Raw genomic sequence first — 96,198 nt, forward strand, 5'->3', positions numbered from 1 at the left:
AAAGTGGACGACTTTTACGCCGCCCGCAGCCGGACAATCCCGCCGCTACCGTGGTCTAGTTTTCCACCGCCGTTCTCACCCTATGGTATCCGTTTCTTAGACCGGTGACGTCGACGTCTTTCGTCGCGGGAAATTACGCAGCATGTATATCCCAGCGGATGCGTGAGGCACCGGGAATCACGAATGAATCAGGTCGCGCCTCGTTTGAGCATCGCAATGATCAACATGACGACGCCGCGGTAGTCGTGCTGCGGAAGGAGGCCCGCATGACAGATAGCAAATTCCTCACACCCGACGAGGTAGCTGAACGCTATCGCGGTGGTGTTTCAGTTGGGACGCTTCGAAACTGGCGCGCGATGCGACTCGGCCCATCCTTCGTCAAAATCGGAAAGGCTGTCCTCTACCCGCTCGATGAGCTTGATGCATGGGATGAACGGAATAAAGTGAAGTGCCGTGCTTCCAAGGGACCTAGCAATTATGGGAGTAATCGGGCGTGAGCGTCACGCATGAACATGATCAGCCGACCCCAGTTCACGGCACCTGCGAGCAAGCGTGTCAGAAATATTCTTTTGAATACAGAATTTTAGATATAAAGCACGTATGGTGCACAACCATCCTTCCGGCGATCCGACGCCAAGCCGGCAGGACATCGCGCTGACCCGCGATCTCGCCACCGCGGCCAAGCCGCTGGGCATCGCCATCCACGATCATGTGATCATCGCCGGCGAAGGCCATGCCAGCCTGCGGGCGATGGGGCTGATCTAGCCCCCCTCGCCCGCCCGGCCCGCTTGCATGCCCGTTACAGCACGAACTTGCTGAGATCGGTGTTGCGCGCGATCGCGGCGAGCTGCTTTTCCACATAAGCGGCGTCGACGACGATGGTGGTGCCCTTGCGGTCCTCCGCGTCGAAGCTCACTTCCTCCAGCAGCTTTTCCATGACGGTGGAAAGCCGCCGCGCGCCGATATTCTCGACCTCGGCATTCACCTCGGCGGCGATGCGGGCGATGGCGGCGATGCCATCGTCGGTGAACTGCACCTCCACGCCCTCGGTGCCGATCAGCGCGCGATACTGCTCCGTCAGGCTCGCCTGGGTGGCGGAAAGGATGCGGACGAAATCGGCCTCCGTCAGCGCCTTCAGCTCCACCCGGATCGGCAGGCGGCCCTGCAGCTCCGGCAGCAGATCGCTGGGCTTGGCGACATGGAAGGCGCCCGAGGCGATGAACAGGATGTGATCCGTCTTCATCGGCCCATATTTGGTGGCGACGGTGGTGCCTTCGATCAGCGGCAGCAGATCGCGCTGCACGCCTTCGCGGCTCACCGATCCGCCGCGCACGTCGCTGACCGCGATCTTGTCGATCTCATCCAGGAAGACGATGCCGTTCGCCTCGGCATCGGCGAGCGCGATGCGACTCACCTCATCCTGATCGAGCCGCTTGTCGGCTTCCTCCTCGACCAGCTTGGCCCAGGCGGCGCGAACGGGGAGCTTGCGGCGCCGGGTGCGGCCGCCGCCGAGCTTGCCCATCATCTCGGTCAGGTTGATCATGCCGACCTGGCCGCCCATGCCGGGAATCTCGAAGGAGGGCGAACCCGAATCCTCGAGATCGATCTCGATCTCCTTGTCGTCGAGATGGCCGTCCTCGAACCGCTGGCGGAAGGCCGTGCGGGTCGCCTCGCTGGCATCCTTGCCGACCAGCGCGTCGAGCAGGCGGGCGAGCGCCGCTTCCTCGGCCTTGTCCTTCACGGCGTTGCGGCGGCGCTCCTTCTCCAGCCGCACCGCTTCCTCGACGAGATCGCGGGCGATCTGCTCGACATCGCGGCCGACATAGCCGACCTCGGTGAACTTGGTGGCCTCCACCTTGACGAAGGGCGCATCGGCCAGCCGAGCGAGGCGGCGGCTGATCTCCGTCTTGCCGCAGCCCGTCGGCCCGATCATCAGGATGTTCTTGGGCGTCACCTCCTCGCGCAGGCCCTCCGGCAGGCGCTGGCGGCGCCAGCGGTTGCGCAACGCCACCGCGACAGCGCGCTTGGCGTCCTGCTGGCCGACGATGTGCGCATCCAGCGCGGATACGATGGCCTTGGGGGTGAGGGCGTCGTTCATCTAATTCTCTGCCTGGTATTGGAAACTTGGGGGGACTGGCGGGCGATATCGGTGCGGTGTCGTCCCGGATCAACCGCAGCGGAAGCCGGCGAAGAGCTTGCGGTGCCCCTCGACGATACGGGCGATCGTTTCGGGTTCCGGCTCGGCAAGCTCCACGCCATGTTCGTGCGTGCCGCCGAGGATCACGCCGTCGGCGCGGGAAAACATGTAGAGGCCGCCCGGCGCGGACAGGGCATAATCCACCTCCGGCTGCGGCAGCAGGACGGCGAGCTGCCCGCGCACCGGCTCCAGCTCCGCATCGCCGAACAGCGCGCGGCTGCCGAGGCCGGTGCAGTTGATGACGGTGGCCTCGGGCAGCGCCGCGATATCGTCGACGCTGTGGAAGGGCCGGATGACGATGCGGCCGCCGGCGATGCGGATATCCCGTTCCAGCGCGCGCAGGAAGCGGCCGGGATCGACGATCATGCCGTCGAACTGGCGGACATTGGGATAGGGGAAGGGATGATCGCCGGCCGCGACCTCCTTCGCCTCCGGGAACAGGTCCATCAGCAGCGTATCGATCGGACCGGGCGTAAGCAGCCGGTTCGACATCGAATAGTTGCGCATCCAGCGGACGCCATATTCCTCGCCGGCCAATATCTGATAGCGCCGGTAGGCGTAGCGCGCGGCCGCGACGAGCTGGGCGGAGAAGGCTGGCGTCAGCCGGTCCCCGTCCACGACGGAGGAGGGAAACCACTGGCCGCCGGCAATGTTCGAGGTCGTCTCCGGCGGCAGCTTGGCGGTGTAGATGGTGACGGGAAAACCCGCTTCCTGCACCAGCCGGGCGGTGGTGAGGCCCATCACGCCCGCGCCGATCACCGCCACCCCGCCCTGCTGGCCCGGCAGGGCCAGATCGACGGCGAGGCGGGAGCTCCCCCAGCTGAGCGTGATGCCGCCGCCGCCATGGCCGTAATTATGGACGAGCCGCTTGGCGCCCAGCGCCTCCGCCCGGACCACGAAGCCCGATGGCCTATAGGGCCGCAGCCCGGCCACGGTGCGGATCACCCGATCGGGGGCGACATTCACCCTGGGCAAACAGCCGCGCTGCGCCGCCCCATGGGGGCGGGCCGCCGGCAGGGTGGCGCATCCCGGCAGCGCCAGCGCGGCAAGGCCGGCGGTTCCAGCCGCCAGCACCTGCCGCCGCGCCGGAGCGATCCGGCTATCAGCTTGCGCTATCAAGCGTTTCAACCGTGAGCTGATCGTTGGTGAAGACGCACACCTCCGCCGCGATGCCCATCGCCTTGCGGCAGATCGCCTCGGCATCGGGTTCATAATCCACCAGCGCGCGGGCGGCGGCGAGCGCGAAATTGCCGCCCGATCCGATCGCGGCGACGCCGCCCACCGGCTCCAGCACGTCGCCATTGCCGGTGAGGATCAGCGTCACATCCTTGTCCGCGACGATCATCATCGCTTCGAGGTTGCGGAGATATTTGTCCGTCCGCCAATCCTTGGCCAGCTCCACCGCGGCGCGCATCAGCTGGCCGTGATGCTGCTCCAGCTTGCGTTCCAGCCGTTCGAACAGGGTGAAGGCATCGGCGGTGGCGCCGGCGAAGCCGCCGATCACCGAACCGTCGTACAGCCGCCGCACCTTGCGGGCGTTGGGCTTCATCACCGTATTGCCCATGGAGACCTGGCCGTCGCCGGCCACCACCACCTTGCCGCCGCGCCGCACCGAAAGGATCGTCGTGCCGTGCCAGCCAATCTTGTCTTCGCTCATGCCAATCCCATGATCTTGGTCGCCGCCGATATGGGCGCGGGGCCGGCGGATGGCAACGCATCGTCCCGCGCGAACCCGACGAAGTCCCGCGCGAACCCGACGAAGTTGAGGAAGTTGAGGATTGCCATCACGCCCTTTCAGCTCCGCCCGACGAACATGAAGGCGGCCGCCCCGGCGACGCAGGCGCCCGCGCCGAGATAGCGCCAGCTCAGCGGCTCCTTGAGCACGAAGATGGCGAACAAGGCGAAGATGGTGAGGGTGACGCATTCCTGCATGATCTTGAGCTGGCCGCCGCTGAGGCCGCTCGCATAACCTATCCGGTTCGCCGGCACCGCCAGGCAATATTCGATCAGCGCGATGCCCCACGAGGCGAGGATCACCACCCACAGCCGGGCATCAGGGAATTTCAGATGCCCGTACCAGGCGATCGTCATGAACAGGTTGGAGAGGATGAGAAGGCCGAGGGTCGTCATGCGGGGGCAGGCTCCGGTCGCCCCGCCGCCGATGGGGCGGATCGGGAACCCGACGCGATAGGATCGAATCGCATCGGGCTCCAGATTTTCCTGCCGGCCTCGGGACGGGACTCAGGCCTTCTTGGCCTTGCCCCATTCGCGGGCGACCGTGTAGCCGAGATAGCCGGTGCCGAAGAGCGCGTAGAGCGGTTCCGGCAGGCCGGCCAGATAGGCGTTCATCGCCTTGGCGATCGCGGAGCCGAGCGCCGGCTGCGCCGCCGAGATGATGCCCATCGGGATCGACCATAACAGCAGCGCATACATCACGTAGAGGAAGCTGGGCCGCGCCCGGCTGGTCCATGGATCGGCGGACTGCGCCTCGGCCACGATCGCCGAAAGCTGGGCCTTCACCGCTTCCAGTTCCTGGCCGCCTTCCAGCTTGATGAGTTCCAGCTTGGCCCGATCCCGCGCCTCGGGATCGGGAATGATCTTGTCGATCAGCTTGGCCACGGGGCCGAATATGCCTTCGATAAGGGACATGGGACACCTCCTTCAGGGAGGCGAATGATAACCTATATGGTTATCTGTAGGACAGCGTCAGCGCACCGCGCCCTTGCGCATCAGCCGGGGCAGCAGCACCATCGCCCCCAATATCGGGAAACGGCGCTGCCAGGGCTTGATGGTGATGGCGGTGCCGGCGTGGCGATTGATCTTCCAGGCGAGATAATCGATGCCGCCCGCGAAGGTGAGGCTGGCCTTGGCGAGGCGGATGAGGGTGAGACGCTTGCCCCGCCGCTGGAGCTTGCGCCAGCGGGAGAGCGCCATGGCGCGGATCTGGGGCGATGTGCCCGCGCCGGCATTCACCCCGGCCTCGGCGAGCGCCGGCCCGAGGAAGCGGCGGTAGCGATCGGGATCGGCATCGACGATCGAGCCGGGGCGGCTGCCGCGTTCGGCGCGAAGCTCCGCGCCATAGGTAAGGGTGAAGCCCTGCCGCCAGAGATCGAGCGGGTCGGCGGGCGCCCGGTCCAGCGTGGGCGCGGCCAGCGCCAGCAGCGTCGGCGCGGCCTGCGCCACCGCGGCGACGGCGCGGGCGCGGGCGGCATCGTCCGCCGCCCAGACGAGCCGCGCCGGCTGGGCGAAGCGCGCCCAGACCGAGACGTTATCCGCATGGACCGAGCAGAGCCGGGCGAAATCCGCCTCGTCCAGCACCGCATATTTGGCGGCCAGGCCATCCGCCTCGAACGGGAAGACGTTGGGCGGCACCAGCCGGTTGGCCGTCGCCAGCCACCGCCTGCCATAGGCCGCGCGATAATCGGAGACGATCAGGTAGAAATCGAGCATCAGCCCGTCGAGCCGGGTCTCGCGCAGGCAGGAACCGTAGAAGAGCACGGCGCGCGCGGCATCGCCATGGCGCGCGGCGATGGCCGCCGCCAGCGCCGCCGCGCGCGGATCGACCGGCTGGCCAAGCTCGGCCGCCACCAGCGTTTCCAGTGATTCCACCGTCTTTCGCCCGACGATGCCCGTCAGGCCGCGAGGCGCAGGAAGGGCATGGGCGGGGTGGGCGTCAGCACGATCGGCCGGCCCTTCTCCGCCTGGAACAGCTCGCCGTCCAGAATCACGCTGGAACGTTCGCCCTCGATGCGGATCTCATCCCCGCGCTGCAGGTGAACGCCGGCCAGCCGATCCTTGCCGAGCCGGCCGAAGGCGGCCGCGACCATCGCCCGCAGCAGCGAGAGCGGGCGCTGTTCCACCATCATCAGCTGCAGGCCGGACGTGCCGAGGCCGCCCGTCTTGCTGCCGAGCAGCAGCTTGTGCAGCGTGGTGACGATCAGCAGCGCGAAGCGGCCGTGGATTTCCCCCTGCCGGATCAGCGAGACGCTGACCTCCGCCGGGCGCGGCGGCAGGAAGGCGGCACGGATGCCGAAGATCAGCGACAGGAACACGGCCAGGGCCGTCAGCACATGGCTGAAGCCGTTGGGCAGGCCGAGCGGATAGATCTTGTTGCGGCAGAACAGGATCGAATCGGCAAGCCCCGCGCCGCCCAGGAACATGCCCAGCACCGGGCGGACGCCGCCGTCGGAAAGCGCGATCAGCTCGCGCGGGACGATATGATCGGAAAGATCGCCGCCGCGCACGATATCCAGCACCCGTTCCAGCGCCACGATCGGATCGCCGCTGGCGCCCAGATCGAGCGCGATCAGGTTGGTCTTGCCGTTGGGCAGCACCGCCACCGGCGGCGGCGAGGCGCCGAAATGGCCGCCAAGATGCAGCTCGGTCAGCGCCGCCTGGACGGTGCCGTCGCCGCCGTTGATCACCAGCACCTGCGGCTTCACCCGCGCGATGGTGCGCAGCGCCGCCCCGATCTGATCGATCGATTCGACCTCGTAATGGAAAATCTCGCTATGCTGCGCGCAGAAGCTGCGGATGCGCGGCAGGATCGCCCGGTTGCCCGTGGAACGCGGATTGGAGAGCAGAGCGACAACGGCCATTCTTACCTCGCGGCCGACTTGATCGGCTTGATCGACAACCCCTGGAAATAATTGAGCACGACCGGCACCGGCTGCGGCCGGGCGCCCACGCTGATCACCACATCCTCATATTTCGGCTTGAGCGAGACGATCGACAGGCCGGGATTGCGGGAAAAGCCGCCGCCGTCGTTCCGGCTCGACTTGCCGTTGCCGTCGACATCGTGGCGCACCGCGACCGCATAATTGCCCGGCTGCGGCAGCGCGACGCAGACCTCCATCGGCCCGGACGCGGAAACCGGCAGGTCGACGCGCTTCAGCTTCTTGCCCTTGGCGAGGAATTCCGCCTCATTGCCGCCATAAACCTGAACGCGAAGATTGCCCGTGCGCGACTTGAACCCATCGACCTTGACGAGGACGGCCGCCCCCGTGGCGCCCGCCGCGCAGGCCGCCGCATCGGGGCCGAGCGCCGCCGCCCGTGCCGCGCCCGCGCCCATTGTCGCCGAGACGACAAGCGCCAGCGCCGGAATGGTTGCGAAGCTCGACAGTTTCAGCATGACCTCTCTTCTCCCGGAAGCTATAGCCGGGCTGCAACGCGCCCGGCGGGATACGCATGCCCCCGACGCTTTTCACAATCGGCTGCGATTGCGGCCAGAACATGGTGACGAGGCGACCATATTTTGAGAATTGCGAGCCTCATCGACCGTTATCTGGCCCGCCTGATCGCCGTGCCCCTGCTGGGCACGCTGGTGGTGGCGGCCATGCTGCTCGTCCTCGACAAGATGCTGCGATTGTTCGACTTCGTGGCAAGCGAGGGCGGGCCGGTGAGCGTCGTGTGGAAGATGCTCGCCAACATGCTGCCCGAATATCTCTCGCTCGGCATTCCGATCGGGCTGATGCTGGGCATCCTGATGGCCTTCCGCAGGCTGGCGCTTTCCTCCGAGCTGGACGTGCTGCGCGCGCTCGGCATCGGCTATGGCCGGCTGCTGCGCGTGCCCTACATGTTCGCGATCGCGCTGGCCGCGCTCAACCTGTTCATCGTCGGCTTCGTCCAGCCTTATTCGCGCTATGCCTATGAAGGACTGCGGTTCGAGCTGCGATCGGGTGCGCTGGGCGCATCGATCAAGGTGGGCGAATTCACCCGGCTCGGCAGCCGGATGACCCTGCGCGTGGAGGAAAGCCGCGAGGGCGGGCGCGACCTTTCCGGCATCTTCGTGATGACCGAGGCGCGGGACGGCAAGTCCGTCGCCGTCACGGCGGAGCGCGGCACCTTCATGGCCACCGACGATCCCGACGTGATCATCCTGCGGCTGGCCAACGGCACCCTCGTCCACGACGCGCCCAATTTCCGCACCCCGCGCGTGCTGAGCTTCGTGAGCCACGACCTGCCGATCGACCTGCCCAAGATGGAGGCGTTCCGCCAGCGCGGCGGCCGCGACCTCGAAATGACGATCCCGGAACTGGTGAAGATCGCCCGCAATCCCAAGACGCCCGCGCAGATCCGCAACGAGCTGCGCGCCAATTTCCATTTCCGCCTGGTCGAGGTGGCGACGATGTTCCTGCTGCCGCTGCTGGCGGTCGCGCTGGCGGTGCCGCCCAAGCGGTCCAGTTCCTCGCTGGGCGTGTTCCTTTCGATCGTGATGCTGGTGACGCAGCACAAGATCAACGAATATGGCGAGGCGCTGGGCGCGCTGGGCCGGGTGGACCCGCTGATATCGCTGTGGGTGCCCTTCGTCCTCTTCGCGGCGCTGACCTTCTGGATGTATCACACCATCGCCAACGTGCCCGGCGGGCAGCCGATCGGCGCGCTCGAACGCTGGGCGGCGAAGGCCGGCAAGGCGCTCAGGCGCTGGCTGCCCTTCGGCCGGCGGATGGGAGCCCCGGCATGAAGGCGCTGCTCGGCCGTTTCTTCGCCTCGCCCACGCTGACCTGGTATATGGGCAAGAAGTTCGTGCTGACGAGCTTCGGCGTGCTGGCGGCGCTGGTGCTGATCCTCCAGACGCTCGACCTGCTGGGCGAATCGGGCAACATCCTCGCTTATCCGGGGAACGGCCAGGCGGAGCTGTGGCAATATGTGTCGCTGCGCATGCCGCAGCTCATCGCCCGCTTCCTCCCCTTCGCGGTGCTGCTGGGCGCGCTGATCACCTTCGTGACGCTGAACCAGAACAGCGAGATCATCGCGATGAAATCGGCGGGCGTTTCCGCCCACCAGATCCTGACGCCGCTGATCGTGGCGAGCATCGGCATCGCCGCCCTCTCCTTCGCCTTCAACGAGCGTATCGTCGCGCGGGCCACCGGCACGCTGAACGCCTGGGAGGCCGCCGAATATGGCCCCATCCCGAAGGACCGGGGCATCGTCAGCAACGTATGGGTGCGGGCCGGGGACGACCTGATCCACGCCGACCAGGCGAGCGGCCGGGGCGCGGGCGTGAAGCTGGCCAACGTGACCGTCTATGACCGGATCGGCGGCACGCTGGAAACGATCATCAGCGCGGAAAGCGGCCGCTACGATCGCGGCGGCTGGCTGCTGGAGAAGGTTCGCCGGTTCGACGTGACGCGCGGCGTCGCATCGGACCTGCCCTCCCTCACCGTGGCGCGCGGCGTGGCGCCCGATCGCTTCACCCTGTCCAACGTCAATGCCGACGAGCGCAATTTCCTGGACCTGCGCACCGCCATCGCCGACCTGCAGGCCGCCGGGCGGCCGACCGAGGCGCTGGAAGCCGGGCTGTGGCACAAGATATCCGGGCCGATATCATCGGTATTGATGCCGCTGCTGGCGGGCGTCGCAGCCTTCGGCCTCGCGCGATCGGGCCGGCTGTTCATCCGCGCCGTGATCGGCATGGCGCTGGGCTTCACCTATTTCGTCGCCGACAATTTCGGCCTCGCCATGGGCAATATCGGCGCCTACCCCCCGCTGCTCGCCGCCTGGGGGCCGCCGATCCTGTTCCTGCTGATCGGCGAGACCGTGCTGATCCGCACCGAGGAATAAGGCCGGGAGACAGGAGCCGGGGAGCAAGGCGCCGGGCTTCAGCCCGGCACCGATCGGCGGCGGGACAGCCGCACCCAGGCGGAGCTGCGGGTCAACAGCAGCATCAGCGCCAGGGCGGCCCAGCGAACGGGCTTGCCCCGGCGCAGATAGTGGCGGGCGACGCCGTCGAAGCCGATCGGCGAATCCGCCTCGGCCAGCCGGCGGTAGCGCCGCAGCTCACCGCGCAGATATCCCCAGCCGGATCGCCAGCGGGCACCCAGCAGGCGCTTGCCGATCTTCACATATTCGCGCGCGCAGAAGCGGGATACGGCAAGGCGGGTTTCCACGCCGGCATGCGGCAGCGCCGCCTCCAGCGCTTCCCCGAAGCCGCGCAGGGCGAGCGCGAGATCGTCGTGCCGGCGGGTATCGAAGGCGCCGCGCGTGCGGGCGATGCGCGCCATGATGCTGCCCGGCCGGCGGCGATAGAAGACCCACGGCTCGGCGGCATAATAATGGCTGCGCGTGCGCAGCACGACCCATGGGACCGTGGCGACATCCTCGAAGCAGGCACCGACCGGGAAGCGGATTCCGTCCCACAGCTCGCGCCGGCAGATCTTGGACCAGAGATGCAGGCGCCGCGCGCTGAATATGCCCTGGACCAGCGCCTCGCAGTCCGTTTCCAGGCGGCCGGCGACGCCGTCGAAGCTCGCCATTGCCGCGCCGTCCTCCACGCCGCCGCTGCCGGCCCGATAATCGCACAGCACCATATCCGGCCGGTGCGCCGCGACGATCGCCTCGAGGCCCGCGATCGCGCCGGGAAGCAATATGTCGTCCGAATCGAGGAACCAGACATAATCGCCCCGCGCTTCGTCCAGGAGCTGGTTGCGGGCCGCGCTCACCCCCCGGTTGAGCGGGTGGGCCAGCAGCCGGACGATATCGGGGCGAATCGCGCGAAGCTGCTCGCACCGCATCGGGGAGCCATCGGTCGAGGCATCGTCCAGCAGGACGACCTCCACGCCGCCATCCCCGATCTGGTCCAGCACGGAGCCAATGCATTCAAGCAGATACGGCTCGACATTATAGACAGGCACCAGCAGGCTGAGCCAGATCGAGGCCGATTCCGCGACGACAGGCACAGCCATCGTGCCGCCGTCAGCCGGCCGCACGTCGACATCATCTTGCATTCCCACCCCCAAGGCGCCGCACACGCCCTATCCGTCCCCCAGGGGCCGAGCGGCGCCGGCGGGCGATCTAGATCGCAATCTTCCGATTGTCGCCCTGAAAGTGCCGCATTGCGATTTCATGGAAAAAACCTATCCGGGTTTACATTACCCGCTCATGACAGGTTGATTAAGGACAAGGTCGCGGTGAAGAGCACGGAATCGATCCAGGGCGGTTTCTGGAACCGTTCGCACCATCTGGACAGGATGACGCTGCGCGAGCTTGTCGTCGCCTATTTCCAATATCCGGCGATCATCGCCTATCTCGGCCTCGCCGTCGCGGCGATCGGCGCCTGGTTCTGGCGGCCGGCCGGGCTGGCGCAGACGCTGGCGGCGATCGTGATCGCCACGCTGGTCTATCCCTTCGTCTGGTATTGCCTGCACCGCTGGGTGCTGCACAGCAAGTGGATGTGGAAATCCAGGTTGCTGGCGCCGACCTGGAAGCGCATCCATTATGATCATCATCAGGACCCGAACCATCTGGAGGTGCTGTTCGGCGGCCTCCACACCACCCTGCCGACGATCGCCGTGGCGACCGTGCCGATCGGCTATGCCATCGGCGGCTTCGGCGGCGGCGCAGCGGCGCTCGCCACCGGCCTGATCACCACCTGCGTGTATGAATTCTTCCACTGCATCCAGCACCTTGCCTACAAGCCGCGCAACAAGTGGGTGGCCGCGATCAAGCAACGGCACATGCAGCACCATTTCCACAACGAAAACGGCAATTACGGCATCACCAACTATTTCTGGGATCGCCTGTTCGGCACCTTCTACGAGAAGGCCGGCGAGCGGAAGAAGAGCCCGACCGTGTTCAACCTGGGCTACACCACCGAGGTGGCCGAGGAATATCCGCACGTCGCCCGGCTTTCGGGCGGGGTCGCGACCGGCCATCCCCGCAAGCGCCAGCGCGATTGATCCCGGTGCCAGGCATAGTCATCAGCCCGGTGGCCGGCGCCGCCGACCGCCGGGCGTTCGTCGATCTTCCGTGGAAGCTTTATGCGACCGATCCGCATTGGGTGCCGCCACTGAAGGATGAGGTGCACGGCCTCATCAATCCGAAGAAGAACCCCTGGTTCGGCCATGCCGAGGCCGCCTTCCTGCTCGCGCGCCGCAACGGCCGGGTGGTCGGCCGGATTTCGGCGCAGATCGACCGGCTGGTGCTGGAGATGCCCGCCATCCAGGGCGGCGGCCCCGGCGTGGGCCATTGGGGCATGTTCGAGGCGGAGGATGCCGAGGCGGCAGCGGCGCTGATCGCGGCGGCCGAGGATTGGCTGCGCGCCAAGGGCATGACCCGCGCGATGGGGCCGTTCAGCCTTTCGATCTGGGACGAACCGGGCCTGCTGGTCGAGGGCCACGACCATAGCCCGACGGTGATGATGGGCCACCATCTGCCGGCCTATCAGGCGTGGATCGAGGCGGCGGGCTATGCCGGCGCGCGCGATCTTGCCACCTATGAGCTGGACATTTCCCGCGAGTTTCCGCCGCTGGTGCAGCGCATCGTCGCATCCGGCGAGCGCAACGCCCGGATCAACATCCGCAAGGTGGACAAATCCCGCTTCGACGAGGAAGCCGCGCTGCTGCTGGGCATCCTGAACGATGCGTGGTCGGACAATTGGGGCTTCGTGCCGCTGACCGACGCCGAGATCGCTTATGCGGGCAAGAAGCTGAAGCCGATCGTGTTCGAGGACCTGATCCGCGTGGCCGAGGTGGAGGGCGAACCCGTCGCCTTCATGATGACGCTGCCCGATCTCAACGAGCTGACCCGCGACCTCGACGGCCGGCTGCTCCCCTTCGGCTGGGCGAAGCTGCTCTGGCGGCTGCGGCGCCCGCAGGTGCGCACCATGCGCGTGCCGCTGATGGGCGTGGTGAAGCGGCTGCAGGCGACGCGGCTGGCGAGCCAGCTCGCCTTCATGATGATCGAATATATCCGCCGCGATGCCGTGGCCCATTATGGCGCGACGCGCGGCGAGATCGGCTGGATCCTCGAGGACAATCAGGGGATGAAATCGATCGCCGAGACGATCGAGAGCCGGGTGAACAAGATCTACCGCATCTACGAGAAGGCGCTGTAGCGAACCGAACAATGCCCTTCCGGTTCGCACGCCGCCTCGCCTGCCTGTTCTCGCTCGCCGTCGCCGCAACCAGCCCGGCGGCGGCCCCGGCGCCCGGCCAGGTGCTGGTGCGGCTGGAGACGAGCGAGGGGCCGATCACGGTGGCGGTGGAGACGAAGAAGGCGCCGATCACCGCCGCCAACTTCCTCCGCTATGTCGATTCGAAGCGGTTCGACGACACCAGCTTCTACCGCGCGGCGCGGGCGAAGAACGGATCGGGCAACGGCCTGATCCAGGGAGGCATCAACCGGCGGATAACCCGCGCCTTCATCCCCATCGCGCACGAGCCGACATCCCAGACCGGGCTCCGCCATGTCGATGGCACGCTTTCGATGGCGCGCAACGCGCCGGGCACCGCCATGGGCGAATTCTTCATCACCATCGGCCCCGCGCCCACGCTGGACGCCAAGCCCGGCTATGTCGGCTATGCCGCCTTCGGCCATGTGGTGAGCGGGATGAACGTGGTCCGCAAGATATTGGCCAAGCCGACCTATCCGGGCGGCTATACCGAAACCACCAAGGGCCAGTCGATCATCGATCCGCCCAGGATCATCACCGCCCGCCGGGTGCGATAAGCCGCCGCCTCAACGCAGCACCACCCAGGTGGGCGCGTGATCGCTGGCTTTCTCCCGCCCGCGATATTCCTTGTCCACGCCGGCATCGGCCAGCCGATCGGCGGCGACCGGGCTGAGCAGGAGGTGATCGATGCGGAAGCCAGCGTCACGCGGCCAGGCGCCGGCCTGATAATCCCAGAAGGTATAGACCTGGCCGGTGGGCTGGATGGCACGGATCGCATCCGTCCAGCCCTGCGCCAGGATCGCGCGCAACGCCGACCGGCTTTCCGGCTGGGCGAGCGCGTCGCTCGCCATCGCCGTCGCCGAGAAGACGTCGTCCTTCAGGTCGGTCGGGATGACATTATAGTCGCCGGCCAGCACCACCGGGCGCTCGCTGGCGAACAGCCCGGCCGCGTGGCGGCGAAGCTGCTCCATCCAGGCCAGCTTGTAATCGAACTTCGGGCCGGGAACGGGATTGCCGTTGGGCAGGTAGATGGAGGCGACGACGACGCCGTCCACCTCCGCCTCCAGATAGCGGCTGTGCGAGGGATCGGGATCGTCGGGCAGGCCGCGCTGGCGCTCGACCGGATCGGCGCCGCGCGCGAGGATGGCGACGCCGTTGAACCCCTTCTGCCCGTGCCAGATCGCGCCATAGCCGGCGGCGCGGATATCCGCCTCGGGAAAGGTCTCGTCCGACGTCTTGAGTTCCTGCAGGCAGGCGATATCGGGCCGGGTTTCCTCCAGCCATTCGAGGAGGCGCGGCAGACGCGCCTTGATGCCGTTGATGTTGAACGTCGCGATCTTCATGCGCGCGACCTTAGAGGAGCCGGCCGCCGCTGGAAACGGATCAGATCGAAAAGCTGGTGCCGCAGCCGCAGCCCGAGGCCGCGTTGGGATTGGTGACCTGGAAAGCCGCGCCGCCCAGCGATTCGACATAATCGACCGCGCTGCCGGCCAGCAGATCGAGGCTGATCGGATCGACCACCAGGGTGGCGCCGTCGCGTTCCGCCACCATGTCGTCCTCCGCAACCGTATCGGCGAGGCCGAAGCGATATTGGAAGCCGGCGCAGCCGCCGCCGTCCACGGCCAGGCGGAGGATGGCGGGCTTGCCCTGACGCGCGGCGATCGCGGCAACGCGGGCGGCGGCGGCGGGCGTCATGTCAACGGCGGGATTCTCGCTCATGGGAAGCAGATAGGAACGAAAAGGACCGCCGGCAACTCCTGCCGACGGCCCTCCTCCTCTCCCATTTTCGGGATCTCAGCTTTCCGGGCCACCCAGCGCGACCTGCTTGTTCGCGCGCGTCTGCACGGCGAGCAGATAATCGGTGGACTGGAGGAAGGGGATCGGGTTCACGGCGCGGCCGTCGAGCCGCACCTCATAATGCAGGTGACTGCCGGTGGAACGGCCGGTGGAGCCCATCTTGGCGATCAGATCGCCGCGCTTCACCGCCTGGCCCGGCTGCACGAGGATCTTCGAAAGGTGGCCATAGCGGGTCTGGATACCCTTGCCATGGTTCAGCTCGACCAGATTGCCGTAGCCGCTGGCCCATTGGGCGCGGCTCACCATGCCATCGGCGGTGGCGTAGACCGGCGTGCCGATCGGGCCGGCGAGGTCGATACCGGCGTGCATCGCGGCGCTGCCGCGGAAGGGATCGGAGCGGACGCCGAAGCCGCTGGTGAAGGAGATATTCTTGTCCGCGAGCGGACGGGCGGACGGGACCGAGATCACCTCCCGCTCCAGCTGGTCCATCTTCTTCCACGAAAGGAAGAGCTGGCGGAACTGGGGATCGGCGCTTTCGGCGACGCTCGCCTTGGTCACCGGTTCATAGGGGCCGCCCATGCCGAGCTGGGCATTGCGCTGGAAGCGGCGGGCATCGACGCCGAGCTTGCGGAGCGCCGCCGTGGCGTTGCGATAGCGGCCCTCGGCGAGCGCCTGGGCCTTATCGGCCAGCGTTTCCTGCTGCATCGCGACCTTGGCATAAGGCGCGGTCAGCGGGCTGAGCGGCGCATCGGGGAGATCGCCGGGCACCATCGACGCCAGCGTCTTCGCATCGGCCGTGCCCTCGACGAGCGCCGACAGGAAGGCCTGGCGCTGTTCGATGCGGGCGGCCTGCGCCATCGCATCGCGCTTCATCGCGGCATATTCGGCCTGCATCCGCGCGACCTTGCGCTCCATCGCCGCGACCTGGACGGCGGGCGTGGCGGTGAAGGCGTGGATGGTGGCGACGGCGGCCCAGCCGACGAGCGCCACGGCCGCGGCAAGGATCGCAAGCTGGCGACGGGTGCAGAGCCGGATGCGCCGGAGGTTCGATCCGTCGTGAAGGAAGAGATCGCGCGGGCGCAGCGCCCCCCGGAACCTTCCTATCAGACCCGCGTTCAGCGGATGCACGGCAAACGACATTCAAATCCCCCGGTGTGGGTTTGAACTCTCCGGAGGTACGACCCGAGGAGCTGGTTACTGAGAGAGCAAAGTTACTGGTGCTCCAACGCCGGGCGCTCATCCCGCGATGGTGATGGCGCTTTGTGGAAAACCGAATCCCGTTCGGCAAGGGCGGCGTAGAAATCCCGGGTTAAGCCGGCTGACTCACGCGCCGAGTCGTTGAACGGAGGTTTCAACGCGCCGCGAAAATATGTGTCGACCAGCTTCCGCCATTGCGCGGGAGGGTCGAATCGTTGCGCCCGGCAGCAGGATTCGAACCAGCGCACGCCCGTGGCCACATGGCCGATCTCGTCATCGAAAATGCGGCGGAGGACGCGGGCGGAGGCGGCGTCGCCAGAGGCAGCGAAGCGATCGATCATCGCCGGCGTGACATCGAGCCCGCGCGCTTCCAGCACCATCGGCACCACCGCGAGCCGGGCCAGCGGATCGCCCGCCGTCGCCTCCGCCGCTTCCCAAAGGCCGTCATGGGCGGGCAGATCGCCATAGGCCGCGCCGAGCGCATGGAGACGCCGGGCGACGATGGCGAAGTGCATCGCCTCCTCCGCCAGAACCCGCATCCAATCATCCACGAAAGCGCGGGGGAAAGCCGCGCCGAAGCGGCCGATTATGTCGGCGGCGAGATCGATCGCGCCATGTTCGATATGGGCGAGCGCGTGCAGCATGGCGATGCGGGCGCGCAGGCTGCCCGCACGGCCGCGCTTGGGCATGCGCGAAGGCGGCAGCAGTTCCGGCCGGTCGCCCCGCGCCGGACGATCGGGCATGGCGACCGGGAAGGCGTGAGCGAGCCGGCCCAGCCGCCAGTCGCGCGCGGCGGCGCGGGCCGCCTTCACCTTGGCGCGCGGATCGGCCGTCAACAGGACCAGCCGGACGGCTTCGGCGACCGTCGCGGTCATGCCGGCGCCTGAACCGCCTTCAGCACCTCCGCCGCATGCCCCGGCACCTTCACCTTGCGCCAGACGCGGACGATCCGGCCGTCGGCGCCGATCAGGAAGGTCGCGCGCTCGATCCCCATATATTTGCGGCCATACATGGATTTTTCCACCCAGGTGCCGAACGCCGCGCAGACGCTGTCGTCCGCGTCGGTCGCCAGATCGACCTTGAGATCATATTTGGCGATGAACTTCTGGTGCCTGGCGGCCGAATCCTTGGAAACGCCGACCACGGCCGCGCCGGCCGCGGCGAATTCCGCCGCCAGATCGGTGAAGGACTGGGCCTCCGCGGTGCAGCCGCTGGTATCATCCTTGGGGTAGAAATAGAGCACCAGCGGCCGCCCCTGGAAATCGGCGAGCGTGCGGGTGCTGCCATCCGCCATCTGCAAGGTCACGTCCGGCGCCTTGTCGCCCTGATCCAGCATAATCCCGTTCCTTTCGATTGAACGCCGCGCGCGTCACGCGCCGGCCGAAACCCTGGCCCATTCGTCCCGCACGACCGCGCGCGCGGCATCATAGGCGATCACGAGCGCATCCCAATTGGGCTGGCCGCAGGCTTCCGCCACCAGCGGGCGGGACACCGGCAAGGGCTCCCCCCCGCGCGGCGAAACCAGCCTGAAGGTGACGAGCATGCGGGCCAGCAGGGCATGGGCGACGGCCAGATCGGGCGAGAGGAGCCCATCGTCCACCAGCATGCGGATCGCCTCACCCAGGCGCGGGTCGAAGCCGGTGCGGTGGCGGAGCTGCTGGACATGGACGGCGAATTCGCAATCGACCAGCCCGCCTTCGATGAGCTTCACGTCGAAAGGCCCCGATGGCGGCTTGTGACGCGCCATTTCGCCCCGCATCTTGACCGCGTCGGCGATAAGCTGGCCCGCGTCGCGCGGCACGCCCAGCGTATCGGCGATGATCCCGGCAATGGCGGCGCGCACGTCGGGCCGGCCATAGACGGGGCGGGCGCGGGTGAGCGCCATATGCTCCCACGTCCAGGCGCTGTCGCGCTGATATTGGGCGAAGCTATCGACCGAGACCGCCAGCAGCCCCTGCGCGCCGGACGGCCGCAGCCGGGTATCCACCTCGTAAAGCGGGCCGGATGCGGTGGGCACGCTGAGCGCCGCCGTCACCCGCTGGGCCAGCCGGTTATAATATTGGGTGGCGCCGAGCGGCTTTGCGCCGTCGGATTCGGCGATGTGATCGCCATCGAAAAGATAGATCAGATCGAGATCGGACGCATGGGTGAGCGCCGCCCCGCCCAGCCGGCCAAGGGCAAGGATGGCAAGGCCGCCACCGGGCACGCAGCCGTGCGCGGCCTCGAACTCCGCCACCGTCGCATCGACCAGCGCGACCAGCGCGGCTTCCGCGACCCGCGCATAGCCGTGGCTGACATCCAGCGGGTCGCTGGCCCGTTCGATCAGCTGCACGCCGAGCGCGAACCGCTTTTCGCCGACGCGCTGGCGCGCGCGATCGAGCAGCATCTGATAATCGTCGCCGGGCTCCGCCTGCCCGATTTCGCGGACGAGATCGGCAACCGATGCCGGCGGATCGAAGGCGCTGGCATCGATCAGGCCATCCAGCAATGTCGGCCGCCGGCCGAGCGCCTCGGCCAGGGTGGGCGCGTGGACCAGCACGTCGGCCACCATCTTCGCCAGCGCCGGGCGCGCTTCCAGCAGGCGGAAGAGGTTGATCGCGCTGGGCAGGCGGGAAACGATATCGTCGAAGCGGTTGAGCGCGACATTGGGATCGGGCGCCTGGCCTAACGCCCGGACCAGCCCCGGCAGCACCGCTTCCAGCGCCTCGCGCGCGGCGGGCGAACGCAGCGGACGCGGCCCGCCCGATCGCCAGGATTCGATGCGCGCGCGGGCGGCGGGTGCATCGGGGAAGCCGGCGGCGGAAAGCGCCGCCTCGATCAGATCGGCATCGTGCGACAGCCCCTCCGGGCGACCTTCGTCCAGCGAATCATAGATGCGGCCCACCGCCTCGACATGCGGGCGGAGCAGTGCGAGCAGCGCGCCACCATCCTCCACGCCGTGGAGGCGCGCCACATTGTCCAGCGCCTCGGGCTGGCGCGGCAGGCTGTGGGTCTGCTGGTCCTCCACCATCTGCAGGCGATGCTCGATCGTGCGTTCCAGCCGATAGGCATCGGCCAGCACCGCCGCCTCGCCCCCGTCGATCCGGCCGGCCGCCGCCAGCGCCGCCAGCGCATCGAGCGTGGCCGGCGCGCGCAGCGCCGGTTCCCGCCCGCCATGGATGAGCTGGTGGATCTGCGCGAAGAATTCGATCTCGCGGATGCCGCCGCGCCCGCGCTTCAGATCGAAGCCGGGGCCGAAGCTCTGCCCCTGCGAATGATGATCGCGAATGCGGCGGGAAAGCGCGCGAATCTCCCGAAGCGCGCCATAATCGAGCGCGCGACGCCACACGAACGGGCGGATGGCCGCGAGAAATTCCTCGCCCAGCGCCTTATCCCCGGCGGCGGCGCGGGCGCGGATGAAGGCGGCGCGTTCCCAGGGCAGCGCGCTCGATTCATAATAGGATATCGCCGCCTCCACCGGCAGCACGATCGGCGTGGCTTCGGGCGACGGGCGCAGCCGCAGATCGACGCGGAAGACGTAGCCGGCATCATCGCGCGCCTGGAGCAGCTCGACCACGCGCTTGCCGATCCGCACGGCCGCCTCGATCGGCTCGTCCCGTTCCCGCCGGGGCAGGGTTTGCGGGTCGAAGATCAGGATCGGATCGATGTCGGAGGAATAATTGAGTTCCCGGCTGCCATGCTTGCCCAGCCCCAGCACGGCGAAGCCCCGGGGCTCCTCGCCGGGCGTGCGCTCGGCGATCGCCGCCGCGATCGCGCGGTCGAGCGCATGGTCCGCGAAATCGGAAAGCGTGCCGACGACCTCCTCGAACGGCATCAGCCCCGCGAGATCGGCAAGCCCCACCGCCAGCGCCAGCGCCTGCCGCTGGCGCCGGAGCGCGCGGCCGACATCCTCCTCCCCTTCCCCCGCCTGCCGGGCGGCGGCGAGCGCGCCTGCCACGTCGCCGGCGGCGATCAGGACGGCGATGCCGGGCCATCGTTCGGCCGCGCGGCGCAGGAAGGGCGCATGGGCGAAGGCGCGATCGATCGCCACGGACGGAGCGGACATCATGCCAGCCTGCATAAGCCGCGCGGCCGAACGATCAAGTTTTGAGAGACAGCGGCAAACGAGCCGCAACCGAGGGCCGCACGATGCGTTCTATCGTCATGGATCTTTCACGCGACACAAAGGATGGAACGGGACCAATGCATCAGGCCGTGGTGGAATTGACTGCGCCGCCACGGGCCGGCCAAGGGGTAGGCGACGCGCTGCGCCAGGCCTATCGCCCTGAAATGGCGGAGATTCCCGCCGAGTGGCGGCAGCTTATCCGGCAATTGGATTGAGGAGGCGGATGGCGCGGCCTGGCCGGGCGGCGCCTGCGGGCGGGCTCAGCGCCCGCGACTGAGATCGTCGACCTCGTCCATGATCGACTGCAGCGCGGTCTGGTTGGGATGGCCTTCATAACTGCGCCGCGACGGAAGCTTCCCCTCGTTCAGCAGATGTTCGAGCGCGACGCGCCCGCGCGCCACCCGGCTCTTGATGGTGCCGACCGCGCATCCGCAGATTTCCGCCGCTTCCTCATAAGCGAAGCCGCCGGCGCCGACGAGGATCAGCGCCTCGCGCTGCGGCTGCGGCAGGTGGAGCAGCGCACGCTGCATGTCGCCCAGCTCGACATGGCGATCCTGGCTGGCGGGCGCGGCCAGCACGCGGGCGGCCGTCAACTCGTCCCACTCGCCCTTGAAGCGCGCGCGCCGCATCTGGGAGAGGAAGAGGTTGCGCAGGATGATGAAGGTCCAAGCGCGCATGTTGGTGCCGGCCTGGAAGCGCTGGCGCGCCGCCCAAGCCTTCATCAGCGTTTCCTGGACGAGATCGTCCGCCAGATCGCGATTGCCCGAAAGCGAACGGCCGAAGGCGCGCAGATGGGGGATGACGCTGGCGAGCTCGGTCTTGAACGCCTCGTCCGAAAGCGGCGCCGGCGGGGGAGCCCCGTCCTCGCCCGTCGGGCGGTCTTCATCTGTCATTCGGGATTCCCGTTGAAATAGGGGCGCGGCACGGCGGCGCGCGAAAAGGGGCGCTCAGCCGAAGATGCCGAGGGTGAAGGCAAAGGCGATGACGACCAGAAGCAGCGAAATGGCCAGCACATAACGCACCACGTGCGGCGTGACGCCGGCCCGCGCCTCGGTTTTCGAAAGATGGACCCGATCCTCTGCCATTTTCTTCTCTCACAGGCTGTTGTCCGTTGGATTCCAACGCGGGGCCTGTGGGCGGGTTCCATTCGGTTCGGAAAGACAACGGTTCGCGACCGCGCTCGTCTCAGGCCGGCACCGTGCTTTCGTCGAAGAACAGGGCCTGCGCGATCGCCGCCTTCACGGTGGATCGCTGGAAGGGCTTGGTGATGAGGAAGGTGGGTTCCGGGCGCTCGCCGGTGAGCAGCCGTTCGGGGAAGGCGGTGATGAAGATCACCGGCACGGAGAAGCGCGCCAGGATATCCTTGACCGCGTCGATGCCGGAGCTGTCGTCGGCGAGCTGGATGTCCGCCAGCACCAGGCCGGGGCGGTGCGCCAGCGCCTGGGCGACGGCCTCGTCCCGCGTCACCGCCACGCCCGTCACGTCATGGCCGAGATCGCGGACGATGGTTTCCAGATCCATGGCGATGATCGGTTCGTCCTCGATGATCAGCACCTCGGCCTGGGTCTGGCGCTCGATCTCCTCCAGCGCCTCCGAAACGAGCCGGTTCACGTCCTCCGGCGTGACGCCGATCAGATAGGCGACATCCTCGCTGGTGAAGCCTTCCATCGCCGTCAGCAGCAGCGCCTGCCGCGACAGCGGCGTGATCCGCGACAGCCGCGCCCGCGCGATCCCTTCGCGATCGCCCTCGGGCGGGGCGACTTCCGGCTCGTCATTGTCGTTGGTGGAGGACCAGATGCGCTGGAACATGCCGTAAAGCCCCAGCCGCGCATCGACATCGCGCGGGAAATCGCCCGGAGCCGCGACGATGGCCTCGAGGCACGCCCGGACATAGGCATCGCCGTGCTGCTGGCTTCCCGTCAACGCCCGCGCATAGCGGCGAAGGAAAGGAAGATGTGGCGCGAGTTCCTGGCCGAGTGACATGCGTTCCCCTTTGGGTCTATCTGCGCGACGCCGCACTTTCGGCGCCCGTTGTGCGACCGGCCCGCGGAGGATGCAAGCGCGGGCCGCCGCCCTTCCCCTCCGCGATTTTGCCGATCACCATCAACAACCGGAACAATCGGCGGAGTTTTTTGTTTCCATCGCCAAGTCGGCATTTTATTCCGGTCACGCAGAGCGGCCCCATGGGGGATGGCAGCGCGGCCCGGACGCCAATGACGAACGGCCGTCGCGGGCCGCTTGGCGCATTCGGATCGGGGACGAAACAGTTTGGCGGCGAACGGAAAAAAGGAGAGACCGGTCGAATCCGACCAGACAGGTCAGGCACCGGCGAAACCGCGTCGAGGCAATGATTCCCATATAGGCCAGGCTCTCCGGTCGGTATGGGACGAAGCGCTGAGCGAACAGGTGCCGGGCGACATGCTGGATCTGCTGGGCAAGCTCAACTGACTGGACCCCTTCCCGATCGTGCCTAGCCGAACTACCCTTTCCCCTTTCCCTTCACGAGGTTCGACGCCGTGATCGGCAACCGCTTCGCGCGGCTGTCGACGGGTTTCAAGATGCTGCTGATCTTGTCGATGGCCTTGCTGCCGCTCGGCCTGATCGCGCTGCTCGCCTCCCTCGAATCCGCCAACAGCAACCGTTTCGCGCGGGAGGCCGCCATCCGGGTGATGGCCGCCGACAGCACCCGCCGCCTCGATTCCGCGACCGCCGCCATCGCGCGCGACATGTCCGCCATGGCCGTGCAGATCGGCGACGCGGCGCCGCCGCCCGCCGCCTGCCGCCGATCGCTCGACACGCTGGCCGCCAGCCAGCCGGCGGGCGTCCGCTTCGGCCTGTTCGACCTGGCCGGCAGGCGCATCTGCGCGACCACCGGCTTCGCCAGCGCCAGCATCACCCCGCCCGCCCCCGGCATCGGCGCCGAGGCGCTCCTGGCCCAGGGCATAAACGCGATGCGCATCACCATCGCCCAGAATCACTGGCTGATGGCCGCCGAGGTGCCGCGCGAGACGCTGGCCAGGATCGCGGCGCCCGCCGCCAGCGCCAATGCCATCACCCTGCTGCTGTGGCAGGGCGATGCCAGCCTCAACCTCGCCAGCCAGGGCAATCTCGGCGCGCTGGACCAGACGCTGAAGGTCGCCTCCCCCGTGGCGGGCGGGCAGCTTGCCCTCGAACTCCGGGCCAATGTCGCGCCGATGCGGGCCATCGAGCTGCTGATGGTGCTGCTGCCCGTGCTGATGTGGATCGCGGCGGGGCTGATCGGCTGGCTGGTGATGGACCGGCTGGTGCTGCGCCCGCTGGCCCGCCTGCAGCAGGCGGTGAGCAATTATTCGAGCGCGGAAGGCCCGCTGCGCGCGCCCGCCATGACGACGCCCTCGCAGGAGATACGCAGCCTCGCCCAGGCCTTTTCCGATGCCACCGCCCGCCAGTTGCAGCATGAGGCGGATCTGGCGGAGGGTCTGGCGCGCCAGACCCGCCTCACCCGCGAGGTGCACCATCGGGTGAAGAACAACCTCCAGGTCGTCTCCAGCCTCATCAACCTCCACGCGCGCGGCGCGCGCGGCGAGGAAGCGAGCGACGCCTATGCATCGATCCAGCGCCGGGTGGATGCGCTGGCGGTGGTGCATCGCCATCATTATGCGGAGCTGGAGGAAAATCGCGGCGTCGACCTGCGCGCCCTCGTCGGCGAGCTTGCATCGAACCTGCGCGGCACCGCGACGGGCGAGGCGGCAACGATGCCGGTCCGGCTGGAGATCATGCCGGCGGCGGCATCGCAGGACGTGGCCGTGCCGGTATCCTTCCTGATCACCGAGGTGGCCGAAATGGCGATGAGCTGCGATCCGGCGGGCGGCCTCGTCATCCGCCTCGGCCCGACGGATCGGCCCGATCGCGCGCTGGTGGAGCTGATAGCCCCCGGACTTGCCAACGAAAAATGCCGCAAGCATCCGGCGATCAGCCGGTTCGAGCGCGTCACCGAAGGGCTGGCCCGCCAGTTGCGCGCGCCATTGCGGCGCGGAACGGACGGGCGGCTGGCGATCGAAATTCCGATCGTCGCGGATCGCCGCGACTGAACGCAACTTGTCCCGCCCGGCTGCGTTGCGCTGGGACGGGAGAGCCATAACATGAACGACACATCAGGCCCGCGAAGGGCCATGGTGGACAACCAGATCATTGCCAGGGGGATCAGCGATCCGCGTGTAATCGATGCGATGCTGCAGGTGCCGCGCGAACTTTTCGTGCCGGAGGCGGCGCGCGCGCTGGCCTATAGCGATCAGCCGCTGGCGATCGGCGAGGGGCAGACCATCTCCCAGCCCTATATCGTCGCGCTGATGATCGAGGCGGCGGCGATCGGCCCGGAGGACCATGTGCTCGAGATCGGCGCCGGATCGGGCTATGCCGCCGCCGTGATGGGGCGCATCGCCCGCACCGTCCATGCGGTGGAACGGCTTCCCGCTTTGGCCCGGGCGGCGGGCGAACGCATGCGGGCGCTGGGCATCGACAATGTGACGATCATCGCCGCCGACGGCACGCGCGGATGGCGGGCGCACGCGCCCTATGACGCGATTCTGGTGCCGGCCGCCGCCGCCGCCCTGCCCCCCGAGCTGCCGGACCAGCTTGCGCCGCGCGGGCGGCTGGTGCTGCCGCTTGGGCCGGCCAGCCAGCAGCGGCTGATCCGGCTGACGCGCCGGGAGGATGGCGGGCTGGCGGAAGCCGACCTCGGCGACGTGCGGTTCGTGCCGCTGATCGCCGCCGACGGCTGAATCCGCCCGGTCATCGCGGCTTGCCTGCCCGAACGCCGCTTCCTAATCTGGCGCATCACCGGGAGATCATGGATGAAGGCGGCATCGGCGCTCGATTATCGGGCCATCGCCAGGGCGCGGCTGCCGCGCTTCCTGTTCGAATATATCGATGGCGGAAGCTATGCCGAGGTGACGCTGCACCGGAATATCGCCGATCTCGAGGCGATAGCCTTGCGCCAGCGGGTGATGAACGACGTTTCCGGTATCGATCTGCGGACCGAGATGTTCGGCCGGCAGATCGCCATGCCGGTGATGCTGGGGCCGGTGGGGCTTTCCGGCATGTATGCCCGGCGCGGCGAAACCCAGGCCGCGCGCGCGGCGGCGAAGGCCGATATCCCCTTCACCCTTTCCACCGTGTCGGTCTGCTCGATCGGCGAGGTCGCCAGGGCAGCCCCCGCGCCGATCTGGTTCCAGCTCTACATGATCCGCGATCGCGGCTTCATGCGCGATCTCCTGCAGCAGGCGCGCGAGGCGGAATGCCCCGTGCTGGTGTTCACGCTGGACATGCCCGTCGCGGGCACCCGGTATCGCGATTACCGGTCGGGCCTTGCCGGCAATTCCGGCTGGCTGTCGGCGGCGCGCCGTTATGCCCAGGCGGCGATGCGGCCGCGCTGGGCGTGGGACGTCGGGCTGCTGGGCAGGCCGCACCAGCTCGGCAACGTCGCGCCGGTGCTTGGCCGCAAATCGGGGATCGACGATTTCTTCGGCTGGGTCGGCAGCAATTTCGACCCGCGCGTCACCTGGGCGGACCTGGATTTCGTGCGGGAGAATTGGGACGGCCCCCTGGTGCTGAAGGGAATATTGGACCCGGAGGACGCCCGCGCCGCCGCGGCCGCGGGCGCGGACGGCATCGTCGTTTCCAACCATGGCGGGCGCCAGCTCGATGGCGTGCTTTCCACCGCGCGCGCCCTGCCGCCGATCGCCGATGCCGTGGGCGACAGGCTGACCGTGCTGGCCGATGGCGGCGTGCGTTCCGGGCTGGACGTGGTCCGCATGCTGGCCCTGGGGGCCAAGGGCGTGATGCTGGGCCGCGCCTGGGCCTATGCGCTGGGCGGCGGCGGACAGGCCGGCGTCGCCCACATGCTGCAACTGATCGAGGCGGAGATGCGCGTGGCGATGGCGCTGACCGGCGTCACCAGCATCGGCGCGATCGATCGCGGCATTCTGGCCTGAGCCGGCGGCGGCCGGCCGCCGCGCCATCGTTCAGGCCGCGACGGGCTTCCGCTTCACCAGTGCCATGCGCAGGCAGCGGCAGACGACCTCGTCCCGCTGGTTCCACAGCTCGTGGCGGAAGGTGATGATGCCGGCATCGGGGCGGGACCGGGAATCCTTCAGCTCCGCCACCTCGGTTTCGGCGCGCATCGTATCGCCGATGAACACGGGCTTGGGCATGGCGAGCTTGTCGTAGCCGAGATTCGCGATCAGCGTGCCGAGCGTCGTTTCCGCGACCGAAAGCCCCACCATCAGCGCGAAGGTGAAGGTGCCGTTGACGATGATCTGGCCGAACTCGCTGGCCTTGGCCGCTTCCACATCGATGTGCATCGGCTGCGGATTGTGCGTCATGGTGGAGAAAAGGAGATTGTCCGTCTCCGTCACCGTGCGGCGGATATCGTGGACGATACGATCGCCCACCTTCCATTCTTCATACCAACGACCTGCCACAATCATCCCCTATATTGTTCTTGCGCGTCGATTCCGGCCGGATCATGCCGGCAACTTCCGTCAAACAGGTTAAAGCGGGCGGATCATTCCGCCTTCGCATCCTTTTCGACGCGGGCGAGCGTGATGCCTTCGGCCACCTGCGCGCCGGCAACCGCCTTCAGATCGGCGACGATGCCGTCGAACGGGGCGATCAGCGCCTGTTCCATCTTCATCGCTTCCAGCACCAGCAGCTTCTGCCCCTTGGCGACGGCCTGCCCTTCCGCGACGTCGACCGAGACGATCCGGCCCGGCATGGGCGAAAGGATCGCGCCGTCCGATGCCCCGCCGCCGCCCGTGCCATCGAAGCGGGCGAGGCGGAAGCCGTAGGTCTGCCCGCCTTCCACCAGCACCAGATCGTCGCCGACGCGCTGGCTGGCGCCGCCGACCTCGCCCCCCTGCCAGACGTCGATCACCCGGGTCTCGCCGCCGCAGGACAGGGCGATGGCCGAACGGCGCGGCTGGTTGAGCCGGAAGCCCTCGATCGCGGTCCACGGCGCCGTCCCGTCCAGGAGGGCACCGAGCCCGTCCTCATAATCCCCGATCAGGCCGAGCGCCGCCAGCTTCCACCCGCCCGCATCGGGCACCGGGGACGGCAGCAGCGCATCCTGATGATCGGCGATGAAGGCAGTGGTGACATCCCCGACCAGGAAGGCGGGATGGCGCAGCGCCCGGAACAGGAAGCCCGCGTTCGACGCGACGGGCCATAGCCGCGTCCATTCCACGCCATCGGCCAGCCGTCCGATCGCCGCCGTGCGATCGGGCGCGTGGGCTATCAGCTTGGCGATCATCGGATCGTAGAAGGAGGAGATCCCGTCCCCTTCCGCCACGCCCGTTTCGACGCGGATGGGGGCGCCGGGCAGGTCCAGCAGCTCCAGCACGCCCACCGAGGGCAGGAAGCCCCTGATCGGATCTTCGGCATAGAGCCGGACCTCGACCGCATGGCCGTTGATCGCCAGATCCTCCTGCCGCATCGGCAGCGGCTCCCCGGAAGCGACGCGGAGCTGCCATTCGACCAGATCGACGCCGGTAATCTCCTCCGTCACCGGATGTTCGACCTGCAGCCGCGTGTTCATCTCCATGAACCAGATGCGATCGGCGCGCAGGCCCGCCGAGGCATCGGCGATGAACTCGATCGTGCCGGCGCCGACATAATCCACCGCCTTCGCCGCGCGGACGGCGGCGGCGCAGATCGCCTCGCGGGTTTCCGCGTCCATGCCCGGCGCGGGCGCCTCCTCGATCACCTTCTGGTGCCGGCGCTGGAGCGAGCAATCGCGCTCGAACAGGTGGACGACATTGCCCTGGCGATCGCCGAACACCTGCACCTCGATATGGCGGGGCGACAGGATATATTTTTCGATCAGCACGCGATCGTCGCCGAAGGAGGCCGCCGCCTCCCGCCGGCAGGACAGCAGCGCATCGGCGAAATCGGCGGCGGCGTCCACGCGCCGCATGCCCTTGCCGCCGCCGCCGGCCACCGCCTTGATCAGCACCGGATAGCCGATGCCATCCGCTTCCGCCTGGAGGCGCGCGTCGGACTGGTCGTCGCCCAGATAGCCGGGCGTGGTCGGCACGCCGGCATCCTGCATCAGTTTCTTGGCGGCATCCTTCAGCCCCATGGCGGTGATGCTGGCGGGATCGGGGCCGACCCAGATCAGCCCCGCGTCGATCACCGCCTGCGCGAAGCCGGCATTTTCCGAAAGGAAGCCGTAGCCGGGATGGATCGCCTCCGCGCCGCTGGCCCTGGCGGCGGCGATGATGCGATCCCCCACCAGATAGGATTCGCGCGCCGGCGACGGGCCGATATGCACGGCCTCGTCAGCATGGCGGACGTGCAGCGCATCCGCATCGGCATCCGAATAGACGGCGACGGTGCGGATGCCGAGCCGGCGCGCGGTGCGGATGATCCGGCAGGCGATCTCGCCCCGATTGGCGATGAGGAGGGAGGTCAGCACAAACCCACCCCGTCATGCTGAACTTGTTTCAGCATCCATCTCTCCAGTTGTTTCATGCTATCCAGGGCAGAATGAGCCGCCAGCCCTGCGTCTACATCCTTGCCAGCGACCGGTACGGAACACTCTACATCGGCGTGACGTCGAACCTGCCTGTGCGGCTGCATCAGCATCGCACCGGCACGATACCGGGCTTCACCTCTCGCTACGGCGTGCATCGGCTGGTCCGGCTTGAGATGTTCGAGGATATGCAATCCGCCATAGCGCGCGAAAAGCAGCTCAAACGCTGGCATCGCGAATGGAAGATCAACCTGATCGAATCCGATAATCCCAATTGGATCGATCTGGCGATTGGCTTGGGATTTGAACCGGCAGGACGGCATATGCCGCACGATGGACCCTGAAACGAGTTCAGGGTGACGATTCAAGTTTGGCATCGTCCCGGCCATCACATCCGGAACACGCCGAACGCCGGGCGTTCGGGGATCGGGGCGTTGAGGGTGGCGGCGAAGGCGAGGCCCAGCACGTCGCGGGTCTGGGCGGGGTCGATCACGCCGTCGTCCCACAGCCGCGCCGTCGCGTGGTAGGGATTGCCTTCGTCCTCGTAACGCTGGCGGATCGGCGCCTTGAAGGCCTCGGCCTGCTCCGGCGTCCAGCTATCGGCATCGCGGTGGACGGTGGCGAGGACGCTGGCCGCCTGCTCGCCGCCCATCACGCTGATCCGGCTGTTGGGCCAGGTGAACAGGAAGCGCGGGGAATAGGCCCGGCCGCACATGCCGTAATTGCCCGCGCCGAAGCTGCCGCCGATCAGCACGGTGATCTTGGGCACGGTGGCCGTCGCCACCGCCGTCACCAGCTTGGCGCCGTCCTTGGCGATGCCGCCGGCTTCATATTTGCCGCCGACCATGAAGCCCGAGATGTTCTGGAGGAACAGCAGGGGCACGCGGCGCTGGCAGGCAAGCTCGATGAAATGGGCGCCCTTCATCGCGCTTTCCGAGAACAGGACGCCGTTATTGGCGAGGATCGCCACCGGCATGCCCCAGATCCGCGCGAAGCCGCAGACCAGCGTGGTGCCGTAGAGCGCCTTGAATTCGTGGAATTCCGATCCGTCGACGATGCGGGCGATCACCTCGTGCACGTCATAGGGCGCGCGCACGTCCGGCGGGATGATGCCGTAAAGCTCGTCCGCCGCGAACCTGGGCGGACGCGGATCGGCGATGTCCACGTCGATCGCGGGCACGGTGTTGAGCGTCGAGACGATATCGCGGACGATGGTGAGCGCGTGCTCGTCATTCTCGGCGACATGATCGACCACGCCGGATTTGCGGCCATGCGTCTCCGCCCCGCCCAGTTCCTCGGCGGAGATGATCTCCCCGGTGGCGGCCTTCACCAGCGGCGGGCCGGCGAGGAAGATGGTGCCCTGGTTGCGGACGATGATCGTCTCGTCCGACATCGCCGGCACGTAGGCGCCGCCGGCGGTGCAGCTTCCCATCACGCAGGCGATCTGGGGGATGCCCTTGGCGGACATCTGCGCCTGATTGAAGAAGATGCGGCCGAAATGATCGCGATCGGGGAAGACATCCGCCTGGTGCGGCAGGTTGGCGCCGCCCGAATCCACCAGATAGACGCAGGGCAGCCGGTTCTGCTCGGCAATCTCCTGCGCGCGCAGATGCTTCTTCACCGTCATCGGGAAATAGGCGCCGCCCTTCACCGTCGCGTCATTGGCGACGATCATCACCTGCCGGCCGGAAACCCGGCCGATGCCGGCGATCACGCCAGCGCCGGGCGCCTCGCCCTTATACATGTCGCAGGCGGCGAGCTGGCCGATCTCCAGAAAGGGGGAATCGGGATCGAGCAGCCGTTCCACCCGATCGCGCGGCAGCAGCTTGCCCCGCGCCACATGGCGCTGGCGCGAGGCTTCCGGCCCGCCCAGCGCGGCGGCGGCGACGCGCCCTCCCAGTTCCTCCACCAGCGCGCGGTTGTGCGCGGCATTGGCACGGAAGGCTTCGGAAGCCGTATCGACGGCGGAGGTGAGGACGGGCGCGGTCATGCCGCCACCCCGTCATGCTGAACTTGTTTCAGCATCCGTTCGCGCTCCCTTGCCATTGCCGATGTTGCGTCGATGGACCCTGAAACAAGTTCAGGGTGACGGGGGGAATTTGTCAGGCGACAGGGAAGGATCGTCATCCCCCGATCAGCTCCCGGCCGATCAGCATGCGGCGGATCTCGTTGGTGCCGGCACCGATATCGAGCAGCTTGGCGTCGCGCATGAAGCGTTCGACCGGCCAGTCCCTCGTATAGCCGGCGCCGCCCAGCGCCTGCACCGCCTCCAGCGCGACCTTCACCGCATTTTCCGAGGCCAGCAGGATGGCGCCCGCCGCATCGAACCGCGTCGTCTTGCCGGCATCGCAGGCGCGCGCCACGGCATAGACATAGGCGCGGGCCGAATTGAGCGCGACATACATGTCCGCCACCTTGGCCTGCATCAGCTGGAAGGCGCCGATCGGCTGGCCGAACTGGCGGCGGTCGCGCACATAGGGCAGCACCACATCGAGGCAGGCCTGCATGATGCCGAGCTGGATGCCGGCCAGCACGGTGCGTTCGTAATCGAGGCCGGACATCAGCACGCCGACGCCGCCGCCGACCGGCCCCATCACATTTTCCTCCGGCACCTCGCAATCGTCGAACACCAGCTCCGCCGTGGGGCTGCCGCGCATGCCGACCTTGTCGATCTTCTGCCCGATCGAGAAGCCGGGCATGCCCTTTTCGATGAGGAAGGTGGTGATGCCGCGCGATCCCTCGCCCGTCCGGGCATAGACGACGAGCGTGTCGGCATAGGGGGCGTTGGTGATCCAGAACTTCGTGCCGTTCAGCACGTAGCGATCGCCCTTCCTTTCCGCCTTCAGCTTCATCGACACGACATCGGAACCGGCGCCCGCCTCCGACATGGCGAGCGAGCCGACATGTTCGCCGGAGATGAGCTTGGGCAGGAACCGCGCCTTCTGATCGGGCGTCGCCCAGCGGCGGATCTGATTGACGCAGAGGTTGGAGTGCGCGCCGTAGCTGAGGCCGATCGAGGCCGAGGCGCGGGCCACCTCCTCCTGCGCCACGACATGCTCCAGGTAGCCGAGGCCGAGGCCACCGTCGGCTTCCTCCACCGTGATGCCGTGCAGGCCCAGCGCGCCCATTTCGGGCCAGAGATCGCGGGGAAACCAGTCCTCCGCGTCGATCCTCACCGCCAGCGGCGCGATGCGATCGGCGGCGAAACGCGCGGTCGTCTCGCGGATGGCATCGGCCATCTCGCCCAGCGCGAAATCCAGATTCTCGGCCAAGGCCCTCTCCTCCTCGATATCGCCGGTGCATCTACAGGCCATCGAACCTGCGACAAAATTGAAATCGCGCGGGCCATATCATAGACGGTATCTATGATAGACCGATATCTGCTGCGCTATTTCCTCGCCGTGATCGATCATGGCAATTTCAGCCGCGCCGCCGAACAATGCAATGTTTCCCAGCCGACGCTTTCGGTGGGCATCGCCAAGCTGGAACGCATGCTGGGGCGCCCCTTGTTCCACCGCACCAACCGGCGGGTGGAACTGACGCCGGCGGGCGCGCATTTCGCCGTCCATGCCCGGCGGATCGAGGCGGAGTTCAACCTGGCCGAGGCGGCCGTGGCCGGCCAGCGCGGGCGGCGGACGGTGCGGCTCGGTGTGCTGGCGACGATATCGACGGCGCTGGTCGCGCAATTCGCCAGCGTGCCCGGCGATGCCGACGAGCAGGTGGAACTGGTCGAGGGGCGCGAGCGCGATCTGCTCGACAGGCTGGCGCGGGGCCGCATCGACGCGGCGTTGACGATCCTGCGGCCGGACAATGACCGCTATGCCCGCGAGGCGCTGTGGCAGGAAGGCTATGGCCTCGCGCTGCCAGCCTCGCATCGGCTGGCGGGGGAGGAGATGATCGCCGCCGAGGCGCTGGCCGATAACGTCATGATCGTGCGCCGCCATTGCGAAGTGCTGGCCGAGACCAGCCACCATTTCACCACGCGCGGCGTGCGCCCCTTCTTCGCGGCGCGGACCACCAACGACGATCGCGCGCTGGCGCTGGTCGCGGCGGGCATGGGGGTGACGGTGATGCCGGATCGCCATGCCGCGCCCGGCGTGGTGCGCGTGCCGCTGGCGGGGTTCGATCATGTCCGCCGCATCGGCCTGCTGTTCGCCACCCATGCCGATCCGGCCGATCTGGGGCGGACCGTGACGCTGGCCGCGGTGCGGCGCGCGGCGGCGGCGTGATCCCCCGGTCGCCGGGCCCGCCCGCGATCAGCAGCGCCGCGCGCGGCCGGCGCGGCGGCGGCCCAGCATGATCCGGCTGACCAGCCACCCGCCCACCAGCGGCAGGACGATCAGCGCGACGCCCAGGCCTATCAGCATTTCCATGCTGATCAGTCCGAGCGATCCCAGGCTGCCGGCCCAATAGCCGGGCGCCAGCAGCGCCGGCACCCACACGACGGCCGAGGTGATGTTGGCGACCTGGAAGGCGCGGCCGTCCATCTGCATCACGCCCGCCACCAGCGGCACCGTGGCCCGCACCGGCCCGAGGAAACGGCCGAGGAAGACCGAGACGAAGCCGTAGCGGCGGAAGAACAGCCGCGCCCGCGCGACGGCGGTGCGATGGCCCTTCAACGGCCAGCGATGATAGACGCGCGGGCCGATCCGCCGGCCCAGCGCATAGGATATCCAGTCCCCCGCCACCGATCCGAGGATCGCCCAGAACAGCACCGGCGCCGGATCGAGCACGCCGCTGCCGATCAGCCCGCCCACCGCGATCATCAGCGCGATCGCCGGCACGAACATGCCGATCAGCACCAGCGATTCGGCGAAGGCGAACAGGCCGATCACCGGCCCCGCGATCGCCGCATTTTCCGAAATCAGCGCGATCAGGCGGGCAAGGGCTTCATCCATCGGCGGTCGCGACCTCAAGCCTGGCGGAACGGCCGCCGCGCATCATCGCCGCGGCCCTGCCGGCGCCGCGCGGGTGCGGCACGCACTGTTCATACACATGGACGACGGACGAAAGTATGTCATCCCAATGATACCCGTCGGCTGCATTGGCGGCGGCATGGCCCAGCGCCTCGCGCAGCAGCGGACGGCGGACCAGATCGGTCATCGCATCGGCGAAGGCCCCGGCATCCCCCTGGGGCACGAGCAGGCCGGTGCGGCCATGCGCGATCAGGGCGGATGCGCTGGGCACATCGGCCGATATCACCGCGAGGCCGGACGCCATCGCTTCCAGATTGACGTTGCCGAAGGCTTCGGTGACGCTGGGGTTGACGAGGATATCGGCGCTGGCAACCGCCCGGCCCAGCGCCGCCCCTTCGAGATGCCCGAGGAAATTGGCGTTGGGCAGCCTTTCCGCCAGCCAGGCCCGCCCCGGCCCGTTGCCGACGATCATCGGGCGGACGGCGTGGCCCCGCGCCCGGACGGCGGCGATGCTCTCCGCAAAGATATCGAGCCCCTTTTCCCGCACCAGCCGGCCGAAGAAGAGCGGCACGACATCGCCCGCCTCATAGCCGAGGCGGGTGCGGAAGGCTTCGTCGCGCAGGCCGGGATGGAAACGGCCGCGATCGACGCCGCGCCCCCAGATCGCGACCTTTTCGTTCCCGCACACCTCGCGGAGCATGGCGGCGATCGGCTCGGTCGGCGCGAGGACGCGATCGCAATCGCGGTAGAAGCGATCGAGATAGCGTTCCACCGGCCCGCGCAGGAAGCGGAGGCCGTAATAATCGAGATAGGTCTCGAACCGGGTGTGGAGGCTCGCCACCACGGGGATGCCGAGCGCGCGGGCATGCTTCTGCGCCTGGCGGCCCAGCAGGTCGGGCGCGGAAAGATGGACGATATCGGGCGCGAAAGCCGCCAGATCGCGCCGGATGGCGCGCGGCAGGCCGAGCGCGACCCGATATTCCGGCCGCCCCGGAATGCCGATCGACCTGACCGGGACCACCTTCCCCACCGACTTGAAGGCCGGCGTCGGCGCGGTGGGGGAATAGATGCGGACCTCCGCCCCCGCCCGATCGAGCAGAAAGGCGACCAGCCGGTTCAGCGCCTGGTTGGCGCCATCGCGCACGCAATCATAATTGCCCGAAAACAGCGCAACCCGAAGCCGGCGCCGCGAGGGGGCGGCAGGCGCCTCATTGTCCTGGAAGCCGGGGAGGATGGACGTTGCGGGGAGATGACGGGAAGGGGAAAGCGATACCATATCTGGTTTACGGCTTGCCCCGGCGGTTTATTCCATCGGCGATGCGAAAAGAGCCAAACCATCGGAAAGGCATGGCATGACGAGCCCGCGATCCAACCCCGCCACCGTGCTGCGCGGCCCGATGGTCTATCTGGTCGACGATCCGTTCCTGACCGATCCGGCGAGCGCCTTCGTGCACGAGCCCGACGGGGTGGTGATCTGCCGCGACGGCCTGATCGAGGCGGCCGGCCCCTATGACGCGCTGCGGGACGGGATTCCGGCGGATGCGGCGATCCACCATTATCCCGACGGGCTGATCTGCCCCGGCTTCATCGACACCCACGTCCATTATGTGCAGACCGGGATCATCGGCGCCTTCGGCCGGCAGCTGCTGGACTGGCTGAACGAATATACCTTCGTCGCCGAACAGGCCTTCGCCGATCCCGCTTATGCGGCGACGGTGGCCGGTATCTTCTGCGAGGAGCTGCTGCGCAACGGCACCACCAGCGCGCTGGTGTTCGCCGCCGTCTATCCCCAATCGGTCGATGCGCTGTTCGAGGAGGCCGGGCGGCGGAACATGCGGCTGATCGCCGGCAAGGTGATGATGGATCGCAACGCGCCCGCAGCACTGCTCGATACCGCGCAATCGGCCTATGACAATTCGCTGGCCCTGCTGGAGCGCTGGCACGGGCGCGATCGATTGCTCTACGCCATCACCCCGCGCTTCGCGGCGACGAGCACGCCGGCGCAGCTGGAAGCGGCCGGCGCCCTGTGGCGCGCGCATCCCGACGCCTTCGTCCACACCCATATCTCCGAGAATATGGGCGAGATCGATTGGGTGCGGCGGCTTTTCCCCGAACGGGCCGGCTATCTCGACATCTACGACCATTATGGCCTGGTGGGCCGCCGGACGATGCTGGCCCATGGCGTGCACCTGACCGAGGCGGAATTCGGCTGCTGCCACGAACGCGGCGCCGCCATCGCCCATTGCCCGACGTCCAACCTGTTCCTGGGCAGCGGGCTGTTCCGCATCGATGCCGCCAAGGACCCGGCGCGGCCGGTGCATGTCGGCCTGGGGAGCGATATCGGCGCGGGGACCAGCTTCTCCCTGCTGGCGACGGCGGGCGAGGCTTATAAGGTGGCGCAGCTGAACGGCTTCGCGCTCGATGCCGTCCGCGCGCTGTTCCTGGCGACGCTCGGCGGCGCCCGCGCGCTGGGACTGGACGATCGGATCGGGACGATCCGGGCGGGCCATGAGGCCGATCTGGTGGTGCTCGATCCCAGGGCGACGCCGCTGCTCGCCTTCCGCACCGAACGCGCGCGTTCGATCGAGGAGATATTGTTCGTGCTGATGACGCTGGGCGACGACCGGGCGGTGCGGGCGACCTATGTGGCCGGCCGGATCGCCCATGCCCGCGACGGGGCGTGACGATCCGCCTTCAATATTGCTTGGAGTAGCGCACCGTCACCGCCGGCCCGGTGACGCCGCCGGCCTGGCTCAGGATGCTGAGAGCGCGGGTGAGGGCAATGGTGAGCTGGGTCTGGGTGAAGCCCTTCGCGTCGGTCACCACCTCCACATAGATGTTGTTGGAAATATATTTGCCCGCCGCGATCGATGTGCCGCGCCCGGTGCTGTCGTCGGCGCCCAGCAGGCGCAGGCGATCGAGCCCGGTGGCCCCGCGCAGCTTGCCGACGGGGTTGAGGCCGCCCCCGCCGCCACGCAGCGAATTGAGCGCGGCGGCAAGCTGCACGCCCTGGATCGGCGTGAGCGAATCGAGCGAGGTGCCGAACAGCAGCCGCGACAGCACCTCATCCTGCGGCAGCGCGGGGGTGGAGGTGAAGGTGAATTGCGGATGCTGCGCGTTGCCGCCGATCTTGATGATCGCCGCGACGTCGTCGATCGTCGTGCTGGCGGTGATATCCAGATCGGGTTCCAGCAGCGGGCCGTTGAACCGGATCGTGCTGGCATCGTCCAGCTGCAGCTCGCGCCCGGCGAAGCTGTAGGTGCCGCGCACCACCTGCAGCCGGCCGATCACCGAGGGCTGGCCGGTGGTGCCGCCGATCCGCATGCTGGTGCGCCATTCGGATTCCAGCCCCATGCCCGATACGAAAAGCTGGTTGTCGGCCCGCAGGCGGATATCGAGCTTCCAGTTGCTGGGCGCCGGCCCTTCCTGCGCCACCGGCGGCGGGGCGCCCTTGCGGCGGACGCCGGTGAGGTCGGATATCTGGGCGCTGTCGTCCCGCACGATCTGGTAGCGCGCCTCGTGCAGGTTGAGATCGCCCTTGATCAGCCCGCCCGCCGCCTGCGAATTGGTGACGGCCAGCGTGCCCGAGACGCTGGCGCCCAAAGCATCCGACTTGGCGAGCTGGGCATGATCCAGCGTGGCGTTGAGATCGATGGGATAGCCGCCGGCCGCATCGAAGCCGACGAAACCGGAAGCCTTGATCGTCCCGCTGCCCGCCTTGCCGGTGAGGCTGGCGAGCTGGAAGCGGGACTGGTTGAAGCGCCCGTCGATCGCGATGCCGCTGATGGTGGTGCCGAACGCATCATTCTCGTAACGGAGCTGGTTCGCGCGGATCACGCCCGTCAACTGGGGCTGATCGACCCGGCCGGCGAAATCGGCGCCGATCGCGATCGGCCCCGAAAGCGTCTGCCCGCTGATCCCGGTCAAGGTCCACAGCACCTCGGCCGGGCCGTTATAGCGGACCCCGCCGGAAAGCGGCGCCGCCATCAGCCGCGAGGCCCAGTCCGCGCCGGGCGCCACCGGCCCCAGCTTCGCCTGCAGGCGGCCGACGGTGCCGGCCCCCCGCCGGATCAGCGCGCGCACATCGCCGCCGGCATCGCCCAGCGTGCCGAGCATCGCGATATCCACCGGATCGGAAACGACCAGCGCGCCGCTGCGGGTGAAGCCGGCAATGTCGATCCGCGCGCGCGCTTCGGGCAGGGCATCGCCGCGCATCGCCACATCGATGGTGCCGCTGGCCTTGCCGCCGAGGCCGAGCGTGGGCGCGAAAGCCTGCGCGATGGCGAGATCGACGCCATCCAGCACGATATGCCCGCGCGTGCCGGCGCCGTAACGCCCATCCACGCGCACCTGTCCCTGCGGCAGGACGACCGTGGCGGGCTGGAGCACATAATCCGCGCCTTCCTTCGTCACCACGGCGGGGTTCGCCAGCCGGAAGGCGATGCCGTTGGCCGATCCCTTCGCATTGGCGAGGATGCGATCCGGCGTGAAGGCGGCCTGCGCCGCCACGTCGAAAGGCACGCCGCTGGAGCCGGAGGCGGTGAGGCCGAGCTGCCCGCGCCCATCCTGATAATTGATCCGCGCCCGCGCCGAACGGACCAGCAGGCTGCCCTGCCGGACATCGACCAGCGCGGCCGACCCGTTGATCGACGGCCCCTTGGGCAGCATCACCAGCGTGCCCCGGATCAGGCCCGATCCGATGGTGATCGGCGGCGTGCCCGGCAGGCGCGCGCCATTGGCGGTGAGATCGAGATCGGCCTTCTGGTTGGCGCCGGCAGCCGCCAGCACGGCCTGGCCGTTGAGGCCCGAGCCGGCGATCGCGAGCCTGCCGGCGAAGGGACCGGCGGCCGTCTGCGCGATCGCCCCCTGCACGCCGATGCCCGCCACCAGAAGCTGGCGGATATCGATCGCCAGCGGCCCCTGCCCGCTGCGGATCAGGAGATCGGCGGTGAAGGGGCCGTAATCGGAGCCGCCCTTCGCCTTGACGGCATAGCCCGCCGCCGATCCGGTCAGCACCGCTTCCAGATCGGCCAGGCCGATGCCCACGCCCGGCCGGGCCGCGTTCAGCGTCACCACCGGCCGTTCCACCGTGCCCGTCGCGCGGACGCTGGCGGGGCCGTAGCTGCGGGACCAGGCATCGGCGCGGAAGCGGATCGCGCCATTGGCGGGATCATAGCCGCCCTCCCCGCCCAATATGCGGAAATCGGGCGCCGTCATGCGGAGATTGGCGATCGTCGCGCCCAGCTTCGGATCATAGCCGATATCGGCGGTGACCACGGCATTGCCGCCGAGCTGGCCGGCCAGCGCATCATTGGTGATCTTGCGGGTGAGGAGCGTGACATGCCCCTTGATGCCGAAGCCGCCGCCCGGCGCCGTCACCAGCTTGGCATCGGCGGCGAGGTTGATGCGGCCGAGCCCGGTCACGTCATAATCGTTCACCCGGCCCTTGATCGCGCCGGTATAGGTGCCCTTCGCCGGATCGGCGAGGATCAGCGCGGTGGCATCGATGCGATCGGAGCGCAGCCGCAGATTATCCGAAAGCAGCCGGCCTTCGCTGTAGGCGAGATCGCCGTCCAGCCGCAAATTGGTGACGAGCCCGCCCGCCGCCGCGTTGAGGCCGGTGACGCGGCGCGCGGTGGCGTGGACGGGGATGAGGATGCGCCTGGCATCGACCACCGCCTTGCCTTCGGCCACCAGAGCCTCCACCCCCGTGGTGCCGAAGGCGAGCGAGGCGGCCGACAGCCGGTAGGCGATGCCCGGCGTGGCGAACGGCCCGTCGAGCGTGGCGGTGAGCGCGACATCCCGGCCGGCAAGATTTTCCGCGATCGCGCCGGGGCGCAGCAGCTTCGCATCCACGCGGAGATCGCCGAAGCGGTTATTCCCGAGATCGACGCGGCCCTGCGCGCCGGCGGTGAAGGCCGGCGAGGCCAGGCGCGCCCGCAGATCGGCACGGCGCTGATCCAGCGCGGCCGATACATCCACCTGCACCGCCGGCTGCACCAGTTGCGCCATCTGCCCGGAAAGCAGCGGCGCCGGCCGCGCATCGCCGAGCAGGCGGAAGGTGCCGTCGCGCGCGGTGAGCGCGAGATCGGCGAGCGGCTGGCCGGCCAGCATGCCGGTGGCCCGGCCGTCCCACGCCTTCCAGTCGCCCTTGCCGGCCAGCGTGAAGGCCAGCGGCTTGCCGAGGTCGGAGAAGCTGTCCACGAGGCCGCCGGCGGGCGCATCCAGCTTCGCATCGATCTGGAGGCGGTTCGCGTCGGGCACCGCATCCAGGGCGAGGTGCAGCCTGTCCCCCCCGGCGACGCCGGGCGCGGCGACGGCGGCGGCATCGGCGAATATCTGGGCGCGGCGATCGGCGATGGCGGCCCGGCCCGCGATGCGGACGATGTGGCGGCGGCCGGTGACGGGCGGTTCGATGATGAAGCGATCGACCGCCAGCCGGCCCAGCGCCAGATCGATATCGGGAATGATCGGGGCGTTGGGATCGGACGGCACCGGCTTCAGCACCGGCAGCCGGCGGAGCGTGATCTCCTCCGCCGTCACCGACCGGAGATCGATCCGCGAACGGAGATAGGCGAAGGGCCGCCAGTCCACCGCGAGCGCGGGCGCGGAGAGGAAGGTGCCCTGCGTATCGCGCACCTGGAGCCCGCGCAGCACCATGCGGCCGTAGAGCGATCCGTCGATGGACGTCACCCGGACGTTGAGCCCGGATTCGGTGGTGTAGCCGCCGATCCTGTCCGCCAGGAAGCGCCGGCCCGGCCCGGTATCCAGCCCGAGCAGGATGGCGGCGCCGAGCAGCAGCAGCCCGCCGAGGCCGATCGCCGCCCAGCGCGCGATCCGGCGCCAGCGCGGCGGCGTTGCGGGCGCGGGGGCGCGGGCGGGCTGATCGTCCATATCCATCAGAAAGCCTGCCCGATCGAGATATAGAGCGTGAACCGGGACTCACCCGGCCGGCGGTCGATCGGCGTCGCGAGGTCCACGCGCAGCGGCCCGAAATTGGTGTAATAACGGCCGCCTATGCCGGCGCCGTAGCGCATGTGCGACAGGCCGGGCGTGGAATCCTGGCCCAGCCGGCCGGCATCGACGAACGGCACGATGCCGAAATTGCCGAAGCGATAGCGCGCCTCCAGCGCGAATTCGGTGGAGGAGAGGCCGCCGGTCGGATTGTCCTGCGCATCCTTCGGCCCGAGCTGCTGATAGCCGAAGCCGCGCACCGATCCGCCGCCGCCCACATAGATGCGCCGCGACGGCGCGATCCCTTCCAGCGAGGCGCCGACGATCGAGCTCACCATCGCCCGGCCGGCGACGACCAGCGAATCCGTGGCCGGCCAATAGCCGGTCGCCTGCCCGGACAGCCGGGCATAGCCGCGCAGCTTGCCCTGGAGCGAGGATTCGGGGCTGGCGCGGACCAGCAGCCTGTATCCCTTGCTGGGGTTCAGCAGATCATCCGACCGATCATATTGCACCTGCATGGGGAGTGCGCCGATCAGATAGTTGCGGCGCGGACGATCGCCATCGGGGGTGAGCGCGGCCCCCTTTTCGTTGGTGCCGATGATCTCCGCGCCGTAGGACCACGACCAGCGCTTCTGCCAGAGCGGGGTGCTCTGGCGGGACCAGTTGATGCCGACGTTCACGGTGTTGGCGTTGTAGGCATCGAAATCGGACCGGCGGAAACCCCCGGCGATCTGGAAGGTGCGATCGCGCTGGCCGGCATTGGCGCGGCGGAAGGCGACGCTGGCGCCCTGTTCCTGCGTGCCGCCGATCGCGGTGACGGTGAGCGATCCTTCGGGCGGGAAGATGTTGCGGTGGGTCCAGCTCGCCTCCGCCTTGATGCCCTGGCCGGTGCCGTAGCCGGCCGATCCCGCCAGCACCCGCCAAGGCCCCTTGCGCTGGGTGACTTCCAGATCGACGATCTCGCTGCCGTCGGGCGCCTTCTCCCCCGTCGCCACCGGCTGGACCGCGACGGTGGAGAAGATGCTGGTGGCGACGAGCGCCTGGCGCATGTCGTCCGCCAGCCGGGAATCGTAGAGCTGGCCGGGCTTGAAACGCGGGAAGACGGACAGATGCTCGATATCGAAGATATCCTGCCCCTTGGTGCGGAACCCGCCGAACACGGAGCGCGGCCCGGCTTCGAGCGGCAGGGTGTAATCGCCGCTATGGGTGGCATCGTCGAGCAATATGTCCCGCTGGCCCACCTTGGCGAAGGGATAGCCGTGCTGGGGCAGCGCCAGCACCACCTGCGCCTCGCGGCCTTCCACCACGATCGATCGGATCGGATCGCCCGTGCGCAGGCGCAGCGCCTCGCGCGCGATGGCGGTGGGCTCGGCATCCGCGCCGGTGACGGCGATGGCGCCGAAGCTGTAGCGCGGGCCGGGCGTGGCGCTGATCGTCACCAGAAGCTCGCCCGCCTTGTCCGCCGCCGGGACGATCGAGGAGGAAACGACGCCGTCATAATAACCTTCCGAACGCAGCAGCCGCTCGGCAAGCCCGACATCGACATTGGCGCGCGCGGCGACCTGGGCGCTGTTGGCGACATCCTTGCTGTCATTGGCGAGCGCGGAAAGGCTGCGGAAATCATCCTCCAGCCCGATCGGCTTCAGCCCTTCCACCGCGAGGCGGTAACGGATGCGGGGCGCGGCATCGGAAGGGACGCGGGCATTGCCGGCATCGGGGGTGGGATCGAAACCGGACAGCGGCGGCAGCGGGGCGGCGAGATCGGCATCATCGGCGGCGGCGGGCGCGGATGTCGCGGGCGCGGGCGTCGCGGGCGGCGCAGGCGTGGGCGCAGCGGCGGCCGGCGGGGTCCCGGCCGGAATTTCCTCCGCCGGCGGGGCCTGGATGCTGTCGAGCGGGGGCAGCGCCGCTTCGAAATCGGGATCGGCGGCGGGATCGATCGCCTGCGGGGGCGCGGGCGGCGCGGCCCATGCCGGCGCGGACAGGCCTAGAGCGAACAGGCAGGCGGCGACGCTGCCCCGCGCGAGGATGCGCGGCGACGGCGCAGCATGGTTCGACGGCTTGCCTGACTTCCCCCCTGACACGCGGACCCCTTTAGACCTTTTGGTCGAAAACGTCGCCACATAGCAGGAGTTCCCCGCCAACCCAGCCCCCAGCCCGGCCGCCGGGCAGCGCCGGCAAGCCGCCTCAGGGCAGATCCGGCCTCATTCCCCCCGCCATTGCGGCTTGCGCTTTTCGGCGAAGGCGCGCGGCCCTTCCTGTGCATCGGCGCTGCGATAGGCGCGTTCCCAGGCGTGGCGCGCGGCGCGCAGCGCGGCGGTGCGGCCCATCTCGGTGGCGAGGCCCACGGTTTCCTTGCCCGCCAGCACGGACAGGGGGGCGTTCTCGACGATCTCGGCGGCGAGCGCGAGCGCCTCGGCCATCAGATCCTCCGGCTCGGCCAGCTGGTTGACCAGCCCGATCTCATAGGCGCGGGCGGCGGTGATCGGCCTGCCGGTGAGGATGATCTCCATCATGATCCGCTGCGGGATCATGTGGATCAGCGGCGCGGCCCAGGGCGATCCCCGGCCCACCTTCGCCTCGGTGATGGCGAAACGGGCGGCGGTGCTGGCGACGCACAGGTCGCACGCCTGCGCCAGCAGCCAGCCGCCGGCGAAGGCGACGCCGTTCACCGCCGCGATCGTCGGCTTCGTCACCTCGATATTGTCGCCGGGCACGGGGAACATGCCGCGCGGCGGGACGGTGAGCCTGAGGTCGGCCATCTCCTTGAGGTCGCCGCCGGCGCAGAAGGCCTTGTCGCCCGCCGCCGTCAGGATCGCGACGCGCAGCGCCGGATCGCCCTCGAACCGGTCCCAGGCGGCGAACAGCCCTTCGCGCACCTCGCGGCCCAGCGCGTTGCGCGCATCGGGCCGGTTGATGGTGATGACGGCGATGCCATCGTCCCGCGCATCGAACAGCACCGCATCGCCCATCAATATCCCCTTCTCGCTATCTCGAACGCGGCGCGGTCCAGTTCCTCCCGGAAATCGGGGTGCGCGATGGCGACGAGCCGGCGGGCGCGCTCGGCGAGCGTCCTGCCCTTCAATTCGGCCGCGCCATATTCGGTGACGATCACGTCCGCCTCGCTGCGCGCGGTGGTGACGGGGCCGGACAGCGCCGGCACGATCCGGCTCGCCTTGCCGCCCGCCGCCGTGGCCGGCAGCGCGATGATCGATCGGCCGCCCGGCGATCGGGCGCCGGCGCGGACATAATCCACCTGCCCGCCCGTGCCGCCGATATAGGAAGCGCCGGTCTGCTCGGCATTGACCTGGCCGGTCAGGTCCACCTCGACCGCCGAGTTGATCGTGACGAGCCGGGGAATAGCCGTCAGCACCGCATCGGCATGGGTGAGCGCGGAGGAGCGCAGGCCCACCGCCGGATTGCGATCGGCGAAATCGTAGAGGCGCCGCGTGCCGATCAGCGCGCCGGTGACGGATATGCCGGTTTCGAACGGCTTCAGCGCGTTGGTGACGACGCCGGCCTCGACCAGATCGACCAGCCCGTCGCCGATCATGCCGGAATGGACGCCGAGGTCGCGCCGGTCGCCGATCAGGCGGGTGATGGCGTCGGGCACCGCGCCGATGCCGATCTGGATCACCGATCCGTCGCCGATATAGGCGGCGGCATGGGTGGCGATGGCGAGATCCTCCGCGCCGATCGGCGCGGGCTTCACCTCGACCGGCGGGCGCGACACCTCGACCAGATAATCGATCCGGGCGCGCGGCAGCAGCGCATCGCAGGCGGTGAAGGGCACCTGATCGTTGACCTCGGCCACCACCACCCGCGCCCGGGCGACGGCGGCCTGCACATAATCGTTGATGAGGCCGTAGCTGTGATTGCCGTCGGCATCGGCGGGGCTCACCTGCACGAAGGCGACGTCGCAGCCGATGATGCCGCCTTCGATCAGCGCGGCGATCTGGCCGACATGGCAGGGCACGATCCCCAGCGCGCCCGCCCTGGCCAGCGTGCGCAGCGCCCCGATCGCGCCCATGCTGGATATCGCGACATGATCGGCGATGTCGGGCGTCAGCAGGCCGGAAAAGCTGGTGCCCGCGAAAGCAGAAACGCCGCCCAGCCCAGCCCGCTGGGCGATCAGCGCCTCGACCAGCGTGGTGGGCTCGCCGCAGGCCTGCCCCCAGACGATATGATCCCCCGGCCGGAGGATGCGGGCCAGATCCAGGGCATCGGCCCGAAGCGTCTCCGTCATGCCGCCCCGATCCGCGCGAGCACGGCCCTTGCCCGGTTGAGGTGCGGCAGATCGAGCATCTCGCCCTTGTGGCCGATGGTGCCGAGGCCGGGATTGGCGGCGAAGAGATCGACGATCTCGCGCGCGGCCGCCACCTCCGCCTCGCTGGGGGTGAAGGCGCGGTTGATGATGTCCACCTGCGCGGGATGGATCGCCAGCATGCCGCGAAAGCCCGCCCGGCGCACATCGTTGGCCAGCGCCTCCAGCCCGGCCTCGTCGCGGAAATCGCCGTGGATCGTCTCGATCGCGGGCACGCCGGCGGCCGCCGCGCCGACCAGGCAGAGCGTGCGGGCGAGCTGATAGGGGAAGGCATAGCTGCCGTCCGCCTCGCGATTGGCGATCGCGCCGATCGCGGTGGCGATGTCCTCCGCCCCCCAGGTCATCGCCGCCAGCCGGGGCACGCCTTCATAGCTGCCGGTCGCCAGCATGCCCTGCGGCGTTTCGGTGGCGACGATGATGACGGCGGTGCTGCCGGGCGCGGTGCCGGCCGCCACCTCCAGCGCGCTCAGATAATGGTCCAGCGTCTCCACGTCCGCGCGGCCGCGCGGCTTGGGCAGCATCAGCCCGCCCGGCCGCGCGGGCATGATCGCGGCGAGATCGGCCAGCGCATGCGGGGTCTGCAGCGGATTGATCCGCACCCACAGCCGATCGCGCTGGTCCTGATTGGCGCGGAGGAAGGCGGCGACATTTTCCCGCGCGGCGGGCTTCGCCGGCTCGGCCACGGCATCCTCAAGGTCGATCAGCACGATATCGGCCGCGCCGTCGAGGGCCTTGGCCATCTTCCTTTCGCTGTCCCCCGGCGCGAAAAGCCAGGACCGCGCCGCGGCCGCCCGATCAAAAGCCGACATTGTCTCCACCCTTCAAAGCCAGAATCTGCCGTGCTTCATCGGGGGTCGCGATCTCCAGGCCAAGCCCTTCGAGAATTTTTCTGACGGTAAGCACCTGTTCGGCATTGGATTGCGCCAGGCGGCCGGGGCCGCCCCACAGATTATCCTCCAGCCCGACGCGGACATTGCCGCCCATCGCCGCCGCCATCGCCGCGATCGGCATCTGGCTGCGCCCGGCGCCCAGCACCGACCAGCGATAATTGTCGCCGAACAGCCGGTCCGCCGTGCGCTTCATGTGCATCACGTCATCGGGATGCGATCCGATGCCGCCGAGCAGGCCGAAGCAGGTCTGGATGAAGAGCGGCGCCTTAACCAGCCCTTCGGTGAAGAAATAATGGAGGTTGTAGAGGTGGCTGGTGTCGTAACATTCGAATTCGTAGCGCGCGCCCGTCTCGTTCAGGGTGCGCAGCGCATATTCGATATCCTTGAAGGAGTTGCGGAACACCAGATCGCGGCTGTTTTCCAGCATCTGGGGTTCCCAGTCATGCTTGAACTCCTTGTAGCGCCTCAGCATCGGGAACAGGCCGAAGTTCATCGATCCCATGTTGAGCGAGGCGACTTCCGGCCGCCACACCGTGGCCGGGCGGATGCGCTCGTCGATCGGCATGAAGGGCGATCCGCCGGTGGTGAGGTTCACCACCACGTCCGAACGCTGCTTGATGACGCGCAGGAACGGCTCGAACGCCTCCGGGCTCTGGTCGGGCCGGCCATCCTCGGGATTGCGGGCGTGGAGGTGGACGATCGCGGCCCCGGCCTCCGCCGCCGCCAGCGCCGCATCGGCGATCTCGCCGGGCGTCACCGGCAGATGCGGCGACATGGAAGGCGTGTGGATCGATCCCGTGACCGCACAGGTGATGATAATCTTCGCGGCCATCGCATCCTCCAAGCCCGGCCGGGTTGATCCCCGGTTCCGGGCTCGGAAAATGAACGTGATTCATCATGAAGTCCAGCCCTCGCCTGTCCGGGCATCCGGCTTTGCCGGATCATGGCCCCGGACAGGCGCCGAGGGCGCGTTTCCCGACCGGCTCCGCGCGCCGGGCTCAGGCGGCGAGCGGGGTTTCCTCCGGCAGCGGGCAATCGCCCGCCAGCCGATCGAGATCGAGGATCATCACCATCTCGCCCTGGATGGTGACGATTCCCTTCACCAGATCATGATCCCCATCGCGGCCAAGTTCCGGCGGGGCCTGCACGTCGGCGCTGTCGATGGTGGCGATATCGCTGACGGCATCGACGATCAGGCCGTAGGGCCGATCGCCGATCTGCATCACCATCACCACATGGCGCGGCGTGGGATCGCAATCCCCCCAGCCCAGCCGGGCCGAAAGATCGATCACCGGCAGCACGATGCCCCGCAGATCGAGCACGCCGCGCACGAAGCCGGCGGCATGCGGCAGCGGCGTGGTGGGCGACCAGGCACGGATTTCCCGCGTGGCCATGATGTCGACGGCAAGGCTCTGCGCGCCGATGCGGAAGGTGATGAGCTGGCGCATCATATCCTCCTTGCCCGCGCGTCAGAAATCGGACCAGTCGCCCTGCGCCGCCGGATCGGCGGCGACGGCAAGGTTGCCGACGACGCGCCGGCGCGGCCGGGCGCGGGACCCCTGCGCCTCCGTTCCGGCAACGGGCGAAGCCACGGGCCGGGCGGGCTGCCGCTGCCGCTTTTCCTGGCCGAGGCGGAAGCGGTGGACGAGCTTGGTCAGCTCCTCCGCCTCGCTTTCCAGGCTGTGCGCGGCGGCGGTGGTCTGCTCCACCATCGCGGCATTCTGCTGGGTCATCTTGTCCATGTCCGCGACGGCGTTGTTCACCTGCAGCATGTTGGCCGCCTGGGTTTCGGCCGAGGCCGAGATTTCGCTGGCGAGCGCGGCGATCTCCGCCACCTTGGTGACGATCCGTTCCAGCGCCTGGCCGGTCTGGCCGACGAGATGGACCCCGGATTCGACCTGCTTGGAGCTGCTGTCGATCAGGCCCTTGATGTCCTTGGCGGCATCGGCCGACCGCTGGGCGAGCGCGCGGACCTCGTTCGCCACGACGGCGAAGCCCTTGCCGGCATCACCCGCGCGCGCCGCCTCCACGCCCGCATTGAGCGCGAGCAGGTTGGTCTGGAAGGCGATGCCGTCGATCACGCCGATGATCTGGGCGATTTCCTGCGCGGACCGCTCGATCCCGTCCATCGCCTCGATCGCCTCGCGGACGACGCGGCCGCCTTCGGTCGCGTCGGTCTGCGCCTCGCCCACCGACGTATAGACATGGCCGGCGCCCTCGGCGGTTTCGCGCACCGATGCGGTGATCCGGTCCATCGCGGCGGCCGTCTCCTCGAGCGAGGCGGCCTGCTGCTCGGTCCGGCGGGAAAGATCGCTGGCGGCCTGGCTGATTTCGGTGGCGCCGGTGTTGATGCCATCGGCGGTTTCGGAAACCTGGAGCAGCGTGTCGCGCATCCGTTCCCGCATCGAGTTGAAATCCTCCACCAGCTTGGCGAAGCTTTCGGGCAGGCCGGTGAGCTCAACGCTGAAATCGCCCTGCGCCAGCCGGTCCATCGCCTCACCGACCTGGCCGATCACGGCCATCCGATCGGCATCGGCGGCGCGGAAATATGCGGAGAGCGCGATATCCATGTCGATCATCGCGCATTTCACCAGCGTGCCGATCACCCGCGACATCTGCCGCCCGCCGAGCCGGCTGAGCGGCGAGCCGGTGAGCAGGCTGCCGATCATCTGTTCCAGCACCAGCGCATAGCCGCCGATATACCAGGTCGGCTCCAGCCCGATGCGGGCGTGGATGTGGCCGATCTTCTCCGCCTTGGCGAAATAATCCCCATCGAGGCGGCGGGCGAACATGCCGCGCCAGTGATCGAGCTGCTTCGCCTTCGCGTGGTTCATCATCGCCGTCGACGAGAAGAAGGCCGCCGCCTCGGGCGTTTCCTGCACCTTCCTGTAGAAGCGGTCGAGCGCGGCCGGCGCCGCCTTCTCCACGGCGCGGGCGATCGCGGGGAAGGCATCGTAATTGGCCTGATCTAGATCGAAGAAGTTCACGCGACTCTCAATTCCGTGGTTCGTCTGATCCGGCTGCATCGGCTCTCCTCCATCGCGAAACGCACGAAACGCTACACAAGCAAGAAGACACGCAAACCGGTTAACATCGCGCAAGGCGCATGCTTGACTTATAGTACGGAATTTCCGCCAAACCGGCGGCGGCGGCGGAATTTTGCGCCGGTCAGTCCCGGAAGACGACGGTGGTGGCGCCGTTCAGGATCGCCCGCCCCTCGATATGGAAAGCGACCGCGCGGGCGAGCACGCGGCGCTCGATATCGCGGCCCTTGCGGACGAGGTCCTCGGGCATGTCGGCATGGCTCACCCGCTCCACATCCTGCTCGATGATCGGCCCTTCGTCGAGATCGGCGGTGACGTAGTGCGCGGTCGCGCCGATCAGCTTCACGCCGCGGGCATGGGCCTGGTGATAGGGCTTGGCGCCCTTGAAGCCCGGCAGGAAGCTGTGGTGGATGTTGATGCAGCGGCCGGAAAGCCAGGCGGCGAGATCGTCCGACAATATCTGCATGTAGCGCGCCAGCACGACCAGGTCGGCGCGGGTCTCGGTCACGACCGCCTTGATCCGGGCCTCCTGCTCCGCCTTGGTGGCGGCGGTGACGGGCAGATGGTGGAAGGGGATGCCTTCGAGATCGGAGGTGCGGAAGGTTTCGCGCGGATGGTTGGAGACGATGCCGACCACGTCCATCGGCAGCTCGCCGATCCGCCAGCGATAGAGCAGATCGACCAGGCAGTGATCGAATTTGGAGACGAGCAGCAGCACGCGCTGGCGATCGTTGCGGGCGCGCAGCCGCCATTCCATGCCCAGCGCATCGGCGATCACGGCGAAGTCGCGTTCCAGCGCCGCCACGTCGCGGGTGGGCGGCAGGGTGAAGACCACGCGCATGAAGAAGCGGTCGGTGGCGGCGTCGTCGAACTGGTTCGCCTCGCGGATGTCGCCGCCATGGGCGTGGAGCGCGGTGGAGACGCGGGCGACGATGCCGGGCTGGTTGCGGCAGGAAAGGGTGAGCAGGAAGCTGTCCGTCATGGCCGCGCCCTAATGGCAAAGGCGCGGCCGCTTATCCAGCGGATGTTGCGCATCCGGGCGGACCGGCGATCCGGGCGCGATGGCGGCCCCGGCCGATTTATGATTTAGCGACATTCTGACGAATGAAGGACCATGCATGGCAAATGCGGGATCAGCCTCTCGCCTTGGCCGGATGAATTACGATACACGAGGTCCGAAAATAAAAATGACCATCTGCATGGTTCGGGTAGCGAGAGGATTCGCAAAATGAATCGCATTTCCACTTTAGTGGTGCTTTTGCGCATTCGCCGCGAATCCGGCGCCCGTGGTGGAGCGCCTATGCGCTAGGCCGCCCGGCACCCCGCCGGAAACAGACCCAATCGCGAAACAAGAATGCCGGCCCCGACCGGACAACACCGCTTTTCGGGACTTCAGGAGAGGAAGAGAATGAGGATTGCCTATCTGGCCGCCGCATCGGCGCTGGCCATGGCCGCGAACGCGGCTGCCATCATCCCCGCCATGGCGCAGGACGCCGCCGCCGACGGCAGCGGCGGCGGACTCGAAGACATCGTCGTCACCGCGCAGCGCCGCGAGGAAAATCTGCAGAAGGTGCCGGTGGCGGTGACCGCGCTCAGTTCCGAAGCGCTGGACAATGCCCGCGTCGTCAACGTCGCGGCGCTGAGCGGCTATGCCCCCAACCTGCAGGTGACGAGCCAGGGCCAGCAATCCATCCCGCTGTTCCAGATCCGCGGCATCGCATCGGGCGCATCGAACAACGCGGTCGACCCCAAGGTGGGCGTGTATCTGGACGGCGTCTATATCGGCCGTTCGGTGGGCGCGATCTTCGACCTCGCCGATCTGCAGCGCGTGGAAGTGCTGCGCGGCCCGCAGGGCACGCTGTTCGGCCGCAACTCCACCGGCGGCGCGGTGAGCCTGATCAGCGCCAACCCGACCGGCGAGTTCGGCGTGCGCCAGCAGCTTTCCTACGGCAATTACAACGCCATGCGATCGCGCACCGTGGTCGACCTGCCCGCGCTCGGCCCGCTGAGCGTGAAGCTCGCCTACCTGCATGACGAGATGGAGGGCGATACCGACAATCTGATCGCCGGCAAGACGCTGGACTTCAGCCAGATCCGCCCGGATTTCGGCACGCTGAAATATGCCAAGCGGCTGGGCGGCAAGAATGTCGACGCCTTCCAGCTCGCGGCGCGCGTGGACGCTTCGGACGACCTGAAGATCGATTATCATTTCGATTACACCGATTCCCGGACGAGCGGGCGCGCGGTGCAGTATCTCGGCTCGCCGGCCGGCGGCGCGGGCGTGCTGGCCGGCGTGGTGGTGGGCTTCCAACCCCTGACCGGCGGCATCGTCAACGCGGGCAAGAAGCAGCTCGACGCCGTGGCCAACGCCACCAGCAGCGAGCATGTGATCACCCAGGGCCATAACCTGACCGCGACCTGGGACGTGAGCGACGTGCTGACGGTGAAGAGCATCACCGCCTATCGCAAGTTCCACCAGAAGCCGAATACCTACGACCTGTCGTCGAGCGGCGGCCTGCGCTTCAGCGGCGCGCAGCTTGGCGCGCTGCTGCAGAACGATATCCCCGGCATATTCGACGACGCCAACCAGCCCGGCCCGAACGACAGCTTCTTCGCGCTGCTGACCGCGCGCGAGACGAAGCAGAAGCAGTTCACCCAGGAAACCCAGTTCCTGTTCAACTGGGACCGGTTCGACCTGACGTCCGGCCTGTTCTATTTCCACGAAAATTCGCCGTCCACGGACGTGCTGGGCGTGATGCTGCCGGTGGCGAACGGCGTGGTGACGGCGACGCCGTTCGACGCGATCTTCGGCAACGGCGTGACGGAGACCCGCGCGGTCAACGACTCCATGGCCGGCTATGCCCAGCTCACCTGGCACGCCACCGACCAGTTCGACCTCGCCTTCGGCGGCCGCTACACGATCGACGATCGTTCGACCGACCTGATCAGCGTTTCCTCCGCGCAGGGCGGCGGGCTGGCGGCGGGCCAGACCTACAAGACCAGCTACAAGCGGTTCAACTATACCGCGATCGCCACCTATCGGCCGACCGACGACGTCACCACCTATGCCAAGGTCGCGACCGGCTATGTCGCCGGCGGCATCCTGGGCGCCATCCCCTACGACCCGGAAAAGCTGATCAGCTACGAAGCGGGCGTGAAATCGCAGCTGTTCGGCAACCGCCTGCGCGCCAACCTGGCCGCCTTCTATTCCGATTATAAGGACATGCAGGTCCAATCCTTCGAAAATGGCGTGCAGGCGTTCCGCAATGCCGGCAAGGCCCGGATCTGGGGCGTGGAAGGCGAGTTCGAGGCGGTGCCGCTGGACGGCCTGACGCTGAACGCCAATTTCGGCTACACCAATTTCAAATATAAGGAATATATCCAGAACGGCATCGACCGGAGCGACGAGATCCGCCCGACCTACACGCCGAAATGGACCGCGCGGCTGGGCGGCCAATATGACTTCCCGGAAATGGCGAACGGCGGCAATTTCTACGTCGCGCTGGATTCCCGCTATCGTTCGGGCGCGGTGATAACGGAATTCTCGTCCGGCATCCCGGAACTCGACCGGCTTTCCTACGTGAAGAAATATATCCTGGCCGATGCCCGCGCCGGCATCGCCTCGCTGCCGATCAGGGGCACCGAGATCGGCATTTCGGGCTGGGTGAAGAATGTCTTCAACGTCAACCGCGCCCCCTTCGGCCCCGAAGCCATCACCCAGGTGACGATCCCCGATCGCGGCCGCACCTATGGCATCGATCTGTCGCTGAAGTTCTGATCGACGGAACGGCGCCGGGGCATTTTCCGCCCGAGCGGATCATGCCCCGGACGCCCGACCTTCGGAATTTCCCGGCCGGCGGCATCGCCCGGACGGGAAATGCCCGGACCGCGGGACGCGCCTGAAGGGGGAGCGTATTCCGCGGTGCCCGCCTGCCACCCTCCCCCGCCGATCCGGCGGACGCCGGAGGGAGGCAGGCGGGCGCCCCCCGCGCCCGAGGCTTCACTTCACGGTTATCAGGATCACCGAGGAGACCGCCCCGAGCGCGATGATCGCCAGGGTGAGCAGCATCACCGAAACGGCGGGGGGACGAAATTCCTGCGACAGGAGCTGGGCGTGAATCGCGCGATAGCGGAACAGCGACCAGATCAGCAATATGATGCCGACGACGACCATGCCGAGGCCGAACTGCTCGGTGCTCCACATCCGCCGGGTGGCGATGCGATCGTCATAGCCCTTCCCTTCCGCCAGGAACACGGCGAAGCGATTGATGGTGATGCCGAAGCTCATCAGCGAAACGGCGGTGCGCACATAAGAGAGGTGCGTGCGCTCGTTGGAGAGGTGGGAGCGATCATTGGACAATTTGGTGCGATGTTCGGACATCTCCGTCCGCGCGTGGGACAATTCGGTCCGGTAATCGGAAAGGTCGGTCCGATGCTCCGAAAGGTCCGTGCGATGTTCGGACAGGCGGGTGCGGTGTTCCGAAAGGCCGGTGCGGAATTTGGAGAGGAGGGAGGAAACCTCCTCCTCCGACTTGCCGGCCAGCGCGCGGGCAAGCTCCGGCGGGAAATCATAAGGCGGGACGGCGCCGTGGGTCTGATCCAGCGGCTTATCCGCCGGGGGATCGTAGCGCCGCTTTTCGGGGCGGCCGCCGAGCAGTTCGGAAAGGGATATCATCGGCGCCTCCAGCCCGGCGGATCGCCCGGCGATAAGGCACGCAGCGGCGGCGGCCAATCAGGCGCAACCCTGATTTGCCACCGGATTATCCCCGTCGCGGACGGTTCAGCCCGGCCGTTCCACCGCCACCACATCGGGCGTGCGCCAGCCGAGATGCTGGCCGGAATCGACCGCGATCACCTGCCCCGTGACCGAAGCCGCGCCGGCCAGGTAGAGCACGGCATCGGCGATATCGTCCGGCGGGCTGGGCCGTTCGAGCAGGGTGCCCGCCGCCTCGCGCGCGAAGAGATCGGCATCCTGATGGCAGGAAGCGAGCACCGGGCCGGGCGCCACGGCGTTCACCCGGATCGCCGGCGCCAGCGCCTGCGCCATCATCTGCGTCGCCGTCCACAGCGCCGATTTGGTGAGCCCATAGGAAAAGAAGGTCGGATTGGGGCGGAGCACGCGCTGGTCGAGCAGGTTGACGATGGCGGCGCCCCGCACGTCGGCGGCCTTCACCTGCGCGGCAAAGGCCTGCGCCAGCACCACCGGCGCGCGCAGGTTCACCGCGAAATGCGTATCCCACAGGGCCGGATCGAGCGCGCCGAAGCTATCCTGTTCGAAGGTGGAGGCATTGTTGACGAGCAGCGCCAGCGGCCCGAGCGCTTCGACCGACCGATCGACCAGCCCGGAAACGGCGGCCTCGTCCGCCAGCTCGGCCGGCAGCACCGCCGCTCGCGCGCCGCGATCGGCGACCTCGGCGGCGACCGCCTCCGCCTCCTCCACGCCATGACCGCAATGGATCGCGACATCCCAGCCGGCGGCCGCCAGCCTGAGCGCGATCGCCCGGCCGATGCGCCGGCCGGCGCCGGTGACGAGCGCCACGCGGCGCGGGGTGGATCGGGAAAGGGAAGATGAGATGGAAGAAGCGGTTGCCATGACCCGGATTGTTAGGCGAAAGCCACCCTGCCCGGCAATTCATGGCGTGACCAATTAGGATGCAGGATGCATAGATTTATGGCCATGACGCCCAAGGACCATCGATGACCGCATCTCCACCGCCCGCCCCCAGCCGGGGCCGCGGCCGCCCGCGCAAGCCGGAGACCGACGCGACGATCATCGCCGCCGGCCGCCGGCTGCTGCGCGAAGGGGGCATCGACGCGCTGACCTTCGACGCCATCGCCCAGGTCACGGGGGTGACGCGGGCCACCATCTATCGCCGCTGGCCGACCAAGGCGCACCTGCTGAGCAGCATCGCCAACGAGGATGGCGGCGACGAGGTGCATTTCGTGGACGTGACCGAAGAGGAGGGCATGGCCGGCGAGGTGCGCGCGCTGATCGAGCAATCCTATCGCCGATACTGCCTGCCCGATATCAGCGCCGCCAGCCTGGGGCTGTTCGCCGCCATCCAGCGCGACCCGGCGCTGCGCCGCGAGTTGCAGCTTCCGATCGAAACCGCCGCCCGCGCGGACATGCGGCGCATCGTGAACGAGGGCAAGGCAAAGGGCATGGTGCGCGCCGACGTGGACCCGGACGCCTTTTTCGACGTGACGATCGGCGCGGTGCTATCGCGGATGCTGATGTCGTCCGTTGCGGCGGACGAAAATCTGATCGACGACATCACCGGCATCATCCTGAACGGGATCGCGCCGCGCGATTGACCCGGCGGGGCGCGTTCGCGACCGCCGGCCGCGACGACGATCAGCCGGCGACCGCGTCGATCTGGATATGCCGCGCGGCTTCCGCCTCCGCGCGCAAGGCCCGTGCCCTGGCGGCGAATTCCCGGGCGAGCTGGCGGTGCGAGGCTGCGGCTTCGAGGCAGGTGGCCTCTTCCGCCGCGCGCAATTCCTCCAGCGCGCGCCTTTCGCAGAAACTGGCGGTCATTCCGAACATCGAAGGCCTCCTTCGTGGCCCCCTCCCGATACCTCATCCTAGCCATGATCCTCCCGAATGGAAGACGGATGCGCCGAAGTGATGAGGCGTGCGGGAAAAGGCTTATTCCGTAGGCCGTTGTTCGAAACCGGCGGCGGTGGCGGGGGCGGTTTCCGTAACGTCCACCCGATCGACTCGGGCGGCGGGCGGGCCGCCGTGGCAGCGGGCCACGAAATCCGCGACGGCCGCCGCATCGCCCGTCACCACCGCTTCGACGCTGCCGTCGCGGCGGTTGCGCACCCAGCCGGAAAGGCCCAGCGCCCGCGCCGTTTCCACCGCCCAGCCGCGATAGAATACGCCCTGGACCCGGCCGTGGATGGCAAGGTGGCGGCTGACGGCCATCGCCCGGCTCAATCCACCCGGCGCGCAGTGATGATCTTCACCGGGGACGCCAGCATCTGCCCGCGCATCGCGCCTTCGCCCTCGGTGGGCGAAACCGGCGCGTCGAGGATGCGGTGGACGACGTCCATCCCCTGTTCGACACGGCCGAAGGCGGCGAAGCCCAGATTGTCGCCGGGTTGCGACGGGTCCGCATCCATCGTCGGCATCGCGCCGACGGTGATGAAGAAATCGCCGGTCGCGCTGCCCGGCGCGGCGCGCGCCATGGATATCGTGCCGTCCGCGTGGGTGAGGCCGGTCTTGCTCGTCGGCTCATGCGCGATCGGCGGCAGGGCGCGCCTGGGATCGTTGCGCGCGCCGCCCTGGATCAGGCCGAAGCCGGGCGCGACCCTGGTGGCGCGGTAGAAGCTGGTGCCGTCCAGCCTTTTCTGGTCGACATAGCGGAGGAAATTGGCGGCGGTGACGGGCGCGCGATCCTTTTCCAGCGCCAGCAGGATATCCCCCTCGCTGGTCTGCAGGCGGACATGGGCGAGCGCCGGCGCGGGTTCCGGCGGGGCAGCGGCTTCCTGCGCGAGAGCGGGAAAGGCGGCGGCGAGGCCGAGGGCGGCGAGGACGAATCGGCGGTGCATGGCCCGAGCCTAATCGCCCTCGCCTTCCATCAGAAGCTGTACTTGCCGGCGACCTCGATACGATCGAGCTGGCCGGTGGCGCCCGAGACCAGGCGCCGTTCCCCGCGCCGATATTCGACGCCGATGTCGAACTGCTTCACCGGCGAATAAAACAGGTTGGCCGCCGCGCTCCACGCGCTGTCATTGGCGTCGGCAGCGATGGCGAGGTGCGGATAATCCGCCGACTGGAAGCTGCCCGAGACGGTGGAGCGGAGCCGTTCCGTCCAGCCGATGCGCAGCGCCGCGAAACCGGCGGTGACGCCGACAGTGTCGAGCCCCGCCGCCCCCAATATCGCATCGGGCGCGAGGTTGAGGCCGACATAGCGGCCGATGCCCTGCCCGTGGCTGAGCATGAAGCGGATATCGTGGCGGCGGGCGGGGCCGAAGCCGATCTTGCCGGCGGCGGAGACGCCCCACGCGAAGGCATGATCGACGCCGCCCGCGCCATCGGCGGTGAGCTGGCGGGCAAGCCCCGCGAGCGACAGCTCCGCCGGCCCCGCCGCGAGGTTCAGGCGCGCCGTGAGATCGGGCACGCGATCCTGATCATATTCCACCATCGCGGAACTGCCGCCGGCCGCGAGCACGGTGGTGGCGGGATTTTCCGCCGCGATCGCCAGCGTCAGCCCCCTGGCCAGCCGGAAGGCGTAGCGGAACTGGGCCTGCCGGACGAACACGGTGCCTTCGCTGGGGCCGAGGAAATCGGTGGTCTCCGGCAGGGCCGAGACATATTGGAAGTTGCTCCATTCCTGCCCGATCAGCGCATCGTCGAAGGTGAAGAAGGCGCGGCGCAGGCCTGGATTATAGGCGTTGGTGATCCGCTGGTTGCCGGTGCCGGGCGAAACCTGGAAATCGACCTCGACCAGGCCCTTCAGCTCATGATCGCGCAGCGGCGTGGCGGTGCTGATCGCAAGCCTCGTCTGCTTGGCATTCGCTTCGAACGAGCGATCGGCGCGGCCGCCGACCGGCGTGGTGCCGGGCACGTAGAAATCCCGCCCGGTGGAGCCCGCCGGCATCGGCCCGTCATCATAGCGGCTGAAGGCGGCGACCGCCTTCACGAAGCCGCCGATCTTCACGGTGGTGCCGGCGACGCTGAACCCGTCGCGCGGGGCGGCCGGAGCGGGGGCCGGCGGCGCGGCCGGAGGAGCGACCCCGGCGGTGGCGACCGCCACGGGAGCCGCCGCCGCCGCAGAAGCCTGCGGCGCCGCATTGCCGGCCCGCAGCGCGGACAATTGCCCGCGCAGATCGGCCAGCGCGGCCTCCAGCTCGCCCAGCCGGCGTTCCAGCGCCGCTTCGCGATCGGTGGGCTGGGCCATGGCGGGCGCGGAGGCGCAGCCCGCCATGGCGGTTCCGGCGAGCATCGCCCGCCGGAGCCACTTCGTCATCATCAAACCTCTCCCGGAAAAGTCGCGGCGCCCCTGGCGTCGGATCAGAAGCTGGACCAGTCCTGATCGGCGAACACGTCCACGGCGGCCGATCCCTGCGCCATCGGCAGCGGGCGCGGCGCGGGGCGGGGCGGGGCCACCGATGCCGAGGCGGCAAGCCGCGGACGGGCCGCGACCGGCGCGCCCGTGCGGAAGCGCGAGGAGCGTTCGGACAGCGCCTCGACCTCGCCCGCGAGATTGCGCGCGGCGGCCGAGGTCTCCTCCACCATCGCGGCATTCTGCTGGGTGGACTGGTCCATGGCGCCGACGGCCGTGGTGATCTCGCTGATCGTGGCGGACTGGGCCTGGTTGTCCGACGCCATCGTCGCGACCAGCTTGTGCACTTCCTCCACGCTGCCGCTGATATTGGCGAGCGCGCCGTCCACCTTCTGCACGGCATCCACGGCCATGACGATATCGGACTGGGTGGCGGTAAGCTGCTCGCGGGCGCGCTTGGCCTCCTCCTCCGAACGCATGGCGAGCGCGCTGACGAGATCGGCGACGACCGCGAAGCCGCGCCCCGCCTCGCCCGCGCGGCCGGCCTCGACCGCCGCGTTCATGGCGAGAACGCGGGTCTGGAAGGCGATCTTGTCCAGCCCCTCGATCACGCTGTCGATGCCCTGCGCGCTTTCCGACACGCGGCCCATGGCGCCGACGGCCTCGTCCGCCGTCGCGCGGCCGGAGCCGACGATGGCGATCGCCTCGTTCGCCTGGCCCGCGGTGTGGACGGCGGCGGCGGCGGTGGAGCGCAGCCTTTCCTCCATCTGGCTGAGCGCGGCGGAGGTTTCCTCCAGGCTGGCGGCGTTCGCTTCGGTGCGGCGCGCGAGGTCTTCCGAGGCCTGGGCGATCTCGCCCGATCCGGTGCGGATCGCATCGGCCGAGTTGGCCAGCGCCGTCATCATGTCGCGCAGATTGCCGACCGCCGTGTTGTAATTGCCCTTGAGCGCGGCATAGGCCGGCGGGAATTCCTCGCTGATCGCGGCCGTGAGATCGCCGTCGGACAGGCTGGCCAGCCGATCCGAGACGACGGTGACGACGAACTGCTGCTCCGCATCGGCCTGCGCCTTTTCGGCCTCCGCCGCGGCCTTGGCGACGGCGGCGTCGCGGAACACGCCGAGCGCGGCCGCCATCTCGCCCACTTCGTCCCGGCGATCGAGACCGGGAATGGCGGAGCCGGTATCGCCTTCCGCCAGCGTGCGCATCCGCTGGGTGAGCGCGACCACGGGGCGCGAGATCGAACGGCTGAGGAACCAGTTGAGGCTGCCGACCGCGAGGATCACGGCGAGCACGGCGAGGCCCAGCACATAGGCCGCCTTCATCACGGCGGCGCGGATCTCGTCCACATAGACGCCCGATCCGATCATCCAGCCCCAGGGGGCGAACCCCTTCACATAGGATATCTTGGGCTGGGCGCCGTTGGCGCCGGGCTTGTCCCAGCTATAGTTGACGAAACCTTCGCCCCCGGCCTGAACCACCTTCACCATTTCGCGGAACATGTAGATGCCGTCCGCATCGGTGTTGTTGCCGACATCCTTGCCTTCGAGGGCGGGATTCATCGGGTGCATCACCATGCGCGGCTGCATGTCGTTGACCCAGAAATATTCGTCCTTGCCGTAACGCATCGCCCGGATCGCGGCCAGGGCGGCGGCCTGCGCATCGGCGCGCGGCATCGCGCCGGCGCTTTCCAGCTTCTGATAGTGGACGAGCACGCTGTGGGCGGTTTCCACCGTCTTCCGGGTGCGATCCGCGATATCGTCGCGCATCACGGTATCGAGCCGTAACAGGGAGAGCGCCAGAACCACGACCAGGCCGGTCAACGCCGCCAGGCTGACAAGGTTGAGGCGCCCGCCGATCTTCAAGCGGTGCATTGAAACCTCCAAAATTCGCATGGTGCATTATAGGAGGAGGCAAAGGGGGATCGGCGGCGACGCGATCTTCTATACGTATTTGCCGCAGAGGTTGACGCTACGTCACCGTGACTTTGACGGTGAAGTAGAACGTTACAAAACATCAAATAAAAGTCCGATCCGAACCTATATGCAGGCACAAGGGTTACGCCACGGCCCCAAAGCGGCTAACCTTGCCGGCCGCCATCCCCCCACGGGAACCCGAAGCGGCCTTCCCGCGTCCCTGCAGGGTGCCCCGCGTCCGCCGCGTTCCGGCACGCCTGACAAGACAAGAGGTTATCGATGAATCCAGCCGTGGACCGCGGCCCCCTGCCCCAGCCACCGCGCCTGCCCGAGCCGCCCGCCGGCCTGCTGGAGGGCGCCAGCCTGTTCATCGATTTCGACGGCACCCTGGTCGACCTGATCGACCGGCCGGACGAGGTGATCGCCGACGAGCGGCTGCGCGCGCTGCTGATGCGGCTGCACGACCGGCCGGAAGGCGGCATCGCGGTGGTGAGCGGGCGATCGATCGCCCAGCTCGATGCCATGCTGGGGCCGGTGGCGCAGCTGATCGCGCTTTCCGGCAGCCACGGCACCGAGCATCGCTGGAACGGGATCAGCGCCCATCCGGTGCGGCCCGAGACGCTGGACGCGGCCGAGACCGAGCTGCGCGCCTTTGCCGAGGCGCATCCCGGCGTGATGGTGGAAAGCAAGAGCTTCGGCGCGGCGCTGCATTACCGGCTGGCGCCCGCGGCGGAGGTTGCAGCCCGCAGCCTCGCCCGGCGGATCGGCGCCGAGACGGGGCTGGCCGTGCAGCCGGGCCATATGATGATCGAGCTGCGCGTGCCGGGCAGCGACAAGGGCGTGGCCGTGCGCGGGCTGATGGGGCGGCCGCCGATGGCGGGCACGCGGCCCGTGTTCATCGGCGACGACCTGACCGACGAGCCGGGCTTCGTCGCCGCCACCGAGCTTGGCGGCTGCGGCGTGCTGGTGGGCGCGCCCCGCGAGAGCGCCGCCCGCTATGGGCTGGCCGACAGCGCCGCCGTGCGCGCCTGGCTGGCGGGGGAGCACGCATGACCGCGACGCTGGACCTGTGGCCGATCGGCAATTGCCAGGTATCCTCGCTGGTGGACCGGCGCGGCCGTTTCGTCTGGGCGTGCGTGCCGCGCGTGGACGGCGATCCCCTATTCTGTTCGCTGCTGGATGCGAACCCGCCCGCGGCCGAGGGCGCGCGCGGTTTCTGGGAGATCGACCTGGAGGACTGCGCGGAGACGACCCAGCATTATATCCGCAACACGCCCGTGCTGGTGACGCGGCACGATGACGGGCGCGGCAATGTGGTGGAGGTGACGGACTTCTGCCCGCGCTTCACCCGCAACGGCCGCATGTATCGGCCGGTGGCGTTCGTCCGCATCGTCCGACCGATATCGGGCAGCCCGCGCATCCGCGTGCGGCTGCGCCCGGCGCGCGACTGGGGCGCCCATGCGGCGGCGCGCACGCGCGGTTCCAACCATATCCGCTACATCCTGGCGGAAAGCGTGCAGCGGCTGACCACCGACGCGCCGATCGGCTGGATCGAGGATGAGCGGCTGTTCCGCGTCGAACGGCCGCTGCATTTCTTCTTCGGCCCGGACGAAAGCTTTTCGGACGACGTGCGCCACGCCACCGAGCAGATGCTGGACCTGACCATCGCATCCTGGCGGCGCTGGGTGCGCGGGCTGGCGACGCCGGTGGAATGGCAGGAAGCGGTGATCCGCGCGGCGATCGCGCTCAAGCTCTGCCAGCATGAGGAGACCGGCGCGATCGTCGCCGCGCTCACCACCTCCATCCCCGAACATGCCGATTCCGGCCGTAACTGGGACTATCGCTACTGCTGGATACGCGATGCTTATTATACCGTGCAGGCGCTCAACCGGCTGGGCGCGCTCGACGTGCTGGAAGGCTATCTCGAATATCTGCGCAACATCGTCGACAATGCGAGGGGCGGCCATGTCCAGCCGCTCTACGGCGTCGGCGGCGAGGCGCTGCTGCCGGAGCGCGAGGCGCCCGCGCTGGACGGATATCGCGGCATGGGGCCGGTGCGCGTGGGCAACCAGGCCTATGAGCAGATCCAGCACGATGCCTATGGCCAGATCGTGCTTTCCAACGTGCAGGCCTTCTTCGACCAGCGGCTCTACCGCGTGGCGGGGCTGGAGGATTTCACCGCGCTGGAGCCGATCGGCGAGCGGGCCTGGGCGATGCACGACAAGCCCGATGCGGGCCTGTGGGAATTGCGCACGCGCGCGCATGTCCACACCTATTCCGCCGCGATGTGCTGGGCGGCGTGCGACCGGCTGGCCAATGCCGCCGAGGCGCTGGGGCTGGAGGACCGGCGCGCCTTCTGGCAGGCGCGGGCGGATGCGATCCGCGAGAAGATCGAACGATCCGCCTGGCGCGAGGGAACGGGCCGGATATCCGCCACCTTCGACGGCGACGACCTGGACGCCAGCCTGATCCAACTGCTCGACCTGCGATTCCTTCAGCCTGCCGATCCGCGCTTCCACGGCACACTCGTTTCGGTGGAAGAAGGACTGCGGCGTGGCAGCCATATGTTGCGTTATGCCACCGAAGACGATTTCGGCCTGCCCGAAACCGCCTTCAACGTCTGCACATTCTGGCTGATCGAGGCGCTGAACGCCACGGGCCGGATCGCCGATGCCCGTGCGCTGTTCGAGGAAATGCTCGGCCGCCGCACGGGGGCGGGGCTGCTTTCGGAGGATATCGATCCGGTGACGGGCGAACTCTGGGGCAATTACCCGCAGACCTATTCGCTCGTGGGCCTGATCAACTGCGCGGTCCTGCTGAGCAAGCCGTGGAGTTCCGTGCGATGAGCCGCCTGATCGTCATTTCCAACCGGGTGCAGCCGGCCGCCGACGGCGCGGGCAACCAGGGCGGGCTGGCGGTCGCGCTTTCGGCCGCGCTGCGGGAAAGCAACGGCATCTGGTTCGGCTGGTCGGGCGGGGAGACCGATCATTTCACCGGCCATATCAACTTCCAGCGGCACGACGGCGTCGCCACCGCCACCGTCGATCTGGAGCCGCAGGACGTGGAGGAATATTATAACGGCTTCGCCAACCGCACGCTGTGGCCGCTCTTCCATTATCGCATCGACGTGGCGGAGTTCGAGCGCGGCTTTGCCGAGGGCTATGAACGGGTGAATGCGCGCTTCGCCGAGACGGTGCAGCCGCTGATCGAGCCGGACGACATATTGTGGGTGCATGATTACCACCTGATCCCGCTGGGCGCGGAGCTGCGCGCACGCGGCGTGACCAACCGGATCGGCTTCTTCCTCCACATCCCCTGGCCGCCGATGCAGCTCCTGCTGGCGCTTCCCAACCATCGCGAGCTGGTGGAGGCGATGTTCGCCTATGACGTGATCGGATTCCACACGCGCGACTGGCTGGATTCCTTCCTCGATTATGTCAGCGCCGAGCTGCCGGGCGCCGTGATCGGCGCGGACGACATCATCACGCTCAACGGACGCAGCATCCGCGCCGTCGCCTGCCCGATCGGCATCGACACCCAGGCCTTCCGCGACAGCGCCAACCAGCCCAACGCGCTCAACGCCTTCCAGCGGATGCGGATCAGCGCCAACGGGCGGGAGATGATCATCGGCGTCGACCGGCTGGATTATTCCAAGGGGCTGCAGGAACGCTTCCTCGGCTACGAACGCTTCCTGGCATCGCATCCCGAGGCGCTGGGGCGGGTGTTCCTCCTCCAGATCGCCCCGCCCTCGCGCGAGGACGTGCAGAGCTATCGCGAGATACGCGCGGCGCTGGACGGGCTTTCGGGCCGGATCAACGGCGAATATGCCGACGTGGAATGGGTGCCGATCCGCTACGTCAACAAGGGCTATCCCCGCGACGAGCTGGCCGGCATCTATCGCGCCGCCCGCATCGGGCTGGTGACGCCGCTGCGCGACGGGATGAACCTGGTCGCCAAGGAATATGTGGCCGCGCAGGACCCGGAGGACCCCGGCGTGCTGATCCTTTCCCGCTTCGCGGGCGCGGCCGAGCAGATGGGCGAGGCGCTGCTCGTCAACCCGCACAGCGCCGAGGACGTCGCCGACGCCATCGCCCGCGCGCTCGCCATGCCGCGCGCCGAACGCATCCGCCGCTGGCGCGCGCTGATGGACGGCGTGGAGCAGGAGGACGTGCTGTGGTGGCAGCGCCGCTTCACCGCCCTTCTCGCCGCCCCCGACCCCGAGGCCCCGGCCGACCGCGCGGCGGCATGATAGCGGCATAATATCGGGGCGCCGAGATGCCGACGCATCGCGCCTCGGCAAGGATCGAGCGCCGCACGGGCTTAACCCCGGCCGCTGAACCGGCTATCATGCCGGCCGCGCCGAACAGGGAGGATGCGTTGACGGAACGGGATATCGATCGGCTCTATCTGCTGAAATATATCCTGACCTTCCCGCTGGTGCTGGCGACCTGGGCGCTGGGCACGGCGATCGCCGCGATCTTCCTGCGCCGCCGGGAATGGTGAGGGGCCGGCGCCTACCCGACCTGCCGGATTACGGCGCCCCGACCTGATCGCGGCGGAAGCAGGCGGCCGCGTGATCGTTGACGATGCCCACCGCCTGCATCCAGGCATAGACGATGGTGGGGCCGACGAACTTGAAGCCCCGGCGCTTCAGATCCTTCGATATCCGTTCCGATAGCGGGGTAGTGGCGGGAAAGTTCACGCCGTCGCCCATGAGCACGCGGCCTTCGGTGAAGGACCAGCAATAAGCGGCGAAATCCTCGCCCCGATCGGCCATGTCGCAATAGAGGCGGGCGGCGCCGATCGTCGCCTCGATCTTCGCGCGGGAACGGATGATGCCGGGATCGGCCAGCAGGCGCTGGACGTCCGCCTCGCCGAAACGGGCGACCGTGGCGGGATCGAAGCCGGCGAAGGCCCGGCGGAAGGCGTCGCGCTTGCGCAGCACGGTGATCCAGGCGAGGCCGGCCTGGAAGCCGTCCAGCATCAGCTTTTCCCAGAGCGCGCGGCCGTCGCGCTCGGGCACGCCCCATTCGCCGTCATGATAGGCCCGCATCAGCGGATCGCCTTCGGCCCAGCCACAGCGGTGCGGCGGATGCGATGTCATGAGGGGGGCTGCCTTTCCTTCTGCCTGCGCTGGGGAGAATGGCGAAGCGCGCGGCACCCGTCCATCGGCATGATCGGCCATCATGCGTTCATATGCTATGCCTATGCGCATCCCTTCCGGCGCGCGGCGCCGGCGGACCATTGGAGGCGGTTTTGGACGTTCTGCTGGTTGAAGACGATGCCATCCTGGCGAAGGACCTGGCCGCCGAATTGCGGGAATGCGGGCATCAGGCGCAGATCGTGGGCGACGGCCGCCTCGCGCTGCAGGCGCTGGTGGACCGGAAGTTCGACGCCGTCATCCTCGATCGCATGCTGCCCGAGCTGGACGGCCTTTCCGTCCTCAACCGGATGCGGGCCGAGGGCATGACGCTTCCCGTCATCATGCTGACGGCGCTCGGCAAGTCGGCCGACAAGGTCGAGGGGCTGGAACAGGGCGCGGACGATTATGTGGTGAAGCCGGTCGACGCGGCGGAGCTCAACGCCCGGCTGATGGCCGTCAGCCGGGGCCGGCAATGGAACATGCCGGAAAACGACACGATCAGCGCCGGCGACATCACCGTCAGCCCGCTGCGCCACCGGGCCTGGTACAAGGGCGCGCCGGTGGTGCTGCCCAAGGTGGAATTCCAGCTTCTGGCCGAACTGGTGCGCAACGCCGATCGCGTGCTGACCCGGGCGATGCTCTACGAACGGGTATGGGATTATGATTTCGAGCCCAAGTCCAACATCGCCGACATGTATATCCGCCGCCTCCGGCTGAAGCTGATGGAAGCCGGCTGCGACGATCCGATCGTGACCGTGCGGGGCATCGGCTACATGCTACGCGCCTGAGCGCATGCGCCCGCATTCGCTGCGATCCCTGTCGGCGCTGTTCCTGATCGTCTTCCTCGTCGCGACGATCCTGACGGGCGTGGGCACCCTGCTCGTCACCCAGCGGACCATCACCCGGCTGGTGGACCAGCGGATCGCCGGCGAGAATATGGAGGTTTCCGGCAGCGACCATCCGGCCGATCCGGCGCGGGTGCGCGCGCTCATCACGCTCTTTTCCCAGCGCCGGGACAAGGGCGACGTGGGCTTCCTGCTGACCGGCCCCAAGGGCCATTTCATCGCGGGCAACGTCCGGCTCGCCCGCGTGCCGCCGCCCGGCTATTCGACGCTGAGCGCGGCGGATCATATTCCCGGCCTGACCCATGGCCGCGCCTTCACCCGCGACATCGGCAACGGCATGATCCTGACGACGCTGGCCGAGACCGAGCCGATCCAGAACTATAATTCCGCGCGCGTCCGCATCTACGTGCTCGGCTTCGGATCGATCATCCTCATCGTCTTCGGCGGCATCGTGCTTTTCGGGACGCTGATAAGCCGGCGCATCCGCGAGATGCGCCAGACGGTGGATGCGATCATCGACGGCAATATGCGCCAGCGCGTGCCGGTCGATGGATCGCGCAGCGAGTTCGACCAGCAGGCCAGGGCCTTCAACCGGATGCTCGATCGCATCGCCGCCCTGATGGACGGCATCGCCAATGTTTCCAACGATATCGCCCATGATCTCCGAACACCGCTCGGCCGGCTGCGCGGCCAGCTCGCGCGGTTGCGGCGCGAGGCCGATACGCCGGCGATGCGGGAGGGGCTGGACCAGGCGATCGCCCAGAGCGACGCGCTGCTGGAAATGTTCGCCGCCATCCTGCGCATCGCCGAGATCGAGGGCGGCGACCGCCGCGCCGCCTTCGCCGCGCTGGACCTCGGCGCGCTGGCGACGGAGATCGGCGAGATGATGGCGCCGGTGGCCGAAGCCGAGGAGCACCGGCTGGAGATCGGCCCCTGCCCCGCCATCCCCGTCCATGGCGACCGCCGGCTGCTGAGCCAGGCGATCATCAACCTGATCGAGAACGGGGTGCGCCACACGCCTCCCGGATCGACCATCCGCGTCCGCGCCGCGCGATCGGGGGACGAGGCGATGCTGATCGTCGAGGATGACGGACCCGGCATCCCGGCCGAGCGCCGCGCCGATGCGCTGCGCCGCTTCGGCCGGCTGGACAAGGCGCGCAACCGTTCGGGCCACGGCCTGGGCCTGTCGCTGGTGGAGGCGATCGCCCGGCTGCATCGCGGGCGCCTCGCGCTGGAGGATGCCGGCCCCGGCCTGCGGGCGGTGCTGGCCGTCCGGGCGGACTGAGGCAATGGAAAGGAAAAAGGCCCCGCCGTCCCGCGAGGGGGACGGCGGGGCCTGATATCCGGTCAGGCCCGGCTTCGATCAGAAGCGGATGCTGGCCTCCAGCCCGTAGGTGCGCGGCTCGTTATAGTTGGCGTAATCGCCCAGCGTCGCCTGGTTGGAAGGATCGCGGCGATAGATGTGCGCCTCGTTGAACAGGTTGCGCGACCAGACCGAGACGGTGAGCTTGCTGCTGTCGTTGGCGAGGCTGATGTCGGCGAGCGACAGCCGGCCGTTGACGATGAAGGAGGAGTCCGCCTTCATCGCGAACTGATCGAACGTCTGGGTCGCCTGCGCATAATTGGCGTCCAGGTGCAGCCTGGCCGTCACGCCGCCGACCGGCACCGAATAATCCACCGCGCCGCTGGCCGTGTTGCGCGGGGTGAAGACGATGAACACCGGCTGCACCACGCCGCTGAACGGATTCAGCGTCGGCGGGATCTTGGTATAGGTGTAGGCATAGGCCGCGTTCAGCGTCAGCCCCTGCATCGGGCTCAGCGTCGCTTCCGCCTCGACGCCGCGGATCTTGGTGGTGCCCGGCGCATTGATGGTTTCCAGCGTGTTGCGCGTCGATCCGTTGGGCTGCGGCGTCACCAGGCTGAAATCGATCTGGCTGCCGGTGCGATCCATGATGTAGCCGGCAAGGTTCAGGCGCAGCATGTGATCGAACAGCTCGGTCTTGGCGCCGATTTCATAGGACTTCACCTTTTCCGGCCCGAAGGACCGATAGGTGAGCGAGCGCGAGCTGGCGCCGCCGGCGCGATAGCCGGTGGCGAACTTCGCATAGAGGTTGATGTCCTGCGTCGCATCCACCGCCAGCGTCACCATCGGATCGAAGCGGTCGTTCTTCTCCCGGAAGGTGAAGTCGGTGGGCGCGTTGTTCACCGTCGTCAGCTCGCCATGCTTGTTGTCATGGGTGTAGCGGCCGCCGACCGTGAGGTGGGTGATGCCGCCCATCAGGTCCGGCGTGTAGGTGAGCTGGCCGTAGGCGGCATAGCTCTTCGACCAGGCGGTGCTGGCGCGGTCGATCGAGCGATGGCCCCGGATCGTCGGCGTCGGATCGAGGATGGTGTAGCCGGTGCCGTCGGCATTCCACTGGTTGGAGCTGGGCGTCGAGGCGTCGTCGCTCGCCTTCTCGTTGAAATAATAGAGGCCGGCGACATAATCGAGGTTGCCGGTGCTGCCGACCGCCTGGAATTCCTGGCTGAACTGGTGCTGCCAGAGGCCGGCGAGGCTGTAGCGGCTGAAATTGCCGTTGGGCGCGAAAACGGGCACACGATGCGCGCCGCCACTATTGTCCCACTGCTCCACCGAAACTTCGCGGTAGGCGGTGATCGACCGCAGCTCCACCTCGGGCGCGACCTTCCAGCTGAGGTGCAGCGTGTGGCCGAAGGTCTTGTCCACGCTCGGCTGCTGCGGCACGCCGATATCGGCCACGTCCATGCGCTTGTCGCCCACCACCACGATCGGCGGCAGCGGCGCGATCGCCCCGGCCGGCTTGTTCAGCGGGTTGTAGTTGACGAGCTGGCTGTAGAAAGGCGAGTTGGCGTCATAGCCGTTGTCGTAGCTGTAATCGGCGGTGAAATCGGTGGAGGGCTGCCAGCGCAGCGTGGCCTTCACGCCGCGGCGGTCATAATAGTTCCAGCCGGTCTGGCCGGGCAGCGGGTTCTTGACCGTGGGGTCGCGATACTGGACGACGCCGTCCACCTTCAGGCTGAAATTGTGGAATTCCGGCAGGTCGAGATGGGCGTCCGCATTATAGGCGCCGTAATTGCCGATGCCGGCGGTGCCACGGAAACCGAACTCGCCGGACGGCCCCTTGGTGACGATGCTGAGCGCGCCGCCTTCGGTGTTGCGGCCGAACAGCGTGCCCTGCGGCCCCTTCAGCACCTCGATCCGCTCGATATCCATCAGCGCCGCGTTCAGGCCCTGCTGGCGGCCGAGATAGACGCCGTCGATATAGACGCCCACGCCCTGCTCGCGCGCGGGCTGGTTGGCGTCGAGGGGAACGATGCCGCGAATGCCGATGGTGAGCGCGGACTGGCGCGCCTCGAAGGTGGCGACGCGCAGGCCCGGAATGGCGCCGTCACCGAGATCGAGCAGGCTCTGGGCGTGACGCTCGGTCAGCGCCTTGCTGTCCATGACCGAGATGGAGATCGGCGTTTTCTGGAGATTGGTTTCCCGCTTGGTCGCGGTCACGACGATCTCGCTAAGGCCGCCGCTTTCGGGGCTGGCGCTTTCCGGGGCGGCGGCTTCCGCCGGCGCGACTTCCGCAGCGAGAGCGGGCACGGCCAGCGCCATGAAGGCGGTGCCGGCCAGCAGGGCGCGCGCAACCGAGCGCGTCAGACAGATATCATTTTGCATGCTTTCCCCCGAAGAGAATCAAAATCAGGACCGGGGGCGGCAATAGAATATTTATGAAGGCAGTTATGTTACAGGTGCAATAACCTAACTGTAATTATATATACATTTTCGTTACATTTTGGATTTATTCTTAGAACCTATCCGTCATTCCGACCTTATCTCACGTCACATCGGAAAGCTGGAAAGTATATTTCCCGACATATAGAAAAGATAATTTTCCGATCAATTTCGATTCTTCCGATATCGCCTGCCTCTTAACGGAGAAAGAACATGGCAGCGCCGGTCCGCGCCCGCGCGCATTGCCGGCGGTATCCTTCCGTGGGACGCGCCCCGCGACAGAGCCGCCGCCGCCCGCCGGGCGCGGAAATCCGCGCATATTTCACCGCCGACATAAAATGTTCGATCGGCCCGAATAGGGCGGGCGAAACAGATGAAACACGGGATTGTCATGGTCCGCCTGCCGCTTTTGCTTTCCGGTATCGCCCTCCTGCCAGCACTGGCCGCCGCCCAGGAAAGGGCGCCGGCCGAACCGGACAGGCATGGCCCCGCCCCCGATGCCGAGATGGCGGGGGACGAGGATATCGTCGTCACCGGCCAGCGCCCGCCGGGCAGCGTGATCGGCGACATCGCGCCCGAGCTGGTGCTGAGCCCGGCGGACATCCGCACCTATGGCGTAAGCTCGATCACCGACCTCATCGCCGAGCTCGGCCCGCAGACGACGAGCGGCCGGGGCGGCCGGCCGGTGGTGCTGCTGAACGGCAAGCGGATATCGAGCTTCGCCGAGATCCGCGACATTCCGACCGAGGCGATCCTGCGCGCGGAGATATTGCCGGAGGAAGTGGCGCTCAAATATGGCTATCGCGCCGACCAGAAGGTGGTGAACATCGTGCTGCGCCCGCGCTTCCGCACGACCACCGCCGAGCTGACCGGCGCCGCGCCGACCGAAGGCGGGCAGAGCAGCGCCAGCGCCGAGAGCAGCCTGCTCAGGATCAACAAGGAAGGCCGCTTCAACCTCGCGCTCAAATATCAGCGCAGCTCCGCGCTCTACGAGGATGAGCGCGATATCGTCGCCGATATGCCGCGTCGCCCCTATGACGTGACCGGCAACATCACCGCACCCGTCTATGGCGACGAGATCGATCCCGCGCTGAGCGCGCTTGCCGGCCAGCCCGTGACGGCGGCCGGCGTGCCTGCCGCCGCGGCGCAAGGCGCGCAGCCGCTTACCGCCTTCAACCGGCCGGTCAACACGACCGATACGGGGCGCTACCGCACGCTGCTGCCGCAGACCGACAGCGTATCGATGAACGCCGTGCTGAACCGCACCATCTTCGGCGACGTATCGGCGACGGTGAACGGCACCTTATCCTATGACGAGAGCGACAGCGCCCAGGGCCTCGCCACCGCATCGATCCGGCTGCCCGGCGAAAGCCCCTTCTCCCCCTTCGCCGGCGAGACGCGGCTCTACCGCTATCTCGACGAGATCGATCCGCGCACCCAGCAGAGCAAGACGGTGACCGGGCATCTCGGCTTCACGCTGAGCGGCGCGGCCAAGGGCTGGCAATGGAATGCCACTGGCAATTACGACCGCACCGAGATCAGGACGCGCACCCGCAACGGCGTGGACATCACCGATTTCCAGGCTGGGATCGACGCGCTCGATCCCACGCTCAACCCCTTCGCGCCGATCCCCGCGGCCCTGATGGGCGGCCCGCTGATCGACCGCGCGCGTTCGGTGGAGGGCGTGGGCAATATCCAGCTCGTCGCCAACGGCACGCTGGCGCGGCTGCCGGCCGGGCCGGTCTCCGCCACGGTGAAGCTGGGCGGCGAGTTCAACGACCTCGACGCCCATTCCACCCGCGCCGGCATGATGACGGACAGCGATCTTTCGCGCGACATCGCCAGCGGCCAGATCAGCCTGGACCTGCCGCTGGCCAGCCGGAAGCGCGGCTTCATCGGCCCGCTGGGCGAGCTTTCGGCCAATGTGAACCTGGCCTATGACCGTCTTTCCGACTTCGGCGGGCTGACCACGCTGGGCTACGGCCTCAACTGGACGCCGATCCCCGCCATCCGCCTGATCGCATCGGTGACGGAGGACGAGAATGCGCCCACCATGCAGCAGCTCGGCAACCCCACCATCGCGACCAGCGGCGTCCGGATATTCGATTATGTGCGCGGCGAGACGGTGGACGTCACCCGGATCAGCGGCGGCAACCCCACGCTCCAGGCCGACGACCGGCGCGTGTTCAAGCTGGGGGCGACCATCCGCCCCTTTACCGGCAACGACCTGACGCTGAGCGCCGATTATGTGAACAGCCGCGTGCGCGATGCGGTGGCGGCCTTCCCGACGCCCACCGCCGCGATCGAGGCCGCCTTCCCCGATCGCTTCGTGCGCGATGCCAGCGGCCAGCTCGTCAGCGTCGACAGCCGGCCGATCAACTTCACCCGCCAGAACAGCGAGGAGCTGCGCTGGGGGATCAATTTCTCGAAGCAGCTTTCCTCTCCGCCGACGGGCGCCGGCAACCGGCCGATGCTGCGGGAGCTGGCGCGCGATGCGGGTGACGGGCCGCCCGCCGAGCGCCCGGCGGGGAGCGACGCGGATCGGCCGCGCGGTGCCGGCTTCGGACCGGGCGGCGGCGGTTTCGGCCGCGGCCCCGGCGGGCGCGGCACGCGGATGCAGTTCGCCGTCTATCACACCGTCCACCTGCGCGAGGAAATCCTCGTCCGCCCCGACGGGCCGATGCTGGACCTGCTGGACGGCGACGCGATCGGATCGACCGGCGGCCAGCCCAGGCATGAGGTGGAGGCGCAGGCCGGCCTGACCCATAACGGGCTGGGCGCGCGCCTTTCCGCCGCGTGGCGCAGCGGCACGGACGTGAATGGCGGGCCCGACGGATCGGATTCGCTGCACTTTTCCAGCCTGACGACGATCAACCTCCGCTTCTTCGCGGATCTGGGCCAGCAGGCGAAGCTGGTGTCCGCCGTCCCCTTCCTGCGCGGCTCGCGGCTCACCCTTTCGGTGACGAACCTGTTCAACGAACGGATGCGCGTGCGCGACGCGGACGGCATCACGCCGGTCAGCTACCAGCCGGACTATCTCGATCCGCTGGGCCGTTCGATCCGCATCAGCTTCCGCAAGCTGTTCTTCCCGCCCCGGCCGTCCGGGCCGCGCTCCTGACCGCTCGGGCCGCGCGGGCGCCTCAATCAGGCTCGTATAGCTTCAGCTCCACGAGCCTGACGGCCCGGCCCGGCCGCTGGCGCATCAGGAGGCGGACCTTGCTGACGGCGGCGGCGGGCCAGCCGACATGGGTCACGCCGTTGGCGACCGGCCGGCCGGCGGGCGCGGCGAGATCGCGCCAGCCCTGCCCGGTCCAGGCCTGGATGCGATAACGCTCGGGCACATCGAAGCCCTTGCCATCGGCGAAGAAGGCGAGCTCGGCCCGCGACAGGCGCATGGGCCTGCCGAGATCGACGGCATACCATTGCTCGCCCCCCGCAGGCGCGGACGACCAGCCGTTGGGCAGTTCCGGAAAGAACCACAGCCGCCCGTCGATCGCGTCATGGACATTTTCGGGATCGGTGTTGCTCGATGCCTCGCCCCTGGGGAAATTGCCCCGGACGAGCTGGACGGCGCGGTTGACCGGGCGCGCATAGGACGGAGCCGGAGCGCGGGGCACCGGCACGGCCAGGCGGCCGATCGTGGCGCGCCGGGCGACCTCCCGGCCATCGACCTCCAGCGCCAGCCCCGGACCACGGCCATAATGGCTGCCGTCCTGATCCCAGGTCACCGCGATGCGATGGCCATGATAGGGCACGTCCTGCACGCGGAACCAGGGGAGGGCCTGGGCATCGCCCGCGTCCGGCAGCAGCGGGTTCACCTCCAGCATATCGTCCGCGCGCGGGCGGATGCCGACGAGGCCGGTGAGGATCAGATCGACATAGCCCGAATGGAAATAATGGTGGCTGCGATCGAGCCCGACGATCGGCCGGCCGGTCTCGGGATGATAGTCCTCCTCCAGATCGAGGCGGCGGTCCTTCCCGGCGCCCTGATAGTGAAGCGCGGTATATTGGCGCAGCAGGCGCATATAGTCGCCGCGCGTGACCGGGCCGTGATCGCGATAATGATCCAGCAGGTTGGCCATGCCCGTCAGCACCTGCGTGGTCTGATAAGGCCAGACCGGGCCGTTCCACTGGCATTCCGGCGCGCTGCCCAGATAGCGATACTGGCGCATATAATATGGGTAGGACGCCTCGACGGTGCGCATGCCCGCCTTGCCCGCCAGCGATGCGGGATCGAGCAGATGGCGCCAGGCCGCCGCATAGCGGGCCTCGTCCGGCGGTAGATCGAACATCCAGGGCAGATAGCCGACCAGCTCGCGATTGCGGATCGGCGACCAATATTTCACATGATCGTTATCGACCTGGTAGCGATCGATGAAATGGGCGAGATCGGGGCTCCACAGCGCATCGAGCACCCGCGCCCGAAGCGCGTCCGCCCGCTCCCGGAACTCGCCGGCCATCGCCTCGTCGCCGGCCATTTCGGCGAGCCTCGCCAGCGCACGGGCATTGGCGAACATATAGGCGTTGACCGAGGGCCGGAAGGAATCGCCGCCGCGAAACCCGTCCTCCCCGCCCGACGCATCGATCGAGGAGACGGTATATTCGGTCGCGTCCAGCAGCGGCTCGACGAAATAGAGGCCCTTCGCGAAATCGAACTTCTCGTCCCACAGGCGATAGATGTGGCGCATCACCGCCAGATGGCGCAGCGCGGCCTCGCGATCGCCATCGACCAGGAAGCGGCCATAGACCGAATCCGCCATATGATCGGTGAAGTGGCGGTCGTTGCCGCCGCGATACATGAAATCCACATAATCGCCGGCATAGCGGCGATCGTTCAGCCAGCGCCCTTCCGCCAGGTGGAAGCCGGTGGCGTCGTTGAGGCTGGCGAAGGGATGGCGCTGCCAATCGACATCGTCGAGGAATTCGGTGGAGATATAGCCTTCGGCGCCGAGGTCGCGCTGGTGGGCGCGGAACAGCGACCAGCGATAATAATAGACCGCATCGATCTGCGGATCGGCGGATTCGAAGAAGGGAATGCGGCCTTCATACCAGGGCGCATCATTGCCGAAGCGCTGCGCCGCGATGGCGTGCGTATCCATCGCCGGGCCGGGCGGCGCGGCCGCCGTCGCAGCGAGCGCCGCGCCCGCCAGCAGCATCCGGAGCCATGCGCGCATCCGCCATCCTCGCTCGAAAATTCGGCGGCCGCCCCGGGGACGTAGGAGAGGGATCCCGGAACGGCCGCCATATGCGGGATGCGGCAAGGAGAGGCCGCATCCCAGGGGAACAGAGGTCAGAAGCTGAAGCGGGCACCCAGCGCGAAGGTGCGCGCCAGCAGCAGGGTGCCGAGATTATACTTCTCGGAATCCCCGGCATTGCCGTATTTGTAGTAGCTCTGCTGCTTCGACTTGAGCAGGTTCACCGCATCGAAGGTCACGCCGATATTGTCGGTGACGTTCCAGGTGAGCTGCAGGTCGAGGCTCGATTCCGGCTTGTACCAGATGCCGATCGGGTTGGCGAAGAGCCGCGCCTCGTTGTTGTGGAGGAAGCCCTTGCGCCAGATGTAGGACAAGCGGGCGTTGAACGGCCCCTTATCGTAAGCCAGCGTCGTGTTGTACGACAGCTTCGACACGTTGAAGAATTGCGACTGGGTTTCGCCCGTGATGTTGCCGGCGGAATCCGTTTCCGGGATCGTCTGGTTCGAATCGAGAACCGTCAGGCTGCCCTGGAAGCCGAGGCCGTCGAGGATGCCGGGCAGATAGTTCGGATAGTAGGTAAGCCCCACTTCCACGCCCTTCAGCACGCCATCCGAAGCATTGACCGGCCGGGTGATCGCAAAATTGTCGGTCGCGCCGGCAACGATATCGTTGTCCGGGATATGCTCCATCACCGTCAGCGGCACGACCAGGCCGTTGATCTCGCGCCGGAAGCCGGTGACGTAGATCGCGCTGTTGCGTTCGAAATACCATTCGAGCGCGAGGTCGTAATTCTTCGAATGCGTGGGCTTCAGGTTCGCCGTGCCGGCCGTGCCGCTGCCATAGCCGACATTGGTGAGATCGCCGGTGAGCGAATAGTTCGGGTTGATATCGGTGAAGTTCGGACGCCGCAGCGTTTCGCCATAGTTGAAGCGCAGGCGCAGCCTGGGCGTGATCTCATAGCGCGCGGTGAAGCTCGGCAGGAACTTCTCGGCCGAGTTTCCGGCACGGGTCAGCTCGCCGTCCGCCAGGCGGTTGAAGAAGTTGGACTTGGTGCTCACCGCGACGAAGCGGACGCCGCCTTCCAGCTGGAGCGGGCGGCCGAGGATCGAGACTTCGCCGTCCGCCATCACATAGGCCGACATCGTCGTTTCATCGATGTCGAAGACGCGATCGAGCGAGAGCTGGCCGCTGGTCGGCAGGCCGTAGAGACCGCGCACATAATCCGCATTGCTGTGCAGCCAGTAGCCGTTGGCCAGCGTCCAGCTGGTCGGCACGTCGGCGCGGCCGTCGAAGAAACCGGAATTGGTGAACTGCGCGTCCTCGCCCAGCGACGAAAGCGGCGCGCCCAGATTGTTCGCGTCCTGCGTGCGGGTGAAGCTGGAAGCCTTGCGGTCGTCATAGCGCACGCCCGCCTTGACCCGGCGCAGGAAGCCTTCGTCCCAGGTGTAATAGCCGTCGAGAGTCAGCGTGACGGCGCTGCCCTTGTTCTTGTCGGCATTGTCGTAAAGCTGGGCGACGTTCCATACGCTGGGATCGGTCAGCAGGGAATCGTCGTCGAAGTGATAGGAGGGGACGCCGCCGCCGGCGTTGAAATCCGCCGTGATCTGCTGCGCCACGCGATCGGTGCGCATCGCGATGAACGAGGTCTTGTTGGTGCTCGTCTGGTAGGCGACGTCACCGATGATCTTGCCGCGATCGCCAAGATCCCACTGGCCGTTCAGGGCATAGACGAAGCTGTCGGTCTTGTTGGTGGCATAATCGCCGCTGTTGAAGCCGTAGACATCGTCCACGGTGCGCGCCTTGACGATGTTGGTGCCGTCATAAAGCTCGACCGCGCCCGGATTGCCCCACCAGTCGACGAAGCTGAACTGCAGCGAGTTGAAGGTGTTGCCCCGAAAACCGGAATAGAAGACCTCGGCGGTGTAGACGGAGCTGCTGTTCGGCGCCCACTGCACGGCCGCGTTGACCGACGGGCGTTCGCGCTTGCCGTAGAGATCCGAGCTGAAGACCGCGTCGCGCGACAGGACATAGGGCGTTTCCTGTCCGTTGATGTCCAGCGTGGACCCCGCCCCCGTGGGAAGGCCGGAATTGGTGCCGGGCGTCCAGATATTGCCGTTCGGGTTGGTGGGCGAAACCACGCGGCAGTCGGTGGGCTGCAGGCGCTCATAGGGCACCCAGGGCGCGCCCTGCGGGCAGGCGCCGGGCATATTGCTGGTCGTCACGCCCGGCAGGTTGCCGTCGGTCAGGAACGGCACCATGGCGCCGGCCGTGGTCGACATGTTGCGATATTTGGTGCGGCTCCACGAACCGTTCACCAGCACGCCGATATCGCCGATGCCGGTTTCCCAGCGATCGCTGACGAGCAGCGCGACGTTGGGATTATAGGTATCGGCCTGCTCGTTATAGATGCCGCGCGCCAGGCCCGAGATGGCGAAGCCGTCGAAATCGAACGGACGGCGGGTCTTGACGTCGATCTGGCCGGCAAGGCCGGTCTCGATCTGGTCGGCCGACCGGGTCTTGTAGACGTCGACCTGCCTGACGAGGTTGGCCGAGACATCCTGCAGCGCGAAGGACTGGCCGGCCGCGGTGAAGACGTTGCGGCCGTTGAGCGTGGTCAGCGGATCGGCGAGGCCGCGGATCGTGACGGTCGCGGCCTCGCCGCCGCCGCGATCGGTGACCTGGACGCCGGTGACGCGCTGGAGCGCCTCGACGACGTTATTGTCGGGCAGCTTGCCGACGTCCTCCGCGACGATCGAGTCGACGATCTGGATCGATTCCTTGCGGACGTTGAGCGCGCCGACGATGGAGGCGCGGACGCCGGTGACGACGATGTCCTCATTGCTCGCGGCATCGCCCTGCTGGGCGGCCGGCGCGGCATCGACCTGGGCATAGGCCGCAGTGCCCGCCATCAGCGAGAAAATGGACACGGAACACATGACAATCGGCTTGAAAGCCATCTCACCCCTCCCCTCGGCCGGCGACTTGCCGCGCCGCTTATTAACTCCGACTACTTATTTCCGACACCGGGGCAGCGCAAGGACAAAGTTGCGAATGGATGTCACCCGGCAAGCCAGCGTGGCAAGCGCGACACACGTCGATTAATATGCTGTTATTATTCATTATTTTGCGGATACGCCGCCCGTCTGGCGGACAGGCGAGGGCGGGAGACGCGCCGATCCGCAGGGATCGACCGCGTCTCCATCATCGCTTGATCCAGTCTCCGAATGCGGCCCGGATGACCGCACAAGTCCGACTTATCGAGTCGTATGCGTCGCTTATCCCAGCACCCAGGCGGAAGCGGCGTCGCCAGCGGACGCCAGCACGAGCGCGCCGTCGCGATGGGCGAGCGCCTTATCGGCGCCGCCCACGGGAGTAAAGCGCACCGCGCCACCCGGAGCCGGGCGACGGACGAAGCTGCTCCTGCGCAGGAAAGCGGCATCCGCCCCCGCTTTTTCGAGGCGAGCCGCGCCGTCCGGCCCGATGGCGATGCAATAGTCCGGCATATCGATCGGGCTCAGCGTAACGCTGCCGGCGACCCGCGCGGGCGACTGGCGGAACTGGGTCGTAGGCAGCGCCCCTTCGCCCACGAACAGGCGGGCGCCATCGTGCGCCAGGTGCGATTCCCGGCGATCGGCGGGCGACAGCCGATCGGGCAAGGGGCCGTTGCCGACGGGTATGCCGAAATCGGGCGTGCCGTCCGCCCGGTAATAGAGCCGCTGGATACGGGTGTGGCGGTTGGGATCGAACAGCGGATCGCCGCTGATCGCCTCATAATCGCGCCCGTGATAGACGAGGATGTCGCGCCCTTCCTCGTCGACGGTGAAGCTGTTGTGGCCGGGACCAAAGACCCCGGTCGCTTCCGAAGTGACGAACACCGGCTCGGGCGATTTCGCCCAGGCGCGGGCATCCATGATATCCGCATCGGCATCGGCGGTGAGCAGGCCCAGGCAATAGCGCGCATCGGTCGCGCTCGCCGAATAGGTCATGAACAGCCGCCCGTTGCGGGCGAGGATGGCCGGCGCCTCGGCCACCTTGAAGCCCCGCACCTCCCAGTCGAGCGTCGGCACGGTGAGGCGCGTGGGCTTCGCCGCCAGGGTCAGCGGCGTCGCCAGCGGCGCGATATAGAGGTTGGAATTGGTCTCGATCCCCGGCTCGCGCTGCGCCCATACGAAATAGCGGGTGCCGCGATGCTCGAACACGGTGGAATCGAGGTTGAAGCTGTCCCACGGCGCCTGGAACTGGCCGAGCACCGACCAGCCGCCCGTCATCGGGTCCGGCCCGTCGCAGACGATCGCATAGGTGCGGATGCGGAACACATCCTCGCCGCCGCCGCTGGGGCCGGCGGCGAAATACATGATCCAGCGCCCGTCGATCAGGTGCAGTTCCGGCGCCCAGATGAAGCCGGACAGCGGCCCGCTGGGAAGATGGCGCCACAGCACCCGCTCCTCCGCCGTCGCCAGCCCCGCCAAGGTGCGGGACCGCCGCAGCACCAGCCGGTCATATTCCGGCACCGACCCGGTCAGGTAATACCAGCCATCCTCGTGGCGGAAGACCTGCGCATCGGCGCGCTGGCGGACCAGCGGGTTCACGGGCGCGGCGGCCGGCGCCTCCGAAGAAGCGGCGCGCGCGATCGCCGGCACCGCGGAAAGCGCGGCCGTGCCGGCGATGAAGCCACGGCGGGACAAGATCAGGTTCATGGACATTCCTCCCGATGCCGCCCCGGAAAAAGGCGGCGCTTATCAGAAAGCATCGGGCGGCGCCGGGCCGCCCGGCGCATCAATATTCGGCGACCGGCCAGCCATCCGCGCCCCAGCGGACCGGCGCGATCCTGAGCGTGGGCGCGCCCTTATTCTGGCGATCATAGGCGTGGTAGACGACATAGTCCCTGCCGTCCGCGTCATGCAGCCAGCCGGCATGGCCGGGGCCGCGGAAGCGCTGCTGCTCCCGCAGGTCGGCGCGCAGGAAGATCGTTCCCCCGCCCTCCATCAGCGCGCTGCCGTCCTTGCCCAGATAGGGGCCGGTGATCGCCTTCGATCGGCCGATCACCGTGTAATAGGTGCTGTTCACGCCCTTGCAGCAATAATCGTAGGACAGGATCAGCCAGTAATAGCCGCCATGATCGACGATGAAGGGCGCCTCCACCGGGGCCGGGCCGCCGGCCGGTGCCGGGCGCCGGGCGATCGACAGCGGCTTCGCATCCGGCTTCAGCGGCTTGCCCGTCTTCGGATCGAGCTCGACCAGCTTGATGCCGCTCCAGAAGCTGCCGAAGGACAGCCAGTGCCGCCCCTCCCGATCGATGATGAAATTGGGATCGATGGCGTTGAAGTCGTCGGCCGGCGTGGACATCACCACCAGCCCCTCGTCCCGCCAGCCATAGCCGGGCGCCTTGGGATCGAGCGTCGGGCTGGTGAACAGGCCGATGGCGGAGCGGTTCGATCCGAAGGTGGAGACCGAATAATAAAGCCGGTAGCGGCCGTTCACATGGCTGATGTCCGGCGCCCACATGCCGTCGGTGCCCGGCACCGCCGCCTTCGCCCAGGCCGGGATGGTATCGAACAGCGGGGCGCCCGCCGTCCAGTGGACCAGATCCCGCGAGGTGCGGGTTTCGATGTAGCGGCCGCCATTGCCGGTGCCGAAGACATGATAGGTATCGCCTTCGCGGATGATCACCGGATCATGCGTCGGCACCAGATCGCCGGTCAGCCGGCTGTTGAGCGTCGCCTCCCCGCCCTCGGCCTCGGCCTGCTGCGCCGGGGCGGCCCCGCTTAGCGCCAGCGCGGCGATGCCCGCCGCCGCCAGCGCCGCTGTCGCGAACTTCCTCATCCTCTCCTCCCCGATAGGCGATGGGGCTTGCCGGCCGGTGCGCCCGGCCGGCGGCCGTTCATTGCAGGTCGAGCATCACCACCGACTTGGCCGGCAGATCGACGGTCAGCACGCGGCCTTCGATCCGGGCGCCGGTGAAGGCGGCCGGACGCACCACATCGGGCGCGTCGAAGCTGTTGTGCGAATTGATCGCCGGCGCGGTGAGGATGCGGCCGGAAACGCCCTGCGCGGCCAGGCCGTCGAACTTCACCGTCACCGTGTGGGGCTGGTTGGGATCGAGGTTGGACAGGCCGACATGGACCTTGCCGTCCCTGGCGCGCACCGCCGATCCGCTGACGGCCGGCATCGTCCACTTGTCCTTGGCATACCAGGGCGCATCGATGCTGACCGGCAGCACGGTGGCGTCCTGATAGGGCTTGTACATCTCGAAGACATGATAGGTGGGGGTCAGCACCATCTTGTTGCCTTCGGTCAGGATCATCGCCTGCAGCACGTTCACCATCTGGGCGATGGCGGTCATCTTCACGCGATCGGCATGCCTGGCGAAGATATCCAGGTGGATCGACGCGATCAGCGCATCGCGCAGCGTGTTCTGCTGGCGCAGGAAGCCGGGATGCGTGCCTGGATCCTGGGCATACCAGGCGCCCCATTCATCGACGGCCAGCCACACGCGCTTCTGCGGATCATATTTGTCCATGATCGCGGTGTGCCTGGCGATCAGATCCTCCATGTGCAGCGCGCCGGCCAGCGCATCGGCCCAGCCGGATTCGTCGAAGTCGACGGCCGGCGCGCGCGGCGGCCAGCCACCGGCGGGGTGGACGTAATAATGGAGCGAAAGCGCGTCGAGCTGGCTGCCGGCGACGCGCATCATCGTCTCCGTCCAGTTATAGTCGTCGACATTGGCGCCCGCGGCGATCTTCATGATCCGCGTGCCGGCGGGGGCCTTGATGAAGGTGGCGTAGCGGCGGGTGACGTCCGCCGCATATTCGGGCCGCATATTGCCGCCGCAGCCCCACAATTCGTTGCCCACCCCGAAATAGGGGACCTTCCACGGCTCCTTATGGCCGTTCCTGGCGCGCTCGTCCGCAAGGCTGCCGGCCGGCGCGGTCATATATTCCACCCACTCGGCCATTTCCTGCGGCGTGCCGTTGCCGACATTGCCGGCGATATAGGCCTCGGCGCCGACCTGGCGGAGCAGCTCGAAAAATTCATGCGTGCCGACGCTGTTGGGCTCCGTCACCCCGCCCCAATGGGTATTCACCTTCACCGGCCGCTTGGCCTTCGGGCCGATGCCCTCGCGCCAGTGATATTCATCGGCGAAACAGCCGCCCGGCCAGCGGATCACGGGCACGCTGAGGTTGCGGAGCGCGGCGACCACATCGTTGCGGAAGCCGTTGGTGTTGGGGATCGACTTGTCGTTGCCCACCCACAGGCCACCATAGATGCCGTTGCCGAGATGCTCGGCAAACTGGGTGAAGATGCGGCGGTCATAGACCGGGCCGGGCTTGTCCGCCGCGACCGTGACGGTCACGGGCTTCACCGCTTCGGCATGGCCGGCCGTGGCGGCGGCGATGGCGGTGGCGGACAGCAGCAGCGCGGTGGCGGCGCGGCGCAGGGTTCCTATCATTTCCTCTCCCCCTTCTATTCTCAATCGTGGAACGGTTCGGTGATCTCGCGCCGGCCGCGCAGGAAGGCATCGGCCACCAGGCGCAGCGGATCGGTATCGACATCGCTGCGGCCGCCGCGGATCAGCGTGGCGAAGCGGCCATAGAGGCCGGAATATTCGTGATCCTCGCTATGTTCGGTGCCGCTCGGGATCGATAGCACCGCGCCGCCGTTGGAAAGCTTCAGCGTGCCGGCATCGGTTTCGACGATGATGTCCCAGCTCTGCGGGCCGGTCTGGCGCCAGTCGAGGTCCATGCTGATCGGCGCGCCGGCGGTGTCGCGGAATTCGAGGTCCGCCGCGATCGGCGCCGCCCGGTTTTCGGGCAGCACCAGCGTGGCCGATTTCAGGAAGAAGGGGCGCGGCAGGATGTGGGTGATGATCGACAGCGCATTGATGCCGGGATCGAACACCCCCAGGCCGCCCGGTTCCCAGATCCAGGCCTGGCCGGGATGCCACACGCGGACATCCTCCCGCCAGACGACCGAAACCCGCTCCACCGTGCGTTCGGCAAGCCATGCGCGCGCCGGGGCGACACCGGCGGCGAAGCGCGAATGCCAGCCGGCGAACAGGGTGGCGCCCACCTTGTCGGCCCGCGCGCTGAGCGCCGCCACCTCGGCCAGCGTCGCGCCCGGCGGCTTTTCCAGGAACACGTGGATGCCACGCTTCAGCGCCATGGCGGCGAGATCGTAGCGGACCTGCGGCGGCGTGCAGAGCGCGACCGCGTCCACCGCCGGCCCTTCCTCCAGCAGCGCCTCCAGCCCGCGATGGTGCGGGATGCCGGCCATGCCGGGATCGTGCGGGCTGACGGTGGCGGCCAGGCTGAAGGCGCCGTTGCCGGCGATCGCGGGCAGATGCTGGTCGCGCGCGATCTTGCCCATGCCGACGACGGCGATGCGAATGGGGTCCATGTTCAAAGCGCCTTCACCGTGACGGTCGCCTCGCCGGCGCGCGCCAGCGGGTTGCGCAGCGGCAGGGTGAAGGGGGCGGCCGCGATCTCGAACACGTCGCCTTCCCGGGTGCGCACGCCATCGGTGAACGAAAGGGTGGCCGTGCCGTAGAAATGGACGTGAATGTCGCCGGGGCGGCGGAACAGATCATATTTGAAGTGATGCGCCTCCAGATTGGCGAAGCTGTGCGACATGTTCGCCTCGCCCGACAGGAAGGGCTTTTCCCACAGCGTCTCGCCATCGCGCAGGATGCGGCTGGCGCCGGCCACATTATCGGGCAGATCGCCAACCAGCAGCTCCGGCCCCAGGGCCGCCTGCCGCAGCTTGGAATGGGCCAGCCACAGATAATTGTGCCGTTCGGTCACATGATCGCTAAATTCGTTGGCGAGGCAGAGGCCGAGGCGGAACGGCGTGCCATCCGGGCCGATGATGTAGATGCCGGCCAGTTCCGGCTCCTCGCCGCCATCCTGCGCGAAGGCCGGCATGGTCAGCGCGTCTCCGGGGCCGACGAGCTGGGAGCCGTCGCCCTTGTAGAACCATTCGGGCTGCTGGCCGGTCTCGCCGGGCGCGGGCTTGCCGCCTTCCAGCCCTTCCAGGAACATCCGCATGGAATCGGTCTTGGTGGCGGCGGCAGCGGCCTCGCGGTGCATCTTGTCCCGCCCCTCGGCCGAACCGAGATGGGTGAGGCCCGTGCCGCTCAGGATCAGGTGGGCGGGATCTTCATGGTCGATCGGCGAAAGCAGGCGGCCGGCCGCCAGTTCCGCCGCGATGTCCACCGCGTCGCCGGTGCCGAGCGCGGCGACGATATCGGCAAGGCTCCTGCCCTCCCCGATCGCGCGCAGCGCCAGCGCGTGGATGCTGGTGGCGCCGGGAACGAAGGCGGCAGCAGCGCCGCGCGCGGCGATCACCGAACGCACGCCTTCAGCGCTGCAATGCTGCAGCAGACGAAATGCCATGAAAAACTCTCCCTTCAGGGCGCCGCCGTTGCGGACGCCGTCACATCTGCGATGCGGGCAGGCGCGCGGAAGGCGCCCGCCCGCCGATCCGGTCAGCCGGTGGTGAGCACGCCATCGACGAGGCGCGGCACGCCATCGCCCGCCGCCGCGTCGCCAAGCTCGGCCGGCAGCAGCGCCTGCGCCAGATTCTGGTAGGACACCGGCCGCAGGAAGCGATCGATCGCCAGGCTGCCGACCGAGGTGGTGCGCGCATCCGACGTCGCCGGGAACGGCCCGCCATGGACCATCGCATGGCAGACCTCGACGCCCGTGGGCCAGCCATTGGCGAGGATGCGGCCGACCTTGCGTTCCAGCAGCGGCAGCAGGCGGGACGCGATCGCCTCGTCCGCCGCATCCATGTGGAGCGTGGCGGTAAGCTGCCCTTCCAGGCCCGCGAGCACCGTGCGAAGCTCCGCCTCGTCGCGGCAGCGGACGATGATCGAGGACGCGCCGAACACCTCGTGGCCCAGCGCCTTGTCCGCCAGGAAGGCGGATGCCGTCGTCTGGAACAAGGCGGCCTGGCCGCGCGTGCAGCCATTGCCTTCCCTGCCCCGCGCCAGCGTCTCCACGCTGCCGTTGCCGGCAAGTGCCGCCGTGCCCTTTTCGAAGGCGTCGTGGATGCCGGTCGTCAGCATCACCTGCGCATCCGCGCCGCCCACCCCTTCCGTGGCGGCGGCGACGAAGGCATCCAGCCCCTCGCCCTCGATCGCCAGAATCAGGCCGGGATTGGTGCAGAATTGCCCCGCGCCCATGGTCAGCGAGCCGACAAAGGCCTGGCCCAGCGCCTGCCCGCGCGCCTTCAGCGCCTCGGGCAGCAGCAGGACGGGGTTGATGCTGGACATTTCCGCATAGACCGGGATCGGCACCGGCCGCGCCTGCGCCAGCTTCATCAGCGCCAGGCCGCCGCCGCGCGATCCGGTGAAGCCCACGGCGGCGATGCGCGGATCCTGCACCAGCGCCGCGCCCAGATCATTGCCGGGGCCGACGAGGTGCGAGAACACGCCTTCCGGCAAGCCGGAGGCCGCGACGGCGCGGGCGATGGCGGCAGCGACGAGCGCGCCGGTCTCGGGATGGGCGGGATGCCCCTTCACCACCACCGGGCAGCCGGCGGCCAGCGCCGAGGCGGTATCGCCGCCCGCCGTGGAGAAAGCGAGCGGGAAGTTGGACGCGCCGAACACGGCCACCGGCCCCAGCGGGATCATGCGCAGGCGGATATCCGGGCGCGGCAGCGGCTGGCGATCGGGCAGGGCCGGATCGATGCGCAGGCCGAGCCACGCGCCCGCGCGCACGACATTGGCGAACAGGCGGAGCTGGCCGGTGGTGCGGCCGCGCTCGCCCTCCAGCCGGGCGCGCGGCAGGCCGCTTTCGCGCATCGCGGCGACGATCAGATCGTCGCCGATGCCCATGATCTCGTCGGCGATTCGTTCGAGGAAGGCGGCGCGCTCTTCCCGGCCCGTCGCGCGATAGATATCGAAGGCGGCTTCGGCGGCGGCGCAGGCGGCCGCCACGTCGGCGGGGCCATGGACCGGAAAAGCCTCCCCTTCGGGTTGCCCCGTCTCAGCGGCAACGGAACGGAATCCGCCGCTTTCCGCGCGGTCGGACGAGATGGCTGCACCGGTCATTTGCGTCTCCTTATTACTCCGACATATTACAGCGAAACGGCGATGGCAATGTTTGCCGTTTCGTCATCGGCATGCCGCTGTTAATTGTCGGGCCGGAGGGGCAATTCATGGGGAACGCCAAAGTGGGGAATGACAAGGGCGCGGACGAGGCGAAACCGGCGGCCAGCACGCGCGGCCCCGGCCGGCGGCTGCATGGCGCCGTGGCGCACAAGCTGGGCACGGCGATCCTGTCCGGCAAATATGCGCCCGGCGATACGCTGTCGGGCGAGGTGGCCTTTGCCGAGGAGCTGGAAATCTCCCGCAGCGCCTATCGCGAGGCGGTGCAGGTGCTGACCGCCAAGGGCCTGGTCGAAAGCCGCCCCAAGGCGGGCACGCGCGTGCTGCCCCGCAACCGCTGGAACCTCCTCGACCCGGACGTGCTGGCCTGGGCCTTCGCCGGGGAGCCGGACGTCGAGTTCATCCGCAACCTGTTCGAGCTGCGTTCGATCGTCGAGCCCGCGGCGGCGCGGCTGGCGGCCGAACGTCGCGACAAATCCGACATCAAGGTGATGAAGGAGGCGCTTGCGGCCATGCGGCGGCACACCGTCGCCACCGAGGCCGGGCGCGCCGCCGACCGCGATTTCCACAACGCCATCCTGCGCGCCACGCATAATGACGCGCTGATGGCGCTCGCCGCCAGCATCGGCGCGGCGGTGAACTGGACCACCCAGTTCAAGCAGCGCGCCCGCGCCCTCCCCCGCAACCCGATTCCCGATCACGTCCGCGTCTATGACGCGATCGCCGCCGGCGATGCCGATGCGGCCAGCGATGCGATGCGCGCGCTGGTCGATCTGGCGCTGGAGGATACGCGCAGCTCCATGCAGGACTGATCTTCCCCGCCCGCCCCGAAATCAAGAAGGCCCCGCCTCCACCAGGGAAACGGGGCCTTTTCCCTCGGCCGGCTGGCGGGCCGGCGGCGGGAATTCAGCCGATCTGCTGATCGGGCAGCGCGTGGGTGGGGCGCGAACCCCATAGCGCGTAGAAGAGGACGTAAAGCTCGCAGGCGGCGGTCAGCAGGAACGAGGTCTGCAGGCCGTAATTGTCCGCCAGCCAGCCCTGCACGACCACCAGCGCGCCGCCGGCGATCGCCATCACCAGCAGGCCCGATCCCTCCTCGGTCAGCGGGCCGAGGCCGCGAATGCCCAGCGTGAAGATGGTCGGGAACATGATCGAATGGAACAGCCCCACCGAGATCAGCGCCCACATCGCGACATGGCCGGTGGTGGACGCCGCCGTCAGGATCACGACGAAGGCGCCGATGCTGGCGACGGCCAGCGCGCGTTCCGGCGCGACGTTGCGCATCGCGAAGCTGCCGATGAAGCGGCCCACCATCATCCCGCCCCACAGCAGGAACAGGTAATGCGACGCCTGCTCATGGGTGAGATTGCCGATCTGCGGCTGCGACACGAAATTGATGAACAGGTTGGAAACACCAATTTCGGCAATCAGATAGATGAAGATCGCCGGCACGCCGAGCACGAGGTTGCGATGCCGCCATAGCGAATGCTGCCGGCGCTCCTCCTTGGCGGCGCGCCGGGTGGCGCTGCCCATGGCGGGCAGCGGGAAACGGGCGATGACGATGGCGAGGATGACGAGCACGACCGCCACGATCAGATAGGGAAGCTGGACCGACTGGGCGTCCGCCAGCCGTTCCGCCTGGGTGAGCACCGATGCCCCGCCCTCCGCCGTGCCCGATGCCGAACGGCCCAGGATCAGATAGCCGCCGAACAGCGGCGCCAGCGTGGTGCCGAAGGAATTGAACGCCTGCACCAGGTTGAGGCGCGATGACGCGGTTTCCGGCTTGCCGACCACGGCGACATAGGGGTTGGCCGCGACCTGCAGCAGCGTGATGCCGCACGCGATCACGAAGAGCGCGACGAGCGTGACGCCATAGGAGGGGATGCGCGCCGCCGGGATCATGCCGAGAGCGCCGGCCGCCATGATGCAGAGGCCGACGACCAGCGACTTCTTGTAGCCGATCCGCTCGATCAGCTTCGCCGCCGGGATCGAGGCGACGAAATAGGCGATGAACCAGACGGATTCGATGATTGTTGTCTGGGTATAACTGAGGTCGAACACGCTGCGCAGATGCGGCAACAGCGTATTGTTGATGACCGTGATGAAGCCCCACATGAAGAAGAGGCTGGCCAGCAAGGTGAGCGCCGGGCCGTAGCTTGCGCCCTCCTGTCCCGGCTCTCCGGCCGGTGTTGCGGTGGTGATTATCGGTGCGGCCATGCCACCCTTCTCCAAAGTTGATCCCCGCCTGCGTTCATCGCCGTCACGGGTTGCGCTTGTTTATTTTGTCGGACTATATGTGCCGCAAGCATGCGTCAATGGGCGCGCATAATCCGGGAGGACGAGAATGCAAAGGCGGGGCAAGGCGGGGACGGCGTTGGGTTGCCTGGCGGCGATGCTGGCGACGGGCACGGCGGCGGCGACCGCGGCCGAAATCAGCCGCGCGCCGGCCGGCACGCTCGGCGACGGGACCGCGATCGAGGCGATCACGCTGAAGAACGGCCACGGCGTCGCCGCCACCGTCCTCACCTACGGCGCCACCCTGCAATCGCTGGTGGGCCCCGATCGCGCCGGCAAGCCGGCGGACGTGGTGCTCGGCTATGACGATCTCGCCTCCTATGTGGACCATCCCAATTATTTCGGCGTGACGGTGGGCCGCTATGCCAACCGCATCGCCGGCGGCCGCTTCGCGCTCGACGGCAAGTCCTACCAATTGCCCCTCAACGACAAGACCAACTCGCTCCACGGCGGCGGCAAGGGCTTCGACAAGGTCGCCTGGAAGGTCGTCTCGGCCAAGAGCGGGCCGGTCGCCACGCTGGTGCTCGCGCATACCAGCCCGGACGGCGACGCCGGCTATCCCGGCAAGCTCGACGCCACCGTCACCTATTCGCTCGACGAGGCCGGCGCGCTCACCATCGCGTTCGAGGCGAAGACGGACAAGCCCACCATCGTCAACATGACGAACCACGCGATCTTCAACCTCGCGGGCGAGGGATCGCCCGAAGGCGCCACCGGCCACCTGCTGACCATCCCGGCGAAGGCCTATACGCCGGTCAACGCCAGCCTCATCCCCACGGGCGAGCTGCGGCCGGTGGAAGGCACCGTGTTCGATTTCCGCGCGCCCCGCCGCATCGCGGACGGCATTCGCGACGGGCGCGACGAACAGATCCGCTTCGGTCAGGGCTACGACCATAATTTCGCGCTCGACAAGGGCCTCACCCGATCGCCGGAGCTGGTCGCCAGGCTGGAGGACCCATCCTCGGGCCGCGTGCTCGAAGTGCTCAGCACCGAGCCGGGCGTGCAGTTCTACACCGGCAATTTCCTCGACGGCACGTTCGTCGGCAAGCAGGGGCATCTCTACCGCATGGGCGACGGCATCGCGCTCGAGCCGCAGAAATTCCCCGATGCCCCGAACCAGCCGGGCTTCATCTCCGCGCGCGTCGATCCCGGCAAGCCTTACCGGCACGTGATGATCTACCGCCTGTCCACGACCCGTTGAACGGATAAACGATGACCGACACCGCACCGCCCAAGCTCCGTTCGCGCGCCTGGTTCGACAACCCCGACAATATCGACATGACCGCCCTCTATCTGGAGCGGTATCTGAACTTCGGCCTCAGCCTGGAGGAATTGCGCTCGGGCAAGCCGATCATCGGCATCGCCCAGACGGGCAGCGATCTTTCCCCCTGCAACCGCCATCATCTGGTGCTGGCCGAACGCATCCGCGAGGGCATTCGCGAAGCGGGCGGCATCGCCCTGGAATTCCCGGTCCACCCGATCCAGGAAACCGGCAAGCGGCCGACGGCGGGGCTCGATCGCAACCTCGCCTATCTGGGCCTGGTCGAGGCGATCTACGGCTATCCGATCGATGGCGTGGTGCTGACCACCGGTTGCGACAAGACGACGCCCGCCTGCCTGATGGCGGCGGCGACGGTGAACATCCCCGCCATCGCGCTTTCGGTCGGCCCGATGCTGAACGGCTGGCACAAGGGCGAACGGACGGGTTCGGGCACGATCGTGTGGAAGGCGCGGCAGATGCTGGCCGCCGGCCAGATCGACAATGCCGGCTTCATCAAGCTCGTCGCCTCGTCCGCGCCATCGACCGGCTATTGCAACACCATGGGCACCGCGACGACGATGAACAGCCTGGCCGAGGCGCTGGGCATGATGCTGCCCGGATCGGCGGCCATCCCGGCGCCCTATCGCGACCGACAGGAAGTGGCGTATCTGACCGGCAAGCGCATCGTCGAAATGGTGGCCGAGGACCTGAAGCCCTCCGACATCCTGACCCTGGATGCCTTCCACAACGCCATCGTCGTCAATTCCGCGATCGGCGGATCGACCAACGCGCCGATCCACCTCGCCGCGATCGCCCGCCATATGGGCGTGGACCTGCCGCTGAAGGATTGGGAGACGGAAGGGCACAAGGTGCCGCTGCTCGTCAACCTCCAGCCCGCCGGCGAATATCTGGGCGAGGATTATTATCGCGCGGGCGGCGTGCCGGCGGTGGTCGCCCAGTTGATGGGCCAGGGGCTGATCCGCGAAGCCGCGATGACGGTGAACGGCCGGACGATTGGCGATAATTGCCGCGACGCGACGATCGAGGACGAACGCGTCATCCGCCCCTTCCATCAGCCGCTGAAGGAGGAAGCCGGCTTCCTCGTGCTCACCGGCAACCTGTTCGACGCCGCGATCATGAAGACGAGCGTGATCAGCCCCGAATTCCGCGACCGCTACCTCTCCAACCCGGACGATCCCGATGCGTTCGAAGGGCCGGCGGTCGTGTTCGACGGGCCAGAGGACTATCACCACCGCATCGACGATCCGTCGCTCGGCATCACGCCGCAGACGCTGCTGTTCATGCGCGGCGCGGGGCCGATCGGCTATCCGGGCGCGGCGGAGGTGGTGAACATGCGCCCGCCCGCCTACCTCATCACCGAAGGCGTCAGCGCGCTGCCGTGCATCGGCGACGGCCGGCAATCCGGCACCAGCGGCAGCCCCTCCATCCTCAACGCCAGCCCGGAGGCCGCGGCCAATGGCGGCCTGGCCCTGCTCAGGACGGGGGACAGGGTGCGCCTCGACCTGCGCAGGGGCCGGGTGGACGTGCTGATATCCGACGCGGAGCTGGCCGATCGCCGCAAGGCGCTGGAAGCGGCGGGCGGCTATGCCTATCCCGCCTCGCAGACGCCGTGGCAGGAGATACAGCGCAAGATCGTCGGCCAGATGGATACCGGCGCGATCCTGGAAGGGGCGGAGAAATATCAGCGCATCGCCCAGACCCGGGGCCTGCCGCGCGACAATCACTGAGCCGACGCGCAAGGGGCGGAGCCGCCATGGCGGAATGGACGATCATCGGGCGCGACGTGCGCGACGAACTGGGCGAAGGCACCTTGTGGTCGGCGCGGGACAATGCCGTCTATTGGGTGGATATCCTCGCGCCTACGCTCAACCGGCTGGCGCTGGATACAAGCGAGATCCGCCGCTGGCCGATGCCCGAGCCGCTGGGCTGGGTGGTGGAGCGCGCCGGCGGCGGCTTCATCGGCGGTTTCCGGAGCGGCTTCGCCGAGATCGACCTCGATCCCGTCGCTATCCGCCCGATCGCCGATCCGGAGCCGCATCTGCCCGGCAACCGGATGAACGACGGCAAGGCCGATGCCCAGGGCCGCATCTGGTGCGGCACGATGGACATGGCCGAGGCGCAGGATACGGGATCGCTCTACCGCCTCGATCCCGATCGCCGCTGGACACGGATGGACGAAGGCTATCGCGTGCCCAACGGCCCCGCTTTCTCGCATTGCGGCCGCTGGCTCTATCATTCGGATACGGCGCGGCGCGTCATCTACCGCTTCGCCCTGGATGCGGACGGCGCGATCGCCGATCGCCGGCCCTTCGTCCGTTTCGCCGAGGCGGACGGCTATCCGGACGGCATGACCGTCGATGCGGACGGGCATATCTGGGTCGCCCACTGGGGCGGCGGACGGATCAGCCGCTTCTCGCCCGACGGCGAACAGGTGCGCACGGTGACGCTGCCGGCACGCCAGGTCACCAACATCACCTTCGCCGGCGCCGGCCTCGACCGCATGTTCGTGACGACGGCCGCGACCGGCCTCGCCCCGACCGAGCATGACGGCGCGCTCTACGAGATCGACTGCGGCACACGCGGCCTGCCCACCGGCATCTTCCCCGGCTGAATCGACGACGGCGGCCGCGATCCGGCGCCGATCCGGGCAGGCCCCGATAGCCGATCATCGCGATCGTCCAAGCTTTCCAGCCCAAAATGGGGAACGGCCGGGTATCAATAGCCAATGAGACTGATAACTTGTCTATAATCAACGCCGATGGAGAATATGCCGATTTTGGTGAATCGGTTTTTGCCTTTTCTAACGCGAACTGCGCTTCGGCTATAAGCGGGGTATCCACATGCAAGGTGCCGAACTGAAGGCCCTGCGAAAGACGGCAGGAATGTCCCAGGCCGAGTTTGCCGAGGCGATCGGCATGAGTCGGGAAACGATCGGGCTGATGGAGCGCGATCAGGAACCGATCGCGCGGCGCACGGCGCTGGCGGCCCGCTGGATCGCCGCCCATCCCGACCATGTCGAACATGGTCGAGCGTGAAGCGTCCGCCAGCATTCACTGTCCGCTTTTTCATCGTCCGACATCTTGCGCCTAACGACCCTCTGCTGAATAGAACGCGGCCGGGGAGTATCCATGGCTTCGAAAATCAGTATAGTGCATCGGCTTCGTAACTTTATACGCAACCTGAGCTGCCCGGACTGCCGCGAAGAACGATTAAGGACGCGCGACAAGTTGGCACGGTGCGACGACTGCTACGCCAACCGGTGGTGATTGCTCTACACCAGTCAGCGGCGATCGGACATGGTGCGAATGGGGCGGCAGCATGTCGGCGGTGGGCGCATCAAGGTCGTGCAACTCAAGACGCGCGCCGAGTTATGGATACCGATCCACCCCAGGCTGGCCCAGGCCATCACCGCCGTGCCGGCCGACCATCTTGAATTTCTTGTCACCCAATATGGGCGGCCGTTCACTGCCAACGGTTTTGGAAACTGCTTCCGCGATCGATGCGACAAGGCGGGCCTGAAGCACTGTTCCGCACATGGCCTGCGTAAGGCCGCGACGAGGCAGATGGTGGAGCTTGGCCTGAGCAATCAACTCATCAAGTCTATCACCGGCCACGTCACCGACCCAGAGGTTTCCCATTATGCGGAGGCAGCCAATCAGAAGCTGCGCGCCGACAAGGCGATGGCCGCATTGATCGAATGGGAAATAGCGAACCCAATCTCCGGGTTAGCCAAAAATAGCGATAACCATTTACAATGAAAAGAAAATATAGGGGCGTTGGTGGGCCCGGCAGGACTCGAACCCGCAACCTAGCCGTTATGAGCGGCCAGCTCTAACCATTGAGCTACAGGCCCCGACCAACGGTGCCCGGATAGCGGAGGCGGATAGCGGCTGGCAAGCGCGTTCGGCGCCGTGCCGCCGGCCTCTCGTTCAGCCCTGCCCCTGGCCCGAGCGGCGCTCCCCTTCCCGCACCGGCAGGCGCAGGTCGAAGCTGTCGGCGCGGATATCGAGGCCGCCGCGCGCCGAGACGGCGAGGTTGCGGATCAGGCGGAGCGCGAAGCCGAGGCCCAGCACCGGCGCATCCGGCCAATCGCCGTCGGGGCTGTAGCCGGGATCGAGCAGGGCATGTTCGTCCCGCCCGTCCAGCAGGCGCGGGCGCGAGACCGAGAGGCGAAGCTGGCCGCCTTCGCAGCGCAGGGTGGCGAAGATCGTCTCGCCGCGTTCGGCCAGGCCGATCGTGGCCGCGAGCAGCCGCGCGAACATGCGTTCCACCGTGACCGGATCGGCATCCACCGCCGGCAGCGACTGGGCGATGCGGAAGGCGAGCGTCACGCCGCGCGGACGGGCCACCGCCTCATAATCGTCGTGCAGCCGTTCGATCAGCATCGCGGCATCCACCGCGCTGGCGGCATTCTGCACGCGGCGCGATTCCAGCCGGGCGGCCATGTCGAGATCGTCCACGGCCGCCAGCAGGCGGCGCCCCTGATCGAGGATGTCGCCGGCGCGATCGCGGTAATCCGTGCCCGCCGGGCCGAGCATCTGCCGCTCGATCATCTCGGCGAAGCCGACGATGGCGTTGAGCGGCGTGCGCAGTTCGTGGACGAGCTGGCGCAGCGCATCGGGCGCCAGGCCGGAGCCGTAGAGGCCGGCGGCGAAGGCGGGCTGGGCCGCGATCTCGTCCGCGCGGGGGCGGCGCGCGGTGCCGCGATAGCCGGTGAAGCGGCCGTCATGATGATCGAAGAAGGGCACGGCCGAAATCCGCCATTCGCCCGATACCGGCCCCTCGCCCGGCACGCTGAGCCGCGCGTCGCGGAACGAGGCGCGGCGGCGGAAGGCGCCGGCGGCATGGCCATCGACGCCATGGCCATATTGTTCGGCGGCGACCGCGATGACGATGCCGACCAGCGGGCCGCGATCGGCCCCCTCCACCCAGCGGATCATGCCGTCGGGGCCGGTTTCGAAGCGGAAATCCTCGATCCGTTCGCCGGCCGCGGGCGTGGCGGGCGGCGTTACCTCGGCCCGGTCGCGATAGGCGGCGATGCGATCGAGGAGATCGCGGATCTGGGTATCCCCATCCGGGGCGTCGGCGGGCGGCGGGGCGATGGCGGCGGCGGGGATTTGCGCGAACGGCGCCGGGCCGGCCAGCGCGGCATCCTCGGCCAGCATCACCTCCATCGCGGGCGATGCGGGCGCCGGCTGGGCGGCCCGATCCGCGCCCAGCGCGAAATCGGCGGGGCCGAAGCTGTCGAGCGCGATGCGGACGCCGTGGGTGAGATCGCGGCGATGGCGGAGCAGGCCGCGCGCCAGCGGCGAAAGGGCGGGAAGCAGGCCCAGCCATTCCTCCTCGCCAAGCTCCGCCGTGGAGAGCAGCCCCGCGCATACGGCCGCCGGCTCCTCCGCGATGAAGGCAAGCAGGACGGGGCTGACCCGGCGGCTGGCGATGGCGGCCACGCTTTCGGCCCGCACCGCCTGCGGCACATCGGCGCGGATGCGGCGGAGCAAGGCGATGGCGGCGCGGCGGAGATCGGGATCGATCGTGGCGTCGCGATCCTGCGCGAGGATATCGACGATCTGCCGCCACGCGGCCGTGCGCGCGCCGGCATCGGCCACCGGCCGCGCCAATACCGTCGCGAGCTTGTCGTCGAAGCGCACCCCTGATCGCCTTCCCTGAACAGGCCGGGCTGGCCCCTTGTTGCGATCTCCCCCGTTACCGCCCCGCGCGCATCCGGGAAAGACGATTTTATGCGTCGTCGCATAGTGGGACAATTGCACGGCCGCGAAATATTCTTATGTTCGCGACACATCATCTGGAAGGATATGCTGTGACTGCGCGGTTTCCGCTCGATTCCATCGACCGCACCATCCTGTCGGCGCTGCAGGAAGAGGGCCGTATCACCAATGTCGACCTTGCCCGCCAGGCCGGGCTGACCGCCCCGCCCTGCCTGCGCCGCGTGCGCGCGCTGGAACAGGCCGGCGTGATCGAGAGCTATCATGCCCGGCTGAACGCCCCGGCGCTGGGCTATGGCATCATGGTGTTCGCGCTGGTGAGCCTGAAGAGCCAGGCCGAGGACGATCTGCGTGCCTTCGAGGAGCATATGGCCAAGCTGCCCGAGGTGCGCGAATGCCACATGCTGAATGGCGAGATCGACTTCATCCTGAAGATCGTCGCGCACGACCTGCAGGCCTTCCAATCCTTCCTGACATCGCAACTGACCCCCGCCCCCAACGTGGCGAGCGTGAAGACGTCGCTGACGATCCGCACATCCAAGGACGCGCCGGGGGTGCCTGTCGACCCCGAGTGACGACGGCTGGCGCGATTTCCGGGCGACCGGCATCGATCGCCGTTGGGTAAACCGCCGAATGATCGTTGACGCGGGCTATGGCCGGAAGCTCTCTCGGGAAACCCGGCCCTTGCCGGCATCGGCCTTGAGCCCTCTCCCGCCTTCGCGGGAGAGGGTTGGGTGAGGGCCTTCTTCTTCTGAACAAACGCAGATTTGCGCAAGCGTCAGTTAAAAACCCAGAATAGCCTTACCGTGGAAACAGCCGTCCTCGATTGGGCCGATAGCTTCCGACACAATGGATTCCCGCCTTCGCGGGAATGACGGGTTTTGGTGGGTCAGCGGAATGACGATTTCCCTGACAGCGCCGCGCCCGGATTTCTGACAATCGTTTTTTCCGCGCTTCTCACTGAATTCCTGCTGGCCCGGACACGCCGGCAAAGCAGGCATAGCCTTGCACGGAAATTCCATCGTCACCCCGGTGCGCGGCGACAACTACGATGGCCGGTTGAGCGGCGACTATGATGGCCGGTAGGATCGGTTGTCTGGTCTGATCGTAGG

Annotated in this window: 83 protein-coding genes, 1 tRNA gene and 1 pseudogene; 31 read left to right on the forward strand and 54 right to left on the reverse strand. The window is 67.9% G+C overall.

Annotated elements, in window-relative coordinates:
* Positions 1–266 precede the first annotated feature (266 nt).
* Both CV103_RS20285 and CV103_RS20290 read left to right on the forward strand, forming a co-directional pair.
* Positions 267–497 carry a helix-turn-helix transcriptional regulator gene (locus CV103_RS20285; RefSeq protein ID WP_107396042.1) on the forward strand — a complete coding sequence of 77 codons (231 nt, stop codon included), beginning with the start codon at positions 267–269 and terminating at the stop codon, positions 495–497.
* Positions 498–600: 103 nt separating this feature from the next.
* Positions 601–765, forward strand: a pseudogene (locus CV103_RS20290) (JAB domain-containing protein); the annotation flags it as partial.
* A gap of 34 nt (positions 766–799) precedes the next feature.
* Here the strand turns inward: CV103_RS20290 and hslU are convergent.
* The 9 genes from hslU to CV103_RS20330 form a co-directional block, all read right to left on the reverse strand.
* On the reverse strand, positions 800–2,098 hold the full coding sequence (hslU, locus tag CV103_RS20295) for an ATP-dependent protease ATPase subunit HslU (RefSeq protein ID WP_070934516.1): 1,299 nt from the start codon (positions 2,096–2,098) through the stop codon (positions 800–802).
* Positions 2,099–2,167: 69 nt separating this feature from the next.
* The gene (locus CV103_RS20300; protein ID WP_245896986.1) at positions 2,168–3,325 is read right to left on the reverse strand and encodes an FAD-dependent oxidoreductase; all 1,158 of its coding nucleotides are present in this window, start codon (positions 3,323–3,325) and stop codon (positions 2,168–2,170) included.
* Positions 3,300–3,854, reverse strand: a complete 555-nt coding sequence (gene hslV, locus CV103_RS20305) for an ATP-dependent protease subunit HslV (protein WP_107396007.1) — start codon at positions 3,852–3,854, stop codon at positions 3,300–3,302. Before hslV ends, CV103_RS20300 begins: the two co-directional genes overlap by 26 nt.
* The gene (locus tag CV103_RS23125) at positions 3,851–3,982 is read right to left on the reverse strand and encodes a hypothetical protein (RefSeq protein ID WP_281258517.1); all 132 of its coding nucleotides are present in this window, start codon (positions 3,980–3,982) and stop codon (positions 3,851–3,853) included. The genes hslV and CV103_RS23125 overlap by 4 nt, the downstream gene beginning before the upstream one ends.
* 9 nt (positions 3,983–3,991) lie before the next feature.
* On the reverse strand, positions 3,992–4,327 hold the full coding sequence (locus tag CV103_RS20310; protein ID WP_015457967.1) for a DMT family protein: 336 nt from the start codon (positions 4,325–4,327) through the stop codon (positions 3,992–3,994).
* Between the two features lie 111 nt (positions 4,328–4,438).
* Positions 4,439–4,846: a holin family protein gene (locus CV103_RS20315; RefSeq protein ID WP_070934519.1), complete on the reverse strand. Its 408-nt coding sequence runs from the start codon at positions 4,844–4,846 to the stop codon at positions 4,439–4,441.
* Positions 4,847–4,903: 57 nt separating this feature from the next.
* The gene (locus tag CV103_RS20320) at positions 4,904–5,806 is read right to left on the reverse strand and encodes a hypothetical protein (protein WP_107396008.1); all 903 of its coding nucleotides are present in this window, start codon (positions 5,804–5,806) and stop codon (positions 4,904–4,906) included.
* Positions 5,807–5,829: 23 nt separating this feature from the next.
* On the reverse strand, positions 5,830–6,795 hold the full coding sequence (locus CV103_RS20325; protein WP_015457970.1) for a diacylglycerol/lipid kinase family protein: 966 nt from the start codon (positions 6,793–6,795) through the stop codon (positions 5,830–5,832).
* Positions 6,796–6,797: 2 nt separating this feature from the next.
* On the reverse strand, positions 6,798–7,328 hold the full coding sequence (locus CV103_RS20330; RefSeq protein WP_015457971.1) for a DUF2141 domain-containing protein: 531 nt from the start codon (positions 7,326–7,328) through the stop codon (positions 6,798–6,800).
* Positions 7,329–7,451: 123 nt separating this feature from the next.
* Between CV103_RS20330 and lptF the strand changes: the two genes are divergently transcribed.
* Both lptF and lptG read left to right on the forward strand, forming a co-directional pair.
* On the forward strand, positions 7,452–8,660 hold the full coding sequence (gene lptF, locus CV103_RS20335; RefSeq protein ID WP_015457972.1) for an LPS export ABC transporter permease LptF: 1,209 nt from the start codon (positions 7,452–7,454) through the stop codon (positions 8,658–8,660).
* On the forward strand, positions 8,657–9,760 hold the full coding sequence (gene lptG, locus CV103_RS20340; protein WP_070934521.1) for an LPS export ABC transporter permease LptG: 1,104 nt from the start codon (positions 8,657–8,659) through the stop codon (positions 9,758–9,760). Before lptF ends, lptG begins: the two co-directional genes overlap by 4 nt.
* 38 nt (positions 9,761–9,798) lie before the next feature.
* Here lptG and CV103_RS20345 read toward each other — a convergent pair whose 3' ends face one another.
* Positions 9,799–10,923 (reverse strand): glycosyltransferase family 2 protein, encoded by a 1,125-nt coding sequence (locus tag CV103_RS20345; RefSeq protein ID WP_107396009.1) that lies wholly within the window; start codon positions 10,921–10,923, stop codon positions 9,799–9,801.
* Positions 10,924–11,085: 162 nt separating this feature from the next.
* Here CV103_RS20345 and CV103_RS20350 point away from each other — a divergent pair, with 162 nt between their 5' ends.
* From CV103_RS20350 to CV103_RS20360, 3 genes are read left to right on the forward strand one after another with little or no spacing between them, the layout of a single operon-like run.
* Entirely contained in the window at positions 11,086–11,874 is a 789-nt protein-coding gene (locus CV103_RS20350; protein WP_015457975.1) for a sterol desaturase family protein, read from the forward strand.
* Complete coding sequence (locus CV103_RS20355; protein ID WP_211314436.1) at positions 11,871–13,031, forward strand: N-acetyltransferase; 1,161 nt, start codon at positions 11,871–11,873, stop codon at positions 13,029–13,031. Before CV103_RS20350 ends, CV103_RS20355 begins: the two co-directional genes overlap by 4 nt.
* Before the next feature lie 11 nt (positions 13,032–13,042).
* Entirely contained in the window at positions 13,043–13,645 is a 603-nt protein-coding gene (locus tag CV103_RS20360) for a peptidylprolyl isomerase (protein WP_107396010.1), read from the forward strand.
* 9 nt (positions 13,646–13,654) lie between these two features.
* On the opposite strand, the gene xth is transcribed toward CV103_RS20360, so the two are convergent.
* The 6 genes from xth to CV103_RS20390 form a co-directional block, all read right to left on the reverse strand.
* Complete coding sequence (gene xth / locus CV103_RS20365) at positions 13,655–14,431, reverse strand: exodeoxyribonuclease III (RefSeq protein ID WP_015457978.1); 777 nt, start codon at positions 14,429–14,431, stop codon at positions 13,655–13,657.
* Positions 14,432–14,471: 40 nt separating this feature from the next.
* A complete protein-coding gene (gene erpA, locus CV103_RS20370; protein ID WP_015457979.1) occupies positions 14,472–14,807 on the reverse strand; it encodes an iron-sulfur cluster insertion protein ErpA in 336 nt (111 codons plus the stop codon).
* A 75-nt stretch (positions 14,808–14,882) separates the two neighbouring features.
* Positions 14,883–16,025, reverse strand: a complete 1,143-nt coding sequence (locus CV103_RS20375; protein WP_015457980.1) for a M23 family metallopeptidase — start codon at positions 16,023–16,025, stop codon at positions 14,883–14,885.
* 71 nt (positions 16,026–16,096) lie between these two features.
* Positions 16,097–16,957 carry a ferritin-like domain-containing protein gene (locus CV103_RS20380; protein ID WP_107396011.1) on the reverse strand — a complete coding sequence of 287 codons (861 nt, stop codon included), beginning with the start codon at positions 16,955–16,957 and terminating at the stop codon, positions 16,097–16,099.
* Entirely contained in the window at positions 16,954–17,418 is a 465-nt protein-coding gene (locus CV103_RS20385; RefSeq protein WP_070934526.1) for a peroxiredoxin, read from the reverse strand. Before CV103_RS20385 ends, CV103_RS20380 begins: the two co-directional genes overlap by 4 nt.
* A 33-nt stretch (positions 17,419–17,451) precedes the next feature.
* Positions 17,452–20,127 carry a bifunctional [glutamine synthetase] adenylyltransferase/[glutamine synthetase]-adenylyl-L-tyrosine phosphorylase gene (locus CV103_RS20390; RefSeq protein WP_107396045.1) on the reverse strand — a complete coding sequence of 892 codons (2,676 nt, stop codon included), beginning with the start codon at positions 20,125–20,127 and terminating at the stop codon, positions 17,452–17,454.
* A gap of 83 nt (positions 20,128–20,210) precedes the next feature.
* Between CV103_RS20390 and CV103_RS22570 the strand changes: the two genes are divergently transcribed.
* Entirely contained in the window at positions 20,211–20,402 is a 192-nt protein-coding gene (locus CV103_RS22570) for a hypothetical protein (RefSeq protein ID WP_170112688.1), read from the forward strand.
* A 45-nt stretch (positions 20,403–20,447) separates the two neighbouring features.
* Here CV103_RS22570 and CV103_RS20395 read toward each other — a convergent pair whose 3' ends face one another.
* The 3 genes from CV103_RS20395 to CV103_RS20400 form a co-directional block, all read right to left on the reverse strand.
* Positions 20,448–21,080 (reverse strand): sigma-70 family RNA polymerase sigma factor, encoded by a 633-nt coding sequence (locus CV103_RS20395; RefSeq protein ID WP_015457984.1) that lies wholly within the window; start codon positions 21,078–21,080, stop codon positions 20,448–20,450.
* 54 nt (positions 21,081–21,134) lie between these two features.
* Positions 21,135–21,272, reverse strand: a complete 138-nt coding sequence (locus CV103_RS22575; RefSeq protein ID WP_015457985.1) for a hypothetical protein — start codon at positions 21,270–21,272, stop codon at positions 21,135–21,137.
* Between the two features lie 100 nt (positions 21,273–21,372).
* On the reverse strand, positions 21,373–22,170 hold the full coding sequence (locus CV103_RS20400) for a response regulator (RefSeq protein WP_107396012.1): 798 nt from the start codon (positions 22,168–22,170) through the stop codon (positions 21,373–21,375).
* Positions 22,171–22,455: 285 nt separating this feature from the next.
* On the opposite strand from CV103_RS20400, the gene CV103_RS23270 reads away from it, so the two are divergent.
* The 4 genes from CV103_RS23270 (at position 22,456) to lldD (ending at position 26,159) form a co-directional block, all read left to right on the forward strand.
* Entirely contained in the window at positions 22,456–22,635 is a 180-nt protein-coding gene (locus CV103_RS23270) for a NepR family anti-sigma factor (RefSeq protein ID WP_041864825.1), read from the forward strand.
* A 68-nt stretch (positions 22,636–22,703) separates the two neighbouring features.
* Entirely contained in the window at positions 22,704–24,257 is a 1,554-nt protein-coding gene (locus CV103_RS20405) for a sensor histidine kinase (RefSeq protein ID WP_107396013.1), read from the forward strand.
* A gap of 51 nt (positions 24,258–24,308) precedes the next feature.
* Positions 24,309–24,947, forward strand: coding sequence for a protein-L-isoaspartate(D-aspartate) O-methyltransferase (locus CV103_RS20410; RefSeq protein WP_170112689.1), 639 nt, complete (start codon positions 24,309–24,311; stop codon positions 24,945–24,947).
* Positions 24,948–25,019: 72 nt separating this feature from the next.
* On the forward strand, positions 25,020–26,159 hold the full coding sequence (lldD, locus tag CV103_RS20415; RefSeq protein WP_070934528.1) for an FMN-dependent L-lactate dehydrogenase LldD: 1,140 nt from the start codon (positions 25,020–25,022) through the stop codon (positions 26,157–26,159).
* Between the two features lie 30 nt (positions 26,160–26,189).
* On the opposite strand, the gene CV103_RS20420 is transcribed toward lldD, so the two are convergent.
* Together CV103_RS20420 and CV103_RS20425 are read right to left on the reverse strand one after the other, a co-directional pair.
* On the reverse strand, positions 26,190–26,648 hold the full coding sequence (locus CV103_RS20420) for a MaoC family dehydratase (RefSeq protein ID WP_107396046.1): 459 nt from the start codon (positions 26,646–26,648) through the stop codon (positions 26,190–26,192).
* A gap of 83 nt (positions 26,649–26,731) precedes the next feature.
* Positions 26,732–28,639: an acetyl/propionyl/methylcrotonyl-CoA carboxylase subunit alpha gene (locus tag CV103_RS20425; RefSeq protein WP_107396015.1), complete on the reverse strand. Its 1,908-nt coding sequence runs from the start codon at positions 28,637–28,639 to the stop codon at positions 26,732–26,734.
* A gap of 71 nt (positions 28,640–28,710) precedes the next feature.
* Here CV103_RS20425 and CV103_RS20430 point away from each other — a divergent pair, with 71 nt between their 5' ends.
* On the forward strand, positions 28,711–29,040 hold the full coding sequence (locus tag CV103_RS20430; protein ID WP_107396016.1) for a GIY-YIG nuclease family protein: 330 nt from the start codon (positions 28,711–28,713) through the stop codon (positions 29,038–29,040).
* Positions 29,041–29,084: 44 nt separating this feature from the next.
* Here the strand turns inward: CV103_RS20430 and CV103_RS20435 are convergent, their stop codons facing one another.
* Positions 29,085–30,686 (reverse strand): carboxyl transferase domain-containing protein, encoded by a 1,602-nt coding sequence (locus CV103_RS20435; RefSeq protein ID WP_107396017.1) that lies wholly within the window; start codon positions 30,684–30,686, stop codon positions 29,085–29,087.
* 133 nt (positions 30,687–30,819) lie between these two features.
* Entirely contained in the window at positions 30,820–31,935 is a 1,116-nt protein-coding gene (locus tag CV103_RS20440; RefSeq protein ID WP_245896989.1) for an acyl-CoA dehydrogenase family protein, read from the reverse strand.
* Between the two features lie 126 nt (positions 31,936–32,061).
* On the opposite strand from CV103_RS20440, the gene CV103_RS20445 reads away from it, so the two are divergent.
* Positions 32,062–32,925 carry a LysR family transcriptional regulator gene (locus CV103_RS20445; RefSeq protein WP_107396019.1) on the forward strand — a complete coding sequence of 288 codons (864 nt, stop codon included), beginning with the start codon at positions 32,062–32,064 and terminating at the stop codon, positions 32,923–32,925.
* A gap of 27 nt (positions 32,926–32,952) precedes the next feature.
* Here the strand turns inward: CV103_RS20445 and CV103_RS20450 are convergent, their stop codons facing one another.
* Both CV103_RS20450 and CV103_RS20455 read right to left on the reverse strand, forming a co-directional pair.
* Positions 32,953–33,594, reverse strand: a complete 642-nt coding sequence (locus tag CV103_RS20450) for a DedA family protein (protein WP_107396020.1) — start codon at positions 33,592–33,594, stop codon at positions 32,953–32,955.
* Positions 33,587–34,888, reverse strand: coding sequence for a glycosyltransferase family 4 protein (locus tag CV103_RS20455; protein ID WP_107396021.1), 1,302 nt, complete (start codon positions 34,886–34,888; stop codon positions 33,587–33,589). The genes CV103_RS20450 and CV103_RS20455 overlap by 8 nt, the downstream gene beginning before the upstream one ends.
* Before the next feature lie 76 nt (positions 34,889–34,964).
* On the opposite strand from CV103_RS20455, the gene guaD reads away from it, so the two are divergent.
* Positions 34,965–36,296, forward strand: coding sequence for a guanine deaminase (guaD, locus tag CV103_RS20460; RefSeq protein ID WP_107396022.1), 1,332 nt, complete (start codon positions 34,965–34,967; stop codon positions 36,294–36,296).
* Between the two features lie 10 nt (positions 36,297–36,306).
* On the opposite strand, the gene CV103_RS20465 is transcribed toward guaD, so the two are convergent.
* From CV103_RS20465 to purU, 9 genes are all read right to left on the reverse strand, one after another.
* Complete coding sequence (locus tag CV103_RS20465) at positions 36,307–40,512, reverse strand: translocation/assembly module TamB domain-containing protein (RefSeq protein ID WP_107396023.1); 4,206 nt, start codon at positions 40,510–40,512, stop codon at positions 36,307–36,309.
* Entirely contained in the window at positions 40,512–42,650 is a 2,139-nt protein-coding gene (locus CV103_RS20470) for an autotransporter assembly complex protein TamA (RefSeq protein ID WP_245896987.1), read from the reverse strand. Before CV103_RS20470 ends, CV103_RS20465 begins: the two co-directional genes overlap by 1 nt.
* Positions 42,651–42,770: 120 nt before the next feature.
* The gene (locus tag CV103_RS20475) at positions 42,771–43,538 is read right to left on the reverse strand and encodes an enoyl-CoA hydratase-related protein (protein WP_107396024.1); all 768 of its coding nucleotides are present in this window, start codon (positions 43,536–43,538) and stop codon (positions 42,771–42,773) included.
* Entirely contained in the window at positions 43,538–44,812 is a 1,275-nt protein-coding gene (locus tag CV103_RS20480) for an acetyl-CoA hydrolase/transferase family protein (protein WP_107396025.1), read from the reverse strand. The genes CV103_RS20475 and CV103_RS20480 overlap by 1 nt, the downstream gene beginning before the upstream one ends.
* Entirely contained in the window at positions 44,809–45,699 is an 891-nt protein-coding gene (locus CV103_RS20485) for an HpcH/HpaI aldolase/citrate lyase family protein (protein ID WP_107396026.1), read from the reverse strand. The genes CV103_RS20480 and CV103_RS20485 overlap by 4 nt, the downstream gene beginning before the upstream one ends.
* Complete coding sequence (gene kce, locus CV103_RS20490; protein ID WP_107396048.1) at positions 45,686–46,612, reverse strand: 3,5-dioxohexanoate:acetyl-CoA acetone transferase; 927 nt, start codon at positions 46,610–46,612, stop codon at positions 45,686–45,688. Before kce ends, CV103_RS20485 begins: the two co-directional genes overlap by 14 nt.
* 166 nt (positions 46,613–46,778) lie before the next feature.
* The gene (locus tag CV103_RS20495; RefSeq protein ID WP_425443921.1) at positions 46,779–47,228 is read right to left on the reverse strand and encodes a chemotaxis protein CheW; all 450 of its coding nucleotides are present in this window, start codon (positions 47,226–47,228) and stop codon (positions 46,779–46,781) included.
* Positions 47,229–47,249: 21 nt separating this feature from the next.
* Entirely contained in the window at positions 47,250–48,806 is a 1,557-nt protein-coding gene (locus CV103_RS20500) for a globin-coupled sensor protein (RefSeq protein WP_070934541.1), read from the reverse strand.
* A gap of 142 nt (positions 48,807–48,948) precedes the next feature.
* A complete protein-coding gene (purU, locus tag CV103_RS20505) occupies positions 48,949–49,806 on the reverse strand; it encodes a formyltetrahydrofolate deformylase (protein WP_070934542.1) in 858 nt (285 codons plus the stop codon).
* A gap of 426 nt (positions 49,807–50,232) precedes the next feature.
* Here purU and CV103_RS20510 point away from each other — a divergent pair, with 426 nt between their 5' ends.
* Positions 50,233–52,602, forward strand: a complete 2,370-nt coding sequence (locus tag CV103_RS20510; protein ID WP_015458008.1) for a TonB-dependent receptor — start codon at positions 50,233–50,235, stop codon at positions 52,600–52,602.
* Positions 52,603–52,824: 222 nt separating this feature from the next.
* On the opposite strand, the gene CV103_RS20515 is transcribed toward CV103_RS20510, so the two are convergent.
* Both CV103_RS20515 and CV103_RS20520 read right to left on the reverse strand, forming a co-directional pair.
* On the reverse strand, positions 52,825–53,499 hold the full coding sequence (locus tag CV103_RS20515) for a YidH family protein (protein ID WP_107396049.1): 675 nt from the start codon (positions 53,497–53,499) through the stop codon (positions 52,825–52,827).
* Positions 53,500–53,604: 105 nt separating this feature from the next.
* The gene (locus tag CV103_RS20520; RefSeq protein WP_015458010.1) at positions 53,605–54,417 is read right to left on the reverse strand and encodes an SDR family oxidoreductase; all 813 of its coding nucleotides are present in this window, start codon (positions 54,415–54,417) and stop codon (positions 53,605–53,607) included.
* 104 nt (positions 54,418–54,521) lie between these two features.
* On the opposite strand from CV103_RS20520, the gene CV103_RS20525 reads away from it, so the two are divergent.
* A complete protein-coding gene (locus CV103_RS20525) occupies positions 54,522–55,139 on the forward strand; it encodes a TetR/AcrR family transcriptional regulator (RefSeq protein ID WP_107396028.1) in 618 nt (205 codons plus the stop codon).
* Between the two features lie 40 nt (positions 55,140–55,179).
* Here the strand turns inward: CV103_RS20525 and CV103_RS20530 are convergent, their stop codons facing one another.
* The 5 genes from CV103_RS20530 to CV103_RS20550 form a co-directional block, all read right to left on the reverse strand.
* The gene (locus tag CV103_RS20530; RefSeq protein ID WP_015458012.1) at positions 55,180–55,371 is read right to left on the reverse strand and encodes a hypothetical protein; all 192 of its coding nucleotides are present in this window, start codon (positions 55,369–55,371) and stop codon (positions 55,180–55,182) included.
* A gap of 102 nt (positions 55,372–55,473) precedes the next feature.
* The gene (locus tag CV103_RS20535) at positions 55,474–55,752 is read right to left on the reverse strand and encodes an acylphosphatase (RefSeq protein ID WP_041864828.1); all 279 of its coding nucleotides are present in this window, start codon (positions 55,750–55,752) and stop codon (positions 55,474–55,476) included.
* A gap of 8 nt (positions 55,753–55,760) precedes the next feature.
* Positions 55,761–56,378 carry a peptidylprolyl isomerase gene (locus CV103_RS20540; RefSeq protein WP_107396029.1) on the reverse strand — a complete coding sequence of 206 codons (618 nt, stop codon included), beginning with the start codon at positions 56,376–56,378 and terminating at the stop codon, positions 55,761–55,763.
* 29 nt (positions 56,379–56,407) lie between these two features.
* Positions 56,408–57,802, reverse strand: coding sequence for a DcaP family trimeric outer membrane transporter (locus CV103_RS20545; protein WP_107396030.1), 1,395 nt, complete (start codon positions 57,800–57,802; stop codon positions 56,408–56,410).
* Between the two features lie 41 nt (positions 57,803–57,843).
* Positions 57,844–59,706 (reverse strand): methyl-accepting chemotaxis protein, encoded by a 1,863-nt coding sequence (locus CV103_RS20550; RefSeq protein ID WP_107396031.1) that lies wholly within the window; start codon positions 59,704–59,706, stop codon positions 57,844–57,846.
* Between the two features lie 321 nt (positions 59,707–60,027).
* Between CV103_RS20550 and otsB the strand changes: the two genes are divergently transcribed.
* The 4 genes from otsB to CV103_RS23130 all read left to right on the forward strand — a co-directional run bounded on the left by otsB (position 60,028) and on the right by CV103_RS23130 (position 64,251).
* Positions 60,028–60,801: a trehalose-phosphatase gene (gene otsB, locus CV103_RS20555; protein ID WP_107396032.1), complete on the forward strand. Its 774-nt coding sequence runs from the start codon at positions 60,028–60,030 to the stop codon at positions 60,799–60,801.
* A complete protein-coding gene (locus CV103_RS20560; RefSeq protein ID WP_015458018.1) occupies positions 60,798–62,594 on the forward strand; it encodes a glycoside hydrolase family 15 protein in 1,797 nt (598 codons plus the stop codon). The genes otsB and CV103_RS20560 overlap by 4 nt, the downstream gene beginning before the upstream one ends.
* Entirely contained in the window at positions 62,591–63,997 is a 1,407-nt protein-coding gene (locus tag CV103_RS20565; RefSeq protein ID WP_015458019.1) for an alpha,alpha-trehalose-phosphate synthase (UDP-forming), read from the forward strand. Before CV103_RS20560 ends, CV103_RS20565 begins: the two co-directional genes overlap by 4 nt.
* Positions 63,998–64,125: 128 nt before the next feature.
* Positions 64,126–64,251, forward strand: a complete 126-nt coding sequence (locus CV103_RS23130; RefSeq protein WP_269078702.1) for a hypothetical protein — start codon at positions 64,126–64,128, stop codon at positions 64,249–64,251.
* A 28-nt stretch (positions 64,252–64,279) separates the two neighbouring features.
* On the opposite strand, the gene CV103_RS20575 is transcribed toward CV103_RS23130, so the two are convergent.
* Positions 64,280–64,852: a DNA-3-methyladenine glycosylase I gene (locus CV103_RS20575; protein ID WP_070936021.1), complete on the reverse strand. Its 573-nt coding sequence runs from the start codon at positions 64,850–64,852 to the stop codon at positions 64,280–64,282.
* Positions 64,853–65,004: 152 nt separating this feature from the next.
* Between CV103_RS20575 and CV103_RS20580 the strand changes: the two genes are divergently transcribed.
* Positions 65,005–65,679, forward strand: a complete 675-nt coding sequence (locus CV103_RS20580) for a response regulator transcription factor (protein ID WP_015458022.1) — start codon at positions 65,005–65,007, stop codon at positions 65,677–65,679.
* 4 nt (positions 65,680–65,683) lie between these two features.
* Entirely contained in the window at positions 65,684–67,021 is a 1,338-nt protein-coding gene (locus CV103_RS20585) for a sensor histidine kinase (protein ID WP_107396034.1), read from the forward strand.
* Between the two features lie 78 nt (positions 67,022–67,099).
* Here the strand turns inward: CV103_RS20585 and CV103_RS20590 are convergent, their stop codons facing one another.
* Positions 67,100–69,421 (reverse strand): TonB-dependent receptor, encoded by a 2,322-nt coding sequence (locus CV103_RS20590; protein ID WP_015458024.1) that lies wholly within the window; start codon positions 69,419–69,421, stop codon positions 67,100–67,102.
* A 430-nt stretch (positions 69,422–69,851) separates the two neighbouring features.
* Between CV103_RS20590 and CV103_RS20595 the strand changes: the two genes are divergently transcribed.
* On the forward strand, positions 69,852–72,596 hold the full coding sequence (locus CV103_RS20595) for a TonB-dependent receptor domain-containing protein (RefSeq protein WP_245896988.1): 2,745 nt from the start codon (positions 69,852–69,854) through the stop codon (positions 72,594–72,596).
* Positions 72,597–72,618: 22 nt separating this feature from the next.
* Here CV103_RS20595 and CV103_RS20600 read toward each other — a convergent pair whose 3' ends face one another.
* The 8 genes from CV103_RS20600 to CV103_RS20635 form a co-directional block, all read right to left on the reverse strand.
* Positions 72,619–74,652, reverse strand: coding sequence for an MGH1-like glycoside hydrolase domain-containing protein (locus CV103_RS20600; RefSeq protein WP_107396036.1), 2,034 nt, complete (start codon positions 74,650–74,652; stop codon positions 72,619–72,621).
* A 116-nt stretch (positions 74,653–74,768) separates the two neighbouring features.
* Positions 74,769–77,630, reverse strand: coding sequence for a TonB-dependent receptor (locus CV103_RS20605; RefSeq protein WP_070934554.1), 2,862 nt, complete (start codon positions 77,628–77,630; stop codon positions 74,769–74,771).
* A gap of 318 nt (positions 77,631–77,948) precedes the next feature.
* Positions 77,949–79,370 (reverse strand): family 43 glycosylhydrolase, encoded by a 1,422-nt coding sequence (locus tag CV103_RS20610; protein ID WP_107396037.1) that lies wholly within the window; start codon positions 79,368–79,370, stop codon positions 77,949–77,951.
* Between the two features lie 79 nt (positions 79,371–79,449).
* Positions 79,450–80,496, reverse strand: coding sequence for an arabinan endo-1,5-alpha-L-arabinosidase (locus tag CV103_RS20615; RefSeq protein ID WP_015458028.1), 1,047 nt, complete (start codon positions 80,494–80,496; stop codon positions 79,450–79,452).
* Between the two features lie 58 nt (positions 80,497–80,554).
* On the reverse strand, positions 80,555–82,123 hold the full coding sequence (locus CV103_RS20620) for an alpha-N-arabinofuranosidase (protein WP_015458029.1): 1,569 nt from the start codon (positions 82,121–82,123) through the stop codon (positions 80,555–80,557).
* A gap of 20 nt (positions 82,124–82,143) precedes the next feature.
* Positions 82,144–83,070 (reverse strand): Gfo/Idh/MocA family protein, encoded by a 927-nt coding sequence (locus CV103_RS20625; protein ID WP_015458030.1) that lies wholly within the window; start codon positions 83,068–83,070, stop codon positions 82,144–82,146.
* Between the two features lie 2 nt (positions 83,071–83,072).
* Positions 83,073–84,065 carry an AraD1 family protein gene (araD1, locus tag CV103_RS20630; protein WP_015458031.1) on the reverse strand — a complete coding sequence of 331 codons (993 nt, stop codon included), beginning with the start codon at positions 84,063–84,065 and terminating at the stop codon, positions 83,073–83,075.
* Between the two features lie 92 nt (positions 84,066–84,157).
* Positions 84,158–85,726: an aldehyde dehydrogenase (NADP(+)) gene (locus tag CV103_RS20635; protein ID WP_015458032.1), complete on the reverse strand. Its 1,569-nt coding sequence runs from the start codon at positions 85,724–85,726 to the stop codon at positions 84,158–84,160.
* A gap of 107 nt (positions 85,727–85,833) precedes the next feature.
* Between CV103_RS20635 and CV103_RS20640 the strand changes: the two genes are divergently transcribed.
* Positions 85,834–86,595, forward strand: coding sequence for a FadR/GntR family transcriptional regulator (locus tag CV103_RS20640; RefSeq protein WP_015458033.1), 762 nt, complete (start codon positions 85,834–85,836; stop codon positions 86,593–86,595).
* A 94-nt stretch (positions 86,596–86,689) separates the two neighbouring features.
* On the opposite strand, the gene CV103_RS20645 is transcribed toward CV103_RS20640, so the two are convergent.
* The gene (locus CV103_RS20645; RefSeq protein ID WP_015458034.1) at positions 86,690–88,000 is read right to left on the reverse strand and encodes a sugar MFS transporter; all 1,311 of its coding nucleotides are present in this window, start codon (positions 87,998–88,000) and stop codon (positions 86,690–86,692) included.
* Between the two features lie 175 nt (positions 88,001–88,175).
* On the opposite strand from CV103_RS20645, the gene CV103_RS20650 reads away from it, so the two are divergent.
* The 5 genes from CV103_RS20650 (at position 88,176) to CV103_RS20670 (ending at position 93,118) form a co-directional block, all read left to right on the forward strand.
* Positions 88,176–89,279, forward strand: a complete 1,104-nt coding sequence (locus CV103_RS20650; RefSeq protein ID WP_425443923.1) for an aldose epimerase family protein — start codon at positions 88,176–88,178, stop codon at positions 89,277–89,279.
* Between the two features lie 11 nt (positions 89,280–89,290).
* Entirely contained in the window at positions 89,291–91,087 is a 1,797-nt protein-coding gene (locus tag CV103_RS20655; RefSeq protein ID WP_107396039.1) for an IlvD/Edd family dehydratase, read from the forward strand.
* Positions 91,088–91,113: 26 nt separating this feature from the next.
* Complete coding sequence (locus CV103_RS20660) at positions 91,114–91,971, forward strand: SMP-30/gluconolactonase/LRE family protein (protein WP_107396040.1); 858 nt, start codon at positions 91,114–91,116, stop codon at positions 91,969–91,971.
* 229 nt (positions 91,972–92,200) lie between these two features.
* Positions 92,201–92,395 carry a helix-turn-helix transcriptional regulator gene (locus CV103_RS20665; protein ID WP_015458038.1) on the forward strand — a complete coding sequence of 65 codons (195 nt, stop codon included), beginning with the start codon at positions 92,201–92,203 and terminating at the stop codon, positions 92,393–92,395.
* Positions 92,396–92,626: 231 nt separating this feature from the next.
* On the forward strand, positions 92,627–93,118 hold the full coding sequence (locus tag CV103_RS20670) for a tyrosine-type recombinase/integrase (protein ID WP_281258520.1): 492 nt from the start codon (positions 92,627–92,629) through the stop codon (positions 93,116–93,118).
* Positions 93,119–93,137: 19 nt separating this feature from the next.
* Here CV103_RS20670 and CV103_RS20675 read toward each other — a convergent pair.
* Together CV103_RS20675 and CV103_RS20680 are read right to left on the reverse strand one after the other, a co-directional pair.
* Positions 93,138–93,213, reverse strand: a tRNA-Ile gene (locus CV103_RS20675).
* 76 nt (positions 93,214–93,289) lie between these two features.
* Positions 93,290–95,011: a sensor histidine kinase gene (locus tag CV103_RS20680; RefSeq protein ID WP_015458040.1), complete on the reverse strand. Its 1,722-nt coding sequence runs from the start codon at positions 95,009–95,011 to the stop codon at positions 93,290–93,292.
* Between the two features lie 137 nt (positions 95,012–95,148).
* Between CV103_RS20680 and CV103_RS20685 the strand changes: the two genes are divergently transcribed.
* Complete coding sequence (locus CV103_RS20685; RefSeq protein ID WP_015458041.1) at positions 95,149–95,661, forward strand: Lrp/AsnC family transcriptional regulator; 513 nt, start codon at positions 95,149–95,151, stop codon at positions 95,659–95,661.
* Positions 95,662–96,198 lie beyond the last annotated feature (537 nt).

It is taken from the genome of Edaphosphingomonas fennica, assembly GCF_003034225.1.
Lineage (GTDB): Bacteria > Pseudomonadota > Alphaproteobacteria > Sphingomonadales > Sphingomonadaceae > Sphingomonas_E > Sphingomonas_E fennica.

Bases quoted from the DNA above. Each gene is read 5' to 3' on its own strand.
- CV103_RS20475 (WP_107396024.1), bottom strand. From the start codon at position 43,538: ATGGGCGATGCGGTGCTGTTCGATGCGCGGGACGATGGCATCGCCGTC.
- CV103_RS20380 (WP_107396011.1), bottom strand. From the start codon at position 16,957: ATGACCGCGACGGTCGCCGAAGCCGTCCGGCTGGTCCTGTTGACGGCC.
- CV103_RS20310 (WP_015457967.1), bottom strand. From the start codon at position 4,327: ATGACGACCCTCGGCCTTCTCATCCTCTCCAACCTGTTCATGACGATC.
- CV103_RS20595 (WP_245896988.1), top strand. From the start codon at position 69,852: ATGAAACACGGGATTGTCATGGTCCGCCTGCCGCTTTTGCTTTCCGGT.
- CV103_RS20530 (WP_015458012.1), bottom strand. From the start codon at position 55,371: ATGTTCGGAATGACCGCCAGTTTCTGCGAAAGGCGCGCGCTGGAGGAA.
- CV103_RS20480 (WP_107396025.1), bottom strand. From the start codon at position 44,812: ATGACGGAGACGCTTCGGGCCGATGCCCTGGATCTGGCCCGCATCCTC.
- CV103_RS20655 (WP_107396039.1), top strand. From the start codon at position 89,291: ATGACCGACACCGCACCGCCCAAGCTCCGTTCGCGCGCCTGGTTCGAC.
- CV103_RS20640 (WP_015458033.1), top strand. From the start codon at position 85,834: ATGGGGAACGCCAAAGTGGGGAATGACAAGGGCGCGGACGAGGCGAAA.
- CV103_RS20395 (WP_015457984.1), bottom strand. From the start codon at position 21,080: ATGACAGATGAAGACCGCCCGACGGGCGAGGACGGGGCTCCCCCGCCG.
- CV103_RS20485 (WP_107396026.1), bottom strand. From the start codon at position 45,699: ATGTCGGCTTTTGATCGGGCGGCCGCGGCGCGGTCCTGGCTTTTCGCG.
- CV103_RS20565 (WP_015458019.1), top strand. From the start codon at position 62,591: ATGAGCCGCCTGATCGTCATTTCCAACCGGGTGCAGCCGGCCGCCGAC.
- CV103_RS20665 (WP_015458038.1), top strand. From the start codon at position 92,201: ATGCAAGGTGCCGAACTGAAGGCCCTGCGAAAGACGGCAGGAATGTCC.
- CV103_RS20450 (WP_107396020.1), bottom strand. From the start codon at position 33,594: ATGGATGAAGCCCTTGCCCGCCTGATCGCGCTGATTTCGGAAAATGCG.
- hslV (WP_107396007.1), bottom strand. From the start codon at position 3,854: ATGAGCGAAGACAAGATTGGCTGGCACGGCACGACGATCCTTTCGGTG.
- CV103_RS20590 (WP_015458024.1), bottom strand. From the start codon at position 69,421: ATGCAAAATGATATCTGTCTGACGCGCTCGGTTGCGCGCGCCCTGCTG.
- CV103_RS22575 (WP_015457985.1), bottom strand. From the start codon at position 21,272: ATGGCAGAGGATCGGGTCCATCTTTCGAAAACCGAGGCGCGGGCCGGC.
- CV103_RS20600 (WP_107396036.1), bottom strand. From the start codon at position 74,652: ATGCGCGCATGGCTCCGGATGCTGCTGGCGGGCGCGGCGCTCGCTGCG.
- CV103_RS20390 (WP_107396045.1), bottom strand. From the start codon at position 20,127: ATGTCCGCTCCGTCCGTGGCGATCGATCGCGCCTTCGCCCATGCGCCC.
- CV103_RS20455 (WP_107396021.1), bottom strand. From the start codon at position 34,888: ATGGTATCGCTTTCCCCTTCCCGTCATCTCCCCGCAACGTCCATCCTC.
- kce (WP_107396048.1), bottom strand. From the start codon at position 46,612: ATGGCCGCGAAGATTATCATCACCTGTGCGGTCACGGGATCGATCCAC.
- CV103_RS20400 (WP_107396012.1), bottom strand. From the start codon at position 22,170: ATGTCACTCGGCCAGGAACTCGCGCCACATCTTCCTTTCCTTCGCCGC.
- CV103_RS20685 (WP_015458041.1), top strand. From the start codon at position 95,149: ATGTTCGCGACACATCATCTGGAAGGATATGCTGTGACTGCGCGGTTT.
- otsB (WP_107396032.1), top strand. From the start codon at position 60,028: ATGAATCCAGCCGTGGACCGCGGCCCCCTGCCCCAGCCACCGCGCCTG.
- CV103_RS23125 (WP_281258517.1), bottom strand. From the start codon at position 3,982: ATGGCAATCCTCAACTTCCTCAACTTCGTCGGGTTCGCGCGGGACTTC.
- CV103_RS20560 (WP_015458018.1), top strand. From the start codon at position 60,798: ATGACCGCGACGCTGGACCTGTGGCCGATCGGCAATTGCCAGGTATCC.
- CV103_RS20605 (WP_070934554.1), bottom strand. From the start codon at position 77,630: ATGGCTTTCAAGCCGATTGTCATGTGTTCCGTGTCCATTTTCTCGCTG.
- CV103_RS20520 (WP_015458010.1), bottom strand. From the start codon at position 54,417: ATGGCAACCGCTTCTTCCATCTCATCTTCCCTTTCCCGATCCACCCCG.
- CV103_RS20625 (WP_015458030.1), bottom strand. From the start codon at position 83,070: ATGGACCCCATTCGCATCGCCGTCGTCGGCATGGGCAAGATCGCGCGC.
- CV103_RS22570 (WP_170112688.1), top strand. From the start codon at position 20,211: ATGCGTTCTATCGTCATGGATCTTTCACGCGACACAAAGGATGGAACG.
- CV103_RS20315 (WP_070934519.1), bottom strand. From the start codon at position 4,846: ATGTCCCTTATCGAAGGCATATTCGGCCCCGTGGCCAAGCTGATCGAC.
- CV103_RS20525 (WP_107396028.1), top strand. From the start codon at position 54,522: ATGACCGCATCTCCACCGCCCGCCCCCAGCCGGGGCCGCGGCCGCCCG.
- CV103_RS20540 (WP_107396029.1), bottom strand. From the start codon at position 56,378: ATGCACCGCCGATTCGTCCTCGCCGCCCTCGGCCTCGCCGCCGCCTTT.
- CV103_RS20445 (WP_107396019.1), top strand. From the start codon at position 32,062: ATGATAGACCGATATCTGCTGCGCTATTTCCTCGCCGTGATCGATCAT.
- erpA (WP_015457979.1), bottom strand. From the start codon at position 14,807: ATGAGCGAGAATCCCGCCGTTGACATGACGCCCGCCGCCGCCGCCCGC.
- lptG (WP_070934521.1), top strand. From the start codon at position 8,657: ATGAAGGCGCTGCTCGGCCGTTTCTTCGCCTCGCCCACGCTGACCTGG.
- CV103_RS20585 (WP_107396034.1), top strand. From the start codon at position 65,684: ATGCGCCCGCATTCGCTGCGATCCCTGTCGGCGCTGTTCCTGATCGTC.
- CV103_RS20430 (WP_107396016.1), top strand. From the start codon at position 28,711: ATGAGCCGCCAGCCCTGCGTCTACATCCTTGCCAGCGACCGGTACGGA.
- CV103_RS20620 (WP_015458029.1), bottom strand. From the start codon at position 82,123: ATGATAGGAACCCTGCGCCGCGCCGCCACCGCGCTGCTGCTGTCCGCC.
- CV103_RS20610 (WP_107396037.1), bottom strand. From the start codon at position 79,370: ATGAACCTGATCTTGTCCCGCCGTGGCTTCATCGCCGGCACGGCCGCG.
- CV103_RS20615 (WP_015458028.1), bottom strand. From the start codon at position 80,496: ATGAGGAAGTTCGCGACAGCGGCGCTGGCGGCGGCGGGCATCGCCGCG.
- CV103_RS20330 (WP_015457971.1), bottom strand. From the start codon at position 7,328: ATGCTGAAACTGTCGAGCTTCGCAACCATTCCGGCGCTGGCGCTTGTC.
- CV103_RS20660 (WP_107396040.1), top strand. From the start codon at position 91,114: ATGGCGGAATGGACGATCATCGGGCGCGACGTGCGCGACGAACTGGGC.
- CV103_RS20385 (WP_070934526.1), bottom strand. From the start codon at position 17,418: ATGCTGGATCAGGGCGACAAGGCGCCGGACGTGACCTTGCAGATGGCG.
- CV103_RS20510 (WP_015458008.1), top strand. From the start codon at position 50,233: ATGAGGATTGCCTATCTGGCCGCCGCATCGGCGCTGGCCATGGCCGCG.
- CV103_RS20375 (WP_015457980.1), bottom strand. From the start codon at position 16,025: ATGTCGTTTGCCGTGCATCCGCTGAACGCGGGTCTGATAGGAAGGTTC.
- araD1 (WP_015458031.1), bottom strand. From the start codon at position 84,065: ATGGCATTTCGTCTGCTGCAGCATTGCAGCGCTGAAGGCGTGCGTTCG.
- purU (WP_070934542.1), bottom strand. From the start codon at position 49,806: ATGACGGACAGCTTCCTGCTCACCCTTTCCTGCCGCAACCAGCCCGGC.
- CV103_RS20360 (WP_107396010.1), top strand. From the start codon at position 13,043: ATGCCCTTCCGGTTCGCACGCCGCCTCGCCTGCCTGTTCTCGCTCGCC.
- CV103_RS20635 (WP_015458032.1), bottom strand. From the start codon at position 85,726: ATGACCGGTGCAGCCATCTCGTCCGACCGCGCGGAAAGCGGCGGATTC.
- CV103_RS20515 (WP_107396049.1), bottom strand. From the start codon at position 53,499: ATGATATCCCTTTCCGAACTGCTCGGCGGCCGCCCCGAAAAGCGGCGC.
- CV103_RS20440 (WP_245896989.1), bottom strand. From the start codon at position 31,935: ATGGCCGATGCCATCCGCGAGACGACCGCGCGTTTCGCCGCCGATCGC.
- lldD (WP_070934528.1), top strand. From the start codon at position 25,020: ATGAAGGCGGCATCGGCGCTCGATTATCGGGCCATCGCCAGGGCGCGG.
- hslU (WP_070934516.1), bottom strand. From the start codon at position 2,098: ATGAACGACGCCCTCACCCCCAAGGCCATCGTATCCGCGCTGGATGCG.
- CV103_RS20465 (WP_107396023.1), bottom strand. From the start codon at position 40,512: ATGGATATGGACGATCAGCCCGCCCGCGCCCCCGCGCCCGCAACGCCG.
- CV103_RS20325 (WP_015457970.1), bottom strand. From the start codon at position 6,795: ATGGCCGTTGTCGCTCTGCTCTCCAATCCGCGTTCCACGGGCAACCGG.
- CV103_RS20545 (WP_107396030.1), bottom strand. From the start codon at position 57,802: ATGATGACGAAGTGGCTCCGGCGGGCGATGCTCGCCGGAACCGCCATG.
- CV103_RS20645 (WP_015458034.1), bottom strand. From the start codon at position 88,000: ATGGCCGCACCGATAATCACCACCGCAACACCGGCCGGAGAGCCGGGA.
- CV103_RS20650 (WP_425443923.1), top strand. From the start codon at position 88,176: ATGCTGGCGACGGGCACGGCGGCGGCGACCGCGGCCGAAATCAGCCGC.
- CV103_RS20435 (WP_107396017.1), bottom strand. From the start codon at position 30,686: ATGACCGCGCCCGTCCTCACCTCCGCCGTCGATACGGCTTCCGAAGCC.
- CV103_RS20500 (WP_070934541.1), bottom strand. From the start codon at position 48,806: ATGCAGCCGGATCAGACGAACCACGGAATTGAGAGTCGCGTGAACTTC.
- xth (WP_015457978.1), bottom strand. From the start codon at position 14,431: ATGAAGATCGCGACGTTCAACATCAACGGCATCAAGGCGCGTCTGCCG.
- CV103_RS20285 (WP_107396042.1), top strand. From the start codon at position 267: ATGACAGATAGCAAATTCCTCACACCCGACGAGGTAGCTGAACGCTAT.
- CV103_RS20345 (WP_107396009.1), bottom strand. From the start codon at position 10,923: ATGCAAGATGATGTCGACGTGCGGCCGGCTGACGGCGGCACGATGGCT.
- CV103_RS20575 (WP_070936021.1), bottom strand. From the start codon at position 64,852: ATGACATCGCATCCGCCGCACCGCTGTGGCTGGGCCGAAGGCGATCCG.
- CV103_RS20535 (WP_041864828.1), bottom strand. From the start codon at position 55,752: ATGGCCGTCAGCCGCCACCTTGCCATCCACGGCCGGGTCCAGGGCGTA.
- CV103_RS20495 (WP_425443921.1), bottom strand. From the start codon at position 47,228: ATGCGCCAGCTCATCACCTTCCGCATCGGCGCGCAGAGCCTTGCCGTC.
- CV103_RS20410 (WP_170112689.1), top strand. From the start codon at position 24,309: ATGAACGACACATCAGGCCCGCGAAGGGCCATGGTGGACAACCAGATC.
- CV103_RS20550 (WP_107396031.1), bottom strand. From the start codon at position 59,706: ATGCACCGCTTGAAGATCGGCGGGCGCCTCAACCTTGTCAGCCTGGCG.
- guaD (WP_107396022.1), top strand. From the start codon at position 34,965: ATGACGAGCCCGCGATCCAACCCCGCCACCGTGCTGCGCGGCCCGATG.